The organism is Methylobacterium sp. J-088 (genome assembly GCF_022829295.1).
Taxonomy (GTDB): domain Bacteria; phylum Pseudomonadota; class Alphaproteobacteria; order Rhizobiales; family Beijerinckiaceae; genus Methylobacterium.
Genome location: NZ_JAKSYH010000232.1, coordinates 1 through 115,343, shown reverse-complemented (window position 1 = coordinate 115,343; position 115,343 = coordinate 1). Strand labels below are relative to the sequence as shown.

At 66.2% G+C, this 115,343-nt stretch carries 92 protein-coding genes and 4 pseudogenes (1 of these 96 running past the window's edge); 49 read left to right on the top strand and 47 right to left on the bottom strand.

All coding sequences use genetic code 11. The annotated features are described in order from the left end of the window. The 16 genes from nuoG to MKK63_RS25455 form a co-directional block, all read left to right on the top strand. On the top strand, positions 1–1,672 hold the 3' portion of the coding sequence (nuoG, locus tag MKK63_RS25530; protein ID WP_244006625.1) for an NADH-quinone oxidoreductase subunit NuoG. It extends 410 nt beyond the left edge of the window; the window shows 1,672 of its 2,082 coding nt (coding positions 411–2,082); its start codon lies off the left edge, out of view; it ends in the stop codon at positions 1,670–1,672. Positions 1,673–1,684: 12 nt separating this feature from the next. Next, positions 1,685–2,707, top strand: coding sequence for an NADH-quinone oxidoreductase subunit NuoH (gene nuoH, locus MKK63_RS25525; protein ID WP_243927213.1), 1,023 nt, complete (start codon positions 1,685–1,687; stop codon positions 2,705–2,707). Positions 2,708–2,735: 28 nt separating this feature from the next. Further along, positions 2,736–3,224, top strand: coding sequence for an NADH-quinone oxidoreductase subunit NuoI (nuoI, locus tag MKK63_RS25520; RefSeq protein ID WP_091715437.1), 489 nt, complete (start codon positions 2,736–2,738; stop codon positions 3,222–3,224). Positions 3,225–3,343: 119 nt separating this feature from the next. Continuing rightward, positions 3,344–3,964, top strand: a complete 621-nt coding sequence (locus tag MKK63_RS25515; RefSeq protein ID WP_244006622.1) for an NADH-quinone oxidoreductase subunit J — start codon at positions 3,344–3,346, stop codon at positions 3,962–3,964. Positions 3,965–3,986: 22 nt separating this feature from the next. Then, on the top strand, positions 3,987–4,292 hold the full coding sequence (gene nuoK, locus MKK63_RS25510) for an NADH-quinone oxidoreductase subunit NuoK (RefSeq protein ID WP_043351891.1): 306 nt from the start codon (positions 3,987–3,989) through the stop codon (positions 4,290–4,292). Between the two features lie 82 nt (positions 4,293–4,374). Continuing rightward, complete coding sequence (nuoL, locus tag MKK63_RS25505) at positions 4,375–6,483, top strand: NADH-quinone oxidoreductase subunit L (protein WP_244006621.1); 2,109 nt, start codon at positions 4,375–4,377, stop codon at positions 6,481–6,483. 1 nt (position 6,484) lies between these two features. After that, positions 6,485–8,005, top strand: a complete 1,521-nt coding sequence (locus MKK63_RS25500) for an NADH-quinone oxidoreductase subunit M (protein WP_244006620.1) — start codon at positions 6,485–6,487, stop codon at positions 8,003–8,005. Between the two features lie 10 nt (positions 8,006–8,015). Beyond that, positions 8,016–9,461: an NADH-quinone oxidoreductase subunit NuoN gene (gene nuoN / locus MKK63_RS25495; protein WP_244006619.1), complete on the top strand. Its 1,446-nt coding sequence runs from the start codon at positions 8,016–8,018 to the stop codon at positions 9,459–9,461. A gap of 7 nt (positions 9,462–9,468) precedes the next feature. Beyond that, positions 9,469–10,272, top strand: coding sequence for a biotin--[acetyl-CoA-carboxylase] ligase (locus MKK63_RS25490; RefSeq protein ID WP_244006618.1), 804 nt, complete (start codon positions 9,469–9,471; stop codon positions 10,270–10,272). A gap of 18 nt (positions 10,273–10,290) precedes the next feature. Continuing rightward, positions 10,291–11,964, top strand: coding sequence for a ribonuclease J (locus MKK63_RS25485; protein WP_244006617.1), 1,674 nt, complete (start codon positions 10,291–10,293; stop codon positions 11,962–11,964). A 198-nt stretch (positions 11,965–12,162) separates the two neighbouring features. Continuing rightward, positions 12,163–12,567 (top strand): methylmalonyl-CoA epimerase, encoded by a 405-nt coding sequence (mce, locus tag MKK63_RS25480; RefSeq protein WP_244006614.1) that lies wholly within the window; start codon positions 12,163–12,165, stop codon positions 12,565–12,567. Positions 12,568–12,571: 4 nt separating this feature from the next. Beyond that, on the top strand, positions 12,572–12,898 hold the full coding sequence (locus tag MKK63_RS25475; protein ID WP_244006613.1) for a DUF1467 family protein: 327 nt from the start codon (positions 12,572–12,574) through the stop codon (positions 12,896–12,898). A gap of 760 nt (positions 12,899–13,658) precedes the next feature. Continuing rightward, entirely contained in the window at positions 13,659–14,984 is a 1,326-nt protein-coding gene (gene proS / locus MKK63_RS25470; protein WP_244006612.1) for a proline--tRNA ligase, read from the top strand. Positions 14,985–14,993: 9 nt separating this feature from the next. Next, entirely contained in the window at positions 14,994–16,298 is a 1,305-nt protein-coding gene (locus MKK63_RS25465; protein WP_244006611.1) for a lipoprotein-releasing ABC transporter permease subunit, read from the top strand. A gap of 13 nt (positions 16,299–16,311) precedes the next feature. Then, positions 16,312–17,025 (top strand): ABC transporter ATP-binding protein, encoded by a 714-nt coding sequence (locus MKK63_RS25460; RefSeq protein WP_244006610.1) that lies wholly within the window; start codon positions 16,312–16,314, stop codon positions 17,023–17,025. Between the two features lie 323 nt (positions 17,026–17,348). After that, on the top strand, positions 17,349–17,609 hold the full coding sequence (locus tag MKK63_RS25455; protein WP_244006609.1) for a hypothetical protein: 261 nt from the start codon (positions 17,349–17,351) through the stop codon (positions 17,607–17,609). A 252-nt stretch (positions 17,610–17,861) separates the two neighbouring features. Here MKK63_RS25455 and MKK63_RS25450 read toward each other — a convergent pair whose 3' ends face one another. Then, entirely contained in the window at positions 17,862–19,112 is a 1,251-nt protein-coding gene (locus tag MKK63_RS25450; RefSeq protein ID WP_244006607.1) for a glycosyltransferase, read from the bottom strand. Positions 19,113–19,649: 537 nt separating this feature from the next. Between MKK63_RS25450 and dnaE the strand changes: the two genes are divergently transcribed. Continuing rightward, on the top strand, positions 19,650–23,168 hold the full coding sequence (gene dnaE, locus MKK63_RS25445; RefSeq protein ID WP_244006604.1) for a DNA polymerase III subunit alpha: 3,519 nt from the start codon (positions 19,650–19,652) through the stop codon (positions 23,166–23,168). A gap of 27 nt (positions 23,169–23,195) precedes the next feature. Here the strand turns inward: dnaE and MKK63_RS25440 are convergent. The 3 genes and pseudogenes from MKK63_RS25440 to MKK63_RS25430 all read right to left on the bottom strand — a co-directional run. Beyond that, positions 23,196–23,420, bottom strand: a pseudogene (locus tag MKK63_RS25440) (L,D-transpeptidase); the annotation flags it as partial. A 25-nt stretch (positions 23,421–23,445) separates the two neighbouring features. After that, on the bottom strand, positions 23,446–24,795 hold the full coding sequence (locus MKK63_RS25435) for an alpha-glucosidase/alpha-galactosidase (RefSeq protein WP_244006602.1): 1,350 nt from the start codon (positions 24,793–24,795) through the stop codon (positions 23,446–23,448). Between the two features lie 9 nt (positions 24,796–24,804). Beyond that, positions 24,805–25,128 carry a hypothetical protein gene (locus MKK63_RS25430; RefSeq protein ID WP_244006600.1) on the bottom strand — a complete coding sequence of 108 codons (324 nt, stop codon included), beginning with the start codon at positions 25,126–25,128 and terminating at the stop codon, positions 24,805–24,807. A gap of 206 nt (positions 25,129–25,334) precedes the next feature. On the opposite strand from MKK63_RS25430, the gene MKK63_RS25425 reads away from it, so the two are divergent. Continuing rightward, on the top strand, positions 25,335–26,366 hold the full coding sequence (locus MKK63_RS25425) for a LacI family DNA-binding transcriptional regulator (RefSeq protein ID WP_244006599.1): 1,032 nt from the start codon (positions 25,335–25,337) through the stop codon (positions 26,364–26,366). A 57-nt stretch (positions 26,367–26,423) separates the two neighbouring features. Here the strand turns inward: MKK63_RS25425 and MKK63_RS25420 are convergent, their stop codons facing one another. After that, positions 26,424–27,047, bottom strand: a complete 624-nt coding sequence (locus MKK63_RS25420) for a hypothetical protein (protein ID WP_244006598.1) — start codon at positions 27,045–27,047, stop codon at positions 26,424–26,426. A 276-nt stretch (positions 27,048–27,323) separates the two neighbouring features. Here MKK63_RS25420 and MKK63_RS25415 point away from each other — a divergent pair, with 276 nt between their 5' ends. Next, positions 27,324–27,467 carry a hypothetical protein gene (locus tag MKK63_RS25415; RefSeq protein ID WP_243918813.1) on the top strand — a complete coding sequence of 48 codons (144 nt, stop codon included), beginning with the start codon at positions 27,324–27,326 and terminating at the stop codon, positions 27,465–27,467. A gap of 3 nt (positions 27,468–27,470) precedes the next feature. Here MKK63_RS25415 and MKK63_RS25410 read toward each other — a convergent pair whose 3' ends face one another. Both MKK63_RS25410 and MKK63_RS25405 read right to left on the bottom strand, forming a co-directional pair. Then, entirely contained in the window at positions 27,471–28,166 is a 696-nt protein-coding gene (locus MKK63_RS25410) for a gamma-glutamylcyclotransferase (protein WP_244006597.1), read from the bottom strand. A 19-nt stretch (positions 28,167–28,185) separates the two neighbouring features. Continuing rightward, positions 28,186–28,584 carry a hypothetical protein gene (locus MKK63_RS25405; protein ID WP_244006596.1) on the bottom strand — a complete coding sequence of 133 codons (399 nt, stop codon included), beginning with the start codon at positions 28,582–28,584 and terminating at the stop codon, positions 28,186–28,188. Between the two features lie 126 nt (positions 28,585–28,710). Between MKK63_RS25405 and recO the strand changes: the two genes are divergently transcribed. Together recO and parC are read left to right on the top strand one after the other, a co-directional pair. Further along, complete coding sequence (gene recO / locus MKK63_RS25400) at positions 28,711–29,430, top strand: DNA repair protein RecO (RefSeq protein ID WP_244006594.1); 720 nt, start codon at positions 28,711–28,713, stop codon at positions 29,428–29,430. 109 nt (positions 29,431–29,539) lie between these two features. Further along, positions 29,540–31,786 (top strand): DNA topoisomerase IV subunit A, encoded by a 2,247-nt coding sequence (parC, locus tag MKK63_RS25395; protein ID WP_244006592.1) that lies wholly within the window; start codon positions 29,540–29,542, stop codon positions 31,784–31,786. Between the two features lie 273 nt (positions 31,787–32,059). Here parC and MKK63_RS25390 read toward each other — a convergent pair whose 3' ends face one another. The 4 genes from MKK63_RS25390 to gltX all read right to left on the bottom strand — a co-directional run bounded on the left by MKK63_RS25390 (position 32,060) and on the right by gltX (position 36,281). Next, positions 32,060–32,308: an amino acid transporter protein gene (locus MKK63_RS25390; RefSeq protein WP_244006591.1), complete on the bottom strand. Its 249-nt coding sequence runs from the start codon at positions 32,306–32,308 to the stop codon at positions 32,060–32,062. A 72-nt stretch (positions 32,309–32,380) separates the two neighbouring features. Further along, positions 32,381–33,247: a DNA-3-methyladenine glycosylase gene (locus MKK63_RS25385; protein ID WP_279574869.1), complete on the bottom strand. Its 867-nt coding sequence runs from the start codon at positions 33,245–33,247 to the stop codon at positions 32,381–32,383. A gap of 80 nt (positions 33,248–33,327) precedes the next feature. After that, complete coding sequence (gene gltA, locus MKK63_RS25380) at positions 33,328–34,617, bottom strand: citrate synthase (RefSeq protein WP_244006590.1); 1,290 nt, start codon at positions 34,615–34,617, stop codon at positions 33,328–33,330. A gap of 236 nt (positions 34,618–34,853) precedes the next feature. Beyond that, positions 34,854–36,281, bottom strand: a complete 1,428-nt coding sequence (gene gltX, locus MKK63_RS25375; RefSeq protein WP_244006589.1) for a glutamate--tRNA ligase — start codon at positions 36,279–36,281, stop codon at positions 34,854–34,856. Positions 36,282–36,462: 181 nt separating this feature from the next. Between gltX and MKK63_RS25370 the strand changes: the two are divergent. Further along, positions 36,463–37,329 (top strand): annotated as a pseudogene (locus MKK63_RS25370) (DUF4131 domain-containing protein); the annotation flags it as partial. Positions 37,330–37,481: 152 nt separating this feature from the next. Here the strand turns inward: MKK63_RS25370 and MKK63_RS25365 are convergent. Continuing rightward, positions 37,482–37,571 (bottom strand): annotated as a pseudogene (locus tag MKK63_RS25365) (DUF4113 domain-containing protein); the annotation flags it as partial. A gap of 222 nt (positions 37,572–37,793) precedes the next feature. On the opposite strand from MKK63_RS25365, the gene MKK63_RS25360 reads away from it, so the two are divergent. Continuing rightward, the gene (locus tag MKK63_RS25360; RefSeq protein ID WP_313901800.1) at positions 37,794–38,150 is read left to right on the top strand and encodes a regulator; all 357 of its coding nucleotides are present in this window, start codon (positions 37,794–37,796) and stop codon (positions 38,148–38,150) included. 90 nt (positions 38,151–38,240) lie between these two features. On the opposite strand, the gene MKK63_RS25355 is transcribed toward MKK63_RS25360, so the two are convergent. Genes MKK63_RS25355 through MKK63_RS25345 form a run of 3 tightly spaced genes read right to left on the bottom strand, consistent with a single transcriptional unit; the run spans position 38,241 to position 40,198 of the window. After that, positions 38,241–38,960 carry a cytochrome c biogenesis CcdA family protein gene (locus MKK63_RS25355; protein ID WP_244006588.1) on the bottom strand — a complete coding sequence of 240 codons (720 nt, stop codon included), beginning with the start codon at positions 38,958–38,960 and terminating at the stop codon, positions 38,241–38,243. Positions 38,961–38,966: 6 nt separating this feature from the next. Continuing rightward, positions 38,967–39,356 (bottom strand): thioredoxin family protein, encoded by a 390-nt coding sequence (locus MKK63_RS25350; protein ID WP_244006587.1) that lies wholly within the window; start codon positions 39,354–39,356, stop codon positions 38,967–38,969. A gap of 41 nt (positions 39,357–39,397) precedes the next feature. Continuing rightward, the gene (locus tag MKK63_RS25345; protein ID WP_244006584.1) at positions 39,398–40,198 is read right to left on the bottom strand and encodes a pentapeptide repeat-containing protein; all 801 of its coding nucleotides are present in this window, start codon (positions 40,196–40,198) and stop codon (positions 39,398–39,400) included. A gap of 213 nt (positions 40,199–40,411) precedes the next feature. Between MKK63_RS25345 and MKK63_RS25340 the strand changes: the two genes are divergently transcribed. After that, complete coding sequence (locus MKK63_RS25340; protein ID WP_244006581.1) at positions 40,412–41,086, top strand: Crp/Fnr family transcriptional regulator; 675 nt, start codon at positions 40,412–40,414, stop codon at positions 41,084–41,086. 58 nt (positions 41,087–41,144) lie between these two features. Beyond that, entirely contained in the window at positions 41,145–41,375 is a 231-nt protein-coding gene (locus MKK63_RS25335) for a GDCCVxC domain-containing (seleno)protein (RefSeq protein WP_244006580.1), read from the top strand. A 16-nt stretch (positions 41,376–41,391) separates the two neighbouring features. On the opposite strand, the gene MKK63_RS25330 is transcribed toward MKK63_RS25335, so the two are convergent. Further along, on the bottom strand, positions 41,392–41,853 hold the full coding sequence (locus tag MKK63_RS25330; RefSeq protein ID WP_244006579.1) for a DsrE family protein: 462 nt from the start codon (positions 41,851–41,853) through the stop codon (positions 41,392–41,394). Between the two features lie 552 nt (positions 41,854–42,405). On the opposite strand from MKK63_RS25330, the gene MKK63_RS25325 reads away from it, so the two are divergent. Further along, positions 42,406–45,585, top strand: coding sequence for a PAS domain-containing sensor histidine kinase (locus MKK63_RS25325; protein WP_244006578.1), 3,180 nt, complete (start codon positions 42,406–42,408; stop codon positions 45,583–45,585). Between the two features lie 241 nt (positions 45,586–45,826). Here MKK63_RS25325 and MKK63_RS25320 read toward each other — a convergent pair whose 3' ends face one another. The 3 genes from MKK63_RS25320 to MKK63_RS25310 form a co-directional block, all read right to left on the bottom strand. Beyond that, the gene (locus MKK63_RS25320; protein WP_244006577.1) at positions 45,827–48,265 is read right to left on the bottom strand and encodes a PAS domain-containing protein; all 2,439 of its coding nucleotides are present in this window, start codon (positions 48,263–48,265) and stop codon (positions 45,827–45,829) included. A gap of 369 nt (positions 48,266–48,634) precedes the next feature. After that, a complete protein-coding gene (locus tag MKK63_RS25315; RefSeq protein ID WP_244006576.1) occupies positions 48,635–51,919 on the bottom strand; it encodes a GAF domain-containing protein in 3,285 nt (1,094 codons plus the stop codon). Next, positions 51,916–52,740: a Crp/Fnr family transcriptional regulator gene (locus MKK63_RS25310; protein WP_244006637.1), complete on the bottom strand. Its 825-nt coding sequence runs from the start codon at positions 52,738–52,740 to the stop codon at positions 51,916–51,918. The genes MKK63_RS25315 and MKK63_RS25310 overlap by 4 nt, the downstream gene beginning before the upstream one ends. A 227-nt stretch (positions 52,741–52,967) precedes the next feature. Here MKK63_RS25310 and MKK63_RS25305 point away from each other — a divergent pair, with 227 nt between their 5' ends. After that, a complete protein-coding gene (locus MKK63_RS25305; RefSeq protein ID WP_244006574.1) occupies positions 52,968–53,177 on the top strand; it encodes a hypothetical protein in 210 nt (69 codons plus the stop codon). A 493-nt stretch (positions 53,178–53,670) separates the two neighbouring features. Here MKK63_RS25305 and MKK63_RS25300 read toward each other — a convergent pair whose 3' ends face one another. From MKK63_RS25300 to MKK63_RS25285, 4 genes are all read right to left on the bottom strand, one after another. After that, complete coding sequence (locus tag MKK63_RS25300; RefSeq protein WP_244006572.1) at positions 53,671–54,450, bottom strand: hypothetical protein; 780 nt, start codon at positions 54,448–54,450, stop codon at positions 53,671–53,673. A 73-nt stretch (positions 54,451–54,523) separates the two neighbouring features. Next, positions 54,524–55,219: a DNA-binding protein gene (locus MKK63_RS25295; protein ID WP_244006570.1), complete on the bottom strand. Its 696-nt coding sequence runs from the start codon at positions 55,217–55,219 to the stop codon at positions 54,524–54,526. 144 nt (positions 55,220–55,363) lie between these two features. Continuing rightward, a complete protein-coding gene (locus MKK63_RS25290) occupies positions 55,364–59,122 on the bottom strand; it encodes an AAA family ATPase (protein ID WP_244006569.1) in 3,759 nt (1,252 codons plus the stop codon). Between the two features lie 29 nt (positions 59,123–59,151). Then, the gene (locus MKK63_RS25285; protein WP_244006568.1) at positions 59,152–60,390 is read right to left on the bottom strand and encodes an exonuclease SbcCD subunit D; all 1,239 of its coding nucleotides are present in this window, start codon (positions 60,388–60,390) and stop codon (positions 59,152–59,154) included. A 366-nt stretch (positions 60,391–60,756) separates the two neighbouring features. Here MKK63_RS25285 and MKK63_RS25280 point away from each other — a divergent pair, with 366 nt between their 5' ends. Together MKK63_RS25280 and MKK63_RS25275 are read left to right on the top strand one after the other, a co-directional pair. Continuing rightward, positions 60,757–61,314, top strand: coding sequence for a metallophosphoesterase (locus MKK63_RS25280; RefSeq protein WP_279574863.1), 558 nt, complete (start codon positions 60,757–60,759; stop codon positions 61,312–61,314). Positions 61,315–61,546: 232 nt separating this feature from the next. Further along, complete coding sequence (locus MKK63_RS25275; protein WP_244006567.1) at positions 61,547–62,203, top strand: tyrosine-type recombinase/integrase; 657 nt, start codon at positions 61,547–61,549, stop codon at positions 62,201–62,203. A gap of 14 nt (positions 62,204–62,217) precedes the next feature. Here the strand turns inward: MKK63_RS25275 and MKK63_RS25270 are convergent, their stop codons facing one another. Then, on the bottom strand, positions 62,218–62,937 hold the full coding sequence (locus MKK63_RS25270; protein ID WP_244006566.1) for a hypothetical protein: 720 nt from the start codon (positions 62,935–62,937) through the stop codon (positions 62,218–62,220). Positions 62,938–63,309: 372 nt separating this feature from the next. Beyond that, positions 63,310–64,380 (bottom strand): hypothetical protein, encoded by a 1,071-nt coding sequence (locus tag MKK63_RS25265; RefSeq protein ID WP_244006565.1) that lies wholly within the window; start codon positions 64,378–64,380, stop codon positions 63,310–63,312. A gap of 498 nt (positions 64,381–64,878) precedes the next feature. Here MKK63_RS25265 and MKK63_RS25260 point away from each other — a divergent pair, with 498 nt between their 5' ends. The 3 genes from MKK63_RS25260 to MKK63_RS25250 all read left to right on the top strand — a co-directional run bounded on the left by MKK63_RS25260 (position 64,879) and on the right by MKK63_RS25250 (position 73,947). After that, positions 64,879–69,738 (top strand): AAA domain-containing protein, encoded by a 4,860-nt coding sequence (locus MKK63_RS25260; protein ID WP_244006563.1) that lies wholly within the window; start codon positions 64,879–64,881, stop codon positions 69,736–69,738. 303 nt (positions 69,739–70,041) lie between these two features. Beyond that, positions 70,042–71,532 carry a caspase domain-containing protein gene (locus MKK63_RS25255; RefSeq protein ID WP_279574867.1) on the top strand — a complete coding sequence of 497 codons (1,491 nt, stop codon included), beginning with the start codon at positions 70,042–70,044 and terminating at the stop codon, positions 71,530–71,532. A 1,572-nt stretch (positions 71,533–73,104) separates the two neighbouring features. Then, positions 73,105–73,947, top strand: a complete 843-nt coding sequence (locus tag MKK63_RS25250; protein WP_244006559.1) for a hypothetical protein — start codon at positions 73,105–73,107, stop codon at positions 73,945–73,947. Between the two features lie 239 nt (positions 73,948–74,186). On the opposite strand, the gene MKK63_RS25245 is transcribed toward MKK63_RS25250, so the two are convergent. From MKK63_RS25245 to MKK63_RS25220, 6 genes are all read right to left on the bottom strand, one after another. Next, the gene (locus MKK63_RS25245) at positions 74,187–75,020 is read right to left on the bottom strand and encodes a hypothetical protein (protein ID WP_244006558.1); all 834 of its coding nucleotides are present in this window, start codon (positions 75,018–75,020) and stop codon (positions 74,187–74,189) included. 448 nt (positions 75,021–75,468) lie between these two features. Next, complete coding sequence (locus MKK63_RS25240) at positions 75,469–76,959, bottom strand: hypothetical protein (RefSeq protein WP_244006557.1); 1,491 nt, start codon at positions 76,957–76,959, stop codon at positions 75,469–75,471. A gap of 156 nt (positions 76,960–77,115) precedes the next feature. Next, a complete protein-coding gene (locus MKK63_RS25235) occupies positions 77,116–77,289 on the bottom strand; it encodes a hypothetical protein (RefSeq protein ID WP_243911137.1) in 174 nt (57 codons plus the stop codon). Positions 77,290–77,671: 382 nt separating this feature from the next. After that, positions 77,672–78,118 carry a hypothetical protein gene (locus MKK63_RS25230; protein WP_244006556.1) on the bottom strand — a complete coding sequence of 149 codons (447 nt, stop codon included), beginning with the start codon at positions 78,116–78,118 and terminating at the stop codon, positions 77,672–77,674. Further along, positions 78,118–80,052 (bottom strand): AAA family ATPase, encoded by a 1,935-nt coding sequence (locus MKK63_RS25225; protein WP_244006555.1) that lies wholly within the window; start codon positions 80,050–80,052, stop codon positions 78,118–78,120. Before MKK63_RS25225 ends, MKK63_RS25230 begins: the two co-directional genes overlap by 1 nt. A gap of 204 nt (positions 80,053–80,256) precedes the next feature. After that, a complete protein-coding gene (locus MKK63_RS25220; RefSeq protein ID WP_244006554.1) occupies positions 80,257–81,081 on the bottom strand; it encodes a metallophosphoesterase in 825 nt (274 codons plus the stop codon). Positions 81,082–81,451: 370 nt separating this feature from the next. Between MKK63_RS25220 and MKK63_RS25215 the strand changes: the two genes are divergently transcribed. Further along, positions 81,452–82,213: a DNA-binding protein gene (locus tag MKK63_RS25215; RefSeq protein ID WP_244006552.1), complete on the top strand. Its 762-nt coding sequence runs from the start codon at positions 81,452–81,454 to the stop codon at positions 82,211–82,213. A gap of 130 nt (positions 82,214–82,343) precedes the next feature. On the opposite strand, the gene MKK63_RS25210 is transcribed toward MKK63_RS25215, so the two are convergent. Then, positions 82,344–84,953: an AAA family ATPase gene (locus MKK63_RS25210; RefSeq protein ID WP_244006549.1), complete on the bottom strand. Its 2,610-nt coding sequence runs from the start codon at positions 84,951–84,953 to the stop codon at positions 82,344–82,346. Between the two features lie 107 nt (positions 84,954–85,060). Then, positions 85,061–86,896, bottom strand: a complete 1,836-nt coding sequence (locus MKK63_RS25205) for a recombinase family protein (RefSeq protein ID WP_244006546.1) — start codon at positions 86,894–86,896, stop codon at positions 85,061–85,063. A gap of 59 nt (positions 86,897–86,955) precedes the next feature. Here MKK63_RS25205 and MKK63_RS25200 point away from each other — a divergent pair. Then, positions 86,956–88,374 (top strand): annotated as a pseudogene (locus MKK63_RS25200) (ComEC/Rec2 family competence protein); the annotation flags it as partial. On the opposite strand, the gene lexA reads toward MKK63_RS25200, so the two are convergent. Both lexA and MKK63_RS25190 read right to left on the bottom strand, forming a co-directional pair. Then, entirely contained in the window at positions 88,368–89,096 is a 729-nt protein-coding gene (gene lexA, locus MKK63_RS25195; RefSeq protein WP_244006544.1) for a transcriptional repressor LexA, read from the bottom strand. The pseudogene MKK63_RS25200 and the gene lexA overlap by 7 nt on opposite strands. Positions 89,097–89,407: 311 nt before the next feature. After that, complete coding sequence (locus tag MKK63_RS25190) at positions 89,408–89,842, bottom strand: hypothetical protein (RefSeq protein ID WP_244006542.1); 435 nt, start codon at positions 89,840–89,842, stop codon at positions 89,408–89,410. Positions 89,843–90,000: 158 nt separating this feature from the next. On the opposite strand from MKK63_RS25190, the gene MKK63_RS25185 reads away from it, so the two are divergent. The 7 genes from MKK63_RS25185 (at position 90,001) to MKK63_RS25155 (ending at position 96,445) form a co-directional block, all read left to right on the top strand. After that, on the top strand, positions 90,001–90,177 hold the full coding sequence (locus tag MKK63_RS25185) for a hypothetical protein (protein ID WP_244006539.1): 177 nt from the start codon (positions 90,001–90,003) through the stop codon (positions 90,175–90,177). After that, a complete protein-coding gene (locus MKK63_RS32060; protein WP_244006538.1) occupies positions 90,174–92,171 on the top strand; it encodes a Mu transposase C-terminal domain-containing protein in 1,998 nt (665 codons plus the stop codon). Before MKK63_RS25185 ends, MKK63_RS32060 begins: the two co-directional genes overlap by 4 nt. Beyond that, positions 92,168–93,181, top strand: coding sequence for an ATP-binding protein (locus tag MKK63_RS25175; protein WP_244006537.1), 1,014 nt, complete (start codon positions 92,168–92,170; stop codon positions 93,179–93,181). Before MKK63_RS32060 ends, MKK63_RS25175 begins: the two co-directional genes overlap by 4 nt. Positions 93,182–93,249: 68 nt before the next feature. After that, a complete protein-coding gene (locus MKK63_RS25170) occupies positions 93,250–93,645 on the top strand; it encodes a hypothetical protein (RefSeq protein WP_244006536.1) in 396 nt (131 codons plus the stop codon). Continuing rightward, positions 93,642–94,481: a regulatory protein GemA gene (locus MKK63_RS32055; RefSeq protein WP_244006535.1), complete on the top strand. Its 840-nt coding sequence runs from the start codon at positions 93,642–93,644 to the stop codon at positions 94,479–94,481. The genes MKK63_RS25170 and MKK63_RS32055 overlap by 4 nt, the downstream gene beginning before the upstream one ends. A 164-nt stretch (positions 94,482–94,645) precedes the next feature. Then, the gene (locus MKK63_RS25160; RefSeq protein WP_244006534.1) at positions 94,646–95,548 is read left to right on the top strand and encodes a hypothetical protein; all 903 of its coding nucleotides are present in this window, start codon (positions 94,646–94,648) and stop codon (positions 95,546–95,548) included. A gap of 57 nt (positions 95,549–95,605) precedes the next feature. Then, the gene (locus MKK63_RS25155; protein WP_244006532.1) at positions 95,606–96,445 is read left to right on the top strand and encodes a hypothetical protein; all 840 of its coding nucleotides are present in this window, start codon (positions 95,606–95,608) and stop codon (positions 96,443–96,445) included. Between the two features lie 369 nt (positions 96,446–96,814). Here the strand turns inward: MKK63_RS25155 and MKK63_RS25150 are convergent, their stop codons facing one another. The 4 genes from MKK63_RS25150 to MKK63_RS25135 form a co-directional block, all read right to left on the bottom strand. Further along, positions 96,815–98,218 (bottom strand): helix-turn-helix domain-containing protein, encoded by a 1,404-nt coding sequence (locus tag MKK63_RS25150; protein ID WP_244006530.1) that lies wholly within the window; start codon positions 98,216–98,218, stop codon positions 96,815–96,817. Positions 98,219–98,305: 87 nt separating this feature from the next. Then, the gene (locus MKK63_RS25145; RefSeq protein WP_244006528.1) at positions 98,306–99,319 is read right to left on the bottom strand and encodes a hypothetical protein; all 1,014 of its coding nucleotides are present in this window, start codon (positions 99,317–99,319) and stop codon (positions 98,306–98,308) included. Positions 99,320–99,509: 190 nt separating this feature from the next. Then, positions 99,510–99,965, bottom strand: a complete 456-nt coding sequence (locus MKK63_RS25140) for a hypothetical protein (RefSeq protein WP_244006526.1) — start codon at positions 99,963–99,965, stop codon at positions 99,510–99,512. 62 nt (positions 99,966–100,027) lie between these two features. Further along, complete coding sequence (locus MKK63_RS25135; RefSeq protein ID WP_244006524.1) at positions 100,028–100,636, bottom strand: hypothetical protein; 609 nt, start codon at positions 100,634–100,636, stop codon at positions 100,028–100,030. An 81-nt stretch (positions 100,637–100,717) separates the two neighbouring features. Between MKK63_RS25135 and MKK63_RS25130 the strand changes: the two genes are divergently transcribed. The 5 genes from MKK63_RS25130 to MKK63_RS25110 are packed head-to-tail and all read left to right on the top strand — an operon-like array spanning position 100,718 to position 104,694. Beyond that, positions 100,718–101,131, top strand: coding sequence for a LuxR C-terminal-related transcriptional regulator (locus tag MKK63_RS25130; RefSeq protein ID WP_244006522.1), 414 nt, complete (start codon positions 100,718–100,720; stop codon positions 101,129–101,131). After that, complete coding sequence (locus MKK63_RS25125; protein WP_244006520.1) at positions 101,128–102,174, top strand: phage late control D family protein; 1,047 nt, start codon at positions 101,128–101,130, stop codon at positions 102,172–102,174. Before MKK63_RS25130 ends, MKK63_RS25125 begins: the two co-directional genes overlap by 4 nt. A 56-nt stretch (positions 102,175–102,230) precedes the next feature. Then, entirely contained in the window at positions 102,231–103,238 is a 1,008-nt protein-coding gene (locus MKK63_RS25120; RefSeq protein WP_244006518.1) for a phage protease, read from the top strand. A 35-nt stretch (positions 103,239–103,273) separates the two neighbouring features. Next, a complete protein-coding gene (locus tag MKK63_RS25115) occupies positions 103,274–104,296 on the top strand; it encodes a capsid protein (RefSeq protein ID WP_244006516.1) in 1,023 nt (340 codons plus the stop codon). Between the two features lie 11 nt (positions 104,297–104,307). Then, positions 104,308–104,694, top strand: coding sequence for a hypothetical protein (locus tag MKK63_RS25110; protein ID WP_244006514.1), 387 nt, complete (start codon positions 104,308–104,310; stop codon positions 104,692–104,694). Positions 104,695–104,700: 6 nt separating this feature from the next. Here the strand turns inward: MKK63_RS25110 and MKK63_RS25105 are convergent, their stop codons facing one another. Next, a complete protein-coding gene (locus MKK63_RS25105; protein WP_244006512.1) occupies positions 104,701–105,255 on the bottom strand; it encodes a hypothetical protein in 555 nt (184 codons plus the stop codon). Positions 105,256–106,082: 827 nt separating this feature from the next. On the opposite strand from MKK63_RS25105, the gene MKK63_RS25100 reads away from it, so the two are divergent. Continuing rightward, complete coding sequence (locus MKK63_RS25100; protein WP_244006510.1) at positions 106,083–106,550, top strand: hypothetical protein; 468 nt, start codon at positions 106,083–106,085, stop codon at positions 106,548–106,550. Positions 106,551–106,560: 10 nt separating this feature from the next. Here the strand turns inward: MKK63_RS25100 and MKK63_RS25095 are convergent, their stop codons facing one another. After that, positions 106,561–106,776 (bottom strand): hypothetical protein, encoded by a 216-nt coding sequence (locus MKK63_RS25095; RefSeq protein WP_244006509.1) that lies wholly within the window; start codon positions 106,774–106,776, stop codon positions 106,561–106,563. 78 nt (positions 106,777–106,854) lie between these two features. Between MKK63_RS25095 and MKK63_RS25090 the strand changes: the two genes are divergently transcribed. Both MKK63_RS25090 and fae read left to right on the top strand, forming a co-directional pair. Next, complete coding sequence (locus MKK63_RS25090) at positions 106,855–108,096, top strand: NRAMP family divalent metal transporter (RefSeq protein WP_244006508.1); 1,242 nt, start codon at positions 106,855–106,857, stop codon at positions 108,094–108,096. 64 nt (positions 108,097–108,160) lie between these two features. Next, complete coding sequence (fae, locus tag MKK63_RS25085; RefSeq protein ID WP_244006507.1) at positions 108,161–108,700, top strand: formaldehyde-activating enzyme; 540 nt, start codon at positions 108,161–108,163, stop codon at positions 108,698–108,700. Here fae and MKK63_RS25080 read toward each other — a convergent pair whose 3' ends face one another. The 6 genes from MKK63_RS25080 to MKK63_RS25055 all read right to left on the bottom strand — a co-directional run bounded on the left by MKK63_RS25080 (position 108,701) and on the right by MKK63_RS25055 (position 115,173). After that, on the bottom strand, positions 108,701–109,051 hold the full coding sequence (locus MKK63_RS25080; protein WP_244006506.1) for a hypothetical protein: 351 nt from the start codon (positions 109,049–109,051) through the stop codon (positions 108,701–108,703). It lies immediately after the preceding gene. A 176-nt stretch (positions 109,052–109,227) separates the two neighbouring features. Next, positions 109,228–109,689, bottom strand: coding sequence for a hypothetical protein (locus MKK63_RS25075; protein ID WP_244006505.1), 462 nt, complete (start codon positions 109,687–109,689; stop codon positions 109,228–109,230). Between the two features lie 9 nt (positions 109,690–109,698). Beyond that, positions 109,699–110,181 carry a response regulator gene (locus MKK63_RS25070; protein WP_244006504.1) on the bottom strand — a complete coding sequence of 161 codons (483 nt, stop codon included), beginning with the start codon at positions 110,179–110,181 and terminating at the stop codon, positions 109,699–109,701. Beyond that, the gene (locus tag MKK63_RS25065; RefSeq protein ID WP_244006501.1) at positions 110,178–111,296 is read right to left on the bottom strand and encodes a histidine kinase dimerization/phosphoacceptor domain -containing protein; all 1,119 of its coding nucleotides are present in this window, start codon (positions 111,294–111,296) and stop codon (positions 110,178–110,180) included. Before MKK63_RS25065 ends, MKK63_RS25070 begins: the two co-directional genes overlap by 4 nt. A gap of 266 nt (positions 111,297–111,562) precedes the next feature. Beyond that, entirely contained in the window at positions 111,563–114,841 is a 3,279-nt protein-coding gene (locus MKK63_RS25060) for an error-prone DNA polymerase (RefSeq protein WP_244006499.1), read from the bottom strand. Beyond that, a complete protein-coding gene (locus tag MKK63_RS25055; protein ID WP_409564560.1) occupies positions 114,838–115,173 on the bottom strand; it encodes a DUF6504 family protein in 336 nt (111 codons plus the stop codon). The genes MKK63_RS25060 and MKK63_RS25055 overlap by 4 nt, the downstream gene beginning before the upstream one ends. Between the last annotated feature and the right edge of the window lie 170 nt (positions 115,174–115,343).

Below are 115,343 nucleotides of genomic sequence, written 5' to 3'. Positions count from 1 at the left end.
GGTCGAGGAGAAGCATATCGGCCCGCTGGTGCGGACCGCGATGAACCGCTGCATCCACTGCACCCGCTGCGTGCGCTTCCTCGCCGAAGTGGCGGGCGTGCCCGACCTCGGCGCTATCGGCCGCGGCGAGGATATGGAAATCACCAGCTACCTCGAGCAGTCGATGGCCTCGGAGCTCCAGGGCAATGTCGCCGACCTCTGCCCGGTGGGCGCGCTGGTGCACCGGCCACAGAGCTACAACGTGCGGCCGTGGGAGCTGAACAAGACCGAATCGGTCGACGTGATGGACGCGGTCGGCTCATCGATCCGCATCGACACCCGCGGCCGCGAAGTCATGCAGATCGAGCCGCGGGTCAGCGAGGAGATCAACGAGGAGTGGATCTCCGACAAGACCCGCTACCACATCGACGGGCTGCGGATGCAGCGCCTCGACCGCCCGTACCTGCGTGAGAACGGCCGGCTGAGGCCCGCTTCCTGGGGTGAGGCGTTCCAGGCCATCGCCGCCAAGGTGAAGGGCGCGGATCCGAAGCGCATCGGCGCGGTGGTCGGCGACCTCGCGGGCGTCGAGGAGATGTTTGCGCTCCGCGAGCTGATCCGAAGCCTCGGTTCGCCGAACCTCGATGGACGCCAGACCGATGCCGGCCTCGACCCGGCGCTGGGCCGCGCCTCGTACATCTTCAACCCGACGATTCCCGGCATCGAGGCCGCCGACGCGATCCTGATCGTCGGAGCCAACCCGCGGACCGAGGCCTCGTTGCTCAACGTGCGCATCCGCAAGCGCTGGCGCATGGCGCCACTGGCGGTGGGTGTGATCGGCGAGCCGGTCGATCTGACCTATCCAAGCCACTATATCGGCGCCGGCCCCGATTCGCTGACCGCGCTCGCGCGGGGCGAGCACAGTTTCCTCGAGATCCTCCAGGAAGCGAAGGCACCGCTCGTGATCGTCGGCGCGAATGCCGCGCCGGGCGTGCTGAAGGCGGCCGCTACCCTCGCGAAGGATATCGGCGCGGTCTCAGCCGAGTGGAACGGCTTCGGCGTGCTGCATACGGCGGCGGCCCGGGTCGGCGCGCTCGATCTTGGCTTCGTGCCGGGGGAGGGCGGCCTGACCTTTGCGCAGATGCTGGAGCCGGGTGCGCTGGACGTGCTGTTCAACCTCGGCGCCGACGAGCGCGACGTGGCTCCGGGCGCCTTCGTGATCTACCAGGGCAGCCACGGCGACCGCGGCGCCTTACGTGCCGACATCATCCTGCCGGGGGCCGCCTATAGCGAGAAGTCGGCGACCTGGGTGAACACCGAAGGCCGGGTCCAGATGGGCAACCGCGCCGCCTTCCCGCCGGGCGATGCCCGCGAGGATTGGGCGATCCTGCGCGCCCTGTCGGACGTGCTGGGCAAACGCCTGCCGTTCGATTCGCTGACCGCTTTGCGCCGGGCGCTCTACGCCGCCCACCCGCATTTCGCGGCAGTCGGTGCGGTGGAGCCCGGCACCGTCACCGAGGCGGTCGACCGTCTCTCGGGCCTGGGCGGCGATGCCAGCGGGCCGGCCTTCGCATCGCCGGTGACCGACTTCTACCTGACCAACCCGATCACCCGCGCCTCGCAGATCCTCGCGGAGTGCTCGCGCATCGCCCGGGAGCGCGCCGCCGAGGCGCGGCCCCTGGCGGCGGCCGAGTAGGAGCCAAGACCGATGACGTCGCTCGAAATCCTCGGGACCGTGCTCCTGATCGTGCTGAAGAGCTTCGTGCTGCTCTCGGCGCTGCTCGTTTTCATCGCCTACGCGCTGCTCGCCGACCGGAAGATCTGGGCGGCGGTGCAGCTCCGGCGTGGGCCGAACGTGGTCGGGCCGTTCGGCCTGTTCCAGTCCTTCGCCGATCTGCTCAAGTTCGTGCTCAAAGAGCCGGTCATCCCGGCGGGCGCCAACAAGGCGATCTACCTGCTGGCGCCGCTGGTCTTCGCGATGCTCGCCTTGTCGAGCTGGGCGGTGATCCCGCTCGCCGACGGCTGGGCGATCGCCGACCTCAATGTCGGCATCACCTACATCTTCGCGATCTCCAGCTTGGGCGTCTACGGCGTCATCATGGGCGGCTGGGCCTCGAACTCGAAATACGCCTTCCTGGGCGCGCTCCGGTCGGCGGCGCAGATGATTTCCTACGAGGTCTCGCTCGGCTTCGTGATCATCTGCGTGCTGCTCTGCGCCGGCTCGCTCAACCTGTCGCGGATCGTGATGGCGCAGGATACAAGCCTCGGCCTGTTCGGCTGGTACTGGCTGTGGCTGTTCCCGATGTTCGTGGTGTTCTTCATCTCGGCGCTGGCCGAGACCAACCGCCCGCCCTTCGATCTGCCAGAGGCCGAATCGGAGCTCGTGGCCGGCTACATGGTCGAGTATTCCTCGACCCCGTACCTGCTGTTCATGCTTGGCGAGTACGTCGCGATCATGAGCATGTGCGCGCTGGGGACGATCCTGTTCTTGGGTGGCTGGCTCTCGCCGATCCCGTTCGCGCCCTTCACCTGGGTGCCCGGTGTGATCTGGTTCACCCTGAAGGCCAGCTTCCTGTTCTTCTTGTTCGCGATGGTGAAATCCATCGTGCCGCGCTACCGCTACGATCAGCTCATGCGCCTCGGCTGGAAGGTTTTTCTGCCGATCTCGCTGGTCTCGGTCGTCGTCGTCGCCTTCGTGCTCAAGCTCACCGGCCTCGCGCCGGGCGCCTAAGCCCACTCGCCGAATCGGAGATCCGGGCATGAAGCTCGATCAGGTCGCAAAAAGCCTTCTGCTGAAGGAATTCGTGTCGGGGATGATCCTCGGCATGCGCTACTTCTTCAAGCCGAAGGCCACGATCAACTACCCCTTCGAGATGGGCCATCGCGGGCCCCGCTTCCGGGGGGAGCACGCGCTCCGTCGGTATCCCAACGGCGAGGAGCGCTGCATCGCCTGCAAGCTCTGCGAGGCGATCTGCCCGGCCCAAGCCATCACCATCGAGGCGGGCCCGCGCCGCAACGACGGCACCCGCCGAACGACTCGCTACGACATCGACATGGTAAAGTGCATCTATTGCGGCATGTGCCAGGAGGCCTGCCCGGTGGACGCCATCGTCGAGGGGCCGAACTTCGAATTCTCGGTGGAGACCCGTGAGGAGCTTCTCTACGACAAGGCGAAGCTTCTTCTGAACGGCGACCGTTGGGAGCGCGAAATCGCCCGCAACATCGCGATGGACGCGCCTTATCGCTGACTCATGCCGGGGGCGCTGTTGTGCCCCCGCCGACCGGGTTCTATAGACGGCCCGCCCGCTGCGGACCGTCTCCACGCACGGCAGAAGGGGCCGCTCCGGCGGCCGATCCCGACCAGCGCATGACCGCAGCAGCCGCCTTCTTCTATCTGTTCGCGAGCATCACGGTCGCGTCGGGCTTCATGGTGATCGCCTCGCGCAATCCCGTGGCCTCGGTGCTGTTCCTGATCCTCGCCTTTGTGAATGCCGCTGGCCTGTTCGTCCTGATGGGCGCCGAGTTCCTGGCGATGATCCTCGTGGTCGTCTACGTCGGCGCGGTCGCGGTGCTGTTCCTGTTCGTGGTGATGATGCTCGACGTGGACTTCGCCGAGCTGCGCCAGGGCTTCCAGCAATACCTGCCGGTCGGCGCCCTGATCGGCGCGATCTTCCTGGTCGAGCTGCTGCTCGTGGTGGGTTCGTGGAGCATCGATCCGGGCCTCGTCCAGGCGCCGCTCAGCAACGTCGCTTCGGCCGAGAACCTCACCAATGCCCAAGCGCTGGGCCGGGTGATCTACACGGACTACGCCTACTTCTTCCAGCTCGCCGGCCTGATCCTGCTGGTCGCCATGATCGGCGCGATCGTGCTCACGCTGCGCGACCGGCCGGGCGTCAAGCGCCAGGACATCGCGGTCCAGAACGCCCGCACCCAAGCCATGGCGGTGGAGACCCGCAAGGTCCCGTCGCGCCAGGGTGTCGAGGTCTGATGTCTGCGCGGAGATTCGAACGATGATCGGCCTGAGTCACTACCTCACCGTCGCGGCGATCCTGTTCACACTCGGTGTGCTCGGCATCTTCATCAACCGCAAGAACATCATCGTCATCCTGATGTCGATCGAGCTGATCCTGCTCTCGGTCAATATCAACCTCGTCGCCTTCTCGACGCAGCTGAACGACATCACCGGACAGGTCTTCGCCCTGTTCGTGCTGACGGTCGCGGCCGCCGAGTCGGCGATCGGCCTCGCCATCCTGGTGGTGTTCTTCCGCAACCGCGGCTCCATCGCGGTGGAGGACGTGAGCATGATGAAGGGCTAAGGGCCTCCTTCCCCGCCGCCCCGATTCACATCCGGATGCCGCCGCCTCGCGGCCGGCCCGGAGGACGGACTGCAAGAGAGCGATGTATCACGCGATCGTCTTCTTCCCGCTCATCGGCTTCCTGATCGCCGGCCTGTTCGGCCGGTACATCGGGGCGCGGGCCTGCGAGTACATCACCACGGCGTTCCTCGCCTTCACGGCGCTGATCGCCTGGGGCGTGTTCCTCGACGGCGGCCACGCAGAGCGGGTGCAGGTCGCGTCCTGGTTCTCGGCCGGCGACCTGCAGGTCGACTGGGCCTTCAAGGTCGACACCCTGACCCGGGTGATGCTCGTGGTGGTGACCACGGTCTCGACGCTCGTGCACCTCTACTCCGTGGGCTACATGGAGGAGGATCCGCACCGGCCGCGGTTCTTCGCCTACCTGTCGCTGTTCACCTTCGCCATGCTGATGCTGGTGACAGCCGACAACCTCGTGCAGATGTTCTTCGGCTGGGAGGGCGTGGGCCTCGCCTCCTACCTGCTGATCGGTTTCTGGTACGAGAAGCCCTCGGCCAACGCCGCCGCCATGAAGGCGTTCATCGTCAACCGGGTCGGCGATTTCGGCTTCTCGCTCGGCATCTTCCTGGTCTTCGTGCTGACCGGCTCGGTGGCGTTCGACGCGATCTTCGGCAAGGTCGACGCGATCAAGACGCTCTCGTTCCACTTCCTCGGCTACGACTGGAACGCCCTGACGCTGGCCTGCCTGCTGCTGTTCATGGGCGCCATGGGCAAGTCGGCGCAGTTCCTGCTGCACACGTGGCTGCCGGACGCCATGGAAGGCCCGACTCCGGTCTCGGCGCTGATCCACGCCGCCACCATGGTGACCGCCGGCGTGTTCATGGTCGCCCGCCTGTCGCCGCTGTTCGAGGAGGCGCCGAACGCGCTGGTCGTCGTGACCGTGATCGGCGGCATCACGGCGTTCTTCGCGGCCACGATCGGCCTCGTGCAGAACGACATCAAGCGGGTGATCGCGTACTCGACCTGCTCGCAGCTCGGCTACATGTTCGTGGCGCTCGGCGTCGGCGCCTACTCGGCCGCCGTGTTCCACCTGTTCACCCACGCCTTCTTCAAGGCGCTGCTGTTCCTCGGGGCCGGCTCGGTCATCCACGCGATGCACCACGAGCAGGACATGCGGAACATGGGCGGCCTGCGCCGCTACATCCCCTATACCAGTGCCATGATGGCGATCGGCTCCCTCGCGCTGATCGGATTTCCCTACACCGCCGGCTACTACTCGAAAGATGCGATCATCGAGGCGGCCTACGCCTCGACCCGGCCCGGGCACACGCTGGCGTTCCTGTGCGTCGTGGTGGCGGCGTTCTTCACCTCGTTCTATTCCTGGCGCCTGTTCTTCATGACCTTCGAGGGTCCGGCCCGCTGGGGTGCGCATGCGGCGCACGATCAGCACGACGCCCCCGCGGTCGCACACGCGACCATGGCGCACGAGGCGGATGGGGCGCCCGGCCACACGGAAGGTGTCGCCCACGACGACAAGGGCCACGACATCGAGCCGGCCCACGAGAGCGACGTCGTCGCCGACGACCATCACGGCCACGGCCATCACGGCGACCACACGCCCCACGAAAGCCCGCTGGTGATGACGGTCCCGCTGGCGATCCTCGCCTTCGGGGCGCTGTTCGCCGGGATCGTCTTCCACAATCGCTTCATCGGCGAGGGGATGGACGCGTTCTGGGGCCACGCCCTGGCGCACGGCCCGAACAACCACATCATGCACGAGATCCACGAGGTCCCGGCGCTGGTCTCGTATTCGCCGCTGATCATGCTGATTCTCGGCTTCGTGCTGGCCTTCTGGATGTATATCCGCCGGCCGGAACTGCCGGGCGCGCTCGCCGCGCAACAGCCGTCGCTGTACCGGTTCCTGCTCAACAAGTGGTACTTCGACGAAATCTACGATCGGATCTTCGTCCGCCCGGCCAAGGATTTCGGCCTTTTCCTGTGGAAGCAGGGCGACGGCCGGATCATCGACGGGCTGGGCCCGAACGGCATCGCGGCCCGCGTCGTGGACGTGACCCGCGGAGTGGTCCGCCTCCAGACCGGCTACCTCTATCACTACGCCTTCGTGATGCTCATCGGCGTCGCCGGCCTGATCAGCTGGTACCTGATGTCCGGCCTGCCCAAGGGGGCTCACTGATATGCTCGGCCTCGGCATCCTCTCCGGCCTGCTGATCGTGCCGCTCTGCGGCGCGGCCTTCATTCTGACGCTGAACGGCGACGAGGCATCGGTCGCGCGCAACACCCGCTGGGCTGCGCTCGCCACAACGATCGTCACCTTCCTGCTCTCGCTGGTCGCCTGGAGCCGCTACGACGCCGCCTCGTCGAGCTTCCAGCTGGTGGAGAGCCATGCGTGGCTCACCGAGACGATCCGGTTCAAGCTCGGCGTCGACGGCTTCTCGATGCCGCTGATCCTGCTGACCACGTTCCTGATGCCGTTCTGCATCGGCGCCTCGTGGAACTCGATCAACGTCCGGGTGAAGGAATACTTCGTCGCCTTCCTCGTCCTTGAGACGACGATGATCGGCGTGTTCGCCTCCCTCGATCTGCTGCTGTTCTACCTGTTCTTCGAGGCAGGATTGATCCCGATGTTCCTGATCATCGGCATCTGGGGCGGCGCACGTCGGGTCTACGCGAGCTTCAAGTTCTTCCTCTACACCTTGCTCGGCTCGGTGCTGATGCTGCTCGCCGTGATGGCGATGTACTGGCAGGCCGGCACCACCGACATCCCGACCCTGCTGCAATACCGCTTCCCGGTGCAGATGCAGACCTGGCTGTGGCTCGCCTTCTTCGCCTCCTTCGCGGTGAAGATGCCGATGTGGCCGGTCCATACGTGGCTGCCCGACGCCCACGTCGAGGCGCCCACCGCCGGCTCTGTGATCCTGGCCGGCATCCTCCTGAAGATGGGCGGCTACGGCTTCATCCGGATCTCGCTGCCGATGCTGCCGGTGGCGAGCCAGGATTTTGCGCCGCTGGTCTTCGCCCTCTCGGTGATCGCGATCATCTTCACCTCGCTCACCGCGATGATGCAGACCGACATCAAGAAGCTGATCGCCTATTCGTCGGTGGCCCATATGGGCTTCGTGACGCTCGGCCTTTTCACATTGAACGAGCAGGGCATCCAGGGCGCGCTGTTCCTGATGATCTCCCACGGCATCGTGGCGAGCGCGCTGTTCCTCTGCGTCGGCGTGGTCTACGACCGGATGCACACCCGCGAGATCGCCGCCTATGGCGGGCTCGTAAAGCGGATGCCACTCTACGCGGTGGCCATGATGGTGTTCACCATGGCCAATGTCGGCCTGCCCGGCACGTCCGGCTTCGTCGGCGAGTTCCTGTCGATGCTCGGCGCCTTCAAGGCGAATCCGAACGTCGCCTTCTTCTCGACCTTCGGCATCATCCTGTCGGCGGGCTACGCGCTGTGGCTCTACGCACGGGTGATCTACGGCAAGCTGGAGAAGCCGAACCTTCAGGGCATCCTGGATCTGGATCTGCGCGAAAAGATCATCCTGGCCCCGCTGGTGGCTTTGACGATCTATTACGGCGTGCACCCGGCTCCCGTGCTCGACGTTTTCGCGCCTTCGACCGACGCGCTGATGACCAGCATGAAGGCCGCCCTGTCCAACACCCAGACCGCGGCCGCCGCGCTGCCGGTCGCGCGCTGAGACGGACCTGATGACCACCGTCCACTCCGTCCTGCCCTCACTGGCGCCGCTCCTGCCCGAGCTGATCCTCGGCATCGGCGTCCTGCTCCTGATCCTCTACGGCGCTTGGCGCGGCGAGCGCTCCGCCGAGGCCGTGAGCGTCGGTGCTCTGGTGCTGCTGCTCGTCGCCCTCTCGGTGGTGATCTCCCAGCCGGTGAACGGGCGGATCACGACCTTGTCGGGGGCGTTCGTCTCGGATTCCTTCTCCAAGGTGATGAAGTCGCTGGTGCTGCTCGGCTCCTCGGCCACGATCCTGCTGGCGCACGACTTCTTCAAGCGCGAACGGATCGACCGGTTCGAGTTCCCCGTGTTGATCGTGCTCTGCACCATCGGCATGATGGTGATGGTCTCGGCCAACGATCTGATCGCACTCTATCTCGGCCTGGAGCTGCAATCGCTCGCCGCCTACGTGATCGCCGCCTTCCACCGGGACGACAGCAAATCCACCGAGGCCGGCCTCAAGTACTTCGTCCTCGGCGCGCTCTCCTCCGGCATGCTGCTCTACGGCGCCTCGCTGGTCTACGGCTTCACCGGCACGGTTTCGTTCCCCGGTATCGTCTCGGCGCTGAACGAGAATGCGGGCCTGGGCATCGTGCTCGGCATCGTGTTCCTGGCCGCGGGCGTGTGCTTCAAGATGTCGGCGGTGCCGTTCCACATGTGGACGCCCGACGTCTACGAGGGCTCGCCCACTCCGGTGACCGCCTTCTTTGCCACCGCGCCGAAGATGGCGGCGGTGTCAATGACCGTACGGGTCTTCATCGGCGCCATGCCGGACGTGACGGCGATCTGGCAGCAGATCTTCATCTTCGTCGCTGTGGCGTCGATGGCGCTCGGCTCCTTCGCGGCGATCGGCCAGAGCTCGATCAAGCGCCTGATGGCCTACTCTTCGATCGCCAATATCGGCTACGCGCTGATCGGCTTGGCCTGCGGCTCGGAGGAGGGGATAAGCGGGCTCGTCACCTACATGATCATCTACCTCGCAATGACGCTCGGCACTTTCGCGATCATCCTATCGCTCCGGCGCCGGGACGTGATGTTCGAAAAGATCGAGGATCTGTCGGGCCTGTCGCGCACGCATCCGTGGCTGGCCTTCTGCCTTGCCGCGATGATGTTCTCGCTGGCCGGTATTCCGCCGCTCGCCGGGTTCTTCGCGAAATTCTACGTCTTCGCCGCTGCCATCAAGGCCGGCCTCGTGACGCTGGCGGTGATCGGCGTTGTGACCAGCGTGGTCGGCGCCTACTACTACCTGCGGCTGGTCAAGATCATGTATTTCGACGAGCCGAAGGAGCCCTACGAGGCGATGGCCCCGGGCCTGCGCGTGGTGCTCGCCTTGTCGAGCGTCGTGGTGGTGCTGTTTTTCCTGCTGCCGGGGCCGCTTGTCGGTGCCGCGGGGCGGGCCGCCAAGTCGCTGTTCTAGCACGACGTTGCGCTACCGACTCGGGCCCGAGGCGCGCGCCCAGGGCCATCGCCTGCACGTCCATGATTCGCTCGGCTCCACCAACACGGAGGCGATGGCACAGGCGCGTGCGGGCGAAATCGGGCCGCTGTGGATCGCAACGGATCGGCAAGAGGCGGGGCGGGGCCGCCGCGGCAACAGCTGGGCCTCACTGCCGGGCAACCTCGCGGCGAGCGTGCTCTGGCCGGTCACCGGAGTTGCGCCCGTGCACCTCGCCGAGTTGGGCTTCGTTGCGGGCCTTGCCCTGATCGAGGCGCTCGAGGCGGCCTGCGGCACCCTGCCGGATACCGCATCCAGCATCGCCGCCCGATCTCTGAAGCTCAAATGGCCGAACGACGTGCTGCTCGGCGGAGCGAAACTGGCTGGTCTGTTGCTGGAGGCTGAGACGGTACCTGGCGGCCGGCGGGCCGTCATCGTCGGGTTCGGTGTCAACGTCGCGGCCGCCCCGGACGGGTTGCCGGCAACAAGCTTGGCGGCGATGGGTTACGCCGGCGGTGCGGAGGCGCTACTGGAACAGCTCTCGGACCGGATGGCCGCACGCGCGCGCGCCTGGGACCGAGGACGGAATTTCGCTGCCCTGCGCGCCGATTGGCTGGCGCGGGCCGCCGGTCTCGGATCGGAGATCGCAGTGCACAGCGGCGGACACATCCTGCAGGGCGTGTTCGAGACGATCGACGAGGGGGGGCGGCTCGTGATCCTCGCCCCCGATGGGAACCGGCATACCGTGACGGCGGGCGAGGTGCATTTCGGAACGGCCGCGACGGCGGCCTGAGTTTGGACGACGATACAGATGGCAATGGGACAGGAGGAGCTGGTCTTCCTGCCGCTCGGCGGCGTGGGCGAGATCGGAATGAATGCGGCGCTCTACGGCTTCGGGCCGGAGAAGGGCCGGAAATGGATCATGGTCGATTGCGGCATGGGCTTCGCCGGCGAGGAGAACATGCCGGGCGTCGACCTGATGTTCCCGGACCTCTCGTTCATCGAGGAACGGCGCAAGGACCTGCTCGGGATCTTCATCACCCACGCGCACGAGGACCATATCGGGGCGATCTCCGAGCTGTGGTCGCGCGTCAAGGCGCCGGTCTACGCGACGCGCTTCGCCAAGAACCTGCTGGAGACCCGCCGCCTCTCGGATCCGGGCGCCCCGAAGGTCGACCTGCGCGAGGTCAAGCCCGGCCGGCGCATCACCGTCGGGCCGTTCGAGCTCGAATACGTCCCGGTCTCGCACTCGATCCCGGAATCGAACGCAATCGCGATCCGCACGGCGGCCGGTCTCGTAGTCCATACCGGTGACTGGAAAATCGATCCGACGCCGGTGGCCGGCGAGATCACTTCGCCGGAGGCCTTCACGGCGCTCGGCGACGAGGGCATCCTCGCGCTGGTCTGCGATTCCACCAACGTGGTCCGCGAGGGCTTCTCCCCGAGCGAGCGCGAGGTCGCCGCGACCCTCAAGACCCTGATCGCCGAGGCGCCCCACCGGGTCGCGGTGACCACTTTCGCGTCGAACGTGGCCCGCATCCGTGCCGTCGCCGAGGCGGCCGTGGCCTGCGGCCGCGAGATCGTGGCGGTCGGCCGGGCCATGGACCGGGTGATCGACGTTGCCCGCGAGTGCGGCTACCTCGACGGCCTGCCCGAGTTCCGCCGCGCCGATTCCTGGAAGAGCCTGCCCCGCGAGCGGGTCGTGGCCCTGCTCACTGGCTCCCAAGGCGAGCCGCGGGCAGCGTTGGCCCGGGTCTCCCGCCGCGACCATCCGGATATCAGCCTCGCCGCGGGCGATCAGGTGATCTTCTCCTCGCGCGCTATCCCCGGCAACGAGCGCGATGTCGGTTCGATCATCAATGACCTGATCGAGCAGGGCGTCGAGGTGATCACCGACCGCAGCGCTCTCGTCCACGTCTCCGGCCACCCGCGCCGGGACGAGATGGTCGAGATGTACAAGTGGACCCGTCCCGGCACCGCGATCCCGGTCCACGGCGAGGCGCTCCACCTCGACGAGCATGCTCGCTTTGCCCGCGCGCAGGGCGTTCAGAACGTCGTCAAGGCCCGCAATGGCAGCCTGATCCGCCTCAGCCCCGGTACGCCCGCGGTGATCGACCACGTAAAGGTCGGTCGCCTGTTCAAGGACGGCGACGTCCTGATCGACGAGAAGGACCGGGCGATCCCCGAGCGGCGCAAGCTGATGCAGGCGGGCCTTGTCTCGGTGGCGATCGCTATCGACGAGGACGGCGTCGTGCTCGGCGAGCCGGCGGTCGACATCATCGGCCTGCCGAACCGCGGGCGCTCTGGCGACCCGCTGATCGAGACCATCGTGGATGCGGTCTCGCGCAGCCTGGCGGGCCTGTCGCGGGGCAAGCTGAAGGACTCGGAGGGCGTCGAGAAGGCGGTCGACCGGGCCGTGCGCACCGCGGTCAACGAGGTCTGGGGCAAGAAACCGGCCTGCCACGTGCAGGTTGTGGAAGTTTGAGACTGGCTGCCGATCTCAGGTCGTCATAGTCTATAACGACTTGTGGCGGCTGATCTTCCTGATTGGCTGCGCCGTGAGGCTCAAACCCCCTCTCCCACACGGGAGAGGGAACACGTCGCGCCCACGCGGCGGCTGAGCCCTGCCGACGAATGAACAAAGCTTCCGGAGAGGGAGCGAGCACGCCGGGGAGGAACCATCATGATCGGCCGTCTCAACCATGTGGCGATCGCCGTGCGGGACCTCGACGCCGCCTGCGCGATCTACCGCGATACGCTCGGCGCCACGGTCACGCCGCCCCTGCCGCAGCCGGAGCACGGCGTCACCGTCGTCTTCGTGGAACTTCCCAACAGCAAGATCGAGCTGATGGCCCCGCTCGGCGAGAATTCGCCGATCGCGTCCTTCGTGGACCGCAATCCCGGCGGCGGCGTCCACCATGTCTGCTACGAGGTCGAAGACATCCTGGCGGCCCGCGACATGCTGAAGGCGCAGGGCGCCCGGGTGCTCGGTACCGGTGAGCCGCGGATCGGCGCCCATGGCAAGCCGGTCCTGTTCCTCCACCCGAAGGACTTTTTGGGCACCCTGGTCGAGCTGGAACAGGTGTGAGCCGATGATGACCGCCCTGGCCCGCTCGACGCCAATCACGCTCGGCGTGATCACGGTGCTGGTCGCCGCCTTCGTGGCGGCGGGGGTCGGTCTGTTCAAGCTCACCGTGGGGGGCGCGATCGCCCTCTACTTTGTGGTGTGGTGGACGCTGCTTTTCGCGGTCCTGCCCCTGCGCAACCAGCCTGAGACGCGGCCGACCCATGTGGTGCCCGGGCAGGATCCCGGTGCGCCTGCGCGACCGCGGCTGCGCGAGAAGGCGATTTGGACCACGCTAGTGGCCGGGGCCGCCTTCCTGCTCGCGCTGGCGATCTTCCCGCTGACCGGGCTGTAGGGCGCTTTAAGAGCAGGGTGCCGAACGACGGCGGCGCCGTCAGCGACTAGCCGGCCCGCGCCACCCGATGGGCGAAAGCCAGCGCTGACGGGGAGGTCTGCGCGACCGATGGATAAGCTCGATCGGACTCGGCGATTGTCTCGTCGGCGTCGTCGAGGAGAACCCAAGCCCACAGCGCGTCGGCCCGGCGGATCTCGAAGTGCCTGGCGGGCTCACCCGAGCTGAACCGGGCCAACCTTGCCGTCCGAAAAAACCGAGATGGATTAAAGGCTTGCCCCCGCCGCGCGAAAACCCGGCGGCACCGCCCGTTCTCCGCGCAAGCACCGCTGTTTACAGCGGCCAACCTGCCGCGGGCCTGAAGCGCGCATAAAAAAAGCAAGGCCCGAGGCCTTGCTTTCAAGCTTTAGATGGCTCGGCCTTGAATATCCTCCGCATTGTTTGCGGGGCGGCCGTTTTTCCTCCCGAGACTCGGACCTTGCGCCGCCTCTTCCGGGCATCGCAAACATCGCCGCTCGCTTATAGGAACAACAATTCGTGTTGTCACCGGGTCTGCGAGAAAAAACTGCGCTTTCTTGCCGGCAAATAGGCAGACCGCTCTCCCATCGGGCATTGCCGGTCCGCAGAGCGGCCGGCGCCACGGCTTCGCCGCGATTACGCCGCGTCGTGGTCGCGCAGTGCTTGTAATTTGCGGCTCCCACGTGTTGTGTGCCGACGCGCCGCGGCTCCTCCCGGCCGGCCCCCTTTCCAAGACTTTGGCGACATGCGTCTCTCCCGCTACTTCATGCCGACCTTGCGCGAGACGCCCAAGGAAGCCGAGATCGTCTCGCACCGGCTGATGCTGCGTGCCGGCTTGGTCCGCCAGGAATCGGCCGGCATCTACGCGTGGTTGCCGCTCGGACTGCGGGTTCTGGAGCGCGTCTGCGCGGTGGTCCGTCGAGAGCAGGATCGCGCCGGCGCCATCGAGATCCTGATGCCCACGGTCCAATCGGCTGAGCTGTGGCGGGAATCCGGGCGTTACGACGCCTACGGCAAGGAGATGCTGCGCCTGAAGGACCGGCACGACCGCGAGATGCTCTACGGCCCAACCGCCGAGGAGATGGTCACCGAGATCTTCCGGGCGAGCGTGCGCTCCTACAAGGATCTCCCGAAGAACCTCTACCAGATCTCGTGGAAGTTCCGTGACGAGGTGCGGCCGCGCTTCGGCACGATGCGCTCGCGCGAGTTCCTGATGAAGGACGCCTATTCGTTCGATTTCGATCAGGCGGGCGCCCGCCATGCCTACAACCGCATGTTCGTGGCGTACCTACGCACTTTCGCTGGTTTGGGGCTGAAGGCGATTCCGATGCGCGCCGATACCGGCCCGATCGGCGGCGACCTGTCTCACGAGTTCATCATCCTGGCCAAGACCGGCGAGAGCGAGGTCTTCTGCGACAAGGCCTATCTCGATTTCGACATCCCGCCGGAGACGGTCGATTTCGAGGACATCGCCGGCCTCCAGGGCATCGTCGATGCCTGGACCTCGCACTACGCCGCCACGGAGGAGATGCACGAGAAGGAGGCCTTCGCCGAGGTCGCCGAGGAGAGCCGGCTGGCGGCCCGCGGCATCGAGGTGGGGCACATCTTCTATTTCGGCACCAAGTATTCCGAGCCGATGGGCGCCAAGGTCGCCGGGCCGGACGGGATCGAGCGCCCGGTTCATATGGGCTCCTACGGCATCGGCCCAAGCCGGCTGGTGGCGGCGATCATCGAGGCGAGCCACGACGAGGCCGGGATCATTTGGCCCGATTCCGTCGCGCCGTTCGACGTGGCGCTGATCAACCTCAAGACCGGCGACACTGCCACCGACGGCGCTTGTGCGCAGATCCAGTCGGATCTCGAGAATGCCGGCCTGTCGGTGCTCTACGATGATCGCGACGAGCGGCCCGGTGCCAAGTTCGCCACCGCCGACCTGATCGGCCTGCCCTGGCAGGTGATCGTCGGACCGAAGGGCTTGGCCGAGGGCAAGGTCGAGCTGAAGCGGCGCGCCGGGGGTGAGCGCGAGAGCCTCGCCATCGTCGATCTGCTGGCACGCATCCGGCGCGTCTGAGCCGTGCCGATGGCGGCATCAGCGGCGCTGGACCGGGTCAAAGGCTTCGCGGCCGCGTTCCGCCAGGGCACGGGCACAGCACCCTTCGCGCCGTTCGAGTGGATCCTCGCCGGCCGTTATCTGCGCGCCCGCCGCCGGGGCGGCGGCGTCTCGGTGGTTGCGTTCTTCTCGGTGCTGGGTATCGCGCTGGGCGTCGCCACGCTGATCATCGTGCTCTCGGTGATGAACGGGTTTCGCGCGGAGCTGCTGTCCAAGATCGTTGGCATCAATGGCCACCTCTTTGCGACGCCGATCGACCGGCCGTTCAACGACTGGACCGACCTGTCGGAGCGCTTGTCCAAGGTCGCGGGGGTGCGCGCCGCGGTGCCCCTGGTCGAGGGGCAGGCCTTCGCCTCGTCGCAATATGGCGGCTCCGGGGTGATCATTCGCGGCGTGCGGGCGGCCGATCTCGACGCGCTCGCGGCCGTCTCGTCCTCGATCCGCGGCGGAACCCTGGAGGGGTTCGATGACGGCACCGGCGTGCTGATCGGCCGGCGGCTCGCCGACACGCTCGGGTTGCAGGCCGGGGACACGATCACGCTGGTGACGCCCAAGGGCTCATCCACGCCCTTCGGCACCGCGCCGCGCACCAAGAGCTACACCGTGAAGGCGGTGTTCGAGGTCGGGATGACCGAGTTCGACCAGACCTTCGTGTTCATGCCGCTGACCGAGGCCCAGGCGTTCTTCAACAAGGACGGCGACGTCAGCATGATCGAGATCTACGTCGACGAACCCGATCATGTCGGCGACATGCGCGAGCCCCTGGAGATGGCGGCCGAGCGCCCGATCCTGCTCACCGACTGGCGCCAGCGCAACCGGACCTTCTTCGGGGCGCTGGAGGTCGAGCGGAACGTGATGTTCCTGATCCTCAGCCTGATCGTGGTGGTGGCGACGCTCAACATCGTCTCCGGCCTGATCTTGCTGGTGCGCGACAAGTCGAGCGACATCGCGATCCTGCGCACCATGGGGGCGACGCCTGGCACGATCATGCGGGTGTTCCTGATCAACGGCGCGCTCATCGGCGTGGTCGGCACCTTGAGCGGCCTGGGGCTCGGCATCCTGATCACGCTGAACATCAAGCCGATCCAGCATGTGCTGTTTCCGGGCGCCTGGGACCCGACCGTGCGCTTCCTCGCCGAGATCCCCGCGCAGATGAACCCGAAGGAGATCACCGCCGTGGTGATCACCGCGCTGCTGCTGTCGCTCGCGGCGACGCTCTATCCCTCTTGGCGCGCCGCCCGGCTCGATCCGGTGCAGGCCCTCCGCTACGGCTGACGGGCTGCATCCGATGAGCGATACGAGCCAGCCCGCCGGCGACCCGCCGGTGCCGGCCCTGTTCTTTTCCCGCGTCGAGCGACGCTATCCCCAGGCCGAGGGCGCCCTGGAGATCCTGCGCGGCGCCGACCTCGCGATCTGGCCGGGCGAGCTGGTCGCGCTGGTGGCGCCATCCGGCGCCGGCAAGTCGACGCTCCTGCACCTTGCCGGGCTCCTGGAGCGGCCGGACGGGGGCGAGGTCTATATCGGCGGCCATCCCACCGCCGCGATGGTGGATGCCGAGCGCACCCGCCTGCGGCGCGAGGAGATGGGCTTCGTCTACCAGTTCCACCACCTACTGCCCGAGTTCTCGGCACTGGAGAACGTGGTGATGCCGCAGCTCATCCGCGGCCTGAAAAGCGCCGAGGCGAAGGCCCGCGCCACGGAGCTGCTCGGATTCCTCGGCCTCAAGGACCGGCTGCCGCACCGCCCGGCCGAATTGTCCGGCGGCGAACAGCAGCGCGTCGCCATCGCCCGGGCGGTCGCCAACGGCCCGCGGCTGCTGCTCGCCGACGAGCCGACCGGAAACCTCGATCCCGGCACCGCCGGCCACGTCTTCTCGGTGCTGATGGCCCTGGTCCGCGCCTCGGGCCTCGCCGCCCTCGTTGCGACCCACAACCTGGATCTCGCCGCCCGCATGGACCGCCGGGTGACGATCCGGGACGGGCTGATCACGCCGCTCGACTGAGCTGGGTTGCCCGGCCTTCCGGCGGGCCTTCGCGCGCAATCCCTTTGACTTCTATACGCCCGAAATTGCCGCGCCCGACCCGGGGGCATGCCACTCCTCGTATGGAAGCGGAGGGATCGCCTTCGGTCGGATCGGCGGCTGTTCCGGAGCGCCGCCAGCGCCCATGCTGTCAGAGCCGGCGCGGAAATGCCCGTGTCTTTTAATCCATCTCGCCGCGTGCGGCGCGTCACGTCCTGAAGAGCATTACGTCCCTATATTTCAATTACGCAAGAACAACTGCGAAAGACGACCCAGAGTCACTTCAATTCGTCAGGTTAATATCCATGAAGAATCGCTTTGCCGCCGCCTGCACGGCTCTTGTCCTGGCCGCTACGCCGCTGTCCTCCGCGTTTGCCGCCCCCGAGGCCCGCTGGACCGGCTTCACCACCCACGCGCCCGAGACCACCGGTGCGCTCGGTCTCGGTGTCCACGACGCTCCGTTCTACGAGGGCTGCCCGATGAGCTCGGCCGCCGAGGGCAACGCCAACCAGCAGACCCGGCCGATCAAGCAGTACGGCCAGACCGCCGGCGGCCATCGCTGCTGATCCGGCGCCACAACGGATGAAGCTCAAGCCCCTCTCCTACGTCATGATCGGCGCCTTCGTGAGCGGCATCCTCATGACCCTGGTCGGCTCGGCAGGCGTGCTGCTGGGCCAGTGATCCCGGGATGAATCGTCGGAGCCGGCGGCTGCTCCCTGAAGCGGCGGCCGGCTTCGGCTTTGCTGAAACTCGGCTGCGGTGCTTGTCCGGTCACAGGTTTTCACCGCAAAACCGGCGGCCACGTTTGCGGGACTCGCTCAGGATCGGTGCCCGGCGGCAGCCAGCGCCTCGATCTGGTCGCAGGCGTCGGCGATCGCGTTGCGCCCCCCCGCCATCCGCGCCCGGGCAGCCGCCGTGGCGCGCGCGACCGTGGGATCGGCGAGCAATCGTCTCAGGACCCGCGCCGCGCGGGCAGGCCGGAACGCGCGACGGTTGAGCGTCGCGCCGAGGTTCCTATCCTTGAGTCGCCGGCCCTCGTCGAAATGGTCGAACGCCACCGGGACCACGAGCTGCGGAATGCCCGCGGCCAACGCCTGCGCCACTGTCCCGACGCCGCCGTGATGGACCAAAGCGGCGCTGCGCGGCAGCAGCGTACTCAGCGGCGCGTAGGACAGGTGAATGAGCCCCGCCGGCAGGGGCTTCGGGATCTGCCCGCCCTGAGGCGCGAGCAGGACGCCGCGCCGGCCCATGCGCCGGCAGACCTGCACGGCGGTGTCGAAGAAGGGTGCACCCTGGCGCATGGCCGAGCCGTAGGTGAAGACGACCGGCGGCTCGCCCGCCGCCAGGAAAGCGTCGAGTTCCGGCGGCATGGCCGGCACGTCGCCGAACCGGTCGACCAGCGGGAAGCCGAGCTGCACCGCTTGGGCCGGCCAGTCGGGCTGCGGCGCGGCATACCAATCGGGGAACATCAGGAGCATGCGCGAGGGGCTGTTCCACCAGTGCCGCAGCCGGTTGACCGGATCGAGGCCGAGGCGCGCGCGGAGCGCATTCAGCGGCGGCAGCGTGAACGGGCCGACCGCGACGGCATCGACGCCGAGATTGACATAGGCCCGCAACGACGCCGGCAGGATGCGCGGCAGCGGCAGGCCGGGCAGCCGGGGCGGGTCGAACCGGCTCTCGATCAAGAATGGCATCACGTGCAGCGTGGCGGTTGGGAGTGCGTAGAGATCCTGGGCGAGCCGCGCGCCCCAGCCGAGGGGCGAGGCGACCACCCGCAGGTCGATTCCACGCGCTCGGGTCGCCCCGAGCCACAGGCAGGTGGCCTCCGCGACCTGCAGGGCGAAGTCGAACATCGGCCGGAAGCCCTGCTGCGGGTGCCAGAGATCCGGCTGGCGTATCACCGCCTCGTAATCGGCCACGGTGCCGAGTGGTTCGAAGGCGAGACCGGCCCGGCGGGCCATCGCTTCGAACGGCGCCGGCGCCGCCAGCGAGACGCCATGGCCGCGCTTGGTCAGCTCGTAACCCAGAGCGATGAACGGCAACACGTCGCCGTGAGTGCCGACGGCCACAAGGGCGACGTCGCATCGCTCGGCCGTCTGGTGCGCGGTAATGGCGTGCTCCTTCGAACCCCCGTTCAGAAGACGAGCGTGTTCTCGGCGCGGGGCATGCCAGCCTGTCCGATCCGTATCAAGATACTTTTTACCATAACTATAGGCGCTAGCAGACGTGTTACTCAGCGGCCTTTCATTTAGAACAAAACATGAACATAATGCATCGGGAACACGGAGACGCGACGATGCTGAAGGGATTGGTCCTGATCGGAATGCTGGAGTTCATGGCCTTCGGAATGCTATTCGCGGCAGTCGCAGCTTGGGCGATAGCGTTGGCACCGGTGCGTTAGCCCACGGCTGCCTTTTTCCGTCCGGTTCCTATCGCGACCGGGTTATGCACAGGCGATCCACCCTTCGGCGTCGATTGTCCACAGGGGAGGCCCGAACTGGTGCTTCCGGGGCACGACCGGTGGATATCGTTCGGAGCAGGCTGCGGGTCCGTCGACTTGGAAAGGCCGAGCGGGGATGCTGTGCGTCCCCGGAACAAGGTCGGTCATGCCACGACAGCTCAAGGAGGTCGGATTCGTCCACCTCCACGTCCATTCGTCGTACTCCCTGCTCGAAGGCGCGCTGAAGGTCGGTTCCCTGATCAAGGCTGCGGTCGCCGACCGGCAGCCGGCTCTGGCGCTCACCGACACCAACAACCTGTTCGGGGCTCTCGAATTCTCCGAGAAGGCGGCGGGCGAAGGCGTTCAGCCGATTGCGGGCGTGCAACTCTCGGTCGCCTTCGAGGCGGCGGATCCGCATCAGCGGAACGCACCGACGAGCCACGGCGTCGTGCTGCTCGCCCAGGACGAGACCGGCTACGCCAACCTGCTGCGGCTTGCGAGCCATGCCTATTTCGACACGGCGCTCGGTGAATCGCCCCGCCTGGATGCCGCGGCTCTTGTCGGCGGCTCGGACGGGCTGATCGCGCTCACCGGTGGTCCCTCCGGCCCCCTCGACACAGCCTTCCGAGCCGGCCGGCCCGAGCTGGCGCTCGCCCGCCTGAAGCGCCTGAAGGAGGCGTTCGGGGAGGATCGGCTCTATGTCGAACTTCAGCGCCACGGCCAGCCCGAGGAGGGACGGATCGAGACTGCGCTCCTCGAACTCGCCGGCCGCCACGGCCTCGGGATCGTTGCGACGAACGAGCCCTACTTCGCCAAGCCCGACGATTACGACGCCCACGACGCGCTGCTCGCCATCGCGGAGGGCCGCATCGTCTCGGACGACCGCCGCCGCCGGGTGACGCCGAGCCACGCCTTCAAGACCCGGGCCGAGATGGGCGAGCTGTTCCGCGACCTGCCGGACGCGCTGCAGGCCAGCGTCGAGATCGCCATGCGCTGCGCCGTCCGGGCACGGACCCGCAAGCCGATCCTGCCGAATTTCTCGAAGGTCGCGGCGGGCGAGACACCGCCGATGGCGGAGGCTCTCGCGGAGGCGGCGGAAACGGGCGTGCAGACGATTTCGGCCGACGAGCCGACCGAGCTGCGCCGGCAGGCCGAGGCCGGGCTGGAATTGCGCCTGAAGCAGCACGGCACCGCGCCGGGCTTCTCGGAAGACGATTACCGCAAGCGCCTCGCCTTCGAGCTCGATGTCATCGTCTCGATGAAGTTCCCGGGCTATTTCCTGATCGTTTCGGACTTCATCAAGTGGGCCAAGGACCACGACATCCCGGTGGGTCCGGGCCGCGGCTCCGGCGCCGGCTCGCTGGTGGCGTGGTCGCTGCTGATCACCGACCTCGACCCGCTGCGCTTCGGCCTGCTGTTCGAGCGCTTCCTCAACCCCGAGCGCGTCTCGATGCCGGATTTCGATATCGACTTCTGCGTCGAGGGTCGCGAGCGGGTGATCAAGTACGTGCAGCAGCGCTACGGCGAGGGGCAGGTCGGGCAGATCATCACCTTCGGTACGTTGCTCGCCCGCGGCGTGCTGCGGGATGTCGGCCGCGTGCTGGAAATGCCCTACGGGCAGGTCGACAAGCTGACCAAGCTCGTGCCGCAGAACCCCGCCAACCCCGTGACGCTGGCCCAGGCGATCGAGGGGGAGCCGAAGCTCCAGCAGGCCATGGAGGAGGAGCCGGTCGTCGGCCGGCTGATCGACATCTCCAAGAAGCTCGAGGGCCTGCACCGCCACGCCTCGACCCACGCGGCCGGTGTGGTGATCGGCGACCGCCCGCTGGAGGAATTGGTCCCGCTCTACCGCGATCCGAAGACCGGTATGCGGGTGACCCAGTTCAACATGAAATGGGTCGAGCAGGCCGGCCTGGTGAAGTTCGACTTTCTGGGTCTCAAGACCCTCACCATGCTGCGGTGCTGCACCGATCTGCTGAAGAAGCGCGGCATCGAGATCGATTTGGCCGCCTTGCCGCTCGATGACAAAGAAACTTATGGGCCGATGGGCCGGGGCGAGACGGTCGGCGTGTTCCAGGTGGAATCCGCCGGCATGCGCAAGGCGCTCTGCGAGATGCAGGCCGACCGGCTGGAGGACATCATCGCCCTGGTGGCGCTCTACCGGCCGGGCCCGATGGCCAACATCCCGGTCTATTGCGAGCGCAAGCTCGGCCGTGACGCCGGCAACGAGGCGTCCTGGTATCCGGATCCCAAGCTGGAGCCGATGCTGAAGGAGACCTTCGGCATCATCGTCTACCAGGAACAGGTGATGGAGATCGCCAAGGTTCTGGCGGGCTACTCGCTGGGCGAGGCCGACATGCTCCGGCGCGCCATGGGTAAAAAGATCCGCGCGGAGATGGACGCGCAGCGCGACCGGTTCCTGAAGGGCTGCACCGAGCGCGGGCTGAACAAGGCCAAGGCCAACGAGATCTTCGACCTGCTCGCCAAGTTCGCCGATTACGGCTTCAACAAGAGCCACGCGGCGGCCTACGCGCTACTGACCTACCAGACCGCCTATCTGAAGGCGAACCATCCAGTCGAGTTCCTGGCCGCCGCCATGACGCTCGACATCGACAACACCGACAAGCTCGCCGAATTCCGTCAGGACGCGCAGCGCTTGAAGATCGTGGTCGAGCCGCCCTCGATCAACACCTCCGGCGAGGTGTTCGAGGTGCGCGACGGTCGGATCTACTACGCGCTCGCCGCCATCAAGGGCGTCGGCCGCGAGGCGGTGCGGGCGCTGGTGGAGGCGCGCGGCGACCGGCCGTTCAAGGACCTCGCCTGCTTGGCCCGCCGGTTGAACCCGCGGATGATCAACAAGCGCACCCTGGAGAGCCTCGTCCAGGCCGGGGCGCTGGACTGCATCGAGCCCGACCGGGCGCGCGCCTTCGCGGCGGTGGAGCCGATGATGAAGCTCGCCGCCAGCGCGGCGGAGGCCGAGACCGCCGGCGTCACCGACATGTTCGGCGGCGTGGTGGCGGACGATGTCTCGCTCCGGATCCCGCCCCACGAGATCTGGCCAATGGCCGACACGTTGAAGCGCGAATACGCGGCGATCGGGTTCTTCATCTCGGGCCATCCGCTCGACGAGTATGGCAACCTGCTCGACAAGCTGCGGGTGCAGAGTTGGACGGATTTCTGCCGCGCCGTGCGGGCCGGGACGTCGAGCGTCGGCCGGGTGGCAGCCTCGGTGCTCGACCGAGCGGAGCGGCGGACCAAGACCGGCAACAAGATGGGCATCGTCACCCTGTCGGACCGGACCGCGCATTTCGAGGCGATCATCTTCTCCGAGGGCCTCGGCCAGTACCGCGACATCCTGGAGCCCGGCCGCCCGCTGGTGCTGCAACTCCAGGCGAACCTGGAAGGCGAGGACGTGCGCGCCCGGATCCTCACCGCGGAGCCCCTCGACCAGGCGGTTGCGCGCCACCAGAAGGGGATCCGCATCCACCTGAGCGACCCGCGCGGGGTCGCGCCGGTGCAGCAGCGGCTGTCGATGCGCGGCGAGAGCGAGGTCTCGCTGATCCTCAAGCTCGACGGCGGCGAGCGCGAGGTGGAAATCCGGCTGCCCGGAAAATTCCAGGCGAGCCCGGCGCTGGCCGGCCAGCTCCGGACCGTGCCGGGGGTGGTGCAGGTGGAGGTGAGTTGAGGGGCTGCCTAAACCGGGTGGTACCCGTCAACGCGACCGCCTTTCTGGCACCACCCACGTACCCATCGGCACCCGCGCGTACAGGTCGATGATGTCTTGGTTCAGGAAGCGCACGCAGCCCAAGGACACCAGCGTGCCGATCGTGTACGGCTCCGTGGTGCCGTGCAGGCGGTAGAGCGTGTCGCGCCCGTCGCGGTAGAGGTAGAGCGTCCGCGGCCCGAGCGGCTTGCAGGCGCCACCCGGCACGCCGCAGACCCCGGGTTCAAATGCCTGACGGTCAGGCGCGGGCCCAGTCCGGCAGCCACGCGCCGTGGGCGTCCGTCAACTGGTCGACGAGGCTCCAGATCTGGTCGAGGTCGAGTTCGGCCGCGGTGTGGGGATCCATCATCGCGGCGTGATAAATGTGCTGGCGGTTTTCTGTCATCAGCGCCTTCACGGTCAGTTCCTGCACGTTGATGTTGGTGCGGATCAGCGCCGTGAGCTGGACCGGGAGCGCCCCGACATGGGTCGGCTGGATGCCGTTGGCGTCCACGAGGCAGGGCACCTCGACCGCGCAGGAATCGGGCAGCGAGGTGATGCAACCGTCGTTGCGCAGGTTGCCGTAGATTACCGCAGGCTCGCCGGCCCAGACCGCGTTCATGATCGACGAAGCGTATTCGTGGCTCGGCTTCACCGCGATCGTGCCGTCACCGGTGAGGTCCTTCGACTGCTCCTTCCACTGGGCGATCTGCTCGATGCAGCGCTTCGGGTACTCGTCCAGCGGGATGCCGTATGTCTCGATCAGGTCCTCGCGCCCGTTCTTGATGAACCACGGCGTGTATTCGGCGAAATGCTCCGAACTCTCGGTAACGAAGTAGCCGAGCCGCGCGAACATCTCGTAGCGCACTGTGTTCGGGCAGCGGGGATTCCAGCTCGACGGTTTCGGGATGCGACCGGCGCGGTAGCCGTCGAGAAGATCGGGATACAAGTCGCGGAAGGAGCCGTCCGGCATCCGGCGCTCGAACTTCAGATAGAACGCCATGTGGTTGATCCCCGCCGTGCGGTAGCGCAATTCGGCGACGGGGATGTCGAGGTCGCGCGCCAGCTCCTCGGCGGTGTGCTGCACCGAGTGGCACAGGCCGACCTGCCGGATCTGCGGGAATTTTTCCGTGATTGCCCAGGTGTTGATCGCCATCGGGTTGACGTACTGTAGCAGGATCGCCTCGGGGCAGACCTCCACCATGTCGGCGCAGATCGCCCAGAGCTGCGGCACCGTGCGCAGGCCCCGCATGATTCCGCCGACGCCGAGCGTATCGGCGATGGTCTGGCGCAGGCCGAACCGCTTCGGGATCTCGAAGTCGGTGACCGTGCAGGGCTCGTAGCCGCCGATCTGGAACGCCACGACGACGAAATCCGCGCCCGCTAACGAGGCGCGCCGGTCGCCATAGGTCTCGATCGTGGCGCGGGCGTCGAGGGCGCGCACCAGCTTGCCGGCGACGATCGCGCTCTCCGCGAGTCGTTCGGCGTCGATATCCATCAGGGCGATGATCGCGTCCTTGAAGGCCGGGCGATGCAGCACATCGCCGATGATGTTCTTCATGAAGACGGTCGAGCCGGCTCCGATGAACGTAATCTTGGGGCGTCGCATGGGAGTCTTTCAGGCCTCGGTCGGAGGAGGGGAGGGACAGGCGCCTCCCTCAGGGGGGGCGATGCCCATCGCGCGCAGCCAGACGGTGCGCGTGACATCCGCCGAATGCCGGGAGTTCACATCCACCGGCCGCCGCGCGTCATGGTCGAGGCCGATGGTGTTCGCCGCATGCATCAAGGTCCCGCCGGTCGGACCGATCGCACCCGCGCGGAACCTGGGCGGGCGGTGGAACAGCAGGAAGCCGAGACGAGCGGGGACGACGGCGAGGAGGCCGGTGAAAGCCTCCCTTTGCCGCCGCTGCGTCTGCGAATCGGATCGCGTCGTCCCCACCATGCCAACCACCCCCCAGAGGTTCGCACTGACACGTGCCAACAGGTGCCGCGACGCTTACTAACACGTGTCAGTTAGAAATCATCACACGTAGCTGACGTTGTCAACGGGCTGTCCGTGTCCTAAGTCGCGTTCCGGTCGGACCGAAGGATCCGCGGTGGGCCGATCGGAGGCCATGGCCTCCCCGAGCCGGTCAGCGGAGGCGACGGATGCCGACGAAACGCGTCACCAGCCACGATGTGGCGCGCCAGGCCGGCGTCTCACGGGCGACCGTTTCCCTCGTCCTCAACCGCTCCGAGAGCGTCGTCATCGCGAAGGAGACGCGGGAGCGGGTGCTGCGGGCGGCGGGCGAACTCGGCTACAAGCCGAACTCGGCCGCGCGCATGCTGGTCAGCGGCCAGAGCGAGACGATCGGCCTGATCGTATCCGATCCCTCCATTCTCTTGGTGGACCAGTTCGTCACCCAGGTGCTCTACGGGGTGGAGACGGCCAATCGGCAGCTCGGACTGCATGTGCTCGTGGCGGGGCTAGAGAGCGACGGTCCGGGAAGCACCTACGACGATCTCGTGGAATCGCGGCGGATCGACGGATTGATCGTGCTCAATCCAAAGGCCGGGGACGCAGCGCTTATTTCCCTGATCGAGAAGGATTTTCCGCTCGTCCTCGTCGGTTCCGTCCGTCACCCGCGCGAAGTGGCGGTGACCTTCGCAACACGCCCCGCGCTGATGAAGGCGGTGGATCACGTGGTGGGCCTCGGCCACCGGCGCGTCGGCGCCATCACATTCTCGCCGCGCAGCTTCATCGCCACCGAAGCGCGCCTGGCCGCGCTGGAGGCCGGCCTGCGCGCCCATGGGCTGGCGCTGGATGCGGACGCGATCGAGATCGGGGATTTCAGTCCGGAGAGCGGTCACTGCGCCGGCCTCGCGCTGCTGAGCCGGCGTCCGGACGTGACCGCGATCTTCGCCGGCAACGACACGATCGCGATCGGCGTGCTCAGCGCAGCGCATGCCCTCGGCCGCACTGTGCCCCAGGATCTGTCCCTGGTCGGCTTCGACGACCTGCCCTTCGCCCCCTGGCTGACGCCCGCGCTCACGACCATCCGCACAGATGGCGTGCACCAGGGTCAGATCGCGACGCAGATGCTGTTCGAGCGGCTGAACGGCCGCAGCCCGGCCGTCCCACGGGTCCGGCTGGAACCGGATTTCATCGTCCGCGCTTCGACGGGGTCCGCCAAGCCCTGATCACCGCTTTGGCGGACTCACAAACCTCGGATGGCCGTCCCGCACGACGCCGAGCTGTCAGAACGGCGCCGCGAGGCACCCGCCCAGGGCACCCTTCAGCGCGGCGGCGTCGCTCTCCGAAGGCGCGAAGGTCGCCGTCAAGGCCGGGTCGCCGGAACGCGGGCTCGCCTGGGTCCACGTGAGCTTGGCCTCGGGTTGCGTAAGCGCCAGCGCGATTCCGCGCAGCGGATCCTCGCCGCGGCGGGCCCCGGTCACCGTCAGGGCGAAGCCCGCATCTGCGCCGGTCGCCGCGCCCTGGGCCGGCATGCGCACGGAACGCACGCTGCCGGCGCCGGACACCAGGATCCCGGTGAGCGGCGTTTCGCTGCCGGAGCCTTCGAGCCCGGCGAAATCGAAGCGCGGCGCCAACTCGGCGAAGCGCGGCACGGTCAGAGCCGCCGACAAGCCGGTGCCACCCGGATCGCAGGCGACGTGCAGGGTCACCGACCTCTGTTCCGTCCCTAGGTCGGCGGCACCGGTGAGGTCCACGCTGCCTCCCGGTGCCCGGCTGACGCCGTTCAGCAGGGGGGTCCGCCCGGTGTGGATGTCGGACAGCCTCTCGCCGCGGCGCAACGGTCCCGCGAGGAGGGCCACGGCCGCGATGATCACGATCGCCAAGCCCACGCCGATCCGAAGCCGCATCCTGTCCTCGCCTGTGGAGATCTCAGGCCGGCGGCATAGCGCATCGCCCCGGAAACCGGAACCGGACCGTTCTGCTAGGACCCTGATCCGCTTCGCGTTTTGCCCGATGGTCGACGCCGCCTTTTGGTCTGCGGCTTCTGACGACCGAGCCCAGGCCGCAACGTTCTGTTCACCATGATGGCGCGAACTGCGCGGCATCGGCATCCGCGTGCGTTGCGGCAACTCCGTAAAAACCGATCGATCCTATGCACCGATGCTCAAGCTTGAGCCTCATGAATGCGTACGAAGATCCTGCTCGTTCTGACGCTGTTGGTCTACGTCACCACCGGCCGCGCCCCCGGCATCCGGGAGCCGCGCAACCCGGATGCGGAGCATGCGGGCGGTCGGGTCGCCCTCGTGATGAAGCGCGCCTGGGCCTGAGCCTCACGCCGCAGGGACGCCTGCCCTGAGCCGCGCAGCCACCAGCGCCTGCAGGCTCCAGAGGTGCCGGTCTCGGATGCCGAGGCGCTCGCAGGCTTCCACGGTCCGGAACAGGTACTCGGCGCTCGGCCCCTTATGGCCGCAGGCAACCGCGATCTTTTCGGCGATCTCGGGATCCGGCAGGCGGCCGGCGTAACGGTCGCTGGCGCGGTTCGCCAGGAACGTCAGGGCCGAGACGGTCCCTGCCGCGGTGGCGACCGGCAGCCAGCGGGCGACGTAGCCCCGGCCGCGCATCTCCCGGCGCCAGACCGGCATCAGCGCCTCGCGGATCTCCGAATTGGGCAGGCGGAACACGATGCCCCGGCACAGGCCGCCGCGGTCGAGCGCCAGGACGACGCCCGGCCGCTCCGGTGTCCCGCGGAAGCGCCGCTGCAGCAGGCAGAAGCGGCGGTGGAAGCCGCGGACCGTCCCGATCCGGCGCTCGGCCACCGGGAATTCCGGATTCCACATCAGCGAGCCATAGGCGAACACCCAGACTGCACTGCCCTCGCAGCCGGCGACGATCGCGTCCAGGCCTGGCCCCAGCTCCGCATCCGAAAGCACCGCGAGGGCGCTCGGGTCGTCGGGCACCGGGACGGAATGGGCGCGGGCGATCAGATCGAGGCTGAGGTCGAGGGTGCGGGAATCCCGGGACGGCATCGCCCTCAACGCGGCAGCCTCAGCGCTTGTTGCCTCGGGTGTCGAGTTCGGGGAAGGGGCGGGTGCGGTGCCCGGTGCAGACCTCGTCGTCGTCGAGCACCGTGAGCCGGTCGTCCGCGTAGCGCAACACCACCTTCGGCTTCTCGGGCTTGCCGAAGGTCCGGCCGTACATGTGACCCGACACGCAATAGATCACCCGGCCGCCATCCTCGATCGGCCCGGCGATGCGACTGCCCTCGAACCGGACCGGCAGCAGCGAGACCGAACCGAAATCGACCTGCTTGAGCGCCAGGGCAGCGATCCGCTGGAGGAGGGCCGGGGAGGGCGCGTCCTCCACGGCGGCCGACTTGCGCGCGGCAGCCTGCGCCCCGGCGGCGGTAAGGAGAAACACGATGGCGAGGGCGGCACGAAGCGGCATCGGCGACTGCTATCCGGCCAAGGCTGCCCCAGGCTGGACAGCGCGCGGGCAGCGCCGGACGTCGCGAAGGCCTATATGCGGGGATCCCGCACCCCGCGCCCCTCCCAACCCCCGACGCGACCTTCGATGCAATGGACCGACGACGCCCTGGTGCTCGGCCTGCGCCGGCACGGGGAGAGCAGCGTCATCCTTGAGGCGATGACCGAGACTCACGGGCGCCACCTCGGCCTCGTGCATGGCGGACGTTCGCGCCGGATGCAGCCGGTGCTTCAGCCCGGCAACCGCGTCCGTCTGACGTGGCGCGCGCGCCTCGAAGAGGGCCTTGGCGCCTTCGCGGTGGAGCCCCTCGACTCGCAGGTCTCACGGCTGATCGGATCGAGCCTTGCCCTCTACGGCATCGGCCACCTGGCGGCTTTGCTGCGGCTGCTCCCGGAGCGCGACCCGCATCCGGAGCTCTACGAGGCGGCGGGGATCCTCGTGGAGCACCTTGACGATCCCGCTATCGCCCCGCCCCTGATGGTGCGCTTCGAGCTGGCGATCCTATCGGAACTCGGCTTCGGCCTCGATCTCACCGCCTGCGCGGCCACCGGCGGCAACGACGCCCTAGCGTACGTCTCGCCGAAGAGCGGCCGGGCGGTCAGCGCCTCGGCGGGCGAGCCGTTTCGCGACCGCCTGCTGGTGCTCCCGACCTTCCTGCACGCAGGCGGTTCCCCCGGCCCGGACGGCGTTGCACAAGGGTTCACCTTGACGGGATACTTCCTAGACCGGCACGTCTGGGGTCCGCGCGGTCTTGCAGCCCCCGAAGAGCGGACGCGATTCGTTGCGCTCGGCCGCGAGGCCGGCTAGTGTTCGTGTTCTGTTCCAAATTTTCGCGGCCTTCGATTCGGGTTGTCGGCGCTGTTGCGCGGCCCCCGGCTGACGGGCCGCGGTGAAGACGTTGAATTGAGGAGCCGTCATGGGCCAGCCCTTCGAGCCGCCGTCCGGCGACGGGATCGAGAGCGTGGAGCTGAAATCCGCGCTGGAAGAGCGCTACCTCGCCTACGCGCTCTCAACGATCATGCACCGGGCCCTGCCGGATGCCCGCGACGGGTTGAAGCCCGTGCATCGGCGCATCCTGTACGGCATGCGGCTGCTCCGCCTCGACCCCAACACCGCGCATAAGAAGTGCGCCAAGATCGTTGGCGACGTGATGGGCGACTTCCACCCGCACGGCGACCAGGCGATCTACGACGCCCTGGTGCGGCTCTCCCAGGACTTTGCCCAGCGCTACCCGCTGGTCGACGGCCAGGGCAATTTCGGCAACATCGATGGCGATGGCCCGGCCGCCTACCGCTACACCGAGGCGCGGCTCACCGAGGTCGCGCGCCTCCTGCTCGATGGTATCGACGAGGACACGGTCGACTTCCGCCCCTCCTACAATGGCGAGAAGGACGAGCCGATCGTCCTACCGGCGGCCTTCCCGAACCTCCTGGCCAACGGCAGCCAGGGCATCGCGGTCGGCATGGCGACCTCGATCCCGCCGCACAACGCCGCCGAGCTGTGCGACGCGGCGCTCTACCTGATCAATCACCCCGAGGCGACCTCGGCGCATCTCGCCAAGTTCGTGCAGGGGCCGGACTTCCCGACCGGCGGCATCCTGGTCGATTCGGCGGAATCGATCGCCGAAGCGTACCGCACCGGCCGCGGCGCCTTCCGGGTCCGCGCCCGCTGGGCCAAGGAGGATCTCGGCCGCGGCACGTGGAACATCGTCGTCACCGAGATTCCCTACGGCATCCCGAAGGGCCGGCTGATCGAAAAGATGGCCGAGCTGCTGCAGGAGAAGAAGCTGCCGCTGCTCGCCGACGTGCGCGATGAATCGGCCGAAGACGTGCGCGTCGTGCTGGAGCCGCGCTCGCGCACCGTGGACCCGGTGATTCTGATGGAATCGCTGTTCCGGCTGACCGAGTTGGAGGCGCGGATCCCGCTCAACCTGAACGTGCTGGTCGGCGGTCTCGTGCCGAAGGTGATCGGGCTTACCGAATGTCTGCGGGAATGGGTCGATCACCGCCGCGTGGTGCTGCAGCGCCGCTCGCGCTACCGCCTCGGGCAGATCGACCGGCGCCTGGAGATCCTGGGCGGATTGCTGATCGTCTATCTCGACCTCGACGAGGTGATCCGCATCATCCGCGAGGAGGACGAGCCGAAGCCCGCCCTGATGGCCCGGTTCGAACTCACCGAGATCCAGGCCAATGCGATCCTCGACACCCGCCTGCGGTCCCTGCGCAAGCTGGAGGAGATGGAGCTGAAGCGCGAACTGGATGCCCTCACCGCCGAGAAGGCCGAGATCGACGCCCTGCTCGCCTCCGAGCCGGCGCAGTGGAAGGCGATCCAGGCGCAGATCCGCGCCGTGAAGAAGACCTTTGGCCCCGAGACCAAGCTGGGGAAGCGCCGAACGACGCTGGCGAGCCCGCCCGATGTCGGCGGCATCGACTTCACCGCGGCCCTGGTCGAGCGCGAGCCGATCACCGTGATCGTCTCGAACAAGGGCTGGATCCGGGCGCTCAAGGGCCACGTCGCCGACCTGTCGGGCGTGGCCTTCAAGGGCGACGATACCTTGAAGATCGCCTTCCCGACCGAGACGACCCAGAAGATCCTGCTGCTTGCCACCAACGGCAAGGTGTTCACCCTGGAGGCCTCGAAGCTACCGGGCGGGCGCGGCTTCGGCGATCCGGTGCGGCTGATGGCCGACCTCGACGACGGCACCGAGATCGTGGCGGCCCTGCCCTACCGGCCGGAGACCAAGTTGCTGATCGCGGGCTCGGACGGGCGCGGCTTCGTGGCGCCGTCAGACGCGCTCGTCGCTAACACCCGCAAGGGCAAGAGCGTGCTGGGCCTCGATGGCGACGCTACCGCGGCCGTGCTGGTGCCGGCGGATGGCGACCACGTGGCGGTGGTCAACACGGAAAAGCTGCTCCTGATCTTCCCGGTTTCCGAGGTGGCCGAACTCGCCCGCGGCAAGGGCGTCCGGCTCCAGCGCTGCCGCAGCGGCGGGCTGATTGACGCGCACGTGTTCAAGCTGGCGGATGGTCTGCCCTGGCAGGACGGCTCGGCCGAAGGTCGCCTCGCCAACGCGACGGTGCTGGAGAAGTGGCTCGGTCACCGGGCGGAGGTGGGCCTGATGATGGCGCGCAGCTTCCCGAAGTTCGAGCGGTTCGGGCGGTGAGAGAGGGCGGGCGCGTTCCAGTTCGCCCCCCTCGTCTGAGGTGCCGGAGCATGGCGGAGGCCTCGAAAGAGGCCTCCAGCGAGCACCGCGGCTCCTGAAGCCATCCTTCGGGACGGCTCTGCCGCAGCTCAGAAAGAGGGCGCGATTGGGCGTGGTTTCCGCGGTGCGGAGGCCCCTGTCCTCAATGCGCCCGCTGGGCGAGCCAGAGCGCACCGAAGGCGAGCACGCCGCCGCCGATCGGAACCGCGAGCAGGAGGAGAAGCTGGGCTGTCGTCATGGCCGGAGGTTCCGCAATGCGTACCTCACGGCCCAATGCATGGCGCCACTCATGATCCAGCAAACCACCATGGCGATGAGCACGGGCGCGAAGTGCGGACGATCCGAAAGGGCGGTCGAGACGAACGGCGCGAAACCGCCGACGGCGAAGATCGCGACAGCGAGGCCGTTGACGTAGGTCGCCGAGAACGTGATCCGCTCGTTCGCCACGAGCGTGTCGCGCGCTTCGCTCTCCGCTTCCGACATCGAACCAGAGCCCCCGGCCGGCCGCAAGCTTAGCCGATACCGGCGACGCGGACTATGAGCCTGCCGGCCGCCTCACCACCCCTTCACGGTCGCCTCGTCGGCCGCCCAGAGGTGCTGTGCCGCGTAGGCCCGAAACGGGCGCCACGCCTCCGCCCGGGCCAGGAGCTCCGCCGGACTCGGCCGCCCGGTGCCGGTCTCCAGCGCCCGCAACAGCCCGACATCGCCCACCGGCAGGGCGTCGGGCAGCTTGAGCGCCCGCATGGCGATATACTGCGCCGTCCAGGGACCGATCCCGCGGATCGCCGTGAAGCGGAGCACCGCGGCCTCCAGGGACTCGGCCGGGGCGAACAGGTCCGGGTCGGCCAGCGCCGCCGCGGCCAGCGCCCGGATCGCCGCGCCACGGGCCCGCGGCATGTTGAGCGCCAGGGCGACATCCGCCTCGACCAGGTCCGCCGGCGCGGGAAAGACGTGGGTCAGGCCGCCCATCGGCTCCGCGAGCGGTGTGCCGAACGCCGCCACCAACTTGCCGGCGAGCCCAGTCGCGGCCGCCACCGACACCTGCTGGCCGAGGATCGCCCGACAGCCGGTCTCGAAAGGGTCCCACGCCCCCGGCAGGCGCAATCCCGGCCGCGCGGCGACGAGCGGGGCCAGGACCGGATCCCCGGCGAGGCAGGTCGCGATGGCGCCGGGATCGGCGTCGCAGTCGAACAGGTGGCGCAGGCGCCCGCCGACAGATTCTGCGTGCCCGGCCTCGACGCCGCGCAGCGCGACGTGCAGGCCCTCCTCGCCGGGCGCCACCCTCAGGAGCCCGTGCCGCCCCGCGACGCTGATCGTGCGCGCGTAGGCCGCCGCGGGATCCGTCGTCTCGACGCCCGGGATCACCCGCTTGGCCAGGAACGCGCGGATCGCCGCCCAGTAGTAGGGCGGTCGATAGGACAGGCGGAGCGCGTTCGCCTCTGCAAATACGAAGGGCGGCCTCTCGGCCGCCCCGCTGGTTGCGTCCCGCGACAGGTCCCGCCTCAGCTGCGCTGATCGACCGCCACGTAGTCGCGCTGGGCCGGACCCACGTAGAGCTGGCGCGGGCGGCCGATCTTCTGCGACGGATCCTCGATCATCTCGGCCCACTGGGCGATCCAGCCGACCGTGCGGGCCACCGCGAACAGCACCGTGAACATGTCGGTCGGGAAGCCCATCGCCTTGAGGGTGATGCCGGAGTAGAAATCGATGTTCGGGTAGAGCTTCTTCTCGATGAAGTACTCGTCCTTGAGTGCGATCTGCTCCAGCTCCAGGGCGACGTGGAGCAGCGGATCGTCGGTCTTGCCGAGCTCCTTCAGCACCTGATGGGTGGTGCTCTGCATGATCCGGGCGCGCGGATCATAGTTCTTGTAGACCCGGTGGCCGAAGCCCATCAGCCGGAACGGGTCGTTCTTGTCCTTGGCCTTGGCAACGTACTTGCCGACGTTCTCCGGCGTGCCGATCTCCATCAGCATCTTGAGCGCGGCCTCGTTGGCACCGCCATGGGCCGGCCCCCACAGGCAGGCGACGCCGGCCGCGATACAGGCGAACGGGTTGGCACCCGAGGAGCCGGCAAGCCGCACCGTCGAGGTCGAGGCGTTCTGCTCGTGGTCGGCATGCAGGATGAAAATCTTGTCGAGCGCCTTGGCGAAGACCGGGTTGACCTCGTACTCTTCACACGGAACTGCGTAACACATCCGCAGGAAGTTCGAGGTGTAGTCGAGGTCGTTTTTCGGATACACGAAGGGCTGGCCGATCGAGTACTTGTAGGCCATCGCGGCGAGCGTCGGCATCTTGGCGATCATGCGGATCGACGCGATCAGCCGCTGGCTCTCGTCCGTAATGTCGGTCGAGTCGTGGTAGAAGGCCGAGAGGGCGCCGACCGAGGCCACCATCACGGCCATCGGGTGCGCGTCGCGGCGGAAGCCGGTGAAGAACCGGTTCATCTGGTCGTGCACCATGGTGTGGCGCGTGACCCGATACTCGAAATCGGCCCGCTGGCCGGCGGTCGGCAGGGCGCCGAACAGCATCAGGTAGCAGGTCTCGAGGAAGTCGCCCTTCTCGGCGAGCTGCTCGATCGGGTAGCCGCGGTAGAGCAGCACGCCCTCGTCGCCGTCGATGTAGGTGATCTTTGATTCGCAGCTCGCCGTCGAGGTGAAGCCCGGATCGAAGGTGAAGGCGCCGGTCTGGGCGTAGAGCTTGCCGATATCGATGACGTCCGGCCCGATCGTGCCGGTTTTCACCGGCAATTCGATCGACTTGCCATCCACGGTGATGGTGCTGGGTGCGCTCATGGATCGTGGACCCTTCTCTGGCGACGTGGCGGATGCCGGACCCGGGCTGTGCCGAATCGGCCCCGGGGGCCTCAAGCACACCGCGTTATGCTGCGGGTGCTCACTGGCATGGGTTACCCAAACGGCACTGCAGCAGCAACGGGGTCGGTGACAACCCAACCCCGACGCCAAGCGAATTCGTCAAACGAATCGCACCATGCGAAATCCAGGCCGTAGCCCGCGGTTCCCGGCCGGCGTCAGTCCTGCGGCGCCTGATCGCCGAGGCGAGCCAGGGTCTCGTCCCGACCGAGCACCGCCATCACGTCGAACAGGGGCGGGGAGGTGGTGCGGCCGGTGAGCGCCGCCCGCAGGGGCTGGGCCACCTGACCGAGCTTGCAGCCCGCTTCCTCCGCGTACTGGCGCACCGCGCCCTCGGTCGAGGCCGCGCTCCACGCGGGGAGCGCCTCCAAGGCCGGCTTCACGCCAGCGAGGCGCGCACGGCCCTCATCGGAGAGAAGCGCGCGGGCCTTGTCGTCGAGCCCCAACGGGCGCTGGGCGTAGAGGTAGTAGGCGCTGTCGAGGAGTTCGATCAGGGTCTTGGCCCGCTCCTTCAGCCCCGGCATGGCCAGGGTGAGCTTGTCCTTGAGATCCGGTGGCAGCGGCGCCGACAGGCCGCGCTCGGGCCCGACCTGCGGCAGGATCGTCTCGATCGCCGCGACGAGGTCGGCATCGGCGCTGCCGCGGATGTAGAGGCCGTTGAGGTTGGCGAGCTTGGCGAAGTCGAACCGGGCCGCGGAACGCCCCACCGAGCCGAGATCGAAGGCCGCGATCATCTCCTCGGTGGAGAACACCTCCTGGTCGCCATGGCTCCAGCCGAGCCGCACGAGGTAGTTGCGGAGCGCCGCCGGCAGGTAGCCGAGGTCGCGATAGGCCTCGACGCCGAGCGCCCCGTGGCGTTTCGAGAGCTTGGCCCCGTCCGCCCCGTGGATCAGCGGGATATGGGCCATCTTGGGGATGTCCCAGCCGAGCGCCGAGAAGATCTGGGCCTGGCGGGCGGCATTGGTGAGGTGGTCGTCGCCGCGGATCACCTGGGTGACGCCCATGTCGTGGTCGTCGACCACCACGGCGAGCATGTAAGTCGGGTTTCCGTCCGAGCGCAGCAGGACGAGATCGTCGAGATCCTTGTTGGCCCAGGTCACCCGACCCTGGACGGCGTCCTCCACCACGGTCTCACCCTCGGCGGGCGCGCGCAGACGGATCACCGGCTTGACACCGGCGGGCGCGTCGGACGGATCGCGGTCGCGCCAGCGGCCGTCGTAGCGCGGGGCCCGCCCCTCGGCGCGGGCACTGTCCCGCATCTGCGTGAGTTCCTCGGCGGTGGCGTAGCAATGATAGGCGCGCCCCGCGGCCAGCAACTCCTCGGCCACGGCGCGATGGCGCTCGGCGCGGGCGAACTGGAACACCACGTCGCCGTCCCAGTCGAGGCCCAGCCAAGTGAGCCCGTCGAGAATCGCGTCGATCGCGCCCTTGGTCGAGCGCTCCCGATCGGTGTCCTCGATGCGCAGCAGCATCCGGCCGCCCGTGTGGCGGGCATAGAGCCAGTTGAACAGCGCCGTGCGAGCCCCGCCGATATGCAGGTAGCCGGTGGGCGAGGGGGCGAAGCGCGTGACGACGGCTGAGGACATCGGTCCGGTATGTTCGGGGGCGAGGCGGGAAGCGCGAGACGGTGAGCGCGACACGGGCAGGCTCGAAAGGGCGCCCGTAGCACGAAGCGGCGCCTGTAGCACGGGGCCGCGGATGCGTTAAGAATCGCCCGGGGAATCGCCCGGCCGCCGACGACAGGTCGCGCGGATCGAGGCAGGGGCAATGCGGCGGATCGGCGCGAGGCTGACGGGGGGCGCCCTTGTGCTCGCCGCCCCGCGTGCGCCCGCGCTTCCGGCTTTCCGGCATTGGGTGGCCGAGGGCCTTGCCCAGGAGGCCGAGCAGCGCCGCCTGTTCCCCTGGCTGGCGGTCGCCTTCGGGGCCGGGATCCTGCTGTATTTCGGGGTCGCGGACGGTACGCCCGTCCTGGCTGCCCCGCTGATCGGGGCCGCACTGGCACTCGCGCCTGTGCCGTTCCTGGGGGCGCGGCCGGTGGCGATGGCGCTGGCGCTCGCCGCGGGGTTCGCGTTCCTCGGCTTCGCGGCGGCGACCTGGCGTGTCGCGCAGGTGGCCGCGCCGATCCTGACACGGACCACGATCGGGCCGCTCACCGGGACGATCGAGGCACTCGACGAGCGCGAGGTCGGCGCCCGGCTGGTGATCCGGGTGGACAGCTTTGCCGGGCTCGGCCCGGAGGTGCGGCCGGCCCGGGTGCGCGTCTCGTTCCGCAAGACGCCGATCCCGCGGCCGGGCGAAACCATCGCGGCGACTGCGCGCCTCCTGCCGCCTCCGGAGGCGGCCCGGCCCGGCGGCTACGACTTCGCCCGGGACGCGTATTTTCAGGGGATCGGCGCGGTTGGCTCGCTCGTCGGCGCCGTCAAAATCCGAGCCCCCACGGAACCGCCGCCCCTGCGCCTGCGTCTCGCCGCGATGTTGGACGAGGCCCGCAACGTCCTGACCCGCCGGATCGCCGAGGCCGAGGGCGGCCAGGCGGGGGCGGTGGCGGCCGCCCTGGTGACCGGCAAGCGTGGGCTGATTGGCCCGGCCAGCAACGATGCCCTGCGCGCCGCCGGCATCTACCACGTGGTCTCATAGGTGCGGGCTTGCCGGCATTCTTCCGGCACCCGTCCGTCGCCGAGAAACTCGGCCCGCCTCCGTTTGCCGGGGGACCATCGCGGGCTCGGCCCGCCTGCCGGCGCCAGGCATCGTCGCGATGCGCCGGCTACGCCCGCCATCGATCGGCGTCACGCCGCGGCAACTACCGGCAACTCATCCAGCCGCGTGGTGTAGCGAGGAGACCGCATCTCGAACTTGGTCGACCATTCGCACTGCGGGTGCATCGACTAACGGCGGGAAACGTTGCCTCAACGAAATCCATCCGACGCGGCGGAAAGGCGTGCGTCGCCCGTGAGCGGCCGGATGTGGGAACGGGAGGAAACGAGATGCCGAACCACATGTTCGACGACACCAACATCACGTGGCGGACGCTCGATTGGCTCCCCCACATCGCGTTCTTCGTCTAAAAGGTCGACGAGGAGAACCGCATCGTCGACGTCGTGTTCAAGTTCGCGGCGAACCAGAAGGTGATGCTGCACCGGCACAAGAGCCCCTACGTGACGCTCGTGATGCAGGGCGAGCTAAGGTTCTATCGACCGGATGGGACCCACAAGGAGACCCGCCCGACCGGCAGCTACGTATCCGGCATGGCGAACGGCGAACCGCACATGGAAGGCGGCGGCGACGAGGACGCCATCGTGTTCTTCAGCAACCGAAACATCGAGGACGCGCTCTACGAGTTCCTCGACGACGCGGGCAATCCCGTCCAGGTCCTCGGGATCGGGGACTTCAAGGCCCAGCTCGAAGAGCAGGTTGCGACGGGCACGTATGAGAAGGTCACCGCCAGGGCGGCGTGACCATTGCGAATGCGGAGATGCCGAAGGCATCCCCGCATCCTTCCTGATCCGCCGAACCACGCGAATGCGGAACTCGTCCGATCCAGGGCGTCAAAGGCGCGTGGTCAGGTTGGTCAGCCACGCTGGCGAGGCGTTGACCAGCGCGGTCTCGGCCGCCTTGTCGTACCCCGAGGCGATCATCAGGCCGGTGGCGACGAGGATCAGGCCGAGCGCCGCCTTCAGCCCCTTGCCCAGCCCCATCATACGGTCGCGCCAGCGCATCAGCACCTCGCGCGACAGCGTCCCGAGTAGCAGGAGCGGCAGGGCGGCTCCGAGGCCGAACAGGAGCATGGTCAGCGCAACGACGCCGAGGTCGCGACCCTGGGAGGCGAGCAGCGAGGCCGCACCGAGGGTTGGCCCGACGCACGGGCTCCATACCGCGCCGAGCAGCACCCCGACGCCGAACTGACCGAGCAGGCCGGCGGTGGAGAAGCCGCCGAAACGGCTTTCCGTCCAGTTGCTCACCGGACCGGCAGCCACGGCCAACCGAGTCTGGGCTGCCGGGACCATCAGGACCAGCCCGATCAGGATGAGCATGATGGCTGCGCCGGTCCGGAAGATGCCGGCGTCGAGGCCGATGGCGAAGCCGACGGTAGCCACGAACAGCCCGATCACTACGAACGACAGGGCGAGCCCGGCGGCGAGCGCCGCCGGGCCGAGCCTGTGCTCCGAGGCCGCCGCGCCGAGCACCAGCGGCAGCAGCGGCAGCACGCAGGGTGACAGCACCGAGAGGATGCCGGCGAGGAAGGCGAGGCCCAGGCTCGTGACCATGACGGCTCAGATCGCCTTGTCGAGGAGCGACGAGATCGCCTCGGGCTTGGTCTCACCGGCCGAGCGGCCGGTCTCCTTCTCACCCTTGTAGGTGATGAGCGTGCTCTGCATCGTCGCGCCGAACTGCTTGACCACGTCCTTGCGGCTGTCGAAGTCGACGTCGAACACCTGCAGGTCCTTGAACTTCGGGTCGGCCTCAAGCTTCGACAGGATCGGCTTCTGGGCGGCGCAGGTGGTGCACCACGGGGCGGTGATGTGCACGAGGATCGGCTTGCCGGCCTTCTGGGCGGCCTCGAAGGCGGCGGGCGTGTAGGTCATCTCGGCGGCGCCGGCGGCGGTGCCGAACAGCATGGGGGCGACGGCGAAAGCGGCGAGCAGGATGCGGCGGGTGGTCATGGATGTTTTTCCTTCGTGAATTGGTCGAGGTGGAAGAGGGCTCAGTTCGATGCCTGAGTAATCGCGCGGTCGACGTTCACGCGGGTCGACCAATCCTTGGCGCTGTCCTGGCCCTTCAGATCGATGAGACGGGCGGCGGTGACGTCGACGTTCTTGAAGTCGGCCCCGGCAATGGTCGCGCCGGTGAGGTTGGCCCCCGACAGGTCGGACCCCATCAGCACCACGTCGGTCAGGTCCGCGTCGGTGAGATCGGCGTATTCCAGCCGCGAGCGGCCCAGGTTCGCCCCCTTAAGGTTGGCTCCCTTGAGGTTCACCGAGACGAACACGGCCCGCATCAGGCCCATGGACTGGTTCTTGATGTCGGCGCCGCCCTTGAGGTCGACCAAGGTCGCCCCGGCCATGTTGGCGCCCTTGAAGTCGCCGATGGGCATCGACTGGCTGAGGTCGGCGCCGCTGAGGTTCGCGTCGCGGGCGGTGATGCCGAACATCTTGGCGCCGACGAGCTTGGCGCCCGAGAGGTCGGCCTTGATGAACCAGGCCTGCTCCAGGTTGGCGCCGGACAGGTCGGCGCCGCGCAGGTTGGCCTTGTTGAGGCGGGCGGTGCGCAGGTTCGCACCCTTGAGGTTCAGGCCCGACAGGTCGAGGCCGGCGAGCGCCTTATCACTCAGGTCGATGGGCTTGCCGTCGGCCTTGGCGATCAGCGCCTCGACGTCGGCTCGGGTCATCTCGGCCTTCGTCATCGCCGCGGAGTTCATGTCGGCACCCAGGAGCAGGTCCTGCTCGGCATGGGCCGGAGCGGCCAGGAGGACGGAAGCGAGCAGAAGAGAGACGAGGCGGCGCATGGTTTCTCCCGGTTGGTTTCGCCCCGGCCCGCGGAAAGCTTCTGCTTCCTCACGGTCTTGCCGGACGGTTTTTTGTTCAGTGACGACAGTGGTATGGAATGCCGGCGCAAACGTCTGTGACCCAAGTCACCGAAGGCTACGGATTCCGAAATTATAACGCTTGAGTCGTGGGCATGGCGGCATCCAACGACCGCCGGCCCAGGGAGGACGACGATGCAGACCGCCCATCAGATCGAACGCTGGATCGAGCGATTTCCGCTGGTCCGAAATTTCAGCGCGAACCATCTCCAGATCGCGCGCGGCAACGTGCATTTCCCCGTGCTTGAGTCTGGCGCGATTGCCTACGAGCTTCAGGGTGCGTGTGCGAATTATCTCATGTGCATCGATGGGAGGACCCGGGTGTTCCGGATGTCCGAGACCGGCCGGGAGATGCTGATCTACAAGGTCGGCGCTGGCGGGACCTGTGTCCTCACCACCCAGTGCCTCCTGTCGGGCGGCGGCTTCCCCGCGCAGAGCGTCGCGGAGAGCCGGACCGAACTGGCGGCGTTGCCGGCCGACACCTTCCGCCAATTGATGCGGGAGAGCGACGAGTTTCGGGACTTCGTCCTCGACGACTACACCAAGCTCCTGACCGCCGTGTTCGACCTCGTCGAGGAGGTGGCCTTCGCACCGCTGGAACAGAGGCTTGCGCGACGCCTGCTGGTCGAGGCCGATGCAGACGGCATCGTCTGGAAGACGCATCAGGCGCTCGCCGCCGACGTCGGCAGCGTCCGGGAGGTCGTCAGCCGCCTGCTCGGGGAATGGGCCGATACCGGTCTGGTCGAGATCCGCCGCGGGCAGGTCCAGGTCATGGACCGGGCTGGCCTGGCCGCCGGAAGGCTGAACTGACCTGGAGGCGTCCATTGCCTCCAACCCTATCGGCACCACCGACTGCCAGGACTGCACGATGACGACGGCTCAGCTACGATCCACGCTCACCTGCCCGCATTGCGGACATCGGATGACGGAGACGATGCCAACCGACGCCTGCCGCTTCTTCCACGACTGCGTAGGGTGCGGTGTCGTCCTGCGCCCGAAGGCGGGGGATTGCTGCGTGTTCTGTTCCTACGGGGACGCACCTTGCCCGCCGATCCAGGAGGCTGCCCTGACGGGACAACCTCCCAGTTGCTGCGGGTAAGGGAAGCCCGCTGGTCTCAGGGGTGGACGTACGTGAAGCCCATTCCCTGGAGACGGACCAACTCGGCGACCCCGCTCGGAACGATGTCCTCCTCAGTCACGCCGTGCAGCTCGTGCCAGTCGATCTTCCTCTGGGTCAGGGTGTTTTTGCAGATCAGGAACTTCACGCCCTCGGCCTTTAGGGCGTCGATCTGGCCTGCGAGCTTGGGGTCGTTCGAGGCCATCTTGAACAGGTCGACGCCATCGCCGAAGTCGACCACCCGGACCTGGATATGGTCCTTGCCCACCGCCTCGATGTGGTTCTTCATGTTGCCGAGGATGTGCTTGAAGTAGGTGGCGTTGTCCGGCGCCCCGCCGTCGTTCTGGTAGACGACCTTCTGGTCGGAATAGTACCCCGCGGGCACCTCGCTTGCCGCCATGGCGGGGACCGCTATCAAGGCGAGAAGGGACAGCGCCACGGTGAACGTCCGGCGTCTCATGGGCATCTTCCTTCCGATGGTCGTGGTGCGGTGGGGGATCAGGCTGCGACCTTAGGCTTGGCCATCCATTCCCGGCCCTTGAGCATACCGTTCCAGTAGATGGGTAGGAGCATACGTTTCCGAGGGCAGCGGGCACAAGGAAGCGCTTCCCGTTGCTCGCTGCCGGGATCAACGAAGCCTAAACCATATCCGGATGCCCGTGTGAGAAGGGATGCTCAATGGCGTTCGCGTTGAGAGGAACATGAAGACGCCTTGTTGGCTGAATTTAAAATCTGCTTCGGGTGCATCCCAGTCCATTCCAGCCATTCATCACATCCGATGGGGCCAGTGTTTCAATGCAATTCTGCAGCCCGCACACTGACAGAGCCGTCCATATGAACTGAAGGTCAGGTAGAATTATCGCAATGTGTGGCCCCAGGCGCTGTAAGGGATGTCGCGGTCAGTCTATGTGGGACGGATGGGAGCCCGAACCGCCGCCAATCGCCTTTGTCCTGCGACCTTCCGCCGAGGCGAGCGTGGTACCCCTCCCGCGCTCGGGACAGTTTGGCTTCTATGACGATGAAGGCATTTTTGTCCGGTGGCGGCGAAGCCGGCGCCTTGATGCGCGGCATCGCGTGGGCCTCGACACCGCTCGGGGAACCCGCAACGTGGCCGAGCGACCTACGCGCCCTGGTCAGGATGGTGTTGGCCGCGCCGCACCCGACCTTCGTCGCCTGGGGACCCCGGCGCGTCATGCTCTACAACGACGCCTACGCCCCGATGCTGGGTCTGAAGCATCCAGAGACGTTGGGGCGGCCCTTCTTCGATGTCTGGCCCGAGGTCGAGGCCTCGGTGGCCCCGCTGATGGACCGCGCCTTCGGTGGCGAGGCGGTTCGCGCGGTCGAGATCGAGACCGCCCCGCTGCGCAACGGTAAACCCGAGACCGCGCATTTCTCCTTCGATTACACCCCGATGCACGACGATGCCGGTGGGGTCGCCGGCATCGTGTGCGTCTGCACCGAGACGACGGATCGGGTGCTCGCCGAGCGGAAGGTCACGGCCGATACGGAGCGCCAACGGCGGATGTTCGGCCAAGCCCCGGGGTTCATCGCCATCGTCGCCGGGCACGATCACGTCTTCGAGTTCGTGAACGACGCCTACCTGAGGCTCGTCGGCGAGCGCCCGCTGATCGGTAAGACCGTCCGGGAGGGGCTTCCGGAACTCGTCGGCCAGGGCTTCTACGAGTTGCTCGACGGCGTCTTCGCGAACGGCGAGAGGTTCCTCGCGCACGATGTCCCGATCCGGCTGCGGCGGGGAAACGGGTCCGACGAGGAGCGCTTCCTCGACTTCGTCTACGAGCCGATCCGCGACGACGCCGGAAAGGTCACCGGGATCTTCGTCGAGGGTCACGACGTCACCGCCACGCGTCAGGCCCGCGAGGCGCTGCGGGCGAGCGAGGAGCGCTATCGCAGCCTGTTCAACGCGATCGACGCGGGTTTCTGCATCGTCGACGTCGTCTTCGACCAGGCCGGCGCGCCGGTCGACTATCGCTTCGTCGAGGTCAACCAGGCCTTCCAGCGACAGACCGGGCTCACCGACGCGGTCGGCACCGGCATGCGTGCCTTGGCCCCGAAGCATGAAGACCATTGGTTCGAGACCTACGGCGAGGTGATCCGAACCGGCGTGCCGGCGCGGTTCGAGTACCCGGCCGTCGCGCTCGACGACCGATACTATGACGTCCACGCCTACAGGATCGGCCAGCCCGGGGCTTATCGGGTTGCGATCCTGTTCGACGATATCTCCGAACGGCGGCGGAAGGACGCTCGCTTGCGCGATCTCAACGCCGACCTCGAACGTCGGGTGGCCGAGCGGACGCTCGCGCGCGGACGAACCTGGGAGGTGACGCCGGACCTGCTGGGCGTGCTCAACGACGAAGGTTACTTCGAGAGCTCGAACCCGGCATGGATGAGGTTGTTGGGCTGGACCGAGGAAGAGATCCGTTCGACGATTTTCTTCGACTTCCTCCATCCCGACGACCTGGCACGAAACCACGAGGCGTTCGAGGCGATCAAGCGTGGGCAACCGGCGCTGCGCTTCGAGAACCGCTACCGGACGAAGGCCGGCGACTACCGATGGCTGTCCTGGGTCGCGGTACCGGAGAATGGAAAGTTCTACTGCACCGCCAGGGACGTCACGGCGGAGAAGGAACAGGCCGACACCCTCGCAGAGCGGACGCAGGAGCGCGACCGGATCTGGCAGGTCAGCCAGGACATGCTCGGCATCGCCGATGGCGACGGAATCTGGATCAGCATCAACCCTGCCTGGCAGCGCATCCTCGGATGGGACAGGCACGAGATCGTCGGCAAGACCTCCGAGTGGCTCGAACATCCGGATGACCGGGCGAGGACGCGCGCCGAGATCGAGAGGCTTACGGCCGGAGGTCTCACGTTGGCGTTCGAGAACAGGTTCAGGGGCCGCGACGGCGACTATCGCTCGCTCTCTTGGACCGCCGTTCCGGTCGAAGGGCTGCTCTACTGCGTCTCGCGCGACGTCACCCTTGAGAAGGAGCGCGCCGCCACCCTGCTCCAGGCGGAGGAGGCGCTGCGCCAATCCCAGAAGCTTGAGGCGGTCGGCCATCTGACCGGCGGCGTCGCGCACGATTTCAACAATCTGCTCACCGTGATCAAGTCGTCGACCGACCTGCTCAAGCGGCCGAACCTTTCCGAGGACAGGCGGGACCGGTACATCGGTGCGATCTCCGACACGGTCGACCGGGCCGCCAAGCTCACCGGGCAACTCCTGGCCTTCGCCAGGAGGCAGGCGCTCCGGCCGGTGGTGTTCGATGCCGGCCAGAGCGTGAGGTCCATCGGCGAGATGGTTGGCACGCTTACCGGTGCGAGGATCACCGTGGCAGTCCGCATCGGCGACGAACCCTGCCACGTCAGCGCCGACCCGAGCCAATTCGACACCGCCCTGGTGAACATGGCGGTCAACGCCCGGGACGCGATGGACGGCGAGGGTCGGCTCGACATCACGGTCGACGCCGTGGCTGTCGTGCCGGCGCTGCGGTCGCATCCCGCGCAGGTCGGGGACTTCGTCCGGATCGCGCTGACCGATACCGGATCGGGCATCCCGCCCGATCAGGTCGACAGGATCTTCGAGCCGTTCTTCACGACCAAGGGCGTCGGCCAGGGGACCGGGCTCGGCCTCTCCCAGGTGTTCGGCTTCGCCAAGCAGTCCGGCGGCGAGGTGTTGGTCGAGAGCGAGGTCGAACGCGGCACCACGTTCGCGCTCTACCTGCCGCGGGTGGCGCAAGATGCCGAGCCCGGGGAGACGACCGTCGCGACCGAGCAGGCCGTCGACGGACGCGGCACCTGCGTCCTGGTGGTCGAGGACAATCGGGACGTCGGAACCTTCTCGACCCAGACGCTTCAGGAGCTCGGCTACGGGACCCACTGGGTCATGAACGCCGACGATGCCTTGGCGGCGCTGGTCGAGAGCCCCGGCGCCTACGACGTGGTGTTCTCCGACGTGGTGATGCCGGGGATGAACGGGGTCGACCTCGGGCGCGAGGTCCGGCGCCTGTATCCCAGCCTGCCGGTGGTGCTGACCAGCGGCTACAGCCATGTCCTCGCCGAGGAAAGCGACCACGGCTTCGAACTGCTGCAGAAGCCCTATTCGGTCGAAGCGCTATCGCGCATCCTCCGCCACGCGGCTTCGAAACGACGGTGTCGCGGGGAGGCATCGGAGTAAGGCTTGCGGGCCGACCGCTAGGCCAATCCCTTAGGAAGGGTCCCGGGGGCGATGGTCTCGGGTGCGGCCGTTTTCCGAGGCCCCGTTCGTCTTCGGCACGCTTGCCCCGGATTCTGGGCCGTCAGAGATCTCGAACACGTATGACGCGGGCATGGCCTGCGCCCTGACGTGCGAAGATCGGAGTTGTCCGGATCGACCGGAACCGGCGAAGGGGCCTTCGTCATCGCGCGTCCTTCTTCCCTTACGCGCCCAATGCGGTCTTGCGCCGTCGCCACATCGCGACCTTGCGCAGGATGCGGGAGAGCTGCTCCACCGAGTAGGGCTTGTGAAGAAGCTCGAAACCGTAGGTCCCGTTCTTCGCCAGGACATGGCTGTAGCCGCTGGTCAGCACTACCGGCAGGTCGTGGTAAAGCCGGCGGATCGCATGCCCGAGGTCGATCCCGTCCATCCCCGGCATGACCACGTCGGAGAAGACCACGTCGAACCGCTCCGCACCCTTTGACAATTCGATGAGCGCCTCGTCGGCGTTCGCGGCCCAAACGGTCACGTAACCGAGTTCGGCGAGCGCCTGGGTCGCGAATTTGCCCACGTCGACATTGTCCTCGACCACCAGCACGCGGGTGCCATGGCCATCGACGAGGGGCTCGGGTTCGACATCGGGGATGGCCGAGGCAACGGGATCGGCCACGCGCGGAAGGTAGAGCGTGAAGGTGGTCCCGTGTCCGATCTCGCTCTCGACGTGGACGTCACCACCTGACTGCTTGGCAAATCCGATGACCTGCGACAGGCCGAGACCGGTGCCGTGTCCAACGCCTTTCGTCGTGAAGAACGGCTCGAAGATCCGGTCCATGTCAGCCTGGGCGATGCCACCGCCGGTGTCGGTTATGGAAACGGCGACGAAGGCCCCGGATGCCGGGGCCTGCACCCGAACCGGCGGGATGCCGGACGCTTCGGTCATCGCGATTACCAGTCGGCCCTGGCCGTCCATCGCATCGCGGGCGTTCACCACCATGTTGACGATGGCGGTATCGAATTGGCTCGGGTCGGCATCGACGAAGCAGGCTGCAGCCGGAATGCGCACATCGACCTCGATGCGCGATCCGGTCAGCGTGCCGACCATGTCGCCGATGGAGGTCAGGCTGCGCCCGAGCTCGAACACCTCCGGCTTGAGCGCCTGCCTACGCGCGAAGGCCAATAACTGTCCGGTGAGCTTCGCGGCGCGGTCGACCGTGTCCGAGATCGCGCCGACGTAGCGCAGGCGCCGCTCCTCCTGCAGGTCCGGGCGCTTGAGCAAGTCGGTCGACGACTTGATCACGGTGAGCAGATTGTTGAAATCGTGCGCGACGCCGCCGGTCAATTGGCCGATGGCTTCCATCTTCTGAGCCTGCCGCAGTGCCTCCTCCGCCGTGACCAGAGCGGAAGCCTGAGCCTTCTCCCGGGTGACGTCGCGCACGACGCCATAGATGAGCCCGTCGCGAGGAACCGCCGTCCAGGAGAGCCAGCGGTGATCACCGTCCTTGTGGCGGTAACGGTTCTCGAAGCCCGTCACCGTTTCGCCCCTCGATAGGCCGCCCATCGCCTCCGTCGTCCGTTCTCGGTCGTCAGGGTGTATGAAGTCGACGAATGAGGTCGCCATCAAATCTTCGACCGTCCAACCCAGCGTCTGGGTCCAGGCAGGGTTGAGGCTGACGAAGCGGGCCTCGAAGTTCGCCACGCAGAGCATGTCGCGCGAGAAACGCCAGACCTGATCGAGCTGCCGCGTACGCTCCTCGACACGGATTTCGAGTTCACGATTGGACTCACGCAGCATCGTCTCGATGCGCTTGCGGTCCGACACGTCGAGAACGAAGACGTAAAAGCCGTCGACGACGTCATCGACCCCGCGCCGCGGAAGATATCGCACGTCGGCGATCCTCGACCTCCCATCAGCATGTGGCCATTCGAGTTCCAGCCTGGCTGGTTCACCGTCAAGCACCTGCTGGAAAGCCGCCCTTCGAACCTCGAAACCGGCTTCACCTACGAGTTCGAGCACGTTCCTGCCGACCACCTCCTCAGGCGGGCGGAAGAACCAGTCCTCGTACGCCCGGTTGGCAAAGCGGTAGACGAGATCCCGGTCGATGAAGGCCACCAGGACGGGCATGGCGTCGGCGACGAGCCGAAGCTCCATCTCGCTTGCCTTGAGGCTGCGCTCCGAGATGACCCGTTGGGTCGTTTCGCTGGTGACGCAGAACATCCCGACGACGGTGCCGTCTTCGTCGCAAAGCGGCGAATACGAGAACGACCACCATGTATCCTCCGCTTCGCCGAACCGTGTCATGCGCAATGGCATGTCGCCGTATTGGCTAGGTTCGCCATCCAACGCCTTCTGAACGATGGGCCGGATTTCATCCCAGACATCGTGCCAAACGTCCGGCATCGATGCACCGAGCGCCTGTGGATGCCGCAAGCCGAGTATCGGTTGGTAGGCATCATTGTAGAAAAATGTCAGATCCGTCCCCCAGACCAAGCACATGCTCTCCGGTGATCGGAGCATGAGGTTGACGGCGACCTTCAGCGCGGTAGGCCATGCCTCCGGCGGCCCAAGCGGGCTGGTCGACCAATCCTTCGCGCGTATGAGGGCGCCGGTCTCGCCGCCGTTCAGGGGGAAGCGCCCGGACGGGGAAGGGTCGTTGGATATCATCGTCACAGGGTCTGGTCAGCGCCTCGACGCGACGGGAATGGCTGCCGACAACGGATTGAACGGCCACGTGTTGCAAGACCATATCGCAGCGCGTCCGGGAAGTTGCGCAGCGGTGCCTCGATGACACACCGAACCCCATCCTCCTGATAGGTCCTCGACGCACATGCGTCGATCATGTGGCGGCATCACCCCTCCCGACACTTCTCCATGATCCTGGTCGGCGGCTAGGGACACATGCTCATCAAGGGTGAATGTCTTGAACGTCGAGCTCCTTCAGGAATAGTATTTCCGACGAGCAAGTCCCTCGGTCCCTAGGAAAGATCCAACCATTCGAGGGGGGCGCGTCATGCCTTCGCTGCTCCGACCATCTCAGTGCGCCACACTGGCCTCGTAGCCGTGGAGATCCCGTAACGGGGCGGTGATGGTACAGATCACGCCGGTCTCGGGATAGCTCAGGTCGACCTCACCGCCGAAGCTCCCGGCGAGCCCGCGTCCGATCAACCGCGTGCCGAACCCGGTCCGCGTCGGCGCGACGACCGAGGGGCCACCGGTCTCCATCCAGCGCAGATGTGCCTGAGGCTCCGAGGCGGTCGCATCCACTTTCCATGTGATCGCGACGCGACCCTTGCCGTTCGAGAGCGCGCCGTACTTCGCTGCGTTGGTCGCCAGTTCGTGCAGCATCAGGGAGAGCGACAGCGCCGCCTTCGAGCCCACCAGAACGGGGGGCCCCTCGATTGCGAAGCGTCCGTTCTCGTCCTGGTGCAGCTTGACCGCGTTCTCGATCAGGTCGGCCAGCGGCGTCGTGCTGAGGGTGCCACCGAGCAGGAGGTCATGCGACCGTCCCAGCGCCACCAAGCGGTCGGCCAGCACGTTCTTGGCGGTCTCCATGTCCTTGGCCCCACGCATCGTCTGCGTGGCGATGGACTGCACCATGGCCAGCATGTTCTTCATGCGGTGACTCAGTTCGAGGTTGAGCGTGCGCTGCTGGTCCTCGGCCTCAACCCGGGCGATGGCCGCACGCGTCCGGTCGGCGACGTTGCGAAGGAACCCGACCTCTTCGTTGCTCCAAGCGTGCGGCGTCGCCTTCAATGCGAAGAACAGCGTGACGAAGCGACCCTGCTCCATCACCGGGTAGTTGGCGAGCGCCAGGGCGCTGATCGCGACCAATCCGTCTTGACCCGCGGTGCGACGGTCGCGGGTCGTATCCTCGATCAGGACGATCTCGCCTGCCTTGAGGTCTTCGATGTAGGAGCCGTAGTCGCGGAACCGGTGGGTTCCAGCGACGCTCGCGACACCCGGCGGCGTATGATCGAAGGCGATCTCGATTGTCTCAGCCGCGTGATCCACCGCCCCGCAACCGGCATGCGAAAGGCCCAGCGTCCGGCCTAGGATCTCCGATCCTATCGCGACGATTTCGGCCCTATCGGACTTGTCCCTGAGACGGTCGCCAAGCTCCAAAAGTCCCGTGCGGCGAGCTTCCGTATCCTTGCGCGCGGTGACGTCCTGGAACATCGCGCCGAAGCGTTGTCCGGTCTCCTTGTAGGCCCGCACCTCGAATGTGCGTCCGAGCTCCGGGATGCCGATCTCGAAGATTTCCGGCACGCCGGTTTCGACGACGCGTCCATAGGAGTCGAGAACCGATTGAGGGACGTCGGCGATGACCTCGCGCACCCTGCGCCCTACGGTCTCCAAGGAAAGTCCCGACTGAGCCGCGAAGGCCGGATTGATCTCCAGGAACCGGTAATCCACGACCCCGCCGTCGGCACCTCGGATGAGCTCGCCGCTGAAGAAGCCCTCCACCATGCCGCTGAACAGGCCACGCCAGCGGGCCTCGCTATCGGCGACGAGGCGGTCGGCATCCTTCTGCCGGGTGATGTCGCGAGAGACCGAAAGGATTTTTTCGGGGCGACCATCCGCCCCCGGGATCGGTGTCACCTGCACGTCCCACCACAAGGGCCGACCGGTCATCGTGTCGGCGACCCCCTGGAAATGGCCGGTGCCGCCGGCCTTAGCGGCATCCACCGCGGCCTTGGCATCGTCGCGGGTCGGGCCCTGCCAGAATTCCGGCCAGGGACACCCCATCACGGTGTTGAAGTCGTCGATCTCCAACGCCTTCAACCCACCCTCGCTCATGAAGAGGATGTTGGCGTCGAGATCGAGGACCTTGATGCAATCCGCCGAGGCCGCGAGGACGCTGCTGGTGAAGGCGGCGCTGGCGCGCTCCTGTTCCGCGGCCAGACGTTGCGCGGTGCGGTCCCGCAGGATCTTGATGAAGCCGATGGCCCGGTCCGCGTCGTCACGCAGGGCCATCATCTCGCCGTTGGCCCAGAAACGCTCGCCGCTCTTGCGGATGTGCCAGCGCTCGTCGACGCCGCGACCGACCGTCAAGGCGCTGTGCATCTCCTTCTGGGCGATCCCGGCCGCGCGATCCTCGGGCGTGAAGAACACCTCGGCCGGCTTGCCGCAGATGTCGTCAGGCTCCCAACCGAGGATGCGGGTCGCCCCTTCGTTCCAGTTGGTCACCTCGCCGTCGAGGTTCATCACCACGATGGCGTAGTCGATGGCACTTTCGAAGATCGCCCGGTAGCGGCCTTCACTGGCTCGCAGGGCGGACTCCCGGTCGAGGCGCTCGCGGGCGACGGACAGGAAGCGGGCGATGGTCGAGAAGAAGCTCAGCGTCTCGTCGTCGAAGGATGCCTCGGACGTCGATCCGAACGAGATCACGCCGCGCAGCTTGCCCTGGCTCTCGATGGGATAGCCGGCATAGGCATCGAGCCCGGCGTCCCGAGCGATGGCATGGCGAGGGTCGGTGCCGGCCTGCAGGTCGGAGAGGATCAGGGGCTGCCCGTTCGTGGCGACCAAGCCGCAAAGGGGAATGTCGCACGAAACGCGGCGAAGGGCCTCGTGGGTTGCGCGGTCGGCGCCGACCGAATGGGTCAGCGCGAGGTGGGATCCGTCGTCCGAGAGATCGTACGTAAAGCTCTGGTCGAACCCGAGATAGCTTGCCTCGGCCTTGAGGATCGGGGCGAGCACCGAGGCGGGGTCGCTCGCGGTCAGGAGGCTGACCGAGGTCTCCGCAAGCGTGCTCAAGCGCCGTTCACGACGAAGCTCGGCGCGCTGGTTTCTCACGATCCCGTCCTGGTGGGCGACGACGCGACGCAACTCCATCTGGGCCATCGTCTGGCGCGCCAGACGCCGCAGATCCTCGGCTTGGGCCCGGGTGAGGCCCTCCGGTCGCGGCTCCCGGTCGATCACGCAAAGGCTGCCCAGGACGTGGCCCTCGGACGTCCGAAGCGGCGCCCCGGCGTAGAAGCGGATGAACGGTTCGCCCGTCACCAGCGTGTTGGCACGGGTGCGTGGGTCCAGGGTCAGGTCCGGGATGACCAGGAGGTCGGGTTCAGCGAGGACGAACTTGCAGACCGACCCATCGAGGTCGGTCTGACACTGCGGGAAGCCGACCCGCGCCTTGAACCACTGTCGGTCGAGGCCGACCAGGCTGACCAGTGATACCGGGACGTCGCACAATCGAGCCGCCAGCTGAACGATATCCTCGAAGCCCTCCTCGGCGAGAGTGTCGAGGATATCGTAGCTGTCGAGGGCTGCGAGCCGGTCCGCGTCGAAGACCTCGGACGGAACGGGTGACGTCGATATCATCGGACGTCTCCTCGCAGTTCCGGAAGGATAGCGTCGGGGCGAGGTGTCAGGTCATCGCCGGGTGGCGTGGCCTCGACCGCGATGATCTCCCCGTCCGGCGCGTAGATCGCGCCCAGCACGGTGTGGAAGTGTCGGCGCACTCGGGCGTGGCAGTCGCAGCAGGCGGCCTCGGTCCGCGCGCGGTCGAGCATGTGGATGCGACCGCGTCCGATGTGGATCAGGCCCTGGTCCTGAAGCTTGGTCAGCACCGTCGTGACGTAGGTGCGGCCCACACCGAGCATGCCGCCCAGGACGACTTGGGTGATCGGCAGGGCATCCGTGCCGACCCTGTCCTGCAGGCCGAGGAGCCACCGCAACACGCGCTGCTCGATGGGATGGGCGGCGTTGCAGGCAACCGATTGGAGCACCTGCGCGAGCAGGCAATCGGCGTAGCGCACGAACAGGTCGTTCAGCGTCGGGGAAGCCCGCTTCGCTTGCCGCAGGTGATCCGCGTCCATGCGCAGGACCGTGCCCTCGACCTGGATCACGCACTGGGTGAAGGCGGGCAGGTAACCGTGGCTGACAACACCGCCGACCGCTCCCTCATGCCCGACCGTCGCGGTCTCGACCGTACGGCCGCCGCTCAGGGGCACCATCAGGGTGGCGACCGTCCGGTCGAGTGGGAAGCTGACGTGGGATACGTCCTCTCCGACCCGGAACAGCAGGTCGCCCCGAGCATGCTCGCCGCGGACCAGATGCGGCGTGAGCAGCGCCACGTCTGACGGCGCGAGAGCAGCGAGGAGCAGGTTGCCCGCAAACGGGTGACCGGGATCGCTCGACATTGGGGGTGGGAGTTCCGGCCGCCGACGGTCGTCGACGAGGGTATTCATGGCAGGATCGCCGTCCGCCCACAATCGTACATTTTACGGGACGTGACACGATCCCGTCAGGCGCTGGATCGGGGAATTGTCCGTGGTCATGGCGGCATCCGGACGAGGGACCCGGAACCTGGCCCGGATGCCGGGTCTTGGGTTCGAGCGTCGGCATCCAACCGGCCATAAGGAACGTCATGTCGAGCGATACGGAAAAGCACCACGCGCTGCTCAGCGGGCTCAAGGCGGCCATGGGCAAGGGCGACGGGTCCTTCGAGCAGGCCGTCACCAACGCCTTCGAGCACGTATTCGAACACCTGGATCGCCTGAACTCACACGTCTTGGTGGGTGGGCGCGATGGCGAGGATCGTCCGCTGAAGGATGGCGAGTCCTCGACCCTACGATAGGGCATTGCCCCCATCCTCGTGGCAGGCAGGCCTGAAAATTTACGATTTCGATATCGATCAGAAGCGCTTCAGGTCAGCAGTCTGAAGCCGTTTTGGACCTTCCGCTGCCCAACGGAAAAAGCCGCCCTCGCTAGAGGAGCGGCTTTTTCTTTACTCTAGGTTGTTATAAAGCGGAACTATGGGGTCTGAAGGCAGATCATTGGGTCGGCTATCAAAGCGGGCGTATTAGCACTGCCGTAGTGCAGGACCACCATGATGTTGGGGATATTAATCGCCGGGTTCGCGCCATGTGCAGTAGCGCCCCGGTATGGGTCGCTATTTCCTGCAGCGTTGTAGTATTATTGGCTTTGACGATGAGAGCAGCCGAGCGGAGGAGTAGGCCTCTGTCGATAAGACCTATGTCTGCTTGAAGACATCAGCCACCGAAAGCAGCCAGACCGCTACCCATCCGATGCAGATCATCGGGCCGGTACCAGGGGCGGGATGTGGACCGCTACCCTGCCGGGCGGTTCTGCAATCCGAGCAACCCGGCCGAATAGATCAGCGAGACAAGAAGGGCAGCCGCGAGGGCGGCGGCGGCACCAAATGGCTGGACCATCAGGTGGATTGTCAGCAGCGTGAGGCCGAAGCCGAAAACGCCTTGGATCGTGATGCCCGCCAACCGCGCCATCGCCGTCCCGCCGACCCGACGGTGCAGGATGACGAAGGTGCTCGTGAGGGTGAGCGGATAGGCGGCGATGATACCGGTCCGCGCCGGTCCCAAGGCCGCGCTGAGTGCCAGGACCCCCGTCACGAAAAGCGCCACGGCCGCCGCCCTGACGACAAGATCCAGGGGACGCGGCCTCGCGACCGCTGCGCTCCGCGCGAGGATCGTCCGCGCGGCGGGCCGGGTCAGGAGCACCCCGGAACCGTAGACGGCCGCATTGAGAAGGAAGGCGGTCGCCGGCGTCCAGGCGACCGCGGCGATAGGAATGGCGGCGGCGACCCAAGCCAGTGCAGCCGGGCCCAGAGCCGGGACCACACCCCGGTCGGTCGCCCGTCTGGCGTAGACGATCAGGAACAGCCCGGTGGCCGCGTTCGCCGCGAACCCGCTCAGGGCCGCCCCGGCGACGAAGGCTGCGTCGTGCTCCAGGACCATGAACACGTAGACCGGCCCGGCGGTGACCGGCAGGCTGATAATGAGCGCTCCCCAGACCGGTCCGAGGAACTCCGCCAGCACCGAGGCTAGCACCACGACGGTTCCCGCCGTCAGCGCCCGGACGAGGCCCGTCACCCAGATCGCCGTCAGGATCGCATCCCGACCCTCATGAAGCTGCCGGCCCGGATCACCGCGGTGACCCGCCGGCTCAAGCCGGGCCCGCGCGTCGGCGCATGGTCCCGGGATACGCGCCGCGTGCGAAGTTCCCGTGGTCGTCCACCGTGAAGTACCATCCGTGCGTCACCCTCACCCGCATCTTCTCGCGCAGGTTCGGCACCGTCAGGTCGTCGTGCTGCAGGGCCGCCCCTCGGATCGTCGAAGCCCTCAGGTCCGGCAGGATCGCCTCCGCCGTCAGCGTGCCGTCCGCCGGGATGAGTTCGTAGACCTCCCGCATCACCGCGTCCCAGAAATCCCACGCACGCACGCGGCCCATCTGCCTCTCCAGGCGCTGCATCCGCTCGCGCATCCCAGCCAGCTCCTCCTGCGCCGCGTCGAGAGAAGCGAGCGCCTCGTTCAGAACCGCGTCTCGGGCCGCCAACGCCATCTCGTGGTTGCGCTCATCGATGATGGACTTCACGGCGGCATCCGACTGCGCCTCCATCCACATGGCCGTCGCGAGCGCTCCGAAGGAGGCCTGGAGCCGTTCCGGGAGACCCTTCAAGTCGAGCTTCGGCCTGTAGTTTCGCTTGATCTTCCATGCGACCAGCAGCGGACCGAGCTCCCGGTTCGAACCGGCCACCTCGGTGAGTGCGATGAGCCCCGGGCGGATGGTTTTCAACGACACCGGCATATCGTTGAGCAGCAGTTCGTCGGCGACCTGATCGAATTGCTCTTCGGTCGGCATCGGGCACTCCAAGACACGCCCCAGCCTCGCGAATCATGGTTAATTGTTCGTTCGTGCCGATGGTAGCGGTAGCGGGTCACGCTACCCGCTACCGCTACCAGCGATGACTTCAACCCCGCCGGCGCGATCGCTCCGGGGAAGGCATCACCCCGGCAGGATGCCGTCCGTCACCCTCACGACGCTGCGCCCGTTGCCCCGGCGCTCGACACGCACCTGGACGGCGATGCGATCGATCATCGCGGCCACGTGGGTGATCACGCCAACGCGCCGGCCCTGACCCCGGAGGGTCTCCAGGGCATCGACCGCGACGTCGAGTGTCTCGGCGTCCAGCGACCCGAAGCCTTCGTCGATGAACAGGGTGTCGACGAAGGCCTGCCGCCCCTCCAACCCCGAGAGCGCCAGTGCCAGGGCAAGCGCGACGAGGAAACGCTCGCCACCGGAGAGGCTGCGGGTGCCACGGAGTTCGTCGCCCATGTCCCGATCGAGGACGTGCAGGGACAGTTCCGCCGCCCGGCTGCGGACGAGCCGATAGCGCGGGCTCAGGACATTGAGCTGCTCGTTGGCCAGCCGGGCGAGGTGCTCCAGGGTCACCCCTTGGGCGAAGCGTCGGAACCTGTCGCCGCCGGCCGAACCGACCGCCGCGTCCACCATCTCCCAATGACCGAGACCTTCCCGGGCGGCCTCGATCTCGCCCGAAAGGTTCGCCGCCTGCCCGCGGGCCGCGTCGTCGCGTGCCAGTTCGGCGTCCAGGGCACCGTGACGGCGTTGGTTCGCCGCGACGAGGTCGGCGATACGTGCCACCGCGGCCTCGGTCCCCGGGACGTCGATCGCCGGGCGGGCTCTAAGGCCGTCGACGTCCGCCCGGCGGGTGGCCAGCGCTGCGACGGCCGCCTCGTGGCCACGGAGCAGGCGATCACGGGCATCGCGAAGGGCCAAGCGGGTCCCGGGCGGCACGGCGAGCAGGATCATCACCGCGTCCGGCGCCCGATCGCCGCATTCTGTCATGAAACGCTCGCGTGCATGCCTGGACAACTCCGTGGCCCTCCTGAACTGGGCGAGGGAATGCTCGTTCGCGCCGGAGGCCGAGGCGTGGACCGCGATCGCCGAGCCCACCGCCTCGTCCGCCGCCCTCAAGGCTGCACGGGCCGTATCGCTGACGGCGTTGATGCGGGCACGGTGGATGCCGGTCGGTTCGCCTCCGAGCAGGCCGGCACGCCGCCGGCGCGCATCCTTCAGCGCCTCCGCCCGATCACCCGCCGCCCGTTCCGCACCGTCCCTTGCGATCGTCGCCGTGGCCTCGGCTTCCACAGCCACGGCCAGGAGGGGGGAGCCGGCGTCCAGTTCGCCCTTGAGGATACCGTGGCGGTCGCGGAGGTCCCGGTAGGCGGCACCGATCCGCGCAACGCGGGATGCGGTGGCGTGCGGGTCCCGGTCGAGGTCGGCGAGGTCGAGCCCGGCGACGACGAGGTACGGTCCCAATTCGCGATCGAGGGACTCCACGCGGTCAAGGAGTTCGCCGACGAGCGAACGTCCTCCTGCGGCGAGGAGCGCCGCCTCGTGTCGCGGACCCGCCTTGCCCGCGATGATGCCTTCGGCGGTGACGATCTCGCCCTCTGCGGCCTCGATGGACCGACCCTGCGCCCGGATCTCCCCGTCCAGTCCGCGCACCCGTTCCAGGACCCCTGCCACGGTGGAGCGCGCCGAGCGGGCCGCGTCGATCATCGCGTCGAGGTGGAGGGAGGCCTCCGGTCCCGGGCCGAGCGGTGGCACCGGCGCCAGGCCCGCGGCACCGCAGGACGAGGTCAGGCCGGGCAGGAGTTCGGCGTAGGCGAGGGCGTCGTTCGACAGCCGAACCGCCGCCTCGTCACCCTCGCGTGTCGCGGTCTCCAGCCGGGCCGTCGCGCCCGCCTCGTCCGCGATCGCCGCGGCGATGTCCGAGCCGGCCCCGGCGATTTCCGCATCGATGAAGGCCCTCCGCGCGCGCAAGGCCTCGGCGAGGAGCGCCAGCTCGTCGGTCCCATGGTCGCCATGCGCGACGGGGTGGTCGGCCGATCCACACACCGGGCAGGGACGGCCCTGGATGAGGGCGATCCGCATGTGCGCCGCCTCGGCGGATGCGCTGCGCTCGGCGAGGTCCGCCAGGGTCACGATCTCGGCACGCCCTCGGGCTGCCTGGCTCTGCGCCGCCTCCGCCGCCACGCGCCGCGCCGCCGCCATGTCGCGGGCTGTCGTCGCTTGCTCGCCGCTCGCACGTGCGCGTCCGATCTCTGCCTCGACCCGTCCGAGACGGAGCATGAGGTCGCCGGCGGTCGAAAGCCGGGCCAGGAGTTCCCGGAGATGGGCGTCGCGGGCTTCCGCAACCTCGACGTCCAGGCCCCGGCGCTCGACCTCGATGGTCGCGCGGGCCGCCATGAGACGCGATCGGGCCTCGCGTGCCGACGTCACCCGATCACGCGCGACCGCCGTCGCGGCATCGGCCGCCGCGACGGCGGCCTCGGCATCCGTGAAGGCAAGACGGGCCGCCGCGATCCTCGACGTCAGCGTCGCCCTCTTGTCGAACATCCCCGCGATCTCCGCGGCCTTGACGGCGAGCGGTTCGGCCATGGCATCCGCGTCCATCCGCTGGGCCACCTCGGCAAGCCCGGCCACGAGCGCGTCTTGGGCTCGGCTAAGGCCGATGCGCCGGATCCGTGCCGCCTCGAACCCGGCGCCCGCTTCCATCGCGTTGACGTTCGCGGCCTCCGCCTCGCGATCGAGCCCGGCGAGTTGCGCGTCGAGGACCTCGGCGGCACTCCATGCGGGGGCGAAGGCACGAACGTCGGCTTCCACGGCCTCGGCCGCGGCCCGCGCCGTGACATGCCCGGCACGGGCTTCGGCGAGCCCGGCCTCCGCGGCCTCGACGTCCGCCTGGGCCCTGTCGCGAAGCTCCGCGGCGGCGGCGAGGGTGTCCCTGGATGAGGCGACGGCGTCCGCCGCCCGCCGCAAGGGCTCGACGGCGTCGAGTTCGGCCAGCCGGGCGGCATCGGCGTCGCCGGCCCGGACGAGGGCCGCGGCCTCGTCGGCCCGTGCCGCCGCCTCCGCCAGCTGCGTCTCGGCCGCGGCCAACCGCCTGGAATGGTCGAGGGCCGAGGCCAGGGCCGCCTGTTCGGCGACGAGGCCCGGCATCGCGTCCTCGATCGCCTTGACCTCGACGAGCCTCGCATCCCGGTCCCCGGCGTCGAGGAGGCCGATGGCCTCGTGCCGCGCGACCAATGCGGCGTGGGTGGCCCGTTGCACCTCGGTGCCGGCATGGACCCGCTTCGAGATCTCCGAATAGACGGCCGTGCCGGTGATCTTTTCGAGTAGCTCGGCCCGATCCGCCTCGCTCGCGAGGAGGAAGGTGTCGAACTCGCCCTGGGCCAGCACCACCGTGCGCCGGAACTGCTCGAAGGTCAGGTCGGTGGCGGCCTCGACCGCCGCGAGCACCGCGGTCTTGCCGGTGGCGATCGGGGCGCCGTCCTCGATCCGGGACAGGCTGCGACCCTCGTTCTGAAGGCGTCCATCCGCCCGGCCGCGGGCCCTGTACACCGTCCAACGCGCCCGGTACCCGATGCCGACCCGGCCGATGAAGTCGACCTCGGCGAAGCCTTCGCCGGCCCCCCGGCGCAGGATGGCGCGCGGGTCGCCGGAGGCCATGGGCTGTCCGCTCGGGTCCGGCACCTCCTCGCGCCGTGCGGCGCTCACGCGGGGAAACTGCCCGTAGAGCGCAAGGCATAGGGCGTCGAGGATCGTCGACTTGCCCGCCCCGGTCTCGCCGGTGATGGCGAACATGCCCGTGTCGCCGAGGGGGCCTCGGTCGAGGTCGATATCGAACGGCGCGGCGAGGCTCGCGAGGTTCTCGCCGCGGATCGCGAGGATGCGCATGGATCAGGACCGGGCCGGGGGTCGGGGGCTCATGCGCCCGCCGCGGCGCGGTGGAACACGTCGAGGTGCGGGGCGGCGGGCTCGACCTTGTGGGTCCGTAGGAAGGCGAGGCGGAACAGGTCCTCCGGGTCGCGCTCGGCGAGACGGACCGCCGGGATCCCTTCGGGCATCAGGTCCGGCACGGCTCCCTCGACGCTCGCGACCCGGACGTCGACCACCCGCACCGGGAACCCCTCGGCGATGCGATCCACCTCGGCCCGGTGACCGGCCGGCAGTCCCGCGCGGGCGAGCTGGATCTGCAGGAACGGCCGGACCTCGACCGGCAGGGCGGGATCGAGGTCGAGGGCCGCGAGATGATCGCCGAGCTCGCCCAGCGTCATGTCGCCGGCCTCGGGCAGGCGCAGGAAGGGGACGGGGCGGTCGATGACGACGTGCTCCGTCCGAGCCGGGCCGTCGCCCACGGTCACGATGGTGACCCCGTGGCGGTAGGCCAGCTCGGCGGCCGAGAGCGGGATGAGGGACCCGGAATAGCGCACGCCGGGTCGGCCGATCTCCTGCGCGCGGTGGAGGTGGCCGAGGGCGACGTAATCGGCGTCCTCCGGGAAGACGTCGGACGGGACGGCATGCTCGCCGCCCACCAGGATCCGACGTTCCGCCCCCTCGGATTCCAGTCCGCCGGCGACGTGCAGGTGCCCGGTGACGAGGTATGGCAACCCCGCCAGTGCCGGCCGGGCCGCGTCGTGCAGGGCGGCGTAGAGGTCGCGCACCGCCCGGACGATCGGCGAGCCGGCCTCGTCGCGGACGCGGCCCACGGCGAGGCCGGGCATGCAGGCGGCTGTGGGATACGACACGCCGAGCACGTGGCCCGCCACCGCGCCGTCCTTGCGGATCGGCACCAGGTGCCGCGAAAGGTCGAGGGCACCGTCCGACCGCCTGACGTTGCCGACGACATGGACGCCGATGGCGTCGAGGAGGGCGCGCGGCGCCTCAAGGCGGCCGGCGGCGTCGTGGTTGCCGGCGGTGACCACGATCGTCATGGCGGGTCGGGCGCGATGCAGGCGCACCAGCAGCTCGTAGAACAGGCGCTGGGCCTCGCCGGACGGGTTCTGGCTGTCGAACACGTCACCGGCCATGACCAGGGCATCGACCTCGCGCGCCTCGACGATCGCCACGAGGGCATCGAAGACGCGGGCATGTTCGTGGTCCCGAGCGAAACCCCGCAAGGTCTGCCCGATGTGCCAGTCGCCGGTGTGCAGGACGCGGATCATGATGCCGTGACTAGCGAAGTTTCCCTGGGCTGGCGAGGGGGAAGCGTGCGGTTTTTACCGCTGACGTTGCATTTATGGTCTTTGTTTGAAAATAATTACCCGATCCAATCAAGATAATACGGTGATGATTGATAGTATCTGATCGAATTACATGTCGAACTAGGCGTTCTCGTTCAATCCCGTTCCGTTGCAAGCCATTTCAGTACATGGCCCCGAAGCCCCAACGAGCATTGCCATCGCCCCGGAACATGGGGGATCACCCTACGGACGGGAGGGCATGACCTGAGGCGCGGGGCGGCCTTTTCGATCACCTGACCCCTGATGACGATGCCGCGCACGCGGCCTTCTCAACGGCTGGAGGCCGGCATGACCAAGTCCAGGATTTTCTTCACGGGAGACACGCACGTGGGGCATCGTGGCATCCTCTCGCCGAGGATGCACGCGGCCCGTCCGTTCGCTTGCATCGAGGAGCACGACGAGACGCTGGTGGCCCGGTGGAACGAGGTGGTCCGCCCCCATGACACGGTCTGGCACCTCGGCGACTTCTGCTATCGCTGCAAGGAGGACTACGCGCTCGGCATCTTCAACCGCCTGAAGGGGCGTCGCCTCCTCGTGCGAGGCAACCACGACAAGGTCGCTGCAAGGCTACCCTGGGACGGGCCCGTCGTCGATGTCGCCCAGGTCGTCGTCCAGAATCCCGACGGGTCACCCCAGGGGCTTTTCCTCAGCCATTATGCTCATCGTGTCTGGCCGCGGATGCATCGTGGCGACCTCCACCTGTACGGCCATTCGCATGGCAGCCTGCCCGGCACCGCCACGAGCACCGATGTCGGCGTCGATTGCTTCGACTGGCGGCCCGTGACCCTCGAAAAGATCCGCGTGCGCCTGGCGGATAACGCCGCACGAACCGGGCCGCCTGCATGATGCCCCGTGAGACCGGCCGGACCGAGGCGGGACCGCCCCGGGCGCGAGAGCGGCCCTCGCCCCGGATCGATGATGTCCTCGCCCTGTCGACCGCGTCGCAGGCTGACGGTTCGCCGGTCTAGGGGGCCTTGTGGAAAAGGGCTGCGTGAATGGCCATCGATACGCTTCACGAAGGAACCTGCCGTAATCCATGGGCGAGCGGCAGTTCCCTCGTCGCAGGCGGAATTGATCCATGGCGCTCATCACGCAGGCCCAGGCGCGGCCTTACCTCGACAGGGAGTTCTACGAGACGACGAGGACCACGGGCCTGCTGACCTACCGGGGGCCGGCCGTCGTGGCGCTCGCCTATGGGTGCGGCCTCCGGGTGACCGAGATCCTCAGGCTCAAGCGCAAGCAATGGCGCGTCGGCGGCGAGGGTCGGGTCCGGATCGATCCCGACGAGGGTCCACCCGGTACGCAGCGGCCCCTGTCGTTCGGACGGGTGGTGCCGATCGCGGATCACGTCGCCAAGCTCGTTGACGACTACCTGTCTCGGCTGCCCAAGCAGCCCGGGCCGGATGACTGCCTGATCCGCTCCGCGGAGGGCGGGGATATCAGGCGCAATGAGTTCAACGGCCTGATGAAGATGCCGGGCCGGGGAATGGACGACGTTGAGTACCGTACGCTGGCCTCGTTCACTGCAGCATTCGCCTGCGCCATGGCCCATGAGGAGGATGAGCGCCTAGCCGCCTACGTCATCGGCGGGCGCCCACCTGACGGGTCGCCGTGGGTGAAGCGTGCGCCACCATGGGAGCAGGTTATGACGATCTTCCGAAGGCATTCCCCACTCTGGAAGATCGATCGTAGCTTTTACCATGCCATTCGCCGTAGGGGCGATGTCGTTCGCTGACGAGATCGCATAAATTACTTAAGTGCCTTCACGTGCTCGTACAGTGACCGAAGGTGTTGATCGGACATATCTAGAATTGGCTCATACATGAACGAGTTAAGGTGGATATTCTCAGGTGTCATTAGTGAGACTCGGTCAAGGACCTCGACACACTTAGTTTCCGTCTTGAACCGCTTTTTAAATTCTCCGAGCAGTTTCCCCGTTTGGCTCGCCGTGATGGAGCCGGTCACGGCTGGGTCAGCGATACGGACAACCATGTACTCCTCGGCCTTGAGACGTATGGCGATGGATAGAACAATTTTGTTCTCGAAATTTATGCCTTCCGGGGCGTTCAGGCAGGCCTCGGCTTCCTTGCGTATGAGCTCCACAACCGTTCCAGGGCCGGAGGTGTCGGGTATGGCGGGATCGAACAGACGATTGTAGACGGCAAAGATCTCGGCTTCCAGGATCCCCGCCATGGCGTCCTTCCAATGAAGTAGTGATGTCAGCCTGTCGAAATCGGCGTGATCTTCGCCCTTGGTGAATTCGATGAGATTTCGCATGAAAGGTATCGACGCAATTCGTTTTTTGGCGTCAGAGCTGAAATGCAATTTCCAGTCGTTCACGAAAACATTCTTGATACCTGTAGCTGGATTGAGCGATACGCCTTGCGCGTCCTTGGAGACCATAAGACTACCGGGGTAGCCGACGAGCCGACCACTCAGCGTTCTGAAAAAATCGAAATTATGGGTCAAGATAATTTGCCTGAAATTTCCACCGTCCAGTATATCCTTTAGATATTGTATAATGGCATATTTATTTCTGTAATCAAATGAGTCTGCAATATCGTCAACGATTAGCAGGGTTTTTTGGGAGGCTGCTGTTCTAGCTTCGATCTCAAATATAATGTTGAGGATGTAGAGGGCCTTTTTTTCGCCGGTACTGAGGACAGAGATTAGGGCGGAGCGTTCGACCGGTACGCTTTCCTCGTTGTCTTCAAAAGTGAACCCAAGGGTAAGGAGTGGCTCCTGTCCAAGAATGACCGACGTGCGATTTTTGCACTGCAGTTTAAATGGAACGAAGAACCGACTGTTAAAAATGTCAATAACATCTTCCCACTGCGTTCTTTACTTTCCGGCTTGTTCTTCAATCTCGCTACGACGTTTTTCAGCGCTTCGGTACTTTTCGTTTAAATCATTATAGCAATCAATGTTTTGAACGATGAAAGATTTCCATACCAACTCTTTGAACTCAGCTATATTTGAGAGATAAGGCAAAATATCTTCATTCTCAGAGAGGTATGCCTCAAGCGACCGATTATTTGTATTTTTAGAAAGCAGCTTCTCGATCTGCGCAAAGGTCTTTTTGAGCGTGGCATCAGTAGAAATAGTTTCCTTTTCATTTGCAATCAGCTGTTCAAGCTGTTTTTCGTCGGCAATATCAATCGCCTCATCCGCGTTTAGCCGGATCGAATGTTTGGCGCGGAAGAAGCCGTTGTCCGCGAGATTCTTGGCAATGGTGGATGCGTTATAATAATTGAAGACACCTTTTTTAAAGTAAGTGGAGGCTTCTATCAACTCGTTGTACTTACGAATATATGAATCAAGTGCTGTTTTGACGTCCTTAGCTCCTAGAACTTCGAGGGCTTTTTCGTCAAACACGAGATCGTATTTTAGATTAGCGAACGGAGCTTCTTTCTGCGCTGTTACCTCCTCTTGAATACGTCCCAAAGCTTTATAAAACTGGTTGTCGCTAGGCGTGAATGTTGAAGATATCTCCTTCTCCAAATCCCGCTTTGAACCGGACTGAACCTTCATCGCTTTCAGAAAGGTGTCCTTGGCTCGGTCGATGTCCACGTGGAGTTGCTCATACTCTTTACGAAGAGCGGCGTTCACGAGGAGAGTAGAAGTCTTGGGAGAATGCCCGAGCACCTCATCGTAGGGGAGGACAACCAGAATGCTCTCGGCCGGCAGCGCCGATCCCGCTTCATCTACGATGTCGCTCTTTGAAACCCGCTCTGGAAAGATTTTGTCGCTCGCCTTCTTCCCACTCGACGCGTCGGAAAATGTTTTGGCGAGAGAAGATTTCATTGCGCCGTTCGGCGCGTAGATCGCGAACGCCCCCCGCTTCGAGAAGTCAAATTCGTGTTTGAGCTTTTTGATGCCGTAGCAATACTCAAGGTCGATTGATAATTTCATCGGTGCTCTCAACTGTTTCCAATTAGTATAACATGTGCGCCGGCGCGCCCCCAGGTGCCATGGGCCTCTGCACAGCGATTTCTTTGCCCCCTTCCCCCCCACCCCCCCCGCGCGCCGCAAGCTGGCCACGACCTTACGGTCAGTGCGGAGAAAAGATTGGGATCGTGAGTGTCCGAAAGCCGTCCTTCCGAGCTCCCAAATCGAGCCGACGCCGAATGGCCGCCCTGTCGTGGGCTCGGTCATATCCAGAAATTGCTAGACGACGCTAACTCTCGATGTCCAAGTGCTAGCGCTGGCATTTCCCGTCCGCGAAGCAGGCTCTTGACGTTGCCTTCATACGTATCGGACTGTCCCGTCCGGAAGCTTCGCCAGGACGCGCGGCCAGGGTAGCGCATCCCGGCAATGATCAATCGAGAGACGCCAGATCCCGCCAGCGCAAGGCTCCACGACCTGCTGGGCTACGTCGAGCAAGTCGTGAGGCTCGACGAAAGAGCGGCCATGCGGTTGAGCGAGCATAGGCTTCCGACCGGGCAGGCGTTCATCCTCCACCAGCACGAACTCCATGCCCTCCCGGGCGTCAGGCACGACCTGGTCGACGAGGAGGGACCGATCTGGCTTTCGGTTCAGCGGTTGCGGCGAAGCACGCCGCCGGCTCCGCCCGAGGAGGCTGCGGAATGGCTGGAAATTGCTCCCGATCCGGAACGTCGGCCCCGGCTGCTCCCGTTCCTGATCCGAACCATCCCGGTGGGCGAGAAGGACGGGCTCGTCTCGGCAGAGTTGGCGCGGGCCGAGGATTGCTCCGAGGCGCTGATCCAACCCGAAGGGGATATCCAGCTCTGGGATGTCCGGCTGCGGATCGAGGATAGGGCCGACGTGCAGGCGGCGGCAGAGGCTTGGATCACGGAGAGGTGGCTGCCCTGGTCGCTGGCGGAGGGGCCGGTCCGTCGATCACTGGCCCTGTATCAGCGCCTTTTCGAGGTGGCGCAGTTATCCGAGCTCGGCGGCGGAGACCGGCCTTTCGAGCTCGTCTGGGGCATGGGCCTGGCACGTTGGAAGAAAGAGGATCGGGAGATCGATCTGCCCCTCGTGGAGCGCTTGATCGAGGTCGAGGTCGACGATGCCGCCGGGGCCGAGATCCGCATTCGTCCTCGCGCCGCCGCGGCCGCAGTGAACCTTCGGGCCTACGAGGACATGGGCGTCGAGGGGGTCATGCTGGCCCACGATGCGGCCCGACGCGCCATCGCCGTTCTCGATCCGGACGAAGGCATCTCACCCTACCGTCGCGACGATTTCGAGCCGATTCTTCGATCCTGCCAAGCCCGACTTGATGTCGAGGGCGGGTACCTACCGGACCGACTGACGCTAGCGCCCTACGAACCCGTGCCCGGCGCAGGCGAGAACCTTACGGTGTCCGACCGCTGGGTGGTTTTCGCCCGCCACAGGTCGGACAGCTTCCTGCTGGCGGACATCGAGAACCTGAAGCGCTCCGTGAAACGCGCCGCGGAGGAACATGATCTCCCGGGTCCAGCACGGACGTTGGTCATGGGGCCTGCGGACAAGCCGTCGGGTGATCTCTGGCGCCCCCTGAGCGACCGAGTGGGTGGGACGGTCGATCACGCGCCCGAGCCGGTCGGCGCAGCCGAGGCCGGCGACCTGTTCTTCCCTAAGCCATTCAACGACGAGCAGATGGAGATCGTGCGGCGGCTCGAAGCCACGGACGGGATCGTGGTGCAGGGCCCGCCCGGAACCGGCAAGACCCACACCATCTCGAACATCATCTGCCACTACATGGCGACCGGTCGGCGCCTCCTCGTCGTCTCGCATGGCGAGCCGGCCCTGGCAGTGTTGCGTGACCAACTCCCCGACGGCGTGCGCGACCTCGCCATCAGCATCACCGCAACCGAGCGCGAGGGCTTCAAACAGTTGGAAGCGGCGGTCCGCCTTCTTCAGTCGGTGGTCGAGAGCATCAAGCCATCGGAGCAGTCGCGGTTGATCCGGGACCTCGAAGCGTCGGTTGTGGGGCTTCGGGGCCGGCTGAACGATGTCGACGCGGAGATTGAGCGGTTTGCGCTCCGCCAGCTCTCCCCGGCATTCGGTAACGAACGCCCCGCCGAGCTTGCGCGGCGGGTCGCGCTCTCGGCCGTGCGGCACGATTGGTTTGAGGACCGTCCAAGCGATGCTTCCCTCGATGCGATGCCGCGGGACCAGGACGTAGCCGGCCTCCGCTCGGCGCGCCTCGCCCTTGGAGCCCGTCTCGAACACATCGACTGTGTCCTGCCGTCAATCCATGACCTGCCGGACGGCGATGTCATCGCGCGGCTGCACGATGACTTGGTCCGGTCCATACACCTGGCCGAGGCGGCGGCGAGCGAACCCTCGATCCGGGTGCGGATCATGTCCCCAAAGGACGTCGCCAAGGCGCTTGAGGCGGCGTCGGAGCTAGGGTCCCTACGCCGGGCCAAGGACCTGGCGGACGATACACCGTGGCTGCGGGCGCTGGCAGAGGACATCCTCTTCGCGGCCGGCGAGAACCGCATCGTCGACCTTGTAAGACGCTTCGCCGAGGACGCCCGGCCCATCGCCCTGGAACGGGAGCGGTACCTCGGCCTTCCCGTCGAGCTCCCCGAGCCCTTCGAGCCCGCTTCGCGTGAAATCGCCGGCATCGTTCGCCGGTTGGCTGCGGAAGAACCGGTGTTCGGGTTCTTCGCTTTTCGCGAGAAGTCGCTGCGTCCGATCGTCGACGCCATTCGGGTTCAGGGGCGTCCTCCAGCCGGGCCCGGGGATTGGGCGCACGTCCGGGATTATCTGGCGTGGCGGGATGCCGTCGCATCGCTCGCGATCCGCTGGCGGGCGCTGGCCGACGAGATCGGCGCTTCCCCGGTCGCCACGGCCCGCGAACTCGGTCAGCTTGTCGGGACGCTCGATGCCATCCTCGTGGGGGCCGAACGCGCGACGCGCGTCCTTGGCGAGGCGTTCGCGGATCTCGTCCCGGGCGGCGGGTCCGTTCGCGACCTCTGGCTGGATCGCCGAAGGCTCGACCTCGTCGAGAAGGCTTTCCGGAATGCCGCGGCTGCGGCGCAACTCTCCGCATCGCGGAACGAGATCGATCGGCTTCAGACACTTTTTCCCGAGACAGCCGGGAAGATCGGTCAACTCGCCCGCGATGTCCTATCTGAGGCCGTCGGACGCCAGGGGGTGGGGGCAGACCAGATCTCGTCCCTATGGTCCGCCCTGCGTCGGCAGATCGACGACCTGGCTCAGGGCCGGGGCTACTTCGAGGTGGTCCGATCGATCACCGAGGTCATCCGCCTAGGCGGTGCGCCGGTCTGGGCCTCACGCCTTCGCAGGGAACCGGCCCAGGACACGGCAGACCCGCTGCTGCCGGGGGATTGGCGCGAGGCCTGGGAATGGGCGGTGACGGCCGCCTACCTGAGACGGATCGATGACCGGGACAGGCTGAGGACGCTCGCCGACGAGCGCGTCCGGCTCGATGCCGAGGTGCGGAAAACCTTCGAACGGCTCGTCCGCGAGCGGACTTTCTACGAGCTCGGTCGCTCGATGACCGGGACGGTGCGCGCGGCCCTGATGATGTTCGCCACCGCCCTGCGCAAGACCGGCAAGGGCACCGGCAAGGGTGCCGTCCGCCATCGACGCGACGCTCGCTTGGCCATGGCGCAGTGCTACGCCGCGATACCGTGCTGGATCATGCCGGCGTGGCGTGTCGCCGAGCAGTTGCCCGGCGAGGTCGGCTCGTTCGACCTGGTGATCATGGACGAGGCCTCACAGTCGGACATACGCGAACTCCCCGCGCTGCTACGTGGCAGGAAGATTCTCGTGGTCGGCGACGACAAGCAGGTGAGCCCGTCCGCCGCCTTCATCGAGAACGCCAAGATCGACCGGCTGGAACACGGGTTCCTCAAGGGCCAGCCCTTCAGGACCCTGCTTCTGCCGGGGGCATCGCTCTACGACCTGGCGAAGGTGATGTTCCCGGACAAGCTCGTCATGCTGAGGGAGCATTTCCGCTGCGTCGAGCCGATCATCCGGTTCTCCATGGAGTTCTATCCCGAACCCCTGGTGCCCCTACGCGTGCCGACCGCGCACGAGCGGCTCGATCCTCCGCTCATCGACATCTACGTCCCGGACGGTCGCCGTAAGGGCGACAAGCAGAACCCCCGCGAGGCCGAGGTGATCGTCGCCGAGATCCGCAAGCTCGTCGACGATCCGGGCCTTGCTCGCATCGAGGCGCAGGACCGTTGGCGAACGATCGGCGTCGTATCCCTCATCGGATCGAAGCAGGCCGCCCTCATCAACAAGATGCTCCTGGAAGAACTCGGCGAGGATCTCGTGAGGCGCCACCGCATCGCCTGCGGCGACAGCGCCACCTTCCAGGGAAACGAGCGCGACGTGGTCTTCCTGTCGATGATCGCCGATCCTGACAGTAAGCAGTCCCAGACCGCCACCCAGTTCGAGCAGCGCTTCAACGTGGCGATGTCCCGGGCCCGAGATCGGTTGGTGCTCGTGCGATCCGTACGGGAGGACGAGCTCAAGCCGAACGACCTCAAGGCACGGGTGATACGGCACTTTCGCGACCCGATGGCAGGTGTCGAGGCCCGAACCGGAGATCTGGAGGCCCTCTGCGATTCCGATTTTGAGCGCGACGTCCTCAGGCGTCTCGTCGGGCGCGGCTACCGGGTTCTCCCGCAGGTCGGCGCGCTGGGCTACCGGATAGATCTCGTCGTCGAGGGCGCGAACGGACGCCGCCTGGCGGTCGAATGCGACGGTGACAGGTACCACGGCCCGGAGCGTTGGGCGGACGACATGCGTCGGCAGCGCATCCTGGAGCGTGTCGGGTGGCGCTTCTGGAGATGCTGGTCGTCGAGTTTCATTCTCGATCCGGATGGCTGCATGCTTGACCTGTTCGAGACGCTCGAACGAGCCGGCATAGAGCCCGGTGGCGCAGCCGAAATCCAGTCCGGCTACACCCTGCACCGAACGGCGGTACGGTCAGGAGAGACCGTGGGCGGCCTGCTGGACGTCTCTATCAACGACGGTGCCATCGAAACTCACGCAGAACATGATCTGCGGGAGGGACCTGTAAAGCCGAAGGGCGATACCTCGCCTGGAGGGGTCAAGGCGGGCGATAGGGTCGTGTTACGTTATCTCGACGACAACAAGACTGTCACCTTCACGCTGGCCCATGGGCGCCAAGACGACGCGAACGGACGGCTCCCCATAACTTCTCCATTGGGGTCGAAGCTGCTCGGGGTCTTCGAGGAAGACGAGATCGAGTTCGATGCCGGCGGCCGTATCCGGCGCGTCCTCGTGCTGAGGACAGAGCGCCCCCATGCGGTTCACTGATCGCATGCCGCTGCTGGCGGTTGAGCTTGACGGTCGGTACCAATCGTTGATCATCCGCGAAGGGTGGATTTCTGCCGGTCCGCTCCCGAGCGGCGCAGGTATCGAAGCGGACATCGCTGTTCCGCCCGTTCTCGACCCTTCACAGACCCTCGAATAGTCCGCTTCGCGGCAGCTTGATGAAGGATGACCTACGTCGGGGTTGGGTGGAATTCGGCTGGTCTGCTTCTGAGCTACAGGGTAGTAAAGCGGTTGTCTCGGGGGCGACCGCTTATGCTATGGTAGGGACATTGCCGACAGCAGCATCTGCAGAAACCTTCGGGGGCCTCCTTGATCCAACAGCGTGCAGCACTTGTGATCGGAAACGCCAATTACATCGGCCCGAACACAAAGAAGCTTAGAAATCCCGTCAATGACGCGGCGGCGATCGCTAAGAAGCTTAAAAAATATGGCTTTGCTTTAACATCGGTTTCTGATGGCTCATTTGCAGAGATGCGCGATGCATTAAGTAAATTCCAAGCCACCATACAACCTCAAGGTGTTGCTTTGATATTTTTCGCCGGTCATGGCATCCAGATTGATGGCGAGAACTTCCTTTTCGCCTGCGATACGGATGCTAGCGGCGAAAATCAAGCGAAGTATTCTTCGCTTTCTCTCAATCAAGTAATCAATGTTCTCGATCGATCGGGAGCGGACACTAAGATTGTTATTCTTGATGCCTGTCGTGAAAACCCGTTTGAGGCTACATGGCATCGATCGAGCACAAATCGCGGTCTCGCCTCAGTGTTCGCGCCACGGGGGACGATCATCGCTTTTGCAACATCGCCGGGGCAGATCGCGGCCGATGGCCTGTCTAGCAATGGCGTCTACACTGGCGCGTTGCTGCAGCACATCGACGATCCGGATACGCCGATCGAAACTCTATTCAAACGCACACGCAACACTGTCGCCGCCGATACTGGCGGGAAGCAAATTACTTGGGAACACACTTCTCTGGCTGGGGACTTCTATTTCAACACAAGTGCAACGAGCTTCGTGACCACCTATGCGTCGTCATCACTCGCCGACAGCTTGTTCGTCCTCGATCCAGGCAAACCCTCACACCAAATCATCCGAGGCTTGAAAAGCATCGACTGGTACGCGCAAAATCCAGCGATCGACCGTCTGACAGCGGCGTTCGCGAACACGGTCAAGGACGAGACGCTCTTTGTCGTCGGCCGCAATATATATCAGGCTGCGCACGGTGGCGCCCGATCGGCGGAAGCTTTCATCCGGAATTTCGTCGGCAATACTAGCGGAATGAAGCAGGCAAAAATTCGTGCTCTTCTAGATGGCATCATTTTTGAGATTTTCTTCGACTCTAAAGGCAAATTGCGCGAAAAAGTTAAAGGAAATATGTTTGATGAAGTGTTCGATTTGCAAAAATTCCCACAATTTAAAGACAGCTTCGACTTCATTGCGGAAACTCTGATTGGGGCGCACGGCGATTTTTACGTGGTCCCTGGCAAGGGTCATACGCTATCAACAACGGTTGTCACAAAGGCCGAGAAGCGCGGCAATCGGGTCACCGGCGTATTCATTAATACAGTCGACGTCTTTAGCGCAACCGACCCTGAGTATGCAGTTGAAGAAGGCGAGCCGACGCTGGCGCGAAGCATAAGTCAAGACGCTTTTGAAGATGAGCTCGCAAAGGAGTTGATCGTCCCGAAACGCCTACTGCAGGTGAGATACACGCCAGCGCTTCAACCGGGTGAAAAGATCCGGTACCCCTATGGCTGGGGGGTCTCTAAAAAGTAGCCCGAAGGCCCCTGAGAACGTGTCAACGAGTTTCAGGACCGCAGTCCCTGCCTCCTCATCCCGACATCTATTCGGCAACCCACTCCGAGCAGAAGCTGCCCGACGGCTGACGGATGATTGCTGTGGGGAAACGCCGGAAGCGATCTGAACGGCTGGCATGGGTCGGAACTAGAACGTCCGCTTCGGGGCGGAGGTCCAGCGTCCGCTTGCCACCCCGAGCGGAAGTTGCCTGACGGCCGACGGATGACCGCTTATGGGATGCCTCCATGGTGAGCCGGGCGGCCAGGTTGGGTTAGGACCCGTCCGTCTGCCCTACCACTGGGTTGGGTCGAAGTTGGTCCCCGCGAGTAGATGTCGGCCGTCAGGCTGCGATCGTTGAGCTAGGCCGCAGCTTCGTCTTGAGGCTTCCGCACGCGCACGCCATCGCGGGTCTGGCCAGCCGACTTGTAGGCGATCGCCATTAAGCCCTCCGCAAGCGGCGTCTTGGCCATCGGTCAGGTCTCAGTCGGGCCGGGAGCATACTCACCGGACCGCTTGACCACGGCCCGAGCGACGCCTGTAACGTAGACCGAGGCGTGGACATTTCCGGGCTGCGGAGGAACCGGTTCGGGCCGTTTCACGACCGCAGAACGCATTTACCGTGTGGTATCAGGGTAGCGTATAATTCGCCGACTGCGGTTTGGTTGCGGTTGCGAAACGGGGCTGCACGGGATAGCACCGGATGGTCATTGAAATCGTCGGACGAAATAGAACCGCATCGTTGCACAGTTAAATGCGCACCCCCGCACCCGCCCGGAGTGCGCGGGAGGGTCGCGCAAATCCCTGGACTTCCTGTGTTTTCGGGGCTTCCCAAAATTTTCGGTCACGCCGCGGTCGCGATTTCGTTCTTCCTGCGTTTCTTTGCCAATTCAATCGAACCAAGGTTGCGTCGTCCCATCGATCGCGTGATGTCGTCGTCATCCTCTGATCGAATGGCACGATCCTTCGCGTAGTATGCCGGGGAAGGCCATCGGCGATCGACGCCACCGACCGCCCCCGTGGGTCGGCGCGGCGCGACGACGCCCGAGAGGCAGCCCGCCCAAATCCATTCCTGGCACATCGTCGATCTCGCGTTTTCGTCGACGACCGGGGGGCGTCAGGTTCCCGGTCGTGAAAAGCATTCCGCGAGGCGGCGTACGCGTCACATCGACGACGAACAGTTCGACGTCCGACCGTCCTGGCGTCGGGGGCATTCCTCGCCGTCGGCGCCGCCGGCGCGCACGATCCCGATCCAGCCGGGCGAACGGCGCCCGGCCCGGCGGCCACGTGCAAGACCGGTTGTCGACGCCGGCCGCCACCGCGGGACCGTCCTTCCGAAAAATCCATTCCATGGGGCCGTCCGCACCACCGGTGATGGACACCATCCGATCCACGGTGGGCTAGCCCAGCCCATGCGGTGTCGCGGGACCTCTCCGGAAGATCGAGGCGCGTGCGCAGCCGCGGTCGTGACGATGCGGCCCGCCAACGGGCCCGCCGATCGCGGGGCCTCGTTTCCGATCGTGCGGGGGCCGTACATCGTCTAGGGTCCGCGACATGCGGCGATCCCGGGATTCGGTCTGGAAGGGCCATGCCTTCGTCTGGAAACGGCCCCCCGGCTGGGTGGGGGTGCTGAAGGCTTGGCTGGGACCCCGTTTCGGACCAGCCGGCATCGAGGCGCTCCGACCGGGCCTGGAGAGGGATCTCTGCTGGGATGACACGGCGTGGCTCGATCTCCTCGAAACGGCGCTCGCGGTGGACCTGGAGGACGCCGTCGACGAGCTCGCCGACGACCTGCGCCACGCGGTCCTGAGGACCTACCACGGGACCCGGACGATCGATGCCGGCATCTTCCATCGCGAAGGTCTGAAGGTCCACGATCGACGGGCGATGACGGAGCGGCTGCGCCATCTGGTCGATGCCCATGACGAACTGGCCACCCTGCGTGGCGACGCCCTCGCCAGGGCGATCGCGGAGGTCGACAACCGCACCGACGACGGTCGCCTCCATGTCGTCGCCGACGACCAGTTCCTTCTCGACCATGCCGCCCACTACCTCATCTACGGCAGCGAGTGGGTCGCGGCCGTCCTCGGCGAGGGAAACCGGCGGTTCCTCCGGACGCAGGGCGCGCCGACGCTCCTTGAGATCGATCTCCCGCTGAGGATGGCGGGGCCACGATCCCGGCAGGAATTCGCGAAGGCCATGCTCCGGGAGTGGGCACGCCTCACGTGCAACGAGGCCGATTGGAGCGCGCCCATCGACTTCGCTTTCTGCCTGCATGTGGACATCCCGCCTGCATGCGTCGTCGGGCACACGCATCCGACGGAATTCCGCGATCCGCTCGATCGACGGGCCATTTACGTTTCCGACGTCACGACCTGCATGGGGTGCGGCGGGTAAGGCGGATGGTGTGTCACCCGCATGGTCAGGGCCTCTGGGGCCGTGCCGTCCTAACCCGATCGGCGATGTGGTCATGACGGCCTTTGCGTCGGCGCGATCGCCATGGTCGCCGTGTGCTCTCGATCGTCCGTCGCCCTCCCACCGACCGACGATCGCTCCGCTCGAACGACCGCGACCCGACGGTGGGCTGCGCCCTGGATCGCCGCGTCGTCCGACGACTGGCCGGAACGATCGCGGCGTCAACGGGCCGGTATCACGTGGCGCGTCCCGCGCAGGACCGTGGGGGGCACCCGAACATACCGGGCCGCGCCGAGGTCGGCATCGTAGTCGCCGAGATGGACGTTCAGACCGTTCAGGATGCGCTCGCAGGCTTCCACCACCTTCTTACGATCCCGGATCGGGTTGCTGTGATAGAGCTCGTTGCGGGCGTCCTTAATGATCCTCATGGTGTCGTCGAAGGTTTTCCGCGCGAACGTGAAGCCGAGGTCCTTGTCCGGACAGAACATGCTCCGGGTCATCACCCAGTCCGTACCGAGGATGCCCCACAGGTCCCCGAGGCTCAGGCAGTAGTAGAACTCGTCGGTCCGGTCCGGACCGGAAATGCTGGCGAGATGGGTGGGGTTCGTGATGGCGTCCATTGCACGCCAGACGACCTTCACGAAGGCCGCGCTGACGGGAACCCCCCATATGTTGGGAAAGGCTTGTTGGGTCTTGCCGGCCAACCGGCCGTCACGGATCAGGGTCCACCAGTCCGAGCGCCCGAACTTGGCACCCGAGTGATCGGCCAGGGCCGAGCGAAGGCTGTTCTCGACGGCGAACAGGAACGGGTAGAGGGACGAGAACTCCTTGACCTTGCGCGCGTAGATCTGGTGGAGCAACCGGCGCTGGTCCGAGGCCGGCACCGACCGTCGGACCCGCGTGTTGACCCCTTCGAGGATGGCGTCGCGCAGGAGCGTCGGGTTCAGGGTCCGCATGTCCGCTTCGAGGAGGTCGATCTCCCGGGACCCGGGCGTGAACGTGAGGTACTCGCCGAGCAGCTCGCGCGTGGTCACATGGCGTTTCGATATCGACATCGGACCCTTGTACCGATCCAGGGCCCGTTCTATAACACGGTCACTCGCTCGGTGGTGGCACGTTGGTGCTGCGGGCCCATGGGACTTGCCGTGGCACCTTGAGAGTCTAAACCCCCCTGTGGAAGGCGTGGCCCTAAAGGCCGCGCCTTTTCCATGTTCGGAGCGGTCCCGGATGCGATTGGTCCCTCGGTGCCGGAGCACGCCGGCACGGGGCGACTGCACCCCAAGCCTCGTCCGGACCGTATCGCGGCCCCAGGGGTCTGTCATGGAGGGCCCCGGTCGACGGGAGCCGGGGAGGATGCCTCGAAGCCCCTCCTTGGTGCCCCCCCCCCCGAACCCGATCGGGATCGGTGATCGCGCCGAGCCGGTGGTGCGGGACCAGGGAGCCGCGGGAACGGAAAACGCCGCCCCCGAGGGGCGGCGCCGGTATCGGGATCGCCTTCTCAGGTCAGCAGGCGGTGCGGTAGGGATCCGGCTTGCGCACGGCCCGGCCGGACGGGGGGCGTTGCAGGACGCGGACCTTCTGACGGAAGGAGGGGCGGTTGCCGAAATTCGCGGCTCCGGTGTCCCGGTCCGTCGCGGCATCGAGCCGCTCGGCGGACCAGTCCTTGGCGACGGGAAGCCGACCGGGTCCGACGGCCAGCTGCTGGCTCTTCAGGTTCCGCTGCCGATAGACCTTCCAGACGGTCTTCTCGCTCACGCCGATGATGTCGGCCGTCGTCGCGACGTCGTAGCCGTCGATCATCATCCACGTGATCGCCGCGTGGCGGAAGCTGTGGGCACAAGCCTGCGGAATGCAGGCGTCGGCCATGACCTCGCGGACGGTGCCGCTGAGCCTGCCCTTGAATTCGGTGCCGTCGAGCTTGTGGACGACGTGCGTGATCCCCCTGGGCCGGTCCTTGCGTTCCCAGATCCACATCAGGATCGCGAGCTGATGCCGCATCGCCGACGAAAGCTGCGGCTTGCCATGCTCCGGGCTGTCCCCATAGCCGGCACGGTGGATGACGTTCCGCATCCGGTCGATGCAGCCACCACGGGCGTGCATCCGCCACTTCAGCCCGATGACGGCGCTGTGGCGCGTCCCGCTGTACATGCAGATCCGCAGCAGGCGCGAGACGGCCCGGCGGTGATCGACCGTGTCGGGGCGACGCCGCACGCGGATCAGCCTGCCGTCGCCGGTGACCGGATCGACGACCTCCTCCTTCAGCCAGTCGTCCGTGGCCCCGTCCCAGATGTAGCCGCGGCAGGCCTCAAGGATCCGGGCGAAGTGGTGACGGTCGATGAGGAACTCCCTCCGCGTGAAGTGCTCGGGCACCTTGATGGCGGGCATCCAGGGGATCTGGAAGAAGGCGACGTAGGCCTGGATGGCACGGCGGAGGTGGCCGACGTCGTCGCAGGCCGTCGACAGGCTCACGCGCGGGGCGTCCTCGGTCTTGGAGTACGCCCCGTGGACGTCCCTCATGCGGGCCTGGATGTACCGGGTCACGGTGACGCCGTCGAGGTCGCCGAGGGTCTTCTCGCCGAGCCGCCGCAGGAGCGTGGTCGTGCGGGTGACCATCGTCCGGTGGGCGCGCCTGCGGTGCCGGTTGGCCTGGTACAGGCACCGCTGGTCGTCGCGGTACCATTCGAGGATGACCTTCACCGAGACGTCGCGTGGCGCCACGATGCCCCTCGCGCGCGCCTCGACCGCCAGGATCGTGGTCGTCAGGAACTGCCGGGCCTCGACCTCCTGCGAGGCGGGCATACCCAGGCTGTACGGCTTGCCGCGGAAGAGCGCGTAGCAGGTGGGCTCGCCGTCGGTCAGGCGGTCCGCCCTGATCCAGATCCTCGGGGCCTTTGCCTTGCGGCCGCGCCCGCTGGCGGCGAGCGAGGCCCGGAGGAGGGCCTGCACGATGCTTTCGGAGACGATCTGACCGAGGCCTTGATTAACGTTGGACATGATTCTAGAACCCACTGGTTATGTGGCTTCAGGCCTCGGGCTTTTTCCCGCGAAGAATGCGGCCCGGGACCATCGGCACACTGAGAGAGCGCCTGTCGACCGTCCGGTCGATGGGCGTTTTTTCGTTCGTGCGCTGGGTGGGCCGACGGTGCCCCCTCAGGGGACCTTGGGCTTTCCGGCGCTCATCGCCGCGATCGCGGCCGGGGTGACCAGGAGCTTTCCGGCGACACGCACTGGTGACAGCACGCCATCGCGGATCGCGGTCCGGAGCGAGGACACGCCGAGCGGGCCATGGGGCCAGAACAGCGCCGCCGCCTCGGCCAGGGTCATGAGTTCATCGGGCCTCCAGAGTTCGGGTTCGGGTCGGTCCACAACCCGTCGTTGCCTTTGCGGCTGCTTCGTCTGCATCGCCTCCTCCTCGTATCGATGCCTGGGCTCATTGCCAAACGTAGCTTCAGGTTGCGTCGGCGATCGCCCCGCGGCTCGTTCCCGACCCGCCGATCGATGGGGCGCGGGACCGACCGATGGGAAGGTCCGCCGACATGCTTTTCGCTCTGTGGACGCAAGGAAAGAGCACGCTCTCCTGGAAGGATCGGGACACCGTTTCAAGGATCGGCGCGCCCATCCTTGGGTGCCGCCAGCTCTTTCCTTTAGGTCGCGCTCTTGCGTCGGGTGTGAACGGGTCGACGCCGGCATACCGGTTCGACGCCTTTCAAACCCAGACCGGACAACAACCATGAGTTGATCGCGGGTTTTTCGGTAACCACGCGCGTCCGATTCGATGCCTCCGACGGGGCATCAGATGCGACATCCGACCGCATCTGGTTCCGTCGGTTTTCGTAAAACAGGCCCGTTTGAGGCCTTCCGGATCGGTCGTTTCCGACGCAGTCCGACCCGAATCGTCCCTCCGACACATCGAATCGACCTTTTCGCGGACGACCGTGGACGGGCGGACGCGGCCCGTGAACGGGACGACCGTGCCGTGCCGGCGCAGGGCCAGGTGCTGCGCGAGGTGTTCGGCCTCGTCGATCACGGCGTCGCCCAGGGCCACGAGGGCCCGGCGCATCGCCCTGCGGTAGGCGTCGCCACCGAGTTCGTCGCGCAGCACCGTAGCCCTGTTCATGAACTCGGTGGCGAATTGCAGGTCGTCGTAGTCCATCACTGGGGTCCTCCGATCGCGGATTGTTCGGCTTGGGCCCGGGCGACGATGGCGCGGAAGGCGGCGCCGCCGATGGTGCGGGCCTCCATCACCGCGTCGGCGACCGCGGTGATGGTCGACCAATGGGTCCTGACCAGATCCCGCGCGTGGGCGTAAAGGCGCTGAAGGTCGGCCTCCACGGCGCGCGAGAGCGATGCGTCGACCGAGAGCACGGTGTGGAGGTTTTCGGGATCGGCGCGGTACGAGAGCCGCCCGGCCAGGCCGAGCGAGACGTGCAGCGCGGCGACCTCCCGCGTCGCGCGGGCGAGGTCGGACCGGGCGCTGCCGCCGGCGCCCGAACTGACCACCCCCGCCTGTTCCTCGGCGGCGCGGCCGGCCAGCAGGGCCATGACGATGGCCTCGTGACGGGCACGGGTCATCAGCATGCCCCGCGGCTCGTGGATGCGCGTGTGCCCTCCGCTCGTGCCCTGCGGCACGCACGAGATCGTCGTGACGGTTCCGATCCCGCACAGGTGCGCGATGACCGCGTGGGCGGCCTCATGGAGCGCACATGCGAGCAGCACCTCGACCGGCCGGTCGTCGACCGGGATCGCCTCGGCCATCAGGTCGACGAGTTGGAGCTCGCGCCCGGCCTCGCGCGCCCGGGCGCGGGCGGTCGTCACGAGGCCCATCGCCACGGCGCCGGTCTCGCCCTCGATCACCGCGGCGACGCCGGAGAGGTCGGCGCCGGGCAGGTCGTCGCCGAGGTGCTGGCGCAGGATCAGCGCCATCACGCCGGCGTCCGGCCGCTCGATGCGGATGATCCTGTTGAACCGTCCCGGGCGCACCAGGGCAGGATCGAGGTTCTCCGCGAAGTTCGTCGCCGCGATGACGATAAGGTTATTTGCAGGTCCGGTGATGGCGGAGTCGATCGATAGGAGAATATGATTGATTAGAGGGGTCCAAAAATCTCTGTTTCTATTTGAAACAGACTTTCTTGAAGGTAGAGCGTCGATTTCATCCAGGAATAGTATCGCAGGGGACTGTGAAGCCGCGAGCGCGATGACGCGATCACATTCCTTTATCATGGAATCAAGGTATCCGGAGCCGCTTGAGAACCACGAACTCACGCTTGTGCTGATAAGAGGAAGACCTGTCGAGCGCGCGAGCGATCGAACGTAGGTGGTCTTGCCAAGGCCGGGGTCGGAGGCAAGTACGACCGTGCGGTCTATGCTTTCGAAGGGCAGGGTACCACGGCGCCATGCCGCGAGGTCGGCGACGAGGCGCATGCCCCAGCCGTGGGCATCTCCATAGCCTACGGTCGTTTCAAGCAGGGGGGCCTTGGAGACGGTGGCGTCGACGCCGGCCTGCGCGGCGATGGCCTGTATCCGTCGCACGCATTGGCGCGGCGTCGAGCCCGTGCGGATGGCGGCGCAGAGGGTATCGAAGTCGGTTCCGGCGGCCAGGGCCGGCGGCAGGTTGCGCGGCCGGCGGCCGGTCGCCTGCCTGATGACCTCGGTGAGGATCGCGTTCGACGGTGACCTGACGGAGACGCGCAGGTCGGCGGCGGCCATGAGGGCGGACGGCAGGTATCGCTTCGGATCCTGCGAGACGCCGCAGATGCGGCCGCCGCGGGCAAGCTTCTCGCTGACGAGGGCGTTTTCGTACGTGGGCTTGTCCCGGACCTTGTCGGATCCGGTCCTCACGCATTGGAAATGGAAATCGGCCAGCCGCGACGCGGCATCGCGGAGCGGCGCCACGTAGCCCTCGGACGGGGCCTCGATGACGAGGGCGAGCGACCGCGAACCGGCCACGCGGCGGCGGCCGAGAGCGCCGAGCGTCTCGCACAGCAGGAGCCAGGCGAGGGTGTCGCGGGGCGACTGGAGCGGATCGGGCTCCTCCTCCGGCTCGGGGATGAAGGCGTCCTCGGGGAAGGCGAGCGGGTCGTAGGTCATGGCGTCCTCGCATGGGCGGGGACGCCGGGCGCCTCGTGGGGCCGGCTATCCTCGCGGAATGGATCGGTGGTTTCGTGGGATGTTCGGTTGGCCGATGTGTTTCACGGTAGCCTCTGGATTGGGTGCGACGATCATAAAATGCTTGCTATTGCTGTATAGCATCAATGTATTATCGGATCAAGACAATATATGTGGCGATTATACTTAGGGGATTGGCGTGGTCGGGCCGGTGGGGTCGTGCTCCTCGGGCACCTCGATGACGAGATCCGGCACGAAGCCCGTATCCTCCTCGACGTGCCCGCGCGGATTGCAGACCACGCGCGTTTCGTGGAGCACGTAATCCGAGTGCCGATGGACATGGCCATGCACCCACAGGGCAGGCCGCCGGTCGGCGATGACCTCCTCCAGGTTCGAGGCGTAGCACCAGTCGAGATGCCCCGGCGGACCGAGGCTCATCGGGCTCGGCGCATGATGGGTCACGACGACGGTCCGCTCGGGCGGGAGGGGGACGGCGGCCGCCAGGTATGGCCGGCTCGCGCGGTGCAGCCTGAGGACGTCCTCGGGCTCGATCCGGTGCCGGCTGCTCGGCCCGGTGCGGATCCTGCGAAAGTCGTTCATGCCGTCGCGGCCGCCGGCCGACCGCATCCCGTGGAGCAGGCTGAACGCGCCATGGCGAAAGTCCGTCCAGAGGGTGCACCCGACGAAATGCACGTCCCCGATCGTGACGGCGTCGTCCATCAGCAGGTGGATCCCGAGGCGATCGGCGGCGGCCCGGCCGAGGCGGACCTGGTCGGACAGGGTGTAGCGATCCTCGCCGCGGTCCCACCAGAAGTCATGGTTCCCCGGCACGTAGACGACCGGCACCCCGAGGAAACGTTCGCCGATCCATTCGAGCGAGCGCACGAGCGGAACGTGGACGTCACCGGCTATGACGACCGCGTCGAACCCACCGGCCGCCACGCTCGCGGCAGGGTCCCATGCGTTCGCCGGGATCTCTTGATGTAGGTCGCTGAAGACGAAGAGGCGCATTTTCATGCCTCCGATGACCACAGGGCTTGTGGGCCGTGGTGATGACGAGGACCGGGCACTCGCCTCGGTCGGCCCATGGGGCCTGGTTACGCGCGCCGACGGGCGCAGGCCGTTATGCGGCCTGCGGGGCTTTCGTCCGGGTACGGGCGAACGTGGTCGTCATGGGAGCCCAGGTGGGCGAGGGCGGGCCCGTGGTCAAGATGGCCGCGCGGATCATGGTTGACGGTTGGTTAACGGGAATCCCTAGACGTCACGTGGACGGTGACTCCGTCGGGAACGGGAACGCGGAACGTTCCCCATTCCCGTTCCTCGAATTTTCAGCACCGCTTAACCGAGGGTCGGCCAACCTATCCTTGGCTAGGGGGGGGCGATGACGGAGAAGGAGAGGGTCTGGAGGATCGCCGATCGGATCCTTGCGGACGGCAACGGGATGGTGACGGTGCAGGCGGTCGTCGACGCACTGGTGGGCAAGCAGCAGGGCAAGCAGCGGAAGAAGCGCGAGGTCGGCCTGGCCCGTGGGACGGTCATGCTGCACGTGCGTGAGTGGAAGGTGGAGCGCGAGTACAAGCCGCGGCTCGACCTCAGGGTGTTGCCGGAGCCGCTGCAGGCGGGCCTGACGGAGTTCGCCAAGACGGTGTGGGAGGGGGCGGTCGCCGAGGCGACGGCCCGGCTCGACGACGAGCGTCGGCTGGTGGAAGCGGAGCGCGTCGCCACCGACGACCTCCTGCAGGAAGCGGGCGCGAAGCTGGACAAGGACGCGGCGACCGGCAAGCTCCGGGACGCGGAGGTCGACCGGCTACGCGAGGATAACGCGCTGCTCCGGGCCGAGGTGGAGCGCGTTCGCCGGCGCCTGGATCACATCAGGGCCGAGGAGTTCTGGGACCGCGTGATGCGCGAGGTGTTCGCGCTCATCCCCCCTCGTGGGGTCATGACGGTGGAGGAGATCCTACCAAGGCTGCGGCAATCGACGCGCCGGGGGGCGCGGCTCCATCGCGAGCCGTTGGACGTCGAGACGCTGCGCAGGAAGATGGACGTGCGGGTCGAGCACGGGAAATTCTTCGCCAGAAACTACGACAGGACCTATCAGCGGGAGGCCCGCAACCTCGCCGCGACCGCCCACGGCGAGACGTAGGCTCGGACAAACCACTTACCACCGCGGGCTTCGATCGGGCGATGTCATCGAGCCGGCGGGTGCACGACGGTGCGATGCCGCCCGCGCATCGCCGTCGACGAACTCCATGGTCACGGGCGCGACCGAGAGGTCAGGCCACCGCCTTCTGCTGTTCCCGCACGCGCTCGACCCAGTCGCTGAGGTCCTGCACGGCCTTCAGGAGCTCCTCCGGTATGGGCGGGGCGGCGTTACGACCGGGGGCGGGATCGTGGGATTCGGTCTGGTCGCAGCACCTCTTGAAGCCCGCCGCGAAGGCCTCCACGTCGGCGGCGGTCAGGGTCGTGACCTTCAGAAGATCCTTAGTGGCGATGTAGTCGCGATGACGGTTGATGACCCCGCAGAAGGCGACCTCCTCCAGCGCCCGCTCCCAGGTGCTGCGCAGCTTGCTGTAGATGCGAGAGACCGCGATCCCGTATTCCTCGTCTTCCTGGGCATCGTACAGGATCCGGGCGGCGCGGGCTTCCTTGGCCAGGGTGTCGAGGCGCTGCCTGACCTTGGCGCCGACCCAGGGCAGCCCCGTGCTCACGATGCCCGCCCCGGCGGAGGTGTGCGAGAGCGAGACCAGGCTGATCGGCACGTGCCCATCGTCCGCGAGCACGTGGAGATCGTTGACGAAGACGAGGTCGTGCGTGAAGACGACGATCTGCCGGACCCCGCCTTCCTCGACGAGGCGCTCGGCGACCTTGCGACGCCAGAGGTGGTCGAGCGAGGACACGGGATCGTCGAAGACCAGCGTCGAGCCATGGGCGGCCGTGGCGAGCTCCGTGAGGAAGGCCGCCAGCGCCACGCAGGTCTGCTCGCCCTCGCTGAGGATCTCCCCGACCTTGGCCCTCTCGTTGGCGAACAGGCGCACCTGGTAGTGCGGGGAACCGAGCCTGCCGCCGGAACGCACGATGTCGACCCTGACCCGCCGGGCCGCGAGCTTCTGGATCTCCTCCTGGAAACGGTCGCGGACCTTCGGCGTGATGACCTCGTCGGCGATGGTGTTGCCGAGGGCGGTGATCGCGTTGGTCGTCGTCTCGGCGAGGCAGGCCTTGATGACCGCCATCGAGGAGAGACGCTCGACCTCGATCCTCGCCTTGGGCAGGAGGGTCGCCAGCAGGTCGCGATCCCGGAGTTCGTCACGCTCCGCGGCCAGGCGTGCCCGGCCCGCCGGATCCACCGCCGCCAGGAGCTCGGCCGCGTAGGCCTCGGTATCGGCCGCCGCGCGCGTCAACATGGAGACGATGCCGTCGGATGCCTGGCGTGGCGCCATGATGCGTCCGTCGCGGATCGCCTTCAGGCAGGTCCAGCGCCGTAGCCGTGCCGTCGCCAGGTCGCGGCGCAAGGCGGCCGCGACCTCCGGATGGGTGATGCCGAGCCGTCGGCCGAGCGCGAAACCCGACATGCGGATCGACACACCCGCGAGGTTCCCCGCGGCGTCCTCGTATGCCGTCTCGGCCCGGCGGGCCTGGCGCTCGCTGTCGGCCTTGACGAAGTCCTCGAACGACACCTTCAGGTCCCCGGCCTCCGCCGAGATGGGCTGGTGGCAGAGCACGCACAGGGCATCGCCGTCCGTTCGGGGAAAGCCGTGATCGACGTAGGCGACGTGCTCGGAGTAGTGCCGCGCCGCATCCCAGAGCGCGCGCCAGGTCGCCTCCCCGACGCCGCGGAGGGCGGTTCCGCCGAAGGCTCGCTCGGCGGCCAGCGTGGCGGCGCCGCGCTGGGCCCGTGCTTCCCCTGCGAGGGTCACCAGGCGCTCCAGGGTGGCATCGTCCGTGGCGAGCATGACCTTGCCGACGTCATCCGCGAGGCGCTTCAGCGACCTCGCGAGCTCCGTTTGTTCCGCCGATGCTCGGACGGGTTCGCGGGCGAGGTCCGTGTCGAGGCGACGGAGCCTCGCCCGCTCGTCGTCGGACAGCACGGCGAGTTGATCCAAGGCCGCGAGGTCTGTGGCCGGCGACAGCGAGCCGAGAAATCCGCCGGCGACCGTGGCGGCCCCGAAGGCCGGCTTCGCGAAGGCCTCGTCCCTGCACCGTTCGAGCGCCGCCTGTTCCGCGCCCAACGTCGTTTTCAACGACTGGCACGCCCCGGCGAGCTCGTCCGGGATGTCGAGCCCGAACGGCCTGAACGCGACCTCGTTCCTCTCTCGGACATGGACTAGGCCGCAATCGCGGTCGAAGACGCTGATCGAGGCGAGGGTCGGGTGGGGTGACACGGCGTCGGTCCAGACCACGGCGGGTACCGCCGATCCGCCAACCAGGCATCCGATCGTGGCGGATCCGGCGGCGGCGACGGTCTCGAACGCGTTCGGGAGGATCCGGCCGGGGAAGCGCGAGCGGCATGCCCGCTTGAGGATGCGGGCGTACCCGGACTTGCCCACCCCGTTGTCGCCGTACACGACGGTGATCCCGTCGACCCGGAAGGGGAGCTCCTGGCCGGGCGCGAGCTTGTTGACCCCGACGACGTCTCGGATCGAGGTCAGCGCCACCGTCTCGCCCGCGGCCGCGGCGCCGGGGACATGGTCCGCGGACAACGGCACCACCGTGGCATCAATACCGGGGGATCCGCAGCCCTTCTTGCAGAGCAGCGCCAGCTCGCCGAGGTCATCGGCGTCGAGGGTCCCGTTGGCCACGATCCGACGCAGGGCGTCGCGCTGCCATTGTGGTCGGTCCAGCGACCACCGCAGGATTATCTCGAAGACCGAACCGGTCGTAGCCATCGATAGCCGTCCCCCGCGCCCGCGGGAAGCTTAGCAGGCGCTGCCATGGGGGGCTAATGGCGGTCCCGGCGTCACCGCCGGAAGCATCGTCGCGTCAGGTGCTCGGCCTAACCGGATCCGGTTCGTTTCGCCCTCTCCACATCCTGCCAGTACATCGGCGGGTGGGCGGCCTCTGCCTTGGCGAGCCATTCCCCGCGACGCCGGAGCTCGGCCCTGGTGGCGCGGTAGCCCATCCCGAACATCGCGCCGGCCCACGGGATCCAGCCCTTGTACTCCTCGTTCCACCAGTAGCCGTCGCGGAACAGGTGCCGACCGCCGTCGATGGTGTCGATCTCGATGCGCCCGTCGGGGTGGCAGCGCATCGCGGTGAAGGTGTCACGGATGATCTGGCGCATCCGGGTCCGGCCCATGAAGCTCTCCTCATCGGCGGCCTTGATCTCCGGCTCGGTCGTCGCGGCGGCCCTGTTCCGGGTGAGCCTGATGAGCTCGCCGACGGCCTCGACGCGCTCGTCCAAGGCGTTCGTCGCCTTGAGGGCGGTCAGCGTCGCCGAGATATCGACGATCTCCCGGTCGAGCCTCGCTTGCTCGGCGGCGATCTCACGCAAGGGTTCGTCGGCGTATTCCATGAACTCCCGGAATTTCCGGACGATCGCCGAGCCGCGCTCCTTGAGCTCCGCCCGCATGGCGACCTTGGTGCGCAGGAGATCGTCGAGGCGTGCGGCCTCGCCCTTCGAGCCGCCGGACAGGTCGAGGGTGACGAGCCAGCTCAGGATGGCGTTCTGGTTATCGTCGTAGGGGATCCGATAGGTGTTCGTGCAGTTGCCCGAGCGTTCCCCCGAGCAACGCAGGACCGGCGTCGACCGGGGCCCGCGATCCCTGTAGTTCATCAGCCTGCCGCAGTCCGCGCACGTCGCGACCATGCCGAACAGGTTCGAGATCACGGTGCCCTGCCGGCCGCCGGCGTTGGGTGCCTTGCCCATGCGGCGCTTGTCCGCCACCGCCCTAGCCCGGGCCCAGAGCTCCTCGTCGATGACCCGGGGGTAGTAGTCGAGGACGGGCTCCCCGACTGGCACGCGCCGGGAGACCCGGACGCCGTTCACCTCCTCGAAGGCGAGCTTGTGCGGCTGAAACTCGCCGATGAGCGCCCTGTTGTCGGTCACCTTCTGGACGGTGCCGCCGTGCCACTGGTGGCCCTTCCCCCAGCAATGGGTGTCCGGGTCTGGATCCTTGTTCAGGAATTCGGCGATCCGGTCGCGGCCATGGCCGTCGGCGAGCCAGCCCATGATCCGCCTGACCACATCGACCCGTTTCGGGTTCTCGATGAATTTGTCGTCGACGAGGTTGAGCCACCCGGGGACCCGCTTGGTCAGCTTGCGGGTGCCGATCGTCCTGCGCTTCTCCTCCCAGGTCTTCTGCAACCGGATCGACTTCATCCGGGATTCCTCATGCCCGCGCATGAGGGTCATGACCGAGAACATGAAGTTGGCCTGGCTCGCCTGGTCGTCCGGCTCGTTGCGGTAGACCATTCGGTCGGTGAGCGAGACGACGATGATCCCCGCGTTCACGAGAGCCAGCAGCATCATCTGCGCCGTCGTGACCTGCGTCCGCGTGAAGCGGTCGAGGCTCTCCATCAGCAGGTAGGACCCCTTGGGCACGAGGCCGTCGTCAACCGCCTTCTGGAAGGCGGCGAGCTTGCCGGGCCCACCCCTGGCGGCGTTCGCTCCGGTGTAGCCCGAGACCCCGATGTCGTGCAGCTTCAGGGTGTCGTCGAGCGTGAGGTGGGGGTTCTCCCTGAGGTAGTCCTCACGCATCTCGACCTGTCGCCGAAATCCGTCCCGGTACCGCGTGCGGTCGTCGTGGTTGGCCTGCCGTTTCGAGCTCAGGCGGATGTAGGAATAGGCCCGCGCCGGAGGCGGCGGCTTCTTGGCGGTCTCATGTCCCATGGCGACGTCCAGGCTTTCTGTTCGAACCTGCGTACGCCAAAAGCCGGCCTAGTCAAACCTACGTTGTCTCGATCTCGGGCCTCCACATGGTACTGGCCGCTGGCGTGGTGTTCTGGCTGGTGCGGGCTTTCCTCGCATTGATCCCCCACTGCGCCGTGTTCTGGCCGATCAAGAAGATCGCGGCCGGCTTCGCCATGGTGGGGGTGAGCGGCTATTGCGCCTTCTCGGGCTGGGACATCGCCGCCGAGCGCTCGCTGATCATGACCCTGATCATGCTGGGCGCGATCCTCGCGGACCGACCCGCCCTGTCGATGCGCAACCTCGCAGTGGCCGCCCTGATCGCCCTGGCCCGCGAACCGGAAGGGCTGCTCGGCCCGAGCTTCCAGATGTCGTTCGGCGCGGTGGCCGGGTTGATCGCCTGTGCGCGGTTGATCGACGGGCGCCTGTTCGTGCGGCCCGGGGCGGGGCGAATCGGACGGCTCGTCGGGACCGGCCTCTCGGGGATCGTCGGCACCCTGGCCACGACCCTGGTGGCGCAGATCGCCACCGCCCCCTTCGCCACCTACCATTTCCAGACGGTCCAGCCCTTCGGCCTTATCGGTAACGCGCTGACCCTGCCGCTCGTCTCGCTGGTGGTGATGCCCTCGGCCGTGATCGGGTGCCTTGCCTATCCCTTCGCCCTCGACCGGCCGGTCTGGTGGCTGATGGGGCAGGCGGTGGGCGGTATGCTGGCGATCTCGCATTGGATCGCCGGGTTCGAGCGGGCCAGCGTGGTGGTGCCGGCCTTCGGCACCGGGGCTCTCGCCGCCCTCACGACAGCGCTGCTCCTGGCGACGCTACCGGTTTCGCAGATCCGCTGGCTTGCCCTGCCGCCCATCCTGCTCGGTCTCGGCCTGATGGTCCACCCGGAGCACCACGATCTCTATGTCGACCGGCAGGGCTGGGGTGCCGCGGTCCGTGGCCCGGATGGACAGCTCGCGATCCTCGGCAGCCCTTCGGGCTTCGTGCTGGAGCAGTGGCTGAAGGCGGATGGCGACGGGCGGCGGCTCGACCGCGGCTCCGGCGCGGCGCCCGGCGGTCGCTGCGACCGGCTCGGCTGTACCGCGCTTCTCCCGGACGGACGGGCCGTCGCCCTGGTCCGCGACCGGCGCGCCTTCCCAGAGGATTGCGCCCGGGCCACGGTGCTGATCACGAGCCTCACGGCGCCGCCAAACTGCGCGGGGCCTCTGGTGATCGACCGCCGGGTGCTAGCCACGCACGGGGCAGTCGCTCTGCGTGCTGTTGGAAACGGGTTTACCGTACGCAGCGCCCACGGTGACGACCGGTCCGCCCCCTGGCGTCCGAGGCCTGCACATACGAATCTCGAACCGACGGCGGATCCCCCCATCGCGGCGGCCGGCGGCATGGCGCAGCCCGAAACGCTGCAGGCCCCGGCGGCGGACGTCGCGATCGACGCCCCCGACGAACCCCTTCAGTAGCGGCGAACGAGGCTCACCAGCCGCCCCTGGATCTGGACCCGATCGGGGCCCAGAACGCGCGTTTCGTAGGCCGGGTTGGCGGCCTCCAAGGCGATCGAAGAGCCGCGGCGGCGCAGGCGCTTGAGCGTCGCCTCCTCGTCGTCGATCAGCGCCACGATGATGTCGCCGGTATTGGCGGTGTCCTGCTTGCGGATCACCACGAGGTCGCCGTCGAGGATCCCTGCTTCGACCATCGAATCGCCGCGCACCTCCAGGGCGTAGTGCTCGCCGCCCGCGAGGAAGTCCGGCGAGAGCGTGATGGCATGGCTCTGGTTCTGGATCGCCGAGACCGGCGTCCCGGCCGCGATCCGACCCATGACGGGGATCGAGATGGCCCGGCCGGAATCGTCGATCATCCGTGCGCTCGCCTGCATGGGAGGCGTCGCCGGCTGTCGGGACTTTCCGCCCTCAACCACGCTCGGGGTGAAGCGGCGCGGCTCCGGAGTGGGTGCCGCCGCCTGCGCCATGCTTTCGGGGATGCGGATCACCTCGATGGCGCGCGCCCGATTCGGCAGCCGGCGCAGGAAGCCGCGCTCCTCCAAGGCCGTGATCAGCCGGTGGATGCCCGATTTCGACTTGAGATCGAGCGCATCCTTCATCTCGTCGAAGGAGGGGGGAACGCCGCATTCCTGAACGCGGCTCTGGATGAACCGCAGGAGGTCAAGCTGCTTGCGCGTGAGCATCGACGGGGGCCTCGCGGCTTTGCGGACCGCCCCGGGGCGGCCTCTGAAACAAATCGCGAACAGGTTAAACGTTCCGCAAGTGTTCTGCAAGCACGTTATGGCCACGCTGTGGGGCGGCGAAGCCGATTTGGCGGGGAGTCTGTGATCGCTGATTGGCGAAGCGGTCGAAAAACCGAGCTCTTCAAGACACTTAGGCGGCACTGATTGGGAACCCTCCTGGGTCTCAGATCAAATCGCCAGTTTCAGGTAACCTTTTGGCCACGCTGGGTGTTTTGGTAACCCTCGTGGAAGCATCGGGCTGATTGGTAAACCTATTCGTCAACCTTGCCAGCCCCACGGCCGCGCCGACCTCTTAGATCTCGGCGGCCCATACGCCCTCCATCCTTTCGTTGAAGCCACTCCCGCCGGAAGCGCTCGTATTGCTCGCTCGTGAGAGTTGTCACGAGATCGAGGATGCGAAGCCTCTCTTCGTATGCCGCCTGCTCATCGTGGGTAAGCGGACGCCCCGCGCGAGCCAGCATAGGAGGTTCAATCAGGTTCGCACGTTCCAATGCTTTTGCGAGAGCGTCATAGAGGTCGTTTTCACGGAGATAGAAATCACCGTGCATCAAATATTCCGGCTCAATGCCGATGAAGGCGCAGACGTTCAGCAGAAAGTCTGCGGGCATCCGGGTCTCACCGCCCACGTAGTTCTGAACCGACCTGTATGGAACGCCAAGATGCTCGCTGATAGTGCGCAGCGACACCTTCTTCGCCTTGATGACCTCTCGAAGCGACCGAACCAGCGCATCTTCGTCTAGCGGCGTTGACATACGCTTGTTTAAGCGCAATCCTGTGCAGCATGCACCGGATCAAGCGCGCTCTCCCTGTTGCCATCATAGGGTCCACGGATCTGTACAGAGCCGTGAGAGCGGGCTTCGTCGCCCAAGGCACCACTCTCAATCAGTGGTGTATCGGGAAGGGCGTTAATAGACAAACAGTCGATAAGGCTTTGAAGGGTGAGCGCTTCAGCAAGCGCAGCCGTGCGCTGATCGACGAAGCGATAAAAGATGCCCTCGGAGAGCAAGAGTTCGCGCTGTGACTGAGCACGTCAGCGCAAGCACCGTTGCTCCGCTAGTCGGGATTTCCAGGCAAGCTTTTCACAAGATATGCCGGAATTTCTATCGCGGACGCCGCGAAACGTGGCGCGGCACGATCTTAGCCGTTCGCCAGTCATATGGCCGGGGCGGTCATTCCGGCGTCCGCTACGAAATACGCGTCGACAGCCTCCCTCCTGAGCTTCAGCTCCGCATTCAAACCGCCCAAACGCCTGTTGAAGGCTCTTTGAACTCCTCTGCAAAGGCCGTCCAAGCGGCCGAGTGGTGGGCCTATTTCCTTCGTCCTGCACTGGCTTATCCGAAAGGCTCGCGCGAGCGCCGGTCGGCGATCAAGGCGCTGGCTGGCGTTGAGGTGTGCGGTCCGAACGGGCGCTGGTTCTCACCGAGCCTGCGCGACATCGAGCGCAAGGTCAGCAAGGCGACGGCTGGCGGTATCCGCGGCCTCGTGCGCAAGCGCCGCGAGGTGAAGCCGGAGAGCCTACCGATCATCACCCGTCGCTGGGATGCCGCGACCGTTGCCCTGGACGATGACACCCGCGAGCGGATCGCCGGGACGATCCAGCGGTACATCCGCGCCCTCTGGGGCAACGGCACTAGCTACAGCGGCGTCGTGCGCCTCGCATCCGAGCGCCTGGCCGAGCTGACGGCCCAGGCGGGCATCGGAGACTACGAAGCCAACCTGTCGGCTTGCCAGCTCCCGAAGCACGTCATCGAGGCCGGCCGGGATGCTCGTCGCGTCCACGAATACCGCACCAACGCGAAGGAATGGGACAACGCCCGGCCGCGGGTGCGGCTCACCTCTGCCGGTCTCGCGCCCATGGAGGTGGTCTACGGCGACGTGCACCACTTCGATGTGTACGTGCGGCGGCAGGATGGCTCACTCGCCACGCCCAAGGGCATCGCTTGGCTCGATGCCGCGAACCGCCGCCTGCGCCTGGACCTGGTGCTGTGCGAGCCAGGCACTGCCGTCCGCAACGCCGATCTAATCCGCAGCTTCGTCGCCATGACCCAGGATCCGCACTGGGGCATGCCGGCTCACCTCTACCTCGACAACGGCTCGGAATACGCCTTCGCCGATTTCGTGCGCGACGCCATCAAGCTCACCAATCTCGACTGCCGGTCGGGGCAGGGCGGCGGGATCACGAGGGCGGCGCCTTACAATGCAGCGGCCAAAGGCATTCTGGAGGGCTCGTTCCGGGTCCTGGAGCAGAAGATCCTGGCTCCGGTGAAAGGCTACATCGGCGGCGACCGGATGAAGACCCGCTCGGGCAACCTCGGGCGCGCACCAGATCCCTTCGACGGAACCTTCGATGAGTTCTGCGCCCGGTTCGAGGGGCTGCTGGCTTACTACAACAGCGACCCTCAGAAGGGCGATTTGCGCGGCCTGTCGCCGGCCGTCTCCTATGGGCGCGCCGTCAAAGAGGGCTGGCAGCGCACTGATGCGGACGCCGATGCGCTGCTGATGGCCTTCTCCACCGAGGGCACGCGCATCGTTACGGACGGCAAGATCCGGTTCGATGGCGGCGTGTACTTCTGTGACCAGCTCGCGGGTCTGAGCGGCCAGCGTGTGCGCGTGCAGTTGCCGAAGTTCGTCACCTGGGATGCCGTCCCGGTGCTGACGATGCAGGGCGCGCTGATCGGCATCGCCCGCCCAGATCCTGTCTATGCCCGGCTTGACCCACGCGGTGCGCGCGAGGCCGCGCGGCGCAAGGGGCTAGCACTGGCCGACATCGCCGCCGCTGCGAGCGAGATCGATGATCTCGACGTGCCCGCGGAGATGATCGCGTCCGCTGCCCGTCAGCCGGCACCGCCCGTGCCGGAGAGCAAGGGCACGATCGGCCTCGCGTCCACGATGGCCGAGATGGGCCGGCAGGTCCTGGAGAACCCGGTCGATCGCAAGAAGCGCGAGCGCGCGGAGAAAGAGGCGAAGATCCACGCCGCCCTTGCTCGCACGCAGATGCTGAGGGGGAAACCATGAGCGAGCTGCGCCCTTGGGCTGGGCTCGACCCAAACGATCCCGCTGATCGTGAGATGCTGGAGCGGATGCACGCCGAGCACGAGCGGCGGGACCGCGAGGCTGTCGAAGCCTTCCTGCGCGAGAGGGCTGAGCGAGAGGCTGAGAAGGTGCGCGCGGCCGCCGAGGCCGAGCGGCGGGCTGCGATCGAAGCGCGGCGGCGAGAGCAGGGCATCTGGGAGACGCCCTTCGTCTCTACCTCGGCGGCCAACCTCATCCACGGTGCGATCGACCGCTGCCTGCGCTTCGGCCAGAACGCCCTGATCATCGGCTCGCCCGGCGTCGGCAAAACACGCGCCCTGGAGGAAGCGGTGCGCCGTTCCAGCACCCTTGAGGGGCCGTCTGTCGGGCTCGTCACCGTGTCGAGCGTGATGGGCGCCTCGACCATGGCGGTGTTCGAAGAGGTCGCACCGCACCTCGGCGTGCGCCCGGCCTACAGCATCGCTGCAACCCTCAAGCGCCTGTGCCGGGAAGCGTGCTTCGCGCCCGTCATGCTGTTCGATGAGGCGCAGAACCTCACGCTACGCTCGGCGCGCGAGTTGCTCACCATCAGCGAACAGGCGCGCATTCAGATGGTCTTCGTGGGCAACGACGAAGTGATCAAGCTCGTCAGCTCCAGCCAAGCCGCCATCCAGCAGATCGCCCGCCGCCTCCCGATCCGGGAGGAGATCGACTGCATCCTGGAGACGGACGCGGACCTGATCGCCAGCCGCTACGAGGTGGAGGGCATGGACGCGTTCCGGCTGTGCCGGGATCTCGCCAGCGCTCGCCACGCGGACGGCCTCGGCAAGGTGCTGCCGGTGGCTCGCGCCCTCGCGCGTGAGCGGCACAGCAAAATGGTCCACGCCGTCGACATCCGGGCGGCCCTCATGACCTTCCCGCATTTCCAGCGCGACCTTGAGGGGCCGAGAGCTTCGCCCGCCCCACAGGTCAAACGCCAGAGCAGCCTCAAACGCCTGCCCCGGAAGCGCTGATCCCCTTTCGTTGCGTACCCCGAGTTGGGGCCAACCCGGCCGGTCACCCCAGAGACGAGGCAAGCATCATGGCAGCCCAAGCATCCCCCATCGCGGCGGATCCGACGCCGCGCATCCCGCGATCCATGCGGGTAGATCCTACCGGACGCGTCGTTCTGCCACAGGTCCCGGACGATCTGCTCCAGCGCTGGCGGGACGATCGTGCAGCGCTGGAAGCCGAGACGAGGATCCTGGCCGCACGGATCGGCGAGCTGCGCCGCCTCGTGAGCGACAGTTATATGGTCGGCCACAACCTGCGCGGCCTCGTCTACCTCTTCGAAAAGGCAGTGGTGGAGGACGGACCAGATAGCCCGCTCACCACGGCCTCGCACATCGTCATCGATTGCCTGCGCTCGATGGCTGCGCGCCTGGAGGCATTGGACGAACAGGCTGAGGCCACGCGCGATGTTGGAGGTGCGCGGTGATCCGGCCCGCACAACTCAAGCTCCTGGACCGCGCCCGCGCGGCGGCCTTGCCCGAAGCGGCCGACTTCACCGAGGTGCTGCGCCACTACGGCGGTGCTGACCGGATCGAGGATCTCACCGCCGCCGGGCTCGACAGACTGCTGGACCACCTCACCGTGACCGGCTTCCGCTCACGCCAGCGGCCGATCATTTCGGCCCGTGCCCGCAAACTGATTGAGGAAGCCGCGCGCCAGCTCGGCCTCACGCCGCACGTCCACGCGGCAGACCTGCGCGGCCATGGCGGCGTCGCCGATCTGCGCGATCTCGTCGGCCGCGGGCTGCTCGATCTGCTGGCGCGATGGGAGCGGCGCGGCCTGGACGTGGTCGCCTTCAATGCCGCTCGCCGCGAGATCTCGCCCGCGCAGCTCCGGCTGCTCCAAGTCGCTCGCAAGCGCGTCGAGATGGTGGAGCGGCGCTGGCACGCCATCCTTCAGGACTTCGGCGGCGTCGTCTCGGCGGCCGACCTCGACCGGCGCGGCGTCGATCTGATCATGGCCTTCCTGGAGGCCGAGGGCTTCGATCGCGCGCAGGTCGTACCGGCCGCGCCCGTTTTCGGCCGCCGGGCGGGCTTCGCCTCGCCCGAACAGGTGGATCTGATCCGCACGCTTTGGCGCGAGTGGACCAGTCCGACTGCCGAGAGCGAGGCGGGTGTTGAAGCCGGCTTGAACACCTGGCTGGATCGCTACCACGGCGCATCCTCGCTGCGCTTCCTGACCTCGGCCGGAGCCGGGAAGGTCATCACGGCCCTGAAAACCATGAAGGCCCGCAAGGGCAAGCGGGAGGCGAGCCATGCTTGAGACCACGCCCGAGGCCGCGATCGGCGGCTACGTCTCCGTCGAGCTGGCCGCGAAGGTGGCCGGGATCACGTGCAACGACATGCAGCAGATCGCCGTCGCCTTCGCGAAGGGCCGCGAGGAGCCGTGGTTCGGCGCTGTCCTAGAGGTGCGGACAGCGAAGGTGCTTGGCCGCCGGCAAGCGGGACATCCGCGTGTCGAGCCTGCCAGGAGCGATGCGCGATGCACTCGACGGCAATGCCTTCCGCTTCCTTCTGGCGGCCGAGCAGGCCGAGCTAGGCGCGGAGGTTGGCCCGCAGGACTTCCTGCTGCTGCACCGCGCGGTGCAGAGTGGGCTGTGCCACGAGGCGGTGTTCGTGCCCATGTTCGCCGCGTTCCTCGACGGTGGGCCGCTTCTTCGGGTTTCACGCGCCCGCTTCGACGCGGTGATGGACTGCTATTACGGCTGGGGCTTCCGCGATCCGCGCCTGCCGGGCGTGTCGGCCGACTATCGTGAGTTCCTGGACCGGAGCCGCCGCCAGCTCGGGATGAGCGACCGGTACTATGCCGCCGTCCTAGCCGAGTTGGCCGGCGTCGATCGGCCGGACTGGATCGATGGCGCTGGGTTCGTTCGCGTGGCCAGCTACCTGATCCGGCTCGGCCTGCCATGGAGCCTGCCGGACAGGGAACTAATGGACCGGCATTCGGTCGGCGCGATCCACGAGGCGCGGTACCAGCTCGGCATCGGTCAGATCGACCACCAGAACAACATGGTGGCGATCGGCGGCGGCGTGAGCCGCACGCGTTCCCTCGACGTCCCGGGCTTCAACCGGCTCCAAGCCGCGCACATGGCCAACGGTTACATCATGCGCAACTCGCCGCCGCGCGTTCCGGGCGTGGCCGGCTACATCACACAGCCGCAGGTGAACCTGATTTGGCGGCTATGGTGCGACCGTGGCGGCGACGACAGGCCCGAGGCGCTGGACAACTGGCTTGGCTACGCGGGCGGCATCGCGACGCTGACGGTCGCCGGGGCCGGCCGGCTGATTGATGAGCTGCTGGAGCCGGTGTTGCGACAACGCCTCGTTTGAACAGCGCGCGCCGATCTGTTTCTCATCCCAACGGTTTCACCTCTGTGGATCGAGAACATGTACAACTGCCAGATCGGGACCCTATGTAGCCTGATTAAACAGCTCACCGTCGATGAGATCAAGCGCGGCTTGATCGTGCGAGAACGCGAGGAGCTTGCGGACAGAGGCATCGATCCTCGAAGAAGCCCAAACCCTGACACGAATTCAAGATACGTTTCGGACGATGATATAGCTAATATGCACGGCTGGCTCAAATCGTGCACACGATGGGCCGTTGTCTTAGATGACGCGAATGTACGACAACGCATAAAGCATTTCGAAAAACGCCTTGAGCGTCCGATACAGCATTACGAGTTTCAAGCTGAGTTGAGAGCAACGCGAGAGGCGTTCGAAGACGCCGTAAATCCACGCCTTTTCTTCCTGTACGACAAAAAGAAAATCGAGCTTTTTGGCAATTGGAAGACCGATTGGGCTCCTGTCCTAGAGGCGTTTCCCTCAAGCGTGCCAGATGTGTTCTATGCCCTTGATTGCTATTGCAATGAGAACAATACCGCTAGCGTTTTTCACTCGATGCGCGTCGTAGAGCACGGACTGAGGTCCCTAGCACAAGATCTCAGCAAGGATTTCGGGGCACAGAATTGGCAAAACGTGATTGATCAGATCGAGGCGCAGATCAAATCGCTTGGAAAAACGCTTCCGTCCGGGCCTGACAAGAGCGAGAAACTTCGATTTTATTCAACTGCCGCAAGGGAAATTACTTTCTTCAAAGACGGGTGGCGCAATCACGTCTCTCATGGCCATGCGACATACGATGAGACGGAAGCACGCAACGTCATTGAACATGTAAAGCATTTTATGGTCGGACTTTCCCGAAATCTGCGCGAGGTTAGCGCTTGATGTAGGCTGCGGAACTACCGGTCGAATTCGGGACGCTTCTGAAATGCAAGAAGGGCGCACTACGATCGCTCGGCGGGAGTCATCACCCCGGAAATTAGTACCGTCATCCCGCCTACCATTTACTGGTGCAAAGGGTATAAAGCTGCCCTACGTCTACAGATCTAGCGCATCACCCTATGCACCTACCAAACCTCCGCAGATTATCGATACGCGAGCTGCTCGGCGCTTACCTACCTCCGTGGTCGGCCTTGGCACCATTAGGCAATCACGCCTTTTGTCACTGACGGTTCCTGCCGGCAGTACGCCGGGAGGACTGAAGCTCCTTTCCAGCGCAGGAGCCTCCTCTGAACAATCAGCAACACCGAACGATCAGTGAGGATCGCTCCAAACCGCCTTCGGCAAGCTGGCCGCCGGCTGTCCAGCAGCATTGAAAAGATCGGACGCCACTTCGTTCAGAAGCATGGATATCTCTTGCGCATCTCCGAATGTATACCGATCGAAGTCAACATTTTCATCTAGCTTTCCGTATGATGAATTGAAACCAAATCCCGAATACTGCCCTACACCGACAACTCCGTTAGTGGCGATATTTAACCCAACTTCAGCAGGCGCGCTCGGATAACTACTGCGCGCGCGCAAACGATCATAAACTCCCAGAGCAAACGCAACCATTCCCACAATCAAGTCAGCCCTGCAGGTACATTTCTCGATCTCTCGATGCTGCATGAAGGAGACAAAAATCCGGCCGCTGCGATGTATCTCGATATGCTTGTCAAAACCGCCCGTCTGCTGAGCAGAAACACCGCCTAAAATCCGTCGTTCGTAGCCTTGCATCATGCTATAGATATACATCCATTGTTGCTTATGTTCCTTGCCCTGAACCCAAATCGACAAAGCATCGTCGGCAGGTAAAAGACCTGCCATCGTTTCAAATCTGGGAAGAGATAGATCATAATGAGGCATAATGACTACTTGCGCGCCCAATGCCGCGCGACCCAGCGGATCCAACCACGCTGACAATTCAGCACGATCCCATCTCAGATGCGCATATGGTATCTGCAAGCACATTTTATAGACAAAATTGGCCTCGAAGTCAGATCGAATTGCCTCTAAACGGGATGTTGCCGTTTCAAATGCCCGAGCATTCCTTAGAACCATGTCATGAACCTCGGACATAGAGAGAGGAACACATCGATCTTCCCTACGAATGGTAGGACGGCGCGTCTTGACGACCCAGTGCGGCCCGAGAGCCGAAGCTCCAACCTCAATGACCACAACACCCGAGCCATCAGGTTCCGTTTGTATCGCCCGCACCGCAACGTAAGGCAGTCGAGGCTCCACACAGCTCAGAAGCACATCGCGCAGTCGCCTCTCAAGGCCAGCGACATCAGGCAGCGGGTTCAACTTTTCGGCGCGCGGCGGAGCGTCTTTCGTCTCATCCATTCCAAGAACGAGCGTTCCACCATCTGCGTTGGCGAAAGCCACTATCTCTTCCGAGAGGGCATCCCGCCCATAGTCGCTTAGTTTACTACCCTTCACCCACGATCGATCGACTGGGATACAGTTAGGGTCGATTTTTCGTTGACGCTTTTGTTCTTTTTCGCTGACCTGAATATCAACCTTGTACTCAAGGCGCCGGTCTTCTACCGCCCCATCTGAAATCAATATTTCGATGTCTTCAATAGTAATATTTTCTATTGCCTTGCCTCTCATCAGCACAACCTCTGAGAACAAATCTCGATTGCGGATCGACGTGCCCGGCAGCAGGATCAACCACCAGCATCGTCGATTGCACGCCCGCGAGATAGGATGCGACGTTTGCCTGTCGAATGTAGGGCGTCTCCGACACAAGCGAAGCGGTTATCGCTCCTTGGCTTTGTCACCGTTTTTGCGACGCCTTCTGGCCTTGCTCACGACCTGCCGTCCCACGATGTACCCATCCTCTTGGATACGAGGATTGCACATCCAAATATCTTGATTGTCTGCGTGCCAATGCCTTATTAAATCTACATACCGCTTCATTGCGCGCATGGTCGCATTTTCTGGTTTAATTACCCGGTTAGCGCGCAGATCCCATCTCGCAACAACGGCTGATAGAAAATCCGGCACTCGAATGAGATCATCCGTTAATTGTCTCAAGCCTGGATTGTCGGTTTTCGGCTCAGGAAACTTGAGCTGCGGCAGCTGATCAAGCGGGAACAGAGTTTGCCAACAAGAATGATAATTTATATACGTCAGGGAATAGAACAACCCATCTTGATACTCGGTCATCTTATCTCTATCTGGGAAGCAACTAATAAGATCCAACTTCGTGTTGGACGCCAATTTCCAACAAACATATGCATTGAACAAGCTTAACAGAAGCAACTTCTCAAATAAAGAAATAGAAAAGTTGCGACGCAGAGCATCCTGTTTGAGTCTTAGCAACTGATCTATGTACGACTGCCCGGTCCCATTCCCTCGCAACTGTTCAATAGTGAAATCAATCAAGTTTCTAGCCGCAACCAGGTCAGCATCATTGCTGCCTGTCCTCAAATATTTTGTGTCACGATTAATTATGAAAACAAAACAGTAGCACGGCCGATCTTCGAAGAATTTTCTCTGCAATTCCGATATTTCCCTGGTCTTTTTAAAATCACGCGGGAGGGCTTCGATTATTTTTCTCCTAAGTTCGTCTACGCCACGCTCGACTGGATAACAAGCGAACGCATATACATCATGAACTGTTTCGACAGGGTCCGTATTAAAATCGCTTGAAACGATCCACTTATTTGCAGTTGCATGACTTCCAATGAATTCTCTAAGATCACGTACGCCACTTTCATTAAAACAATCATCAAGACTTTGCGTCATAGCCTTGAAATCTAGCGGCATCACAGATCCTTGTTTAGAGCCAGCAGCCGAATTGGCGTACATGTTCAGAGGCCTACTGGGTATCCTCGCGCTTGAATTGGTATCGGCGAAGGCCGATGGCAATCGCATATTGCATGATCTGTTGCCTCCCACTATCGAAGCTATGCCGCCGGTCGAAATCGAGGCACTGCCCAAATGCGGGTAGGAGGGGTCACGTCCTCCCGGCGGCCTCAGCGGCCTTCTTCTGACGCTGCCTCTCTCTGGCTGCCTCCTTCTTCGCGAGCACCTGTTCCTTGCGCCGCGCCGTGATCACAGAGGGATCCTCCCATTCAGTTTGGTTGCGGGCGCTTTCGATGATCAGCTCCAGCATCGAGTAGCGAGAATGGATCCTGTGCAGCCTCTCGTTGTTCGCCGCCTTCAGCCGTTCGATCTCAACGTCTAGCTGACTGTCGGCCGCTTCGCTGAACTCCCGATCGTCCCACATGCAGTCCCACAGAGCATAGAGACAGCTGCGCAAGTCGAGCTCGTCCGGTAGAACGAAGGTTCGGGCGCAGCCGTCGAACCGGCCACAGAACAACCGGATCTTCTCCACGATCTCGGCATCGGCCGCACCGTCGGGCAGCTCGAAAAGGCGCGTCAGCCGCTTTCGGTTGATCTCGCGCGCCATCGGACTTCACGATGTCAAACAGCCTGGCCCGCCGCCGGAACGGCGCGCCGGGAAACCCGCCCTCACAGATGGAGGGTGTCCCGCGCCTCGCGGATCGCCTCAAGCATCAGGATCTTGACCCGCGCCGCGCGGGTCCGCTCCAGGTTGGCATCGATCTCCGCATTGAGCCGCTCGACCTCGGCGGCCTGTTCGGCCTTCACCCGCTCGATCTCCACGAGGCACCCGGCCGGCGACGTGTCGGGATCCAGGCCAAGCGCTCTGGCTATCTCCGGCCACGGCATCTGCCTGCGCCCGATCTCGCCGACGATCGCCGCCTCATCGGCATCGTCGGGGCGCCCAAGCAAGCGGGCGAACGCGGACAGATCCTGGGGCGTGGATGACGCTTCGCTCACAGATACCCCCTCAGATCGCCTCAGGACCTTCAATTTCACCTTCAAGAAATTTCGGGCGCGATGATAGCTGAAATGGCTGAATGCCGTTCCACGGGCTGTTTCTCGAAGATGCGCTTTGAGCCCTCGCCGGGCCCGTCGCGATAGCAGGGCCGCAGGGTAACTCTGCCCCCCGATCCCGGGACGGCGAAGCGCTTCGCCGTGCTGAAACGCTTCGGTCGGGTCAGACTGCCTGTCGTTGGCCATCCGCCAATCACAGCGCAGCGGATCGAAGCGGCACAAGGGGAAGCTCTTCCCCCTGCCGCAACGTGACGGTCACGCGCATCAGTCCAACACGGATACGGGGGCCCGGCAAGGACAGTCATGTCGGCGAGCGCGAGAGACATCCTCAGCCTGATCCAGCAGATCGGCGGCCCTGAGCTGGCGCGGCGGGTGCGCCAGGCCTGCACAGGCAAGAGGGTCAGCCTCAGCGTCGTCGCTCTGCTGTCGGACGCACACCCGTTCCGTCAGATCCTCGACGCGAGCGCGATGGCGCAGCTTGTCGAGGTGCTGCGTAACGACCTGCGCCGGGGCGATCATGTGCGCTTCCCGGTGGCGGCCGAGAGCGCCTACCTGCGCGACCGCGAGGCCAGGGCGCAGCACCTGCGCAGGCTCATCACGGCGGGCCTTAGTACGGGCGACATAGCTTGCGCCGTCCGTGTCAGCAGCCGCACCGTCGAGAACCATCGCGCCAGGATGCGCCGCGAGGTCCTTTCCCTGAAGGAGACGCAAGCATGAGCAGTGGACCGCTTGGGACCTCGACGAACTATCGCGTTCCATTCCTCCAGGTCACCGGTCCCAATGAAGAGGACATGCTGAAAGCCTGGGGCAGCCGGTTGATTGGCGTGAAGCTGATCGACCGCGCGTCCGACGTGAGCGACGAAGCTATCTTCATGTTCACTCGGAAGCCGCCTTACATGCCGCTGCCGAACGACGGCACCCCGTTCCGAGTGCGGCTCGGATGGTCGAACACAGATGTGGTGCTTGTCGGCTACTACACCTTCCAGCGCACACACATCTTCGGCTCTCCCAAGCGCGGACAGCAGCTTCACCTGATCTGTCGATCAGCGAACCTCGTAGAGCATTTCAAAGCCGTCGATAGCCAGCACTTCGACAAGGAGAACGGCCATTACACGATGAGCGACGTGTTCCAGAGCATATTTCGCTCGACCGGCCAGTCCGTAGACGTCCATCCGGACATCGCGAAGCTTGAGATCCCCGGCGGCTACCTGCTGCGTTGGAACCAGAGCGCGATTGATTTCGCCAGCGAGCTAGCGGACGCGAACGGCGCGCATATCAAAGTTCAGGACAACAAAGTCCTCATTCTGAAAGATTATTCGAAGCAGAGCGTCAGCGGAAAAGATCTCCCGCGCACGATATTGAAGTACGATGAAAATTACGAGTTCGACGTGGAGCTGGAGCCCCGGTTCCAGTACCAAAAGGTAACGGCCAGCTTCCTCAATACCGAAGATGGCCGCCTTGAGAGCGCAGAGAAGACGGAGGGGCAGGGGAAGGACGGCGACGTTCTCCCGCATCCCTTTGGCTCCAAGGAAGGCGCGGAGCGGGCCGCCACAGCAGTAGCGCAGGCGTGGGCGGCAAACTCTGGGACGGGAATGTTCACTTCCTACGGCCGCCCCGAGGCCGTGGCCGATGCCCCCGTGAAATGTGTCGGCTTCGGACCCGAGATCGATGACGCGGCGTGGATCTCCACCATCGTGACCCACGACGTGAACCCTGACGGCGGGTGGGTGACCATCGTGGAAACCTCGATCGACCCGTAACCGCCGGTCGGGACGCGAGCCCGGTCCATCCCGTCAGCGCCAATTCGGAAGCCATCATGAGCCAGCACCAGACTACGGCCAGCCTACCTAATATCCCACCGCTCGGGGTCTCGATCACGGTCCTGGCCGGCGAGGTGCCCTCGCAGGCCGCGAGCGGCCAGCTGCCGGAGTGGATCAAGGTGACGCCGCGCGGGCCGGTGCAGACCCGCGATGGGCGGAGCTACAGTTTCTCACCGGAGAACCTCGTTGCCCGCTTCAAGTCGGACGGCATCGATATCCCGGCCGACTTCAACCACGCGATCCCGTTCAAGGGCGGCCGCGGCGAGGAGGCCGACGCAATTGGTTGGGCGAAAGAGCTGCAAGCGCGGCCGGACGGCACCTACGCCCGCATGGAGTGGCTGGACAAAGGTAAGGCGGCACTCGCCGCACGCACCCACCGCTACATCTCGCCGAGCTTCCACCACGACGCCAACGGCGAGGCGACGTGGCTGCATTCAATCGCGCTCCTGGCCGCTCCAGCGTTGTCCATGCCAGCGCTGGCCGGGGCTTCGACCGGCGGCGCGGCTCCGGAGACGATCCCGGAAGCTCTCGGCCTCGATCCGTCAGCGGATGACGCGGCCTGCCTCGCAGCGATCGTCGCACGGCAAGCCGACTTTGTGTCGGTTGGGTTGTATGCCGACACACTGGCGGCCTTGAACGCCGCCAACAGCACGATCGCCGAGTTGCGCACGTCCGCCCGGCGAGAGCGGGTCAGCGCCTTGATGGAAGACGCGCTCAAGGCCCGCAAGATCATGCCCGCTCAGCGCGCGCAGTACGAGGCGCTGTGCAGCACCGACGCCGGATTGGCGCATGTCGCCAGCCTGTTCGCAGTCACGATGCCCGGCCTCCAGCCATCCGGCCTCGACGGACACATACCGAACGACGGCCGGAACGATGCCGAAAGGCCCGAGATGCTGGCCGCCCGTGCGGCCCGCTATCGCGCGGGTGAAGCGGCCAGCGGCCGCACGCTCAACCACGCTGAGGCAATCCGCTTCGCGCACGAGAACCCGACAGCCGGCCGGTAGCCGGTTCCACCAGCCGAAATCACCGAGGATTTCCTATGGCCGGCACAGCTCGCCCGTTCCCAACTGATCCTGTTCTGACCGCTCTGGCGCTCGGCTACCACAACGACAGCACGACGCTGATCGCCGACGTGGTGCTTCCGAGAGTGCCGGTGCCCGCACCGAGGTTCTCCTGGACGCGCTATCCGATCGCGCAGGTGTTCACCGTCCCCAATACGCTCGTCGGCCGTCGCGGCCGGACGGAGCGGGTCGAGTTTAGTGGCGCTCGCGACGCCAGCGAAGTCAACGACCACGCCCTGGAGTTCAGCGTTCCGCAGACGGACATCGATGAGGCCAAGGTCATGCGCGACCGTGGGCTTGGCAGCTTCAACCCTGTCGATTTCTCGACGATGGCGTTGACGGACCTCATCCTGCTCGATCGCGAGGTGCGTGCGGCCGCGATGATCCAAGACCCCAACAGTTACGCGACCAACAAGCGCTTGACGCTGTCTGGCACCGATCAGTTTGATCATGCGGAAAGCGATCCAATCGCGGTGTTCAAGGCGGCATTCAATGCCACCCTGATCTACCGACCCAACACGATGACGATGAGTCGGCCAGTGTGGTCGGTGGTGTCGTCTCATCCCAAGATCGTGAACGCGATCCGCGGCAACGTCACGGGGCAGGGCATCGTCACGCCAGATGAGTTCGTGCGCCTGTTCTCGGGAGAAGGGCTTAAGACCCTGGCGATCGGCGAGAGCTTCGTGAACACCGCACGCCCTGGACAGGATGCGCGCATGGCCCGGGTGTGGGGAAACGCGATTTCACTTACCCATCTCAATCCCATGGCGAACCCGACCACGGGCGGGGTCACCTTCGGCTTCACTGGTGAGTATGGCGCGCGCTTCGCGCTGTCGTGGCCGGATCGCGATGTTGGCGCGGAAGGCGGGGTCGTGGTGCGCGTGGGTGAGCGGCTACGTGAGTTGGTGGTGGCACCGGATGTAGGCTTCCTCATTCAGAACCCGATCATCGGCATGCCGGGGCCAACGATCATCCCTGCTGAAACGATGCGCGGTTATTGAAGGCCACTTCAATGAGCGATGAAGGCAGCCCACACGTAGTGCCGCCGCAGCAGCCGGAGCTGGAGATCCAGCCCGGCCAGCCGCTGCCCCTGTTCGGCCGCCACGAGGGCATCGAGGTTGTTGTGATCCGCTCCGATGAGTACCGAGAGCTGATCGGCCTACGGGCGCGAGCGGCCCGCGAGGAGATCAGGGCGGTGTTTCAAGAGCGGAAGGGGCCACCGCCCGGCCTCTCGACCATCGAGAAGGACCCAGAGGTGGCCGACTTCCTCCGTGATCTATTCCGGGGACGGATGACGCTGGCGGCACTGCATGAAGCGTGCGTTGAGCGCTTCGGCACAGCTCGCGCGCCATCGGCCAGCCGGATCCAGGTGTTCCGCGCGCGCTGGCAGAGCTACTGATGCCACTTACAAGCGGAATAGCATGTCGGCTAAAAGCCTCGAATTCACAGAATTTTGGGCCGGCGCCGCACTTGGGTGCGCAGCTAAGCTATCAATAGAAAGTGCCGTGACGTAGCGTCGATTAGCCATGAACGCTTTCATCTTCACACTTATCGCGAATGGATGCCTGCTGGAGCGATCTGGACTAAGCCAAACCGCGAAGCCGCGACGAATAGAAAAATCAGAAAATAGCTGAATGAACAAATCTTCGCCCGACATCAAGTTGGCTGTCGCCGTGACTTGAGCCGGCACAAATACCTTGTACCGGTGCCTAGGGGAGGATATCCCGTTCACGATGTCGTTTTTGACATCAGGATAGGATTTTCCGCGCTCATGCCAGGACGACAAGCGCATATATAGATCCATTTCCGGATGCACATAGTACTTTCTCTTGATATTATTGCTCTGAGGATACCCGTTATACTCGTGCCACAACTCCGGTTCTTCAAAAATTGTCCTCATTTGGTTGCTCTTGCCGCCATTTTGATCCGCGATGAGCATTACCAACGTGTCAATCGTCATGCTTTGACGCCTATACGGGAGCTATTAAAGCGGGATATGGAAGTGGCTCAAACGCCCTGTAGCTCATTCAATTGCGGCAGCTGATGAGTTTTTGAGAGCGGCAAAGATGTCTACTAGCGAGCCTGTTCATAGCACAATCGCAAGCGTGGCGCTGGTGACAATCCCAGCATGGCACTATGCCGAGTTGCTGGAGTATCAGCGGCTGGCACAGGCCAGCGGATCAGTCATGGCTCAGGTCCGGGCCCATCCTGCGCTCCTTGCAGTGGATCCACGGAGCCGGCTGTTCGGAGACCCCGAAGTGGCTGTGTTCCTGTTTGAAGCTTTCGGCGGATTGAAGCTGGTCGACGCCGATGTGGCTTGTCGGCAACGGTTCGGGGCCAATCGTAGCCCAAGCAAAGCGACCATCGGGCGGTATTGGCAGCGGCTACGAGGAAGGCGCTGAGCGGTCCGCTCAACTCGCGTCATCCTGCGTGGTCCCGCTCAATCCCGCCAACTTCGGACCACTGCCGCCAGTTAGCGATGACATACACACTGTCGAGTCGATCGGCGATCATGTCGATCCGCGGCCGGTTCGAACGCGGTGCGCCTACGGCCAGCCGCACCGAAGTTGTGCCGCACTCCTTCGTGCCGGTCAGGCCTCCTAGTCCGGAACCGGGACATGCCGAACTCGTGCGACGCGGTGGCGCCGGACGCCAGGGGGCTGTGAGCGACACGGCGCGGGCGATGCGAACCACAAACGCATTGACGGCGCAAGCGGAGCCGTTTCAATGCACCTTGCGCCTCGCCGGGGAGCGCAGCGGGGCGATATCGGGCTTGGGATGACGAGGATGCGAAAGCGCGCGGCTCCTGGGCCCCTCCGGCTCTCCCTCGGCGCCCTGATCCTGGGTTCGGCGCTTGCCGGCTGCACCACCGGATTCGCCTACATCTCCCGGAACTACGTGGCGCTCACGCCGCAGGTGGTCACGATCGGCTGCAAGGAACCCTACGAGGTCTACGACAACCGGCAGCTGCGCCGGATGCTGGTCGTATCCAACGCCCTGCGCGAATATGCCGGCTGCAACCTGAGTGAAGTCCGCATCGATCCGGAGCCGGGCGCGACCCAGGTGACGCGCTTCCGCACGGCCGCCCGCGCCTATCTCGACGAGACCGTGCGCGAGGATTGCCGGATCACCGGCGAGACCGTGTTCGATTCCCTGAAATCGGAGTTCGCCTACGCCTGCGACGCGCCGGTCGAGCGGCGCGGAACGGTGGTGCCGCGTCTGCCGGGCCGCAACCCGGGTGCAGCCCAACGCTGAGCCCGCCCGCTCAGGTCCCCGGCTTCGGGAAGGTGCGTTCGGTCGCGTCGCCGGCTGCCGCCAGGAGGGCACGCGCGAAGGCGCGGGCCTCGGCCCGGTCCAGCACGATGGCCGCGGTAACCGGCCCGCCGCCGAGATCGGACAGGGCGAGTTCCAGCCGTACCCCATCGGGCACGGCGCTCGCCTGAAGGCTCCAGCCCGAGCCCCGATCCGTGCTCTGTGCCATCGCATACTCCTCCCGCGTGTCGGGAAAACGCCGCAGGCGCCCGCCGGAACCGCCCTGGCCCGGGGCTGTTCCCGAGCCGTGCCCAGCGCCTCCCTGCCTCGCCTGAACGCGTTCCTCAAGACCGCAGGCCCCGGACTCGTCGTGATGCTTGCCGACACGGATGTCGGAAGCCTGATTACGGCGGCCCAGAGCGGCGCCCGCTGGGGCTACTCGCTGCTGCTCCTGCAGATCCTGCTGATCCCGATCCTGTACGTCGTCCAGGAGCTGACGGTCCGGCTCGGCACCGCCACGGGGCGTGGCCATGGCGAGCTGATCCGCGCGCGTTACGGGCCGGTCTGGGCCTGGATCTCCTATGGTGGCCTCGTGGTCGCCGGGATCGGCGCCATCGTCACGGAATTCTCCGGCATCGCGGGGATCGGCGACCTGTTCGGGGTACCGCGGCTTGTGAGCCTCGGATTGCCGGCCCTTCTGCTCCTCGGGCTCGTCTTCACCGGCGGCTACCGGCGCGTCGAGGTCGTGGCTCTGGCGGTCGGCCTGTTCGAGCTGGTCTTCATCGGCCTCGCCATCGCGGCGCGGCCGAACCTGGGCGAGATCGCCACGTCTTTTGCCCACATACCGCTCGGCGACGGTCAGTACCGGGTGCTGATCGCCGCCAATATTGGAGCGGTGATCATGCCGTGGATGATCTTCTACCAGCAATCGGCGATCGTCGACAAAGGCCTCGGCTGGGACCACGCGCGCAACTCGCGGATCGACACCCTCGTGGGAGCGGTGATCTCGCAATGCGTGATGGGGGCGATCCTGATCGCGGCCGCCGCCACGATCGGCAAGGCCGGGCAGGGGACCAAGGAGGGCTTGCAGACCGTGGGCGACCTCGCGGGCGCCTTCACGCCCGCCCTGGGGCCGTGGCTCGGGCAGGTGGTGTTCGGGGTCGGGATCATCGCGGCGGCCTTCGTGGCGCTGAACGTGGTCGCCCTCGCGCTGGCCTGGGGTTTCGGCGACGTGATGGGAAAGCCGCACTCCCTAGAGCAATCGCCCCGGGAGGCGCCGGCCTTCTACGGCGCCTTCGCGCTGGTGGTGGCGGCCGGCGCGGTAGCCGTCCAGCTCGTGCCGAATCTGGTTGCGCTCAACATCGCCGTGGAAGTGATGAACGCCCTGCTTCTGCCACTCGCGCTCGGCTTCCTGATCCTGCTCGCCACCCGCGCCCTGCCGGAGGGCAAGCGTGTCGAGGGCGCCTACAAGTGGGTGGTCTACGTCGTCTCGGGCGTCACCATCGCCTTCGCGCTGGTCGGTGTGCTCGACGCGGTCGGCCTGCTTTGAGGCGATTGACGCGAGCGGCCCGATGATGTCTCCCCCGGGTCTTCCGAGACGGTGGAGTCGACACATGCAAGAGATCTGGTTCCGTACGGGCGAGGCCACGGTGCTGGCGGCCGAGGGCCAGTACACCGACGCGATGCCGGAGGTGCTGATCGGCTCCGTCCGCGGTCCGGTGGGTCAGGCCTTCGCGTCGATGATGGGGCAAGTGCAGGGCCACACCCGCATGTTCGTGGTCCGCGACCTCAACCAGCTCGTGCGCCCGGCCACGATGATGACCACCAAGGCCACCATCCACACGGCCGAGTATGTCGAGCTGCTCGGCGGCGTGGTCCAGGCCGCCACCGGCGACGCGATCGTAGATTGCATCATCGAGGGCGTGCTGCCGAAGGACGGGCTCGACGAGTTGTGCATGATCATCATGATCTGGCTCGATCCGCGCTGCGCCGAGGACGACGACCTCGACCAGAAGGACCTCTACCGGACCAACTACGAGGCGACGAAGCTCGCCATCGCCCGCGCGCTCAAGGGCGAGCCCACGGTGGACGAGCTGATCGCCAACCGGAAGACCGTGAAGCACTACGCGCTGGAAGACGTCATCGAGTATTGATCAGCGCCGCGCCATGGGCGTGCGGGCGTAGAGATCGGCCACCGCGCAGTCGATGCCGAAACCGGGGAGAACCAGACGGTCATCCCCGGTCAGGCGGGTGCGGGTCCAGGTCTCGCCGATTCGCACCGACAGGGTCAGTGCAGGGCTCTTCTGTTCGATCAGGAGTACGGCCCGACAGTGCGGCAAGGTCTCGTAGCCTGCGCGCTTGACGTCAATCTTCGTCTGGCGCGTGCCGGGGAACTTCCGGTGGTCGCTCGAAGCGCGGATCTCGGCGGCCAGATAACAGCCGTCGACGACGTTCTGGTCGGGCTCGATGGTGGCCGCATCGTTGACCGCGACATCCGGGACCATACACTGGATGAGTTCCCACTTCTCCTTATTCGGGACGCGTCTCGATGAAGTCCCAGAACCCCCGGTGGGGATCGGTCCTGTGGACGGGCTGGGTCTCGAGAATCGTCATGGGAAAGCCCGGGCCGACTCGACAGATGCGGAGAATCCCGCCGGCCACTCGCTCGGTCAAGGGCGCCCTATCCCGGCGGGATGCGCCCCACCGAGCACAGGGTACGCATCGTGGTGCTGCCCGGGTCGGTGTAGCAGGAGGTCGACCAGCCGTTCTGCTGGATGAACGACTTGCGCCGCTCCGACAGGGACGTCCGGTAGGCGTTGGCGATGATCGGCTCGACCGTGGCGGCCGCTTCTCCGATCAGGATCTCGGAGGCCACCGACAGGTCGCGGAAGAAGGTCGCCGAGGGGGCGGGCTCGGCCGAGGTCGCCTGCACGATCGGCTCGGCCCGGCAGGTCACGTCGAACTTGATCGGCCCGGCGAGGCGGATGTCGATGCTGGGGCCAGCGCGCTTGCCGACCTTGCCGTCGATCGCCCCCGCGATCTGCCGGGCAAGGTCGTCGCAGGTATCGGCCCGGGCTGACGCCGCGAGCAGCGGCAGGCAGGCCAGGGCGGCCAGAAGGCGCGTCACGGTAAAGCTCGGCATGACCGCACTCTAGCCGCGGCGCGGCCCCTGTCGAGGGGTCGAATCGGCCCGCATCCGGGCAAAATTCGCGAGCCACGCCTTGGCGACGCGCATCCCCGGCGGCACGTTTGCGGTCGGCGGCGGACGGCGGACGCAATCTTCCAGATAGGTCAGGGACTCTTGGAGCACCGTGCCGGTGAACGGCTTGGCGATCACCGCCGTGGCCCCCGCCATGTCGTCGCTGAGCGCCTGGGCGTTGGCGGTCATGAATGCGGCCGTGATGCCGCCGAGGTCGTGCACGGCCTGCGCCACGTCGAGGCCCGAGGAGCCGTCGCCGAGGCGCAGGTCGATGAGAACCAGTTCCGGTCGGATCTCGTACACGAGGGCGATAGCCTCCCGGGCGGTCATGGCCGTGCCTACGACGCAGTGGCCCGCCTCCTCCAGCATCATCTCGATCTGCATCAGGATGAGGGCTTCATCCTCGACGACGAGGATCTTGAGCGGCTCGGTCACGCAGCCTCCAGACCGCCAGCCATCTCGCGCGGCAGGCGTATACTGACGATCGTGCCGGGATCGTTGGTCATCCAGGCGATGCTGGCGCTGAGCTGGCGGCAAAGCGTGCCGATCAGACGCTTCCCAAAGGAGCACTGCTCCATCACCTGGAGGGGCATGCCGACGCCGTCATCGGCGATCTTGATGGTGAAGTAGGCCTCGTCCGGCGCCACCGTCACGGAGAGCCGACCCGGGCGGTCGTTCGGGAAAGCGTGCTTGAGGGCGTTGGTGATCAATTCGTTCATCATCAGCGCCACGGGCGGCGCCTTGGCGACCGGGATCTCCACGGCCTCCAAATCGAGGTGCAGGCGGATTCGGTCGCCTGAGCCGCGGACAAGGTCGGTGGCGAGGTCGCGTGCGAACTCGGCCACGTCGAACCGCTCGACGTTGTTGGATTGGTAGAGCCGCCGATGGACCGTGCCCAAGGCCTCGACCCGGGTCAGCATCGCCTGCATGGCGGTGCGGGCGGCCGGGTCGGTGATCGCCCGTGTCTGCATGGACAGCAGCGCCGCGATCATCTGCAGGTTGTTTTTAACCCGGTGATCGACCTCATGGACCAGCATGGTCTGCGTGGCCAGTGCCTCGGTCAGGTCGCGGGTGCGTTTGGAGACCTCCGCCTCGAACCGGTCCTTCTCCTGCTGGACCCGCAGATGCGCGTCCACCCGGTCGGAGACGTCAAGCTGCGAGGCGAAGAAGAACAGCACCTCGCCGGCCTCGTTGGCGACCGGGCTGAGATAGAGCGCGTTCCAGAAGGGTACCCCATCCTTGCGGTAGTTCAGGATGTCGATCGCGATGTCGGTGCGGGCCTGGACCGCCTCGCGGATCAGCGCGATGACGCCGCGATCGGTCTCCTTGCCCTGAAGAAAACGGCAGTTGCGGCCCATGACCTCGTCCCGGCCATAGCCGGTCATCCGCAGGAAGGCGTCGTTGGCGAAGACGATCGGGTTGTCGGGAAGCCGCGGATTGGTGATGATCATCGGCATCCGCGTGGCGCGGACCGCGGCGGCGAAGGGATCGCCCTTGCCCTGCTCGGCGTCGAGCCGGTCCGTCTGATGCCAAGCGTCGGGCTGTTCCATCGAACCTGCTCTCTTCTGCCCGGCGTTCGTCACCTCCGGCAATCGGGTCGTGGCTGCGCTTCCGCAATCGCGAGCTTAACCACCTAGTCATGGGATCGGTTCGGGGCCAATGCGCGGAAGGTCCATATTTCGGTAGACAGAACGCCGCACCTTGAGGGGTTCAGCCGCCCGCCCGGGTGCGGACAAAGCCCGGGAGACAGGGTTCGAGTGACCTGGCCGGGGCAATATCCCTAGAGTTGCTTCACCCGCGCCCGGCGCTGTCGGCCTCAATGGAAATCCCGGCTGGGATAGGCCCGTCGGTCCGACGCCACGGCGAAATCCGTGGTCTCGGGCGGCAGCCGCATCCCGGCCTCGCGCAGGTCACGCAGCGATGCCGTGAGATCGCGAAAGCCCTCGGCTACGAGGTGGACCACCCCGTCCGCCCGCTGGATCCGGCCGCGCACGGCGAGGAACCGGGCCTGCATGGCGGCCCGGCGGTTGGCCTCGAACAGGGCCTTCCAGACGATCACGTTGGCGATGCCGGTCTCGTCCTCCAGGGTCAGGAACACCACGCCCTTGGCGGTTCCCGGCCGCTGGCGGATCAGCACAAGACCCGCCACCGTGACCCGCGCCCCCTGGGACAGGGCGGGATCGAGATGGGCCCGAGCCGAAATGGCGCCGATCCGGGCGAGTCGCCCCCGGAAGAAAGCGACCGGGTGCCCCTGGAGCGAGAGGCCGGTGGCGGCATAATCCTCGGCCACCGCCTCGGACGGGGCCAGAACCGGCAGTTCCACCGCCGGCTCGTGCCGGAACAGGCCGTCATCGGCGTGCCAGGCGAAGAGCGGCAGCGGCGCATCGAGGAGATGGGCGCGGCGCTCTGAGCCGTCGGCCTTGGCGGCCTTGCGGGATGACGTCCCCTCCAGGGTACGGACCATCCATAGGGCGGCGCGCCGGTCGAGACCCAGCGACCGGAACGCATCCGCCTCGGCCAGCCGCTCCAGGGTGTTGCGGGGCAGGGCGAGGGACGCCTGCAAGCCTTCGATGCTGGCATAGCCGTTGGCGCGCAGCCGCACGAGCCGGCGCATCGCGGCCTCGGGTAGACCGCGCACGACGCGCAGGCCGATCCGCACGGCGTGCATCTTAGGATCGCCGCAGGGCTCCAGGGTGCAGTCCCAGTCGCTGGCGTTGACGCAGACGCCCCGCACCTCGACCCCATGGGCGCGGGCGTCGCGCACGAGCTGCGCGGGCTGGTAGAAGCCCATCGGTTGGGCGTTGAGGATCGCCGCTAGGAAGACATCCGGGTGCCGGCACTTCATCCAGGCCGAGGCGTAGACGAGGAGCGCGAAGCTCGCCGCGTGGCTCTCCGGGAAACCGTAGGTCGAGAAGCCCCGGATCTGCGCGAAACAGCGCTCGGCGAAATCCTTCGGGTAGCCCCGGCGGGTCATGCCGCCGACGAACTTTTCTTCAAATCCCCCGATCGTGCCGACATGCCGGAAGGTCGCCATCGCCCGACGCAACCCATCGGCCTCCGCCGGGGTGAAGCCCGCCGCCGTGATGGCGATCTGCATGGCGTGTTCCTGGAACAGCGGCACGCCGTAGGTCTTCTTCAAGACGGCCTTCAGTTCGTCGGGGTCGCCGTGAGCGGGATCGGGCGAGGGATAGACCACCGGCTCCGCTCCCGAGCGCCGCCGCAGGTAGGGATGGACCATGTCGCCCTGGATCGGGCCGGGGCGCACGATCGCCACCTGCACCACGAGGTCGTAGAATTCCTTCGGCTTGAGGCGCGGCAGCATCGACATCTGCGCCCGGCTCTCGACCTGGAACACGCCGACGGAATCGGCCTTAGCCAGCATCGCGTAGGTGGCGGCATCGTCCTGCGGCAGGTCGGCCAGAGTCTCGTAGACCTCGCCATGGTCCTGTCCCAAAAAATCGAGGCCGCGCTTGAGGCAGGTCAGCATGCCGAGCGCCAGCACGTCGACCTTCATCAGGCCGATCGCGTCGATGTCGTCCTTGTCCCACTCGATGAAGGTGCGGTCCGCCATGGCGCCGTTGCCCACCGGTACGGTCTCGTCGAGGCGGCCCCGGGTCAGCACGAAGCCGCCGACATGCTGCGACAGGTGGCGGGGGAAGCCGATCAGCTGGTGGGCGAGATCGAGCGCCTGCCGGATCGCGGGGTTGGCGGGATCGAGGCCGGCTTCGCGCACATGCTGGTCCGGCATGCCGGTGCCCCAGGAGCCCCAGACCGTGTCGGCGATCGCCGCCGTCACGTCCTCGGTCAGGCCCAAGACCTTGCCGACCTCGCGGATCGCCATGCGGGGGCGGTAATGGATCACCGTGGCGCAGAGGGCGGCGCGCTCCCGGCCGTAGCGGGCGTAGAGGTGCTGGATCACCTCCTCGCGGCGCTCGTGCTCGAAATCGACGTCGATGTCGGGGGGCTCGCCACGGTTCTCCGAGATGAAGCGGGCGAAGAGCAGCCGGTGCTTGGACGGGTCCACCGCGGTGATGCCGAGGCAGAAGCACACGGCGGAATTCGCCGCCGAGCCACGCCCCTGGCAGAGGATGCCCTTGCTGCGAGCGAATTCGACCACGTCGAACAGGGTCAGGAAGTAGCGGGCATAGTCCATCTTGGCGATGAGCCGCAGTTCGTCGTTCAGCGTCGCCTCGACGGCGGCCGGAACCTCGCCGCCGTAGCGCCAGCGCGCCCGCTCGAAGGTCTTTTCCGCCAAATAGTCCTGCGGCGTGCGGCCGGGGGGCACCGGCTCGTCGGGATATTCGTAGTGCAGTTGCGACAGGCAGAAGTCGCAGGCCTGCGCGATCTCGACGGTGCGGGCCAACGCCCCTGGATGGTCGGCAAAGAGCGCTGCCATCTCGGCGGGGGGCTTCAGGTGGCGCTCGGCATTGGCCTCCAAGCGGTAGCCGGCCTCCCCGATCCGGCAGCCCTCCCGGATGCAGGTGACCACGTCCTGCAGCTGGCGCCGCTCGGGGTGGTGGTAGAGCGCGTCCGAGACCGCGACCATCGGGGCGCCGGAGGCTGCGCCCAACTCGGCCAGGAGCCCGAGACGCCGCCGCTCGTCGCCGCGGCGGGTGTGGCTCGCCCCGAGGAAGGTCCGCCCCGGGGCGGCGGCGGCCAGCGCCTCCAGCCGCGCCCGGAACCCGTCCGGCAGGCGCCTTGCCGGCGGCATGGCAATGAACATCTGCCCCTCGGCGGCCTCCAGCATCTCGGCGAAGGAGAAGCAGCACTCCCCCTTTCGGACCCGCCGGTTGCCGAGGGTCAGCAGCCGGCACAGGCGCCCCCAGGCATCCCGGTTCATCGGGTAGGTGACGGCCTCGAACCCCTCCTCGGTGACAAGGCGCACGCCGGGCAGGATCCGGATCGGGGTGCCCTCCAGCGCCAGCGCCGCCGCATGGGCCCGCACCACGCCGGCCACGGTGTTGCGGTCGGCGATGCCGAGGGCCTCGAGGCCGTAGGACGCCGCCTGCACGACGAATTCCTGCGGGTGCGAGGCGCCGTGCAGGAAGGAGAAGTTCGTGGTGACGGCGAGTTCGGCGTAGGCGGGGCCGCTCACGCGAACAGCCCGTGGACGTACCACGCGGCCGGGCGGTCGGGGGCGTGCGGCCCGTCGCGGTAGAGCCAGAGCCGGTGCCCGGCCTCGCACTCGACGCGGTAATAGTCCCGGTCGTTCCCAGGCGCGTGCCACCACTCGGCGGCGACCCGCTCCGGCCCCTCGGCATGGGTGACGCGGTGGATCTGCGCGCGCCAGCGGAACCGCCGGGGCGGCCCCTCCGGGATGGTCGAGAGCACATCGCAGGCGGCCTCGCCCCGGGGGAACAGCACCAGGGGGCGGGGCGGGAGGTGGTCGGGCCAGGGGGAGGCGAGGGAGCTGTCGGACTCGCGCATCTCCCTCCCCCCTCTGCGGGGGAGGGTACCCTGCGCAGCAGGGGGGGAGAGGGGAGCGACGGTGCAGATCGGGGCGCCGGCTTTCATGAAGGTCACGCTACATCCGGAAGCGTCGCTCCCCTCTCCCGACCCCTGCTGACGCAGGGACCACCCTCCCCCGCAGAGGGGGG

Coding starts and splice junctions, on each gene's coding strand:
- MKK63_RS25295 (WP_244006570.1), bottom strand. CDS start 55,219: ATGCCGACCGAAGAGCAATTCGATCAGGTCGCCGACGAACTGCTGCTC.
- MKK63_RS25065 (WP_244006501.1), bottom strand. CDS start 111,296: ATGGAACAGCCCGACGCTTGGCATCAGACGGACCGGCTCGACGCCGAG.
- MKK63_RS25105 (WP_244006512.1), bottom strand. CDS start 105,255: ATGACGATTGACACGTTGGTAATGCTCATCGCGGATCAAAATGGCGGC.
- MKK63_RS25290 (WP_244006569.1), bottom strand. CDS start 59,122: ATGCGCATCCTCGCGATCCGCGGCGAGAACCTCGCGAGCCTCGCCGCG.
- MKK63_RS25230 (WP_244006556.1), bottom strand. CDS start 78,118: ATGGACTACGACGACCTGCAATTCGCCACCGAGTTCATGAACAGGGCT.
- proS (WP_244006612.1), top strand. CDS start 13,659: ATGCGTCTCTCCCGCTACTTCATGCCGACCTTGCGCGAGACGCCCAAG.
- MKK63_RS25175 (WP_244006537.1), top strand. CDS start 92,168: ATGAGCGAGCTGCGCCCTTGGGCTGGGCTCGACCCAAACGATCCCGCT.
- nuoN (WP_244006619.1), top strand. CDS start 8,016: ATGACCACCGTCCACTCCGTCCTGCCCTCACTGGCGCCGCTCCTGCCC.
- MKK63_RS25305 (WP_244006574.1), top strand. CDS start 52,968: ATGTCGAGCGATACGGAAAAGCACCACGCGCTGCTCAGCGGGCTCAAG.
- MKK63_RS25225 (WP_244006555.1), bottom strand. CDS start 80,052: ATGACCTACGACCCGCTCGCCTTCCCCGAGGACGCCTTCATCCCCGAG.
- MKK63_RS25280 (WP_279574863.1), top strand. CDS start 60,757: ATGACCAAGTCCAGGATTTTCTTCACGGGAGACACGCACGTGGGGCAT.
- MKK63_RS25245 (WP_244006558.1), bottom strand. CDS start 75,020: ATGTCGATATCGAAACGCCATGTGACCACGCGCGAGCTGCTCGGCGAG.
- MKK63_RS25080 (WP_244006506.1), bottom strand. CDS start 109,051: ATGGTCCCGGATGTCGCGGTCAACGATGCGGCCACCATCGAGCCCGAC.
- MKK63_RS25405 (WP_244006596.1), bottom strand. CDS start 28,584: ATGCCGCTTCGTGCCGCCCTCGCCATCGTGTTTCTCCTTACCGCCGCC.
- fae (WP_244006507.1), top strand. CDS start 108,161: ATGCAAGAGATCTGGTTCCGTACGGGCGAGGCCACGGTGCTGGCGGCC.
- MKK63_RS25420 (WP_244006598.1), bottom strand. CDS start 27,047: ATGCGGCTTCGGATCGGCGTGGGCTTGGCGATCGTGATCATCGCGGCC.
- MKK63_RS25155 (WP_244006532.1), top strand. CDS start 95,606: ATGTACAACTGCCAGATCGGGACCCTATGTAGCCTGATTAAACAGCTC.
- MKK63_RS25430 (WP_244006600.1), bottom strand. CDS start 25,128: ATGGTGGGGACGACGCGATCCGATTCGCAGACGCAGCGGCGGCAAAGG.
- MKK63_RS25460 (WP_244006610.1), top strand. CDS start 16,312: ATGAGCGATACGAGCCAGCCCGCCGGCGACCCGCCGGTGCCGGCCCTG.
- MKK63_RS25170 (WP_244006536.1), top strand. CDS start 93,250: ATGGCAGCCCAAGCATCCCCCATCGCGGCGGATCCGACGCCGCGCATC.
- nuoI (WP_091715437.1), top strand. CDS start 2,736: ATGAAGCTCGATCAGGTCGCAAAAAGCCTTCTGCTGAAGGAATTCGTG.
- MKK63_RS25140 (WP_244006526.1), bottom strand. CDS start 99,965: ATGGCGCGCGAGATCAACCGAAAGCGGCTGACGCGCCTTTTCGAGCTG.
- MKK63_RS25335 (WP_244006580.1), top strand. CDS start 41,145: ATGACGACGGCTCAGCTACGATCCACGCTCACCTGCCCGCATTGCGGA.
- MKK63_RS25425 (WP_244006599.1), top strand. CDS start 25,335: ATGCCGACGAAACGCGTCACCAGCCACGATGTGGCGCGCCAGGCCGGC.
- MKK63_RS25500 (WP_244006620.1), top strand. CDS start 6,485: ATGCTCGGCCTCGGCATCCTCTCCGGCCTGCTGATCGTGCCGCTCTGC.
- MKK63_RS25130 (WP_244006522.1), top strand. CDS start 100,718: ATGTCGGCGAGCGCGAGAGACATCCTCAGCCTGATCCAGCAGATCGGC.
- MKK63_RS25265 (WP_244006565.1), bottom strand. CDS start 64,380: ATGAAATTATCAATCGACCTTGAGTATTGCTACGGCATCAAAAAGCTC.
- MKK63_RS25120 (WP_244006518.1), top strand. CDS start 102,231: ATGAGCCAGCACCAGACTACGGCCAGCCTACCTAATATCCCACCGCTC.
- nuoK (WP_043351891.1), top strand. CDS start 3,987: ATGATCGGCCTGAGTCACTACCTCACCGTCGCGGCGATCCTGTTCACA.
- MKK63_RS25110 (WP_244006514.1), top strand. CDS start 104,308: ATGAGCGATGAAGGCAGCCCACACGTAGTGCCGCCGCAGCAGCCGGAG.
- MKK63_RS25475 (WP_244006613.1), top strand. CDS start 12,572: ATGATGACCGCCCTGGCCCGCTCGACGCCAATCACGCTCGGCGTGATC.
- MKK63_RS25310 (WP_244006637.1), bottom strand. CDS start 52,740: ATGTCGAGCGATCCCGGTCACCCGTTTGCGGGCAACCTGCTCCTCGCT.
- gltX (WP_244006589.1), bottom strand. CDS start 36,281: ATGTCCTCAGCCGTCGTCACGCGCTTCGCCCCCTCGCCCACCGGCTAC.
- MKK63_RS25515 (WP_244006622.1), top strand. CDS start 3,344: ATGACCGCAGCAGCCGCCTTCTTCTATCTGTTCGCGAGCATCACGGTC.
- MKK63_RS25285 (WP_244006568.1), bottom strand. CDS start 60,390: ATGATCCGCGTCCTGCACACCGGCGACTGGCACATCGGGCAGACCTTG.
- MKK63_RS25100 (WP_244006510.1), top strand. CDS start 106,083: ATGCGAAAGCGCGCGGCTCCTGGGCCCCTCCGGCTCTCCCTCGGCGCC.
- MKK63_RS25390 (WP_244006591.1), bottom strand. CDS start 32,308: ATGTCGGAAGCGGAGAGCGAAGCGCGCGACACGCTCGTGGCGAACGAG.
- lexA (WP_244006544.1), bottom strand. CDS start 89,096: ATGCTCACGCGCAAGCAGCTTGACCTCCTGCGGTTCATCCAGAGCCGC.
- MKK63_RS25215 (WP_244006552.1), top strand. CDS start 81,452: ATGACGGAGAAGGAGAGGGTCTGGAGGATCGCCGATCGGATCCTTGCG.
- MKK63_RS25125 (WP_244006520.1), top strand. CDS start 101,128: ATGAGCAGTGGACCGCTTGGGACCTCGACGAACTATCGCGTTCCATTC.
- MKK63_RS25260 (WP_244006563.1), top strand. CDS start 64,879: ATGCGGTTGAGCGAGCATAGGCTTCCGACCGGGCAGGCGTTCATCCTC.
- MKK63_RS25210 (WP_244006549.1), bottom strand. CDS start 84,953: ATGGCTACGACCGGTTCGGTCTTCGAGATAATCCTGCGGTGGTCGCTG.
- MKK63_RS25320 (WP_244006577.1), bottom strand. CDS start 48,265: ATGATATCCAACGACCCTTCCCCGTCCGGGCGCTTCCCCCTGAACGGC.
- MKK63_RS25410 (WP_244006597.1), bottom strand. CDS start 28,166: ATGCCGTCCCGGGATTCCCGCACCCTCGACCTCAGCCTCGATCTGATC.
- recO (WP_244006594.1), top strand. CDS start 28,711: ATGCAATGGACCGACGACGCCCTGGTGCTCGGCCTGCGCCGGCACGGG.
- MKK63_RS25345 (WP_244006584.1), bottom strand. CDS start 40,198: ATGCGCCGCCTCGTCTCTCTTCTGCTCGCTTCCGTCCTCCTGGCCGCT.
- MKK63_RS25330 (WP_244006579.1), bottom strand. CDS start 41,853: ATGAGACGCCGGACGTTCACCGTGGCGCTGTCCCTTCTCGCCTTGATA.
- MKK63_RS25415 (WP_243918813.1), top strand. CDS start 27,324: ATGCGTACGAAGATCCTGCTCGTTCTGACGCTGTTGGTCTACGTCACC.
- MKK63_RS25350 (WP_244006587.1), bottom strand. CDS start 39,356: ATGACCACCCGCCGCATCCTGCTCGCCGCTTTCGCCGTCGCCCCCATG.
- MKK63_RS25355 (WP_244006588.1), bottom strand. CDS start 38,960: ATGGTCACGAGCCTGGGCCTCGCCTTCCTCGCCGGCATCCTCTCGGTG.
- MKK63_RS25235 (WP_243911137.1), bottom strand. CDS start 77,289: ATGACCCTGGCCGAGGCGGCGGCGCTGTTCTGGCCCCATGGCCCGCTC.
- dnaE (WP_244006604.1), top strand. CDS start 19,650: ATGCCACGACAGCTCAAGGAGGTCGGATTCGTCCACCTCCACGTCCAT.
- MKK63_RS25205 (WP_244006546.1), bottom strand. CDS start 86,896: ATGGGACATGAGACCGCCAAGAAGCCGCCGCCTCCGGCGCGGGCCTAT.
- MKK63_RS25275 (WP_244006567.1), top strand. CDS start 61,547: ATGGCGCTCATCACGCAGGCCCAGGCGCGGCCTTACCTCGACAGGGAG.
- MKK63_RS25250 (WP_244006559.1), top strand. CDS start 73,105: ATGCGGCGATCCCGGGATTCGGTCTGGAAGGGCCATGCCTTCGTCTGG.
- mce (WP_244006614.1), top strand. CDS start 12,163: ATGATCGGCCGTCTCAACCATGTGGCGATCGCCGTGCGGGACCTCGAC.
- nuoL (WP_244006621.1), top strand. CDS start 4,375: ATGTATCACGCGATCGTCTTCTTCCCGCTCATCGGCTTCCTGATCGCC.
- parC (WP_244006592.1), top strand. CDS start 29,540: ATGGGCCAGCCCTTCGAGCCGCCGTCCGGCGACGGGATCGAGAGCGTG.
- MKK63_RS25055 (WP_409564560.1), bottom strand. CDS start 115,173: ATGCGCGAGTCCGACAGCTCCCTCGCCTCCCCCTGGCCCGACCACCTC.
- MKK63_RS25075 (WP_244006505.1), bottom strand. CDS start 109,689: ATGCCGAGCTTTACCGTGACGCGCCTTCTGGCCGCCCTGGCCTGCCTG.
- MKK63_RS25465 (WP_244006611.1), top strand. CDS start 14,994: ATGGCGGCATCAGCGGCGCTGGACCGGGTCAAAGGCTTCGCGGCCGCG.
- MKK63_RS25145 (WP_244006528.1), bottom strand. CDS start 99,319: ATGCCGCTAGATTTCAAGGCTATGACGCAAAGTCTTGATGATTGTTTT.
- MKK63_RS25115 (WP_244006516.1), top strand. CDS start 103,274: ATGGCCGGCACAGCTCGCCCGTTCCCAACTGATCCTGTTCTGACCGCT.
- MKK63_RS25315 (WP_244006576.1), bottom strand. CDS start 51,919: ATGATATCGACGTCACCCGTTCCGTCCGAGGTCTTCGACGCGGACCGG.
- MKK63_RS25435 (WP_244006602.1), bottom strand. CDS start 24,795: ATGCGACGCCCCAAGATTACGTTCATCGGAGCCGGCTCGACCGTCTTC.
- nuoH (WP_243927213.1), top strand. CDS start 1,685: ATGACGTCGCTCGAAATCCTCGGGACCGTGCTCCTGATCGTGCTGAAG.
- gltA (WP_244006590.1), bottom strand. CDS start 34,617: ATGAGCGCACCCAGCACCATCACCGTGGATGGCAAGTCGATCGAATTG.
- MKK63_RS25325 (WP_244006578.1), top strand. CDS start 42,406: ATGACGATGAAGGCATTTTTGTCCGGTGGCGGCGAAGCCGGCGCCTTG.
- MKK63_RS25240 (WP_244006557.1), bottom strand. CDS start 76,959: ATGTCCAACGTTAATCAAGGCCTCGGTCAGATCGTCTCCGAAAGCATC.
- MKK63_RS25485 (WP_244006617.1), top strand. CDS start 10,291: ATGGCAATGGGACAGGAGGAGCTGGTCTTCCTGCCGCTCGGCGGCGTG.
- MKK63_RS25340 (WP_244006581.1), top strand. CDS start 40,412: ATGCAGACCGCCCATCAGATCGAACGCTGGATCGAGCGATTTCCGCTG.
- MKK63_RS25455 (WP_244006609.1), top strand. CDS start 17,349: ATGAAGAATCGCTTTGCCGCCGCCTGCACGGCTCTTGTCCTGGCCGCT.
- MKK63_RS25095 (WP_244006509.1), bottom strand. CDS start 106,776: ATGGCACAGAGCACGGATCGGGGCTCGGGCTGGAGCCTTCAGGCGAGC.
- MKK63_RS25220 (WP_244006554.1), bottom strand. CDS start 81,081: ATGCGCCTCTTCGTCTTCAGCGACCTACATCAAGAGATCCCGGCGAAC.